Raw genomic sequence first — 115,343 nt, forward strand, 5'->3', positions numbered from 1 at the left:
GATGCAGTTACTCAGCTCGAATCTGAGTCTGTTGACGATTTGATTCTGGATCTGCGCTATAACGGTGGAGGTTATCTCAGTATCGCTGCGGAATTAGCCTATATGGTTGCCGGTGATATTACTGCGGGACAAGTATTTGAAATGTCCCAATTTAATGATCAACACCCGGAAACAAACCCTGTTACCGGGGCGCCGCTGGATGGGACTCCATTTTACTCGACTGGACTGGGTATTATTGATGAATCTTTATTCGGTAAAGAATTGCCGACTTTGAACTTATCGCGGCTGTTTGTCCTAACCAGTGAAAATACCTGCTCCGCCAGTGAGGCCATTATCAATGGTTTGCGCGGCATTGATATCGAGGTTATTCAGATTGGTGAGACCACCTGCGGCAAGCCCTATGGTTTTTATCCGCTGGATAACTGCGGCACCACCTATTTTACTATCCAATTCTCCGGTGCAAATGCAAAAGGCTTTGGTGATTACTCCGACGGCTTTGTGCCCAATGGTAATTACGGTACTGATGCTGATTTGCCTGGGTGTGTGATCGGTGACGACTTTGATAATTCCCTGGGCGATGTGAATGAGGCGCGCTTTGCCACTGCATTGAATTACATTGAGACTGGCGAATGTGGAGATATTGCCGTTAGCGCATTCTCCATTTCCGATGAAAGCGAGGGTGCCCCCGCTTTCAATGCACGAGTGACCAAGGAAGTCTCTCGCAGTAACCGCATAATGGTGAAATAAAATGAAAAAGGCAGCTTTGGCTAAACTCTGTGGTTTTGCATTAGTGTGTCTTGGCTGCTCCTCCCAGCAAAATATTGAAACTGCACAACCGGCACTGTTACAGGAAACGAGCCTGGAGATTCAGGGCAAGTTGCAGGTGGCAGTTTCGCAAGCGCTGGGCGGGGTTAATGTGACCCTGGGCCCGAGGGTGTTTGTGGACGATACTATTTTGGTGATTGAGAATGATCCCAAAAAGATGGCTCTGATTGGCCGGGATATGGGGCGGCCGATCAAGTTTCAATTAGTCGGCAATGGTGAGAAATGCTGGTTGAGGCGACTGTCCAATGGAGAATCCTGGGAGTTGCCTGTGATGTGTAAGCCAGTTTCCACTGGTTGAGAAAAGAAAGGGGAGCATTAGCTCCCCTTTTTGTTTAACGCAGCAGGTTGGACTTGCGAATATCCGGCTTCTGCGCTGCGCGGAAAATCAGGGCAATCTTGCCAATTTCCTGTACCAACTCGGATGAGGATTTTTCGCAAAGCTCACCAACGATTTGGTGGCGTACTTCCCGGTCGGCAATCATCAGTTTGACCTTGATCAGCTCGTGGTCTTCGAGTGCCCGGTTCAGTTCTTCCATCACCCCCTCGCTCAGCCCATTGCCGGCTACGGTCACGACAGGTTTCAGATTGTGACCCAGAGAGCGAAGAGCTTTTTTGCGGTCGGCGGTTAAAGGCATACAATACTCCATTACCACTTTGTGGAATTCGATGTGGGAGCGGCCACAGACCGCGATCGTCGCCAGCGTTTGTTCGGCGGACCCGATCGCGGCCAGTGGCCGCTCTTACAATTAAGCTGTAGTGATTGTAGGCATTGTACCCGATGGGCCGATCTAAGAGCAGCCACCGTTGGCTGCGTGAACATTTTAATGACCATTACGTCAAACAGTCCCAAAAAGAGGGCTACCGCTCCCGTGCCAGCTACAAGCTGCAGGAGCTGCAAAATAAGGACCGCTTATTCAAGCCGGGAATGACTGTTGTCGACCTGGGTGCGGCTCCAGGGGGCTGGTCCCAGGTGGCGATGGAGTTGGTAGGGCACAAAGGCAAGGTTTTGGCGTCAGATATATTGCCGATGGACCCGCTGGCCGGTGTGGACTTTGTCCAGGGGGACTTTACCGAGGAGTCGGTGCTCAGTGAACTGTTACAGCGCATGGACGATGAACTGGCAGACCTTGTGATTTCCGATATGGCCCCCAATATGAGTGGGATACGCGATGTTGATCAGCCCGCCTCCATGTATTTGGTGGAACTGGCGGTCGATATGGCCCGGCAGGTACTTAAGCCCGGTGGTGCATTTGTTGCAAAGGTATTCCAGGGAGAGGGTTTCGACGAGTTGATCCGCGACTTGCGTGGGAGCTACAACAGTGTCGTAACTCGCAAACCTGGTGCTTCCCGCCCCCGTTCACGTGAAGTATACGTGGTGGCGCGAGGATTTAAGGGCTGAGAGCGACTGAGAACATCGGCGTATTTCTAGTCTGACTCCCCATATGGTATAAGCGATACCTGTATCGGGGGCGAAGGCTGTTGACCCCCCGCACCTATACTGGTTTTATCCGGTATTGATGTGGCCGGCATTGCCGGAATGAACGGATTTTGATTGCGAAAGCGAGAGGGCTATCCCTTTGAATGATATGGCAAAGAACCTGGTACTGTGGTTGATCATCGCAGCGGTACTGCTGATGGTTTTTCAAAACTTTAAACCACAGTCACGGGATGAGGCTCTCAGTTACTCCGACTTTGTTCAGGATGTGCAGTCGGGCCAAGTTAAGAACGTGATCGTAGACGGTCTGGTGATTACCGGCGAAAAAGCCGATGGCAGCCGCTTCAAGACTATCCAGCCACAGATTATCGACGATGAACTCACCAATGAGCTGGTTCGCAGCAATGTGCAATTCGTTGGTCGCGAGCCTGAGTCACCGAGTATCTGGCAGCAGCTTCTGGTAGCCAGCTTCCCGATCCTGATTATTATCGCTGTGTTTATGTTCTTTATGCGCCAAATGCAGGGCGGAGCCGGCGGTCGCTCAGGCCCTATGGCGTTCGGTAAGAGCAAGGCGCGCCTGCTGGGCGAAGACCAGATCAAGACAACTTTTTCCGATGTTGCCGGTGTAGACGAAGCTAAGGAAGAGGTGCAGGAACTGGTTGAGTTCCTGCGCGATCCCACCAAGTTCCAGCGCCTGGGTGGCAATATCCCCCGTGGCGTATTGATGTGTGGCCCTCCCGGTACCGGTAAGACCCTGCTTGCCAAAGCAATTGCCGGCGAAGCAAAAGTACCTTTCTTCTCCATCTCCGGTTCTGACTTTGTTGAGATGTTTGTTGGTGTGGGTGCTTCCCGGGTGCGGGATATGTTTGAGCAAGCCAAAAAGCAGGCTCCGTGCATCATCTTTATCGACGAGATCGACGCTGTTGGCCGTCACCGTGGAGCCGGTGTTGGCGGTGGTCACGATGAGCGCGAGCAGACCCTGAACCAGTTGCTGGTTGAGATGGATGGTTTCGAAGGTAATGAGGGTGTGATCGTTATTGCAGCGACCAACCGCCCAGATGTACTGGACCATGCCCTGCTGCGCCCGGGTCGCTTTGACCGCCAGGTATTTGTTGGTCTGCCGGATATTCGCGGCCGCGAACAAATCCTCAAGGTTCATATGCGCAAAGTGCCTATGGACGACAAGGTGAATCCGCAGACGATTGCCCGTGGAACCCCTGGTTTCTCCGGTGCCGATCTGGCCAATCTGGTCAACGAAGCTGCCCTGTTTGCTGCGCGGGCCAATAGACGCACCGTGACCATGGAAGAGTTTGAGCGCGCCCGTGACAAGATCATGATGGGTGCCGAGCGCAAGTCCATGGTGATGAATGAAAAGGAAAAGGTGAATACCGCCTACCACGAGGCCGGTCACGCCATTATTGGTCGACTGGTACCCGAGCATGATCCGGTACACAAAGTAACTATTATTCCCCGTGGCCGCGCCCTGGGTGTCACCCAGTTCCTGCCTGAGGAAGACAAGTACAGCCTTTCCAAGCGCGCGATTGAATCGCAATTGTGCTCCCTGTTTGGCGGCCGTATTGCTGAAGAAATGACCCTGGGTATCGACGGTGTTACGACTGGCGCTTCCAATGACATCGAGCGGGCCACTGACTTGGCTCGCAGCATGGTGACCAAGTGGGGCTTGTCCGAAAAGCTTGGCCCATTGCATTACGGCGAAGATGAAAGTGGCCAGCCCGGCCAGGGCAACCCGGTTTCCGGCAAGACTTCCAATGAAATTGATGTGGAAGTGCGGCGTATTATCGATATCTGCTATGAGCGCGCGCAGAAACTGCTGGAAGATAACCGCGATATTCTTGAAGCGATGAAAGATGCGCTGATGGAATACGAAACCCTGGATGCGGAGCAGGTGGACGACCTGATGGCTCGTCGCAAAGTACGCGCACCAAGGGACTGGGAAGACAATAACTTCGGCTCTGGTGGAAACAGCCCGACCCAGGATACTGAAACCACAGAGGCCTCAACTGAGGCGGATAAGAGTAATACCGTCGGCGGCCCATTAAACGGCCACTGATTCTCCGAAGCGACTAACTGGACAAAACCAAATGCCGGGTTGGGGATAGGGCGATAGCCTGTTCCGATCCGGCATTTTTTATTTCAGCCAATGAAAATTATTTGTGGTAACCACACCCTAGACCTCTCCCAACCGGTGGTTATGGGGGTTCTGAATACAACGCCGGACTCCTTTTCCGACGGTGGCAATTACTATGCCTCCGGCAGCCTGGACTTGACCCTGGCTCTGCAGAGAGCAGAACAGATGCTCTCTGAGGGAGCGAAAATCCTGGATATTGGCGGAGAATCGACACGCCCTGGCGCATCGCCGGTCACCGAGCAGCAGGAGCTGGATCGGGTAGTGCCGGTGGTGGAGGCAATCAAAGCGAACTTTGACGCGATTATCTCTGTCGATACCAGTACTCCGGCAGTGATGCGTGAGTCAGCTGCGGTAGGGGCGGGACTGATCAATGATGTTCGTGCCCTGGAGCGCCCGGGTGCACTGGAAGCAGCCGTCGAGAGTGGCTTGGCGATCTGTCTGATGCATATGCAGGGTCAGCCCGGCACTATGCAGGATGATCCGTCTTACACTGATGTTGTAGAGGATGTCGCCAGGTATTTGCAGAAACGGGTCGATCTCTGTATCGATCTGGGGGTGACACGGGACCGGCTTATTCTCGACCCGGGTTTTGGCTTTGGCAAAACCGATGAGCACAATTTGGCGTTGTTGCGTAATTTGTCGCAGCTGGCGCCAGCGGATATGCCCATACTGGCGGGCTTGTCGCGGAAATCGATGATTGGTCGCTTACTCGATCGAGATGTAGATGGCCGCCTCCCCGGTAGCCTGGCCCTGGCCATGTTAGCTGCGCAAAAGGGTGCAAGAATTTTACGTGTCCACGATGTTGCGGAAACCGTGGATGTGTTGCGCATGCAGCAATTGGTTTGCAGCGAAGTTTGATGAGTGATGTCTTACAGAGACCTTAAGCCGCAGGGTCCTGTTGTGGTTTTCCGACAGAACAGAAAAGCGGCGAAGTACACAATTGAGAAGCGTTATGGAAAGAAAGTATTTTGGCACTGATGGTATTCGTGGTCGCGTTGGCGAGGGAGCAATTACTCCCGATTTTATGCTGCGCCTGGGATATGCAGCGGGCAAGGTACTGGGAAGAATTTCCAAAGCTAAACACCACCGGCGCCCCCGTATCCTTATCGGTAAGGACACTCGGGTCTCCGGCTACATGTTTGAGGCAGCGCTGCAGGCGGGCCTGATTAATGCTGGCGTGGATGTCGCCCTGTTGGGGCCAATGCCGACTCCGGCGATCGCCTACCTGACCCGGACTTTCCATGCCGGTGCAGGCATTGTTATCAGCGCCTCCCATAATCCTTACCACGACAATGGCATTAAGTTTTTCAGCGCTGAAGGCTCCAAGTTACCGGATGAGGTTGAATTGGAGATTGAAGCCGCTCTCGAGCTGCCGATGGAAACTTCCGATGATCTCGGTCGCGCCTATCGAGTTGATGATGCAGCCGCGCGTTACATTGAGTTTTGCAAGGCTTCTACGCCCTGGGGTTTCTCCCTTGAGGGTTTGAAAATTGTTCTCGACTGCGCCAATGGTGCCACTTATCACGTAGCGCCAATGGTGTTTCGTGAGCAGGGAGCAGAAGTCAGCGTAATTGGAGCAGGCCCTGATGGACTCAATATCAATCTAGATTGCGGCTCCACTAAACCACAGCAGTTGCAACGGGCCGTGGTTAAGCGCGGTGCGGACCTGGGCATAGCCTTTGATGGTGACGGGGACAGGGTGTTGTTCGTCGATGCCAATGGGGAATTGGTCGATGGCGATCAGCTGTTGTATATCATTGCCATGCACCAGCATAAATTCCTGGGCGGTTGCAGTGGTGTTGTCGGCACCTTGATGAGCAATTACGGTTTTGAGCTTGCATTGCGCGAAAACAAAATCCCGTTTGAGAGAGCCAAAGTGGGCGACCGCCATGTGCTTGAGAAAATGTCAGCTAATCAGTGGAAACTGGGAGGCGAGTCATCAGGCCACATTATCTGTGCCGATGCTTCTACCACCGGCGACGGTATCATTGCCGCACTGCAGGTACTGCGTGGCCTGTGTGAATTTGATGAGCCCTTGCATCAGCTTAAATCCCGTATGACAATGTTCCCCCAGCACATGATTAATGTGCAACTGGCTCATCGCGATGGTGTTCTCGATCACACAGACGTTAAGGCCATTGTTGTCGATGCAGAACGTCAGCTCGCAGACAGCGGACGTGTGCTGCTGCGGCCATCGGGCACAGAGCCTCTGATTCGGGTAATGGTTGAAGGTCGCGACAGCGCCCTGGTGGAACAGCTGGCCAAAGATATTTCCTCCGTGGTGGAGCGAATTGGAAATAACTGATCTGCTGCGATTTAACCCGTAGTAAATCGGTCCTCTTGGGGCGTAGAAGAAACTCGTATAATTTTGGTTGTATGTTGGCGTCAATGTCGCTAAGATTTGCGCCCCTTGAAGGAGCACACATGCGAACACCGCTAGTAGCAGCAAACTGGAAAATGAACGGCAGCCGCGAGTTTGCCGAACGTTTTTTCACCGAACTCAACCTCGAAGGTGTGAAGTCCGGTGTTGTTGTTTGCCCATCTTTTCCATATCTCGGCCTGGTGGCTGATGCGGCGGAAAAGAGCGGAGGTTTTAGTCTGGGTGCTCAGGACCTTAGCCAGGAGCCCAAAGGGGCGTTTACTGGTGAGGTTTCCGCTAGCATGTTACTGGATTGGAATACCCGTTACGTTATTGTCGGGCATTCTGAGCGCCGTAGTCTCTACGGAGAAACCAGTGAGTTAGTGGCGAAAAAATTTGTTGCGGCCCAAGAGGCGGGATTGACTCCAATACTTTGCGTCGGGGAAACCCTTGAAGAACGCGAGCAGGAGCGCACTCTCGAAGTGGTTGCAAAACAACTTCAAGCGGTTGCCGATATCATTGATTCGGCTGGCTGGAAGCAGTCCGTGATTGCCTATGAGCCGGTATGGGCCATTGGCACCGGAAAAACTGCTACTCCTGATGAAGCCCAAGCTGTACATGCATTTATTCGCTCGCAGTTGGGAGATTTGGGCGCTGAAGTACAGATTTTATATGGCGGTAGTGTAAAATCCGCAAATGCCAGGGAGCTTTTTGCCCAGGCAGATATTGATGGTGCCCTGGTGGGTGGAGCCTCGCTGGATACCGGCGAGTTTGCTGAGATTTGTCGCGCTGCTGTCTGAATTGACAGCACGCGGGTTGGCGAATACTGAATAACGGGTTGTTTAGACCCCGGTAGAGAGTTTCCAGAAAATGGAAAAATTGGTATTAGTTGTACACGTTTTGACCGCATTGGGCATTATTGGCCTGATTTTGTTGCAGCAAGGTAAAGGTGCCGAAGCCGGTGCATCCTTTGGTGCGGGCGCGTCCCAGACAGTTTTTGGCAGTCAAGGTAGCGGAAATTTCTTTTCCCGCTTGACAGCAATTTTTGCGACGGTATTCTTCGTCACCAGTTTCGGCCTGGCCATCCTGGCTAAGCAAGGTGCAGGCACCAACGTTGATGCGGACCTTCCGCAAATTCCAGCAGCGGTGCAGCAAATTGGCCCAGCCGAAGAACTGCCGGCTATCGATAGCGATATCCCGCAGCTCGAAACAGATTTGGAAACTGGCGATATCCCGCAGATTCCTGCAGACAGCACCGGTTCAGAAGAGCCAGCTGCTAACCAGGAAAGTGAGGAACAGCAGTAAAAGATTTTTGCCCAGGTGGTGGAATTGGTAGACACGCTATCTTGAGGGGGTAGTGAGCTATGCTCGTGCGGGTTCAAGTCCCGCCCTGGGCACCACATCAAGATCCGAAGAAGTTCGGAATCATCCAAAAAGCCCGGTAAGTCCGGGCTTTTTACTATCTGGAAGATACGTAGTCTTCCACTCTCGTTTGTCATCCGGTGCTATCTGGTTCAATTTAGATACAGGTAGCGCTACCAATGGCCCTTACAAATACAAAAATCAAACTAAGTAACAAGGATCAGTGACTTACGGATGGACAGGGTTGTGTCAATTGATCAAGCTTGCTGGCTCCAAGTACTAACGGCTTAAATATCGATTCCAGGGAAAGCAAAAGACTCTGGTCTTGGGCGTTTACCCCTCTGTGAGTCTCAAACAGACGAGGCAAAAAGTGGCTGAAGAAAAACAGCTGCTAGCAGAGGACCGTGACCTTTCTGCACAGAAGCGAGTTGAGAGCCAACAAGCTAGAGTCAGTATTGACCGGGGTTTTACTGCTGTTGTTGAAGAGTGGTGGAGTCACCAGAAAGGAACCTGGACAAAAGCTCATGCCAACGGTGTATGGACTAGGTTGCGATATAATACTTCCCCTCGAATGAATTAAGGCCCATTTCCGATCTTCATCTCCAAGATTTAATAGCCATTGTCCGCGATCTTGAGGAGCTGGATGCTATGGATGTTACATAACGGGTTTTGCAAGATATTTGCGACTCTGCGGTTCAGGTTGGCAAGCTTACGCATTGAGTTAACGGGCATTTTACATGGGCGAAAAAGTAGCCATCGGGCTTCCCTTTTGTAAGAAGAGTTGCCCTGCTTCCTGAAAGGGTTAGATTTTTATCAATAGCGACGGCAGATATTAACCAAGCTCGCTCACCAGTTATTGATACTCACCTTTGGTCGGTCTGGCGAATTGCGAAGAGCACGGATAACACTGTGTCGCTGTCTTCACAAGCTCTTACTGTACTTGAAGAGTTGAAGCCTTTAATTGGGCCAGCATTCTCTGCTTTTCCCTACTGAGCTGGAAAGGCACGGCCCATGTCCGATAACTCTGTGTGTAGGGTAGCTTTTAAAATAGCTGGGATGGCCCCAAAGGGGTAAAGCAAACTCTCATGGTTTCCGTCTTGCAGCTTCCTGAGCCTTGACTGAGGTTGATATCATTGAAAGGCAGGCGAAAGAAATTAGTAGCGAATACCCACCCTAATCGTTCTATAGATCAGAGAAAAGAGATAACGCTGTGAAGGGAAATTTTACTTTGTTGAGATGTGGGATCCGATAATTGTAATACTAAAGTAAATGAGCTCCCAAAAACTATAGCTTGCTTTTTTATTTTCTTATGATTTAAGCGGGGCTAGATCCCGTGGTTTCACTCAATGACTGCATGCTTTAAAAGTGTGTTTTCTATATTGAAGTTTTATGTCGAAAATCCGAGTTTTTATTTTGCCATAAGAGTACTTAAGGTGCCGACTTTGCATGCATTGACGGACTTAAAGTGTACCTTCAAAATGTATTTCATAGATTGGACATAATATTGAGAATTTAAGTTGCCAAAAATAAAGAGGCGCTACTTTATAAGTAGTGCCTCTTGCTAATTAAGGCTTAAAATACAACCGAAATAGGTTGTATTTATTGTGCCTCATGCATTGTTTCAGTGACTTCGACTCGACTTTCAATTGTTAAGCCTGATTGTTTCATGGCATTGAAAGCTTCCAGCAAATCGTTGCCATCTTTAACTTTTAAAATGGCGATGTCAGTGCCTGGGAATACTGACACTACTTCCATTCCTGTGGCTTCCGCTACTCTAGATGCAGTAACATTTTTACTCAATAAGATAGTTACATTGCCGGTTAGCGTTGTTAGTTTATTGGTTATTATGTTTCGTACTACTGTACCTTTTCCGGTAACGTCTGTTGCGGAATTGGTGTCAATATCTACGATGGCGCTTTCACCCTTGGTTGCAATGATTTGTTCTGGTGCAGCAAGAGATAAAGGGACCTTTGTTAGTGAGCGCTCAATCTTAAAGATACCAAATTCAGCATTCTCCTCTGCTTGTGCCGCTTTAATCTGTTCACTCTCAGCGATAATTCCTTGCTTAATATCACTTGCCTGTGCCATAACTGATATACACACTGCAGTAGTCAAGACAGTTAATTTATTAATCTTCATAATATTATCCCTCTTATTGGGTGGCTTGAGCAGCACGGCCGAATGTTCTCAATGAAACTCCCTCGAGAACGCTTTCTACAGGGTTATTTATCAGCCCCGTCGGTAGCTCCTCAGTCTCCTCATTAATAACAATTGTAGAGAGGTTCTCCGTGTCTATGAACTCTAAATTAGTCACACCAGTGTCTAGTGCTTTAAAAGTCCAGGTTCCTTTAGCATTTTCACCATAAAAAGCATTAGAGAGGAGTACAGCACCATTTAAGATGTAGCCCATGCTAAAACCATCTGCAGAACTCCAGGATGGATTCAATAATGCCTGCTTGGAAGACAATAAGACACTTCTGGTGCCCGAGGGGGAGATTACTTCAAGTGCTAAGTCATTCCCTGCGGAGCTTAATGAGGTTTCATTTAAGAGATAGCCCATATCATCATTACGGATATCGAATTCAAACTGCATAGCTTCAATGATTATATCTTCAGCTACTTCAATTTGTAGACTGACACCATTTGCGCTGTTATCCGGGATTGTCTTTTCTAGCGCAGCTTCACCAGCTGTCGACCCCAGACCTTGCCACTCAGTGATCACTTGCTCTCCGAGATCCTCTGAGTAATTTAGGGCCATGTTTACTGCAGCACCGGCATCTACCCGACCAAATCCATATAAGTTATTAAATTGATAGCCAGCCGCATTTTCAACCCAGCCGTCATGAGCAATAAAGGAGTCTTCACCAATTGTTATCTTAACCGCTTCATTATCAGCATCAATTAAAGTGCTTGTTGAAGCCAAAATATGCCGAACATCACGCCAAGTTAACTCGGGGTTTGCAGATAAGATGAGAGAGACAACACCTGATGTATTAGGTGCTGCAGAAGATGTTCCATTAAAGGTTGAGGTATAGTTACAGCTAGTGTTCTCCGGGTGGCCCGGATAGTTGAATGGGAATTGGCTAGTTACAAAGTCTAAGCCATACACCTCTCCCCAAACGCTTATTGTTCCACCATTAAAGCCAGAGTATCCATTAATGCAGGTCATTTGGTCCGTAGTGACCATGGCAGGAGCCCATCGCCCATACTCCCCCGCTGGGGCTGAGACCATAGTGCTTGCCCCGGCTGTTGAGTAGCTGGTATGTTTACCATTAGCATTTACTGCCGCAATACCCAGGTAATATGGATGTGCCTGACTGGATTCAAACGCTGCGTTATGACAAGTTAAGCCTAATGCAACAGCACCATTAACTTCACATAAGTAACCATCACGGCTACCGCCCTCAAAACCATTACCGTTAGATTTTATATTTAAGGCGCCTTTACCATTTCGAAGTACAAGGTTAGGATAAGATTCAATAGCTTCATCCAAGTATGAGTAACCTATAGAGCCGGGCCATGTAATGCCGTAACTGCGGTTGAATGCTGAAATTTCTTCATCAGTAGAAATACCACTACCAGGAAAGCCATGAATTAATAGCTCTGTTTGTTCTATTGTTTCACCACCTAAATAATTCATACCGATGAGCCCTGTATCTGGGGCTACGCCACGGCTACCAATATTGTTCCAGCCTTTAGCTGCAATTAACCCTGCGACACTTGTTCCATGGTCGCCACTGTTAGAAAGGCTTGTTGGGTCTGTTCTATCAGTTGCCAATTCGGATAAATTGAGGGAGCGATTTACTAGTACATTGTCTATTAAGTCTTCATGGCGAATTTCTAGGCCTGAATCTACAACAACTGCCGTAACACCCGTACCAGTTATGCCTTGAGCATAAGCAGCGGCAACATTCATATCTTCGCCAGCAACAAGCTCTTCTGCTAAATGAGTTTCATATTTTTCGCTGGCATACTCGGATGTATAGAAACCTATATCCACCATCCCCTGTGGCACCGTATCACTCAGTGCGAAAGCTCTTTGGCCAGTATTGCGCAAGTGCCATTGCTGATAGGCTAAAGGATCATTTGCAACATTGGTAATTTCGATGACTGCGGATGCAGACGAACCATTCGCTGTTACTGTATAAGATATGGAAGCGTTTTCCCCTGAGAATGAGGTGTACTCGAACTGATTTTCATTTAAGGTTAGTTCACCGTGACTAAATGTATATATATCATCTACCGGATTTACAGCCACATCATTTTCAAAAAAACTAAACGATAAAGCATCACCATCTTGGTCGCTTCCCAGTAGCTCACCAGATATTGGAACCCATTGTTTGGCTCCATCTATAGTTACATCGCTAGCGGTTGGAGGGATATCGGCTGGCTCAAGATTGGGTCTAGCCACGGAAGAACCACTATCGCTATCGCTACCGCAACCTGACAGCGTGAATAACATGGCCGCATAAATAGCAGAAAACTGAAATATTTTTATATTCATTTAAATCCCTAATATTTTAATACTTATTCAGCAGGGGGATTATATGTCAGCACGATGAGATCTGGCCAAATAAATTTGTTTACTTAATTTTGCTCTCAGAATTATGGCTTGATGCGACAATCAATGTGAGTTGAATTAAAGCCATTATTATGGCTTACAGTCGATTCTATACTGCATTGAAATGCAGATTTGTAATGTTAAGAATGCTATCTGGTTAATACAGGTGTGCAATCATAGCAATAAAAGTCATGAAGGGGAGGTTGCGTGTTTTGGTAAATGAATAGAAATGTCAGGTTATCTCACTTTCTTGATGATCGGATATGTTTTACGTAACTTTACTTTCTGAGGTGCGCATGATTGGCAATTATTTTTTCTGTGTTAATAGAGTTTGGTTGTCAATGTAGACGACACTTATTTGTACGCTAAAAATTATTTCGAATTTCGATAATTTTATTTTTCTAGTGGGGGCTCAGAATCATTTGCTAGTTTTGAGTAATTGCTATTCTTATGAGAGGTGCGGTCTGGCTATTTTAAAGGCAATTTATTGGTTAAATTTCCAGTGGTTTTATTGAGTAGCCTGTAAGCCAGTTAACTCAAAGGCAGCCTGCTGTGATTTTCGTTGCCAAGTGTGTTGATTATTGTAATTGTCCAGGGTGCTAAATATTCCGTGGGCACGGTGGCTTTGTAGTATCTGCACCCTGCTTGAAAAGATATATTTTCTTAAAGTTAACGCTATATTTATTTTGTTAGGCTGAGCTTGATTGTTGTTATGCTCGAGGGTACACAGATTCCTGATTTCCCGTATTATTTAGGTAGGTAAGATGGACTCTCTGAATATCGCAGTCCATCTATGTGAGGATGTCATTAATATATCCGTTCATACTTCGATTGATAATAAAAATAATGAGTGTGTCCAAGAATTCTATTGTTATCCTTTGGAGGAATTTTAATTGTTTCAATATTTTCACGGTTTGAGAAGTGTTGAACATTTGTTTTCTGTGGGATTTATTGCTTGAAATGTAGTAGAGATCTTTCCTTGAACATTGATTTTTATCTTGGGGTGTTTTGCTTGAATGCAACTCTAAAGCTTATCGGTTGATTATTTTAAAAGTGGTGGGTAGTTAGAGTTAATATCTGCCGCGAAAGAAAATTTTCTGCGGAGAATAAAGTTGAGGTTAGCCAGCCTGCAGTAGGCGGGGGCAGCTAGCAATAGAGGTAATAGCGATCGCTATAATAAGAAGGCTGAAAGTGTTTCTGAGGTTGCCATGATAGTCCAGAGCAAGTTTTAGGTTGGTTAAAAAACATCTTTCTATTATTTGGGTGAGGTATTGTGTTTTACAAGTCTGTGGTAAGGATAGAAAGATTGGATGTTTAAACGAGTGGTTTATCTAAATTTGGGGGTGCATTTCAGGTGGGGTAATTGCCGGGCATATTGGATATGAATACAACCTGAATATGTTGTTTTTTTCGAAAAAATTTTCTGATAATTTTCTGGTTTTGTGGCTCATTTTTTGGTGAGTGAAATTTATGTTGATAATTTAAATTGTGAGGGTGAATTTTCTTGCCACTTAATAATTGGGTATTTATACTGCCTGCGTGATTATTTTTTTAAGGATGAAAAATGAAGTTTTTGAAGTCTATGTTGCCGGTGTTTGCCTTGTTGTTAGCGAGTCAGTCTTTTGCAGAAATGACTTTTATTAGCGGCGTTAAGCACAATGTTACTGAGTACTCTTATACTTCGGATACTCGGCGAATTGCTGAGATTGATGTCTTGGGTGATGGTGCGCAAGAAATCAGTTTCGATATTGCTGCGATTGTATCTGGTTTGGGACGGTTGAGACCAGATGTCGTTTGTCGTTATTCCCATAGGGGAGAGCGTTGCTACACTAGAAATCATCCTAGAATTTTTGACTATGTGTATGACGTTTCGATCACGGCAAGTTGTGTTGCCAAAGATGGTACTCAAACTGCAATAGGGGTTGATAGGGACGATAAAAATATTTATACGAATGTGCCCATTTCAGATTTTCGCAATGAAGTAGTCTTAACGATAGATAATGGTTCAATTGCCGCGGATATGTGCGATACCTTGACAGTTGATATTCAGGGTGATTTAGAGGCTATTGAAGATGTAAATTTAAAAGTTTTCACCTACGAAATTTTCTAGTTCATAGTATGAAAGTGTCGGTAATAATTGCCGGCACTTTCACAGTCGAACTCCAATCTAGTATATCCATACAATCAAAAGTAGTGGATCACCGCACATCTAATAGAAATGATGTCAGCTCTGTAGCAGAGTCAGAAGCAGTTAATAAAGTCTTTTCTTTTATCTTAGGTCGGTAAGGGTTGAACGAATTAGTAGTGGCGATTCAGTGCTGATGGCTACCGACCGGTTAAAAGTGATGAGCTTAGTATTGAGCTGGATACCGATTCGTTAAACTTCCTTCACAATAGAATCTGTCGCTAGTTTTGAGCCCCATCAAGGGGCTTTTTTGTATCTGTTGATCAACAATCGAGGTCAATAGCTGATGCAGGTTAAAGAGTGCGAGAATTGTCTGTACAGGAATACTCTCATATAGAGAGGCGAATGGGATTAATACCCTTATGTTGTGTGTGGTCTATGGGATAACTGAGCGCTTTGTTTTGTATCAGGTAGAGGGCGCTACCCTGATTTCCGGTGTGGAAAGCGAGAAAGATGCCCAGACTTGAGCCAGATCATTTTTCTCTAGTCAGAGTGGCATAAGGTAATGGAATTAGTGTCCCGGCAGTGACGCTGAGAGATTGAGCACTCAAAAAATGAGGCAGAGGCGCTCGCACTGCTCTGAGCGTAACTGTTCCCTCTAGCTCTTGAAAAAAGCATGGCTATAGCAGAGTAAGAGGGCGGAGACTGGATCAGGGAGGATCGTGGTGAATTTGGTTGAAGATTCCTGGCTGCCAATTATCCGGCGATGCGGCATGCAGGAAAGAATTGCTCCTTGGCAAATTGTCGAGGTGGATAATCCTGTCGTAGATATCTGTACGGTACGACCGGATTTTCGCGGGGCGCTGTTCCAGTTTTTAATTGGCCTGTTGCAAACAGCTTTTGCACCTGAAAGTGTCGATGATTGGGGGGGCTACTGGAAAAAGGCACCTACTGAGGAAACACTGAAATCACGGCTGCAAAGCTACGCTCCCAATTTTGAATTGTTTCAAGAGTCCGGGCCTGCATTTATGCAGGACTTGGAATTGAATGTGGGGGAATCAAAGTCGATTGCCGCCCTACTGATTGAGGCGCCGGGCAGTAAAACCTGTAGAGATAATCAGGACCTATTTATTAAGGGCGGTAGAGTGCAGGGTGTATGTCTCAGCTGTGCCGCTAGTGCCTTGTTTACCTTGCAAATTAACGCCCCCTCTGGAGGCGTGGGGCATAGAACCAGTTTGCGTGGTGGTGGTCCTTTGACCACATTGATAATTCCAGAGGCAGAAGATGCCAACCTTTGGCAGAAATTGTGGCTCAATATCTTGCCACAAAAGGAGTTTGGGGCTAGGTCTGAAAGCTCTGATAGCTGTATCTTCCCCTGGCTCGCTCCCTCCCGCCTCTCTGACAAACAAGGTTCCTCTACGTCTCCCAATGATACCCATCCTCTGCAAATGTACTGGGGTATGCCGCGCAGGATACGTTTCCAAATCCCGAGAGAAGGCAAGGATTACTGCGACCTTTGTGGAGATCAGACGAATCAATTAATCCGGGAATATACCACTAAGAATTATGGCATTAATTACGAGGGTCCCTGGATTCATCCCCTGACGCCCTATCGACGTGATCCCAAGAAAAAAGCCCCACCCTTGAGTTTGAAAGGTCAACAGAGTGGCCTCGGTTATCGGCATTGGTTGGGGCTTATGTGGAATGACCATTCAAATGGCGATGAAGCGAGCCGGGCGGTGCGCTTGTTCCATGAGGAATATGCGGAAATTCTCGAAGAACTGGATTCGAATGTCGATGTGCGTCTGTGGGGATTTGGCTATGACATGGACAATATGAAAGCGCGTTGCTGGTATGAACAGGAAATGCCAGTACTGCCTATTTCCCCCGAGTACCGGTCGCTATTTATTCAGCTGGCAGGGCAGCTTTTAACGGCTGCAAAAGGTACTTTGAAAGAGCTGCGCTTTAGGATCAAGGCTGCATGGTTTAATAACCCTAATGAGGCTAAAGGGGATTTTTCATTTGTCGATCAGGCGTTTTGGCAGGCGACGGAAAGCCAGTTTTATCACTCGCTCAAGCAATTATCCCTCGAATCCAAGAAATCCCAATTTACACCTGCACCAGTGGCTATTGCCTGGGCACACACATTGAAAAAAACGGCCTTTGCGCAGTTTGACCGTTGGTCAATGGAGGGCTCGGCGGAAGACTTGAAATTGCAGCGAGTGACTCGGGCGCGACGTTTTTTAAGGAATAAGCTCGCCAGCTTGGCAAGTTTAAAGACTCTGGATAATACAGCCAAAGTTGAGCAACAACAGGAGGAATTGTGATGGCCGGATATCAATATCTTAGCGATACAGATGTGAGCCGACTGCGCGAATGGCACCGCTGGCTCAATGACAAAGCTGGCCGAGCCGACCGAGCGCGTTTGCGCCGTGCGGTAGAGCCCATGGATGTAATGCCTACTCCCGCCTTTATCCGTTTTTTAAAGGATATGCCCGAGCGCTGGCAGAAAGATGAGCAAATTCGTATCGAAGATGCGGCTCTGGTAGCCACCGTAATTGCACACGTAAAAAATGATAACACCAGCAAAACAATTGATGTTGACAGCAGCGAGGCTATGGATATCAGTTTTGCCCGGTCCCTGGCTATGCCCCGGGAGAGAGGTGGGCGCCCCCCTTTAAGTGAGCTGCGTTTTTTTCAGTTACAAAAAAGTCGTGATACGGCTGAGTTTTATCGCCGCATAGTACGGGCCCTGGCCCTGCTGGATGGCAGAGCCAATATAGCTTCTCTTGCTAATGATTTGCTGCACTGGCAAAGAGAGATGCGCACGATTCCAGCACGGCATCCACAGGAACGCCTGGCTGTGCGTTGGGCAACTGATTACTACGCCGTATTACCAGATTGAGAAAAATTCAAAAGTTTCCAAATTAAAGGGGTCTTAGGGGCCTAAAGAATTTTTAAATGCTATTCCCATAACAACACTAAGCACAGAGCAAAGCCAGACCGATTGACAGTGACTGTTGATCAGATACCTGAGAAATGAATCGAAGTAATGTGATGGCCTGACGGTCGCAACAAGGAGAGATTTATGAGCCGCTTTATTCAATTGCATGTATTGACCGCCTATCCCCCTGCGAACCTGAACCGGGATGACTTGGGGCGGCCAAAAACAGCGAAGATGGGAGGTTGTGATCGCCTGCGAATCTCTTCCCAGAGCCTTAAGCGTCACTGGCGAACGTCGGAGTTGTTCCAACAGGTATTGGCAACGGAGCAGGGGGATAGCCTCATTGGCACCAGAACCAAGCGTCAGGGGGTACTGGCCTATGAGACTTTATTGGAACTGGGCGTCTCTGAGAAAAAGGCCAAATTGTGGGCGCAGAAAATTGCCGAGCAATTCGGTAAGTTAAAAAAGCCGGAAAAAGATAATCCTCTGGCCGATTTGGAAATCGAGCAGTTAGTTCACCTCAGTAGTGCTGAGCAAAACGGGATCAATGCACTACTGAAAACCTTGGCAGAAGAGGGGCGGGAGCCGGAGAAGACAGAGTTGGATTTATTGCGCAAGGAAAACATGGCGGTGGATATCGCCTTGTTTGGCCGTATGCTCGCTTCCAAGCCCACCTATAACGTTGAAGCGGCGTGCCAGGTGGCCCATGCACTCTCGGCTCACTCTGTAGTGATTGAAGATGATTATTTTACTGCGGTAGACGATTTGAATGATCGCAGCGAGGATGCCGGTGCTGCTCACTTGGGGGAGGCGGGTTTTGCTGCGGGATTATTTTATTCTTATATCTGCATTAACAAAGAGCTGCTCATTGAAAACCTGGGCGGGGATAAACCCCTGGCCGATCGAGCCGTAGCTGCGCTGACTGAGACAATCCTTAAAGTTTCTCCCAGCGGTAAACAAAACAGCTATGCCAGCCGTGCCTATGCCTCTTATGTCGTGGCTGAAGCCGGTGACCAGCAACCGCGTTCTCTCTCTGCGGCCTACCTGAAGCCGGTTGATCGCTATAGCGAGGATTACGCCCATGACGCTATTGATGCACTTCAAAAGCAATTGCAGAGTTTCGATAAGGTGTACGGGGATTGTGCCGATAGCCGCTATGTTCTCAATGCCGTAACTGGCGAAGGTAATATCGAGGAACTTTTGGCCTTTGTCAGCGAATAGGTGGCGCTATGGAATACCTAGTATTTCGTCTTTACGGTGCCATGGCTTCCTGGGGGGAAGTGGCTGTGGGGGAATCCCGCCACAGCGCACACTACCCGAGTAAATCCGCTATCGCGGGACTATTTGGTGCGGCACTGGGGATACCTCGGGAGCGAGAGGACTTACACCAGAGCCTGGCCCGGCAATATCGCCAGGCGGTAAAGGTGCTGAATGTCGGTACTTTGCTAAAGGATTTCCACACGGTGCAGGTCCCAGATTCCACTGGCAAGCGCCGCTACCATACGCGCCGGGATGAGCTGGTTGTAGGGAAAGCGCGTCTGGGAACCCTGTTATCCCGCAGGGAGTATCTGGTGGATGCGCAGGCGATAGTGGCCCTGAGATCCTGTGAAGAGGCTAACTGGTCTCTGGCGGAGCTGTGTGAAGCCCTGGCCCGGCCAAAATATCACCTCTATCTGGGGCGAAAAGCATTTCCCCTTTCAGCCCCCACTGCCGCACGGGTGATCGGTGCGGACAATTTCCGCAGTGCCCTGGATCATTATGAATCCCCGGAGTTGCTGGATTACCAACCGGAATGGGCCCGGCAGGAGCGCTGGTTGCCTACAGAAGAGAGTTGTCGTTACTACTGGGAGGGTAGCTTGGATGATTTCTCTGCGGAAGATGGAGTGTTTTCAGCAGGATCTGTACAGCGGCTTAGCCGTCTCGATCAGCCCCTATCTCGCAAGCGCTGGCAGTTCCAGCCGCGTATTGAAAATCTCTGGCAGTCATAAGGGAGCGGCTATGTATCTATCCAGAGTTCAACTATCTCCCTCGCTGGCGGTGCAGAAGCAGCTGGCACGGTTGCTCAGCGAAAACAGCTATGGTATTCATCAAATCTTGTGGGATCTTTTTGATGGTGATGAGCGTTTTTTATTTCGTGAGGAATCTTCGCGGGAACAGCTGCTTAGCAAACGCAATCTACCTGTGTATTACCTGCTGTCTAAAGTCCGGCCTGCGCAGGACAATCCGATATTTTTGGTAGAGACTAAAATCTTCGAGCCCCGCTTAAACCCCGGCGATCGGCTGGCCTTCCGCCTGCGGGCGAACCCTACAGTTGCTCGTAAAACTGAAGGGCAAAAGCGCGGCAAGCGGCACGATGTGCTGATGGATGCCCAATACCATTGGTTGAGGGAGCAGTGCGAATTGCATGGTTTACCTGTTGAAGGTGGCAAAGGGCAGCTGAAGCAGAGCTTGGTGCAGGAAAAGCCGGAGCAGTTTGACCAGGGGCAGATTGAAACCCGGTTACAGGATGTCAGCCAAACTGCCGCCCGCAGCTGGTTAATTCACCGGGGGACGCGCCTCGGATTTGATATTTACCCACCAAAGCTTCACTGCAATGGGTATCGTTGGAATTTGTTACATAAAAAGCAGCGCGGTGCTGGATTCAGTTCTGTGGATTACCGGGGAGAGCTTTTGGTTACTGAACCCGAATTATTTATAAAAAATATTTTTGCGGGTATGGGGCCGGCCAAAGCATTTGGCTGTGGATTGATGTTAATCCGCCGAATCTGATTGGGATAAATAGAGTTGTTATACAACTGGAAGTGTTTGAGAGCGAGGGCTGGGATTCAAAAGTATCGGCAACGATACTGAGACTTTAGAGGATAGCAAATAGGCAGATTTAGAGAGTTCCCCGCATCAGCGGAGATAAATCGACCGGTGAGATGATGGTCAAACCAGCTTCATACTGTTCCCCGTATATACGGGGCTAAACCGGAGGGTATCCTGTTATACACTCCTTTCCGAATAGGTTCTCCGCATAAGCGGAGTTGCACCGGTAATTGCGCAATAAGGCGATCTTAACTGAGGCTGTTCCCCGCCCAGGCGGGGTTAAACCGTGGAAAATCGTCAAAGCTGCACGGTAATTATTCGGGCTATTCCCCGCAGCTGCGGGGGTAAACCGAGTGTGGGGTTGGGTTGTGCCGACACCTAAGTTTGTTCCCCCGCTGGGCGGGGCTGGACCGTAGCCGATAGCGCACGGACATTAGTTCTGAAAATGTTTCCCCGAAGGCTCGGGGATGTAATGAGGGTGTGCTATGATCGCGCTCCTTTTGCGCGACTGTTCCCTGTTTGTACAGGGGTAAACCGGATAAGGCATAGCCTTTGTGCTCTGCGCAAGGTGTTCCCTGAATACTCGGGGATAAACCGACGATGGAGAAGTTGTCGGAGTGCATCCTAGTTGTTCCCCGCTCTCGCGGGGCTGCACAACGACTTTACCCTTCTTCTTTTTCCTGTAGCGATCGCATTCGAAAGCCCCGCAGTGTGGGGGCTTCTGAATTTTGGCTGGAATTATTGGAAGATTACGCCAGTATTACTCTCGCCGCCGATCTGGAAGTTAAAAGCGCGGCCATTAGAACCTGTCTGAGTAATTTCCTTGGTGTGATTGTTACCAATTTGCAGGCTAAAGGCTGAGTTGGAGTCACCGCTCTGGGTGATGGTGATGTTATTACTATCGCCAAACTGGCGGGAGCTTATTGAAAGAGACTCACCAGCCTGTTCAAACGTTGCCCGGTTATCAAAACCCAATTGACGGGTGAATATATCTACTTCTGTTCCAGCCTGCTCGATATTGGCAACATTCTGCAACCCGGTTTGTTCATTGGTCGCGCTGATCAGTAAGCCGCCTTGATTAATAACAACCACATTATCAATCAGGAACTGTTCGCTGTTCATGGAGTTGAATTCGGCACCCAGCTGGGAACCCGTAATCTGGTTGGTGGTACCGGTCTGGCGTATATCGATACTGCTACTCAGTGCGGATTGTTCTAAAGCCGCGTTGTTGCCCCCACCATTTTGGCGCAACTCAAGGGTATTAAAGGCACCGGTTTGGGTAATCGAGGTGATATTGGCATCGCCGAGCCTTTGGATAATCAGAAGGTCATTGGACAGACTGTCTACTTGGGTTGCAAAGGCGAAGTGGCGATTGTTTGTTTGCCGTAAGGTCATACTGCTGCTGACACTGGCAAATTGTGCGAGCCCGCCATAGATATCGCTGCCATCCTGCAGTATGTCCAAGGTGCCATCGATTGTGGCAACCAGGCTGGCGGTGGCGAAGTTGTCCCGATCAAACTGAAAGATTAAAACGGAACTGCCTATATTGCCTGCGGTTTCCTCTACCACAGCACTTTGCCTTTCGCCGTCCTGGAATACAAAAATGCTGCCGTTAGCACTGGCTTCCTGGCGACCAATAAAAAAGTGACTGTCTCCATCCTGGATATTGGTAATGGTGTTACCACTGCCAAAGCGCTGTTCGATAGTGGAAGCGTTGGAGGTACCGAGTTGCAGAATAGATACCTGGCTGTCGAGAGAGAGTTCTTGGGTGATCTCGGAAGTATTTTGCGATCCGATTTGTGTATTGGTTGCGCTTAGAGAAGCACCACCGGATTGAGATATCGTGGTCTCGTTTTGGCTACCGATCTGGGAACTCTGAATACTACTGTTAATAACACCGCCACTTTGAGTGGCGGTGACGGTATTAGTGTCACCTATTTGGCGTTTGATAATAGTATTGCCGAAACCCGCTTCAGTTTGATCGGAATTTGCTGAGTTACCTGAGCCGATTTGTTCCAAGTCAGTAGAGTTGGTGCCCAGCGCATTGCCGCTAAAGGCAACCAGTGCGAGTGTCGCAATACTGGCGCATAACTTCATGAGTAACTCCTTTACTACAAAACTTCCAAGGAGCCCATTCGGGGCTGCTAATGAATATCGTCCACTCGCACTTCACAAGTGGATATCAAAAACTACGAGCCGAATACATCAGTATGGGATCTTAGCTATTTCTAGCCGTCTATCTAAGCGCCAAACTATCCCTATGGGATAAACGGATGCCAGGTAGCTCTTACTTTCAGTAGCTATTTCCCGCCGAATAGAAAAATTATTGCTGGCATCGAAGGGGTAGGATATGAGAAATAAGTATTGAAAATGTAGGAAGAAAGTCCCAGGGATGTGACTGGGAAATGGCGGCGATAACTGCCTTTCATTCTCTCGGGAATTATCGTGGGGACTTTCGACACTCGCGGTCCACGCGTTTCAATAAAGTGGGGATACGGTGGTCCCCATGCATCTTTTTCACCAAGTTTTTGGCTTCTGGCAAAGGGAGACCGAGGCTGCTGATATACAGCGGTTTTACACTTTTTCCCCGCAGCAGCTCCGCCTCAACAGGGGTGTCCTTAAACGGTTTCTTGGCGACACCGATGATGGGAACTTCCTGCTGGAGAGCAGAGTAGAGGTGGGCACCCAGACCCGGTTTTTGTTCCCCTCCGAGAAATACATAACCATCGATAACAATCAGTTCCGCCTCTATCCCGTGCTCTTCGATTAGGGTGAGGATACAGGGGAGTTCTCGCTTGTAGAAAGCACCGGGCTCATAGGCCAAGGTACTCTCTATTTTACTGAGATAGAGTTGCTCGGGCTCAGGAGCTGACCAATTCTCAAAGCCGACCCCGGCTACCATTGCTGCGGGGTCCCGGTAATCTACATCAACCGCCAAAATCATATTGGGAGCCTTTTACCATTGAGCCGAATGTTGTGATTGGTTCAGGATACTTCCAGTTTTGCCTGCTTTAACAGCTGTTTATGAGTCGCTTTGTAGTGCTTGCCCAGTGTTTTGGATTTATCAAGGATTTCATTGAACAAGACATTGGCCTTTTCCACCTGGGATTGATCTTTCAAGAATAAGGCAAAGTAAAAAGTCGCTTCTGGTCCGCTGTAGTATTGGTACAGCGTTTCATACTCGTGGTAAGCCTCTGTTACTTGTTTCAATGCCGCTAGTGTACGAGCGTAAAGTAAGTGGGCATCCTGATTTTTATAATCGGGGTTCTTTTCGATTAATTGATCCAGTGTCTCTTTGGTCGGTTCAAATAGATTGAGAGCAAACTGGCAGCGTGCCAACCCAAACATCAGCTCGGGATCATCCTGATGAACTCCCTGGAGGCACTTTTCATAGAGAGTTTTTGCCTCGTGATAAAGGCCGCGCTTCACGCATTCATCAGCCATGCGCGTAGAGTTTTCCACATTATTGGAACGGGACAACTCTTGTGCAGCCTGATGGATATCCCGGTTGGGATTTAGTGTTTCCCGCACCGTCCTGCGCGCATTTTTAGCACTACGTGACTGGTTTAATTCCGGCAGGATTTCCAGGACCAGGTAAGCAATAACTCCGGCCATGGGCAGCATCACCAGAACCCAAATCCAAGTGGTGTTGCGCCCGGTTTTGAGCACGTGAATTACAAAAGCTGCCTGAATAAGGATGGATAGAATAAGAAACGGCATAGGGATTACTCTTCTTATTTTCGCTACTAACTTTTCGTGGGCAAGGTTAACCGAGTCCGCTTAGAACACAAGAGCTGTGGATCACGGAGTTGTGCACCGGGGTACCACTCTGTATTGAGTGCACAGTTGTCGCAATATACTACTGGGCCATTGGAATAAGCCGTCTAAGATTTCTGGGGATAAAAATGACCAGTGCCTTAGACACTTGGAGCTATGGCGCATAGGGAGGTGAGCCAATGGCTCAATTGTCGCGACGGGAATTTTGTTTTACCACTGGCGCATTGGGGGCGGCCTTGCTAACAGGGGTGTCGACTTCCAAAGCTGCCCAGGCACAGAAGGGTCGCCGTCAGGCTCTACCAATTCCCCCGGAGTTGCGTGCAGATGGGCAAGGCCGGATTAAATTGGCAGCGCGCCCGGGCAAGCAGTCTTTCCTACCAGGGGTGACTACACGTACTTATGGGTTCAATGGTCCGTTTTTAGGTCCGGCGATACGGGTGCGCAAGGGCGAGAAAGTAACCGTCAGCGTGGTCAATCATCTGCCGCAAAATGTAACTGCGCATTGGCATGGACTAATCGTACCCGGCAATGCCGATGGTGGCCCCTATATGCCATTGAAACCTGGAGAAACCTGGACCGTAGATTGGAACATAATCCAGCCCGCCGCCTCCCTGTGGTTTCATCCCCACCTCTACCCGACAACCGCCGAGTTGGTACTCAAAGGCTTGGCGGGATTGATTATTATCGACGATGAAGAAGGCGATGCACTGCCGATACCTTCGCGGTGGGGTGTGGATGACATTCCGTTAGTGATTCAGGATCGCCGCTTCACCGATAATGGTCAGTTCTTCCATCGCTTTAACGAAGTGACGGTTGCGGCGGGCTATTGTGGGGATCGACTTCTGGTTAATGGCGTTATTAATCCGGTGGTCAGGCCACCTAAAGGCTGGGTGCGCTTTCGTATTTTGGATGGCTCCAACGGACGCAACTATCGGCTTGCCACCAGTGACAAGCGACCACTCTACGTGATCGCCAGCGATGGCGGTTTTCTCTCGGAACCAGTGAAAGTGGATGTACTACCTATTGCTGCGGGAGAGCGCTACGAAGTAATGATCGATACCCGCGATGGCAAGCCTTTCGACTTCCAAACACTGCCAGTGCCCCAGCCAATAATGCGCCTGCCGCCATTTGATCAGGCCCACAGTTTTCTCAGTGTGGTGCCTGGAACATCCGAGGGGAAAGGAAAATTGCCGGAGCGCCTGGTATCCCTGCCGCAGATCCCCCAAAACCTGCCACCAATCAGTCAGAAGTTGGTGATGCAAATGAACCGACAGAAACAGGCGCAAGCAGTGATTGGTGCAACGGGGCTACCGCAGATGGTTGCCGCCGGTACGACCAACCCCGATGTGGTGGCCAAGGTATTGAAGCTAATTACTGAGGGGCCGGCATTGCCGTTAAAAGAGCAGCTAACTGCGAATGCGATTAATGGGGTTTCCTTTGCATTTACCGAGCCCGGGTTTAAGGTCGCGATGAATAAGGACTTGCGCTGGGAGATCTCTGAAGGACAGGACCGAATGCTACACCCGGTACATATCCATGGCTGCCAGTTTCGAGTCACGAAATACAATAATGCAGAACCGCCACTCTATATGCGTGGCTGGAAAGATACGATGCCCATATCCGATGGCGGCAAAGCGGAAATATTTGTTCGTTTCCCACTGCCGGCGATGCCGGATATGCCCTACATGGCGCACTGCCATGTTTTGGAACACGAGGACTCGGGAATGATGACAGAGTTTAGTGTCTCCTGACTTTATTCGCTGCTATTCTGTCAGCGTCGCTTCTGTTTCCTGTCTTCCTTATGCTGTAACTTGGTAGCTTTCCTGATCAGGTTTTGGAAGTTGGGGCACTCCAGCTGATTGACTTCGGGACAGTTGGCCACATGGCGTAGCCCATCGCGCATAGCTTCGAGTCGGCGGATATTCTTTTCCAGATCGTCGGCCCTGGCGAGGAGCTGCTCCCTGTCGATAGCGGGGTTGCCATTAGAGGAAAACATCTCGCCAATTTCATCCAGGGAAAAACCGGCGTAGCGGCCAAGGGAGATAAGGGACAACTGTTCTATCACTGTGGCTTTAAAAATCCGGGTAATCCCCCGACGACCACATGACTTTATCAGGCCTTTTTCCTCATAATACCGAAGTGTGGAAGAGGGGAGTCCCGACAGTTTGGAGACTTCGCGTATATCCAGTTCTTCCCTGTTATTCATCGCTTATTGACCTCAAGCTCACTTGAAGTTGTATGCTAGTTTCACGCGTCATTACTGGCAAGTCAAAGTTCAGCTTATGCACACCGCGAAAAGTTATTCCGAAGACCCAATTTCCCAAGAGGCTGCTCAGGTTTCCAAAAGAGGAGTCCTGGTCACCTTGTGTTTGGCGACCTTGCTCGCAGCCTTGGGAGTCAGTGCAATTAATATGGCGCTGCCCGTATTAATCGAAAGCTTGGGGGCTTCCTTCAGTAATACTCAGTGGATTACCGTGGCCTACATGATGTGTATGACTGCGACCCTGCCTATTGCCGGAAGCCTCAGTGACAAGCTGGGTCGCAGGAAATTGTTTCTAAGTGGCGGATTGATATTCACCTTATCGACATTACTTTGTGCACTGTCTTTTAATGTTTGGACTCTGGTTTTTTTCCGCGCAATACAAGGGGTCGGTGCGGCGATGTTCGTGGCTGTGTCTATGGCTATTGCCAGCGACGTTTTCGATAAAAGTGAAACGGGAAAGATAATTGGATTACTGGGCAGCCTGTCTGCGGTTGGGACTGGCATGGGCCCTATTGTGGGCGGCTTGATTGTCGAAAACCTGAATTGGCAGGCCATCTTTTGGTTGGTAGTGCCGGTGGGATTGGGGGTGTTCTTTCTCGCATATCGAACTCTGCCGGAAAACATAGTCAGCGAAGTTGTTGATGGCAGAAGTCGACTCAAACGCTACCTGGCCGCAGCATTCCTGTTCTTTAACATTGTTTTTTATACCCTGGCGATTAAGCCATTGGGAGAGGGATATTCCGCAGTTAATGGAATTGCTATCGCTCTATCGGTGATATTTGGTGTGGGGTTGTTTTACGTTAGGCAGAAAGTACAACCCTTGCGTGAAGGATTTACGGAATCTTCTGGAAAGCAGACATTCTTGGCGAATGTGGCCGGAAACTTTTTGGTGGCTTCATCGGTAATGAGTAGCCTGATTGTAGGGCCTTTTTATTTGACCCTGGCACTGGATCTGGACCTTTTTATCGCAGGGCTGGTGATGACAACCGGATCATTTATGGTGGCTGCTTGTTCAAATCTTGCCGGTCGAGCCGTGGATCGATTCAATAGTCGAGGTATCGTATTACTGGGTCTGTTAATTTTGCTTTGTGGAGCCATGGGAATGGGGCTGCTCAGGGTGGAGCAGGGCTTGGTAGGCTATCTGATTTTTTCCGTCACTATGGCAATGGGTTACGGAACCTACCTGTCGACAGTTAATACCATGACCATGAATAGCGCCCGGGCCGAAGTTCGTGGGCGTATTTCCGGGTTTCTCAGCCTTTCACGAGGATTGGGTTTATTGACCGGAGCTTCAGTGATGAGTGTGATTTTTGTAGGGCTTGTACCCAGCCAGCCCCTGCAAGACATGACCCCTTCGCAGATAGCGGATGGTCTCAATGCCGTTTATCGCCTGGCATCAGTGTTCTTGTTAACCGCATTAACAATACAGGTGGTGTCTATTCTTGCCAGCAAGCTTGCTTCCAAAGCGCAAAAATAAAGATTACCTCCAGAGCTATAAAGTAAACCCATTAGCGAGTGCTTCGTTTTAGTGAGCACTCGCGGGTATTAATAGCTGCTGGAGCTATTAATACCCATCTCTACTCCCTGATTTATTCCTATTTTCCAGTCCAGCGCTTTTACACTTCACCCACTACCTCAATAGCTAAAAATTCAGGCACAGATCTGGTTGACTTAAAGCTGGCTTCAAGTTGTATCTTGAGTTTGTGGATTCGCAGTAATTTTCAACAAGATATCGAGAGAGCTTTAGGAGGACCAATCAGTGACGGATTCTTTGAGACAGTGTGTTGAAGCACTTAAAGCGAATTGGCAGGGACTTGATACTTCATCGATTGTGAGATGTCGAGAGGCCCTGGGAAAATTGGCGTCATCAAATTCTGATGAAGCATGGTTGGCTGATCTACACAGTCGCCAAGAACCCAGTGTAGAGTTATACCGTGACGAAGATAAGGGTTTTATCTTACTGGCTCATGTGGAGCCTCGTGGGCTCTATCGTCCACCACATAATCATGGCAATGGCTGGGTATTTTACGCGGTGCAACATGGTGAAGTGGAGATGTCTACCTATGGTTTGCTCAATCAAGACGATGGTGAACAACTGGTGAGCCGGGGCTGTTATCAAATGAAGCCCGGTGACTGTAGTGCGTTCTTACCAGGGGATATTCACGATACTCGTTGCCTTTCCGACTATGTGTTGATGTTTAGATTGACCAGCTGTGACTTTAGCGAGGAGAAGCGCCAGGGACGTCTTAGGGTGTTTGCATCTTAAGCAAGAGTTTAACAATTGCCCGCTGGCGAGTTGCTAACGGGCAATTATCGATTGGACGGTTCCTAAGCCCAGTACAATCAAAACTCTCGATTAAAAATCGTAATCTCTATTATTGGGATATCATCCCGATATTGCCATTGCCCACTTGACTGGCTGATATATTTCCATTGACTTCACTCTGTGAAATATCAATAAAATTATCCAGCCCATTTTGTTGAGATAAGGCGAAACTCGAAGTGCCCTCCTGAAATGCAAAAGCCTCATTAAACATACCTTCCTGTGTGGTGGTGATGCTCATGAGTTCACCTTCTTGTCGAGAGGAAGAGATATTGTCTGACCCGATCTGACTTGTTTGGGCGTAGCTGTTTTCATTGAATATTTGCCAGAGAGTGGCATTGTTGCCATCACCTAATTGGGTGACTTCACTAGTAAGGGACTCGCCAAAGTTCTGCAAGCTGGTCGCCTCATTTCCTGTTCCGTTTTGTGTCACGGTAGAGGTATAGAAGGTACCGCGTAATTGAATTAGGACACCATCATTCAGCGTTCCTGTTTGGAGAAGTGAGCCTGAGTGGAAATCACCACTCGTGGCGCGGACAAACCCCATATTACTTTGTCCAGATTGGAACAAGTAGCCTGTATTGCCAGTGGAGTCACTTTGGAAGAGTTCACCGTCATTCAATAGCCCCTCCTGATAGATTTCCCCATTAGTCGTAGTGGTAAGTATCTGGGTACTGAGTGCGGTCTGATTATCACCCAACTGCGCAATTTGCACCGTAGTTGAAGTGCTTTCTTCTTGACTGGCGATGGCGCTGTTACTGTCTCCAGTTTGCATTTGAAGTATGTAGCCCAAGGATGAATTCACAGATTGCATCGCTTCGGCAGAATTGAAACTACCCGCTTGCCTTTGTTCTATTAAGTTATTTTCAATGGTTGGGTCAGCTTGATCGGCTGTTGCCAGATTGCCATCGCCGTATTGCTCTACAGTGGTAATACTTGTGTCCGCGTGGCTAATAGTACCTAACAACAGAATTGTGGATAAAAAAAGGATAGGGTAAGGCTTCACAAAGATCTCCCTTTGTTGAACTAATCTGAGCTCTTTCCTGTTTGGGGCACGGGGTGCTAGCCAAAGGATAAATGACTGTCATTTGCGGCTTATTACTGCTGATATTGCCGATCTAAAGTGTCGCCATGGAGTAAGGGAAATACTATGGGCCAGAAGTACTTTTATTTTGAGAGAAAAGTCACTGACGAAAGAGACATGAATTGTGAAAAACTGCATTTATCAGTGGTGGTTCCTGGTTAGACTGGGAACTTTTTCTCACTTAGACGATGTAAAGCGCCATGAGCTTTTCTATCGGTGTCTGTTGGCTAGGTAATTATCCCTATATTTTGACCCTGTATTGTTATTGGTAAAGTTTTTCTCTTTTATGGTTTTATGTAGATTTAAAAACCTACAATTACCGCTTTTTGTGTACCTTTGATCTTGAATTTAGACATTTGTTCACTGGCGCACGCGACCTGTGTCGATATGGTCACGAAATATTCTGTTTAAATCTGGAACCATTCCGTTTGCTATTTATCGAAACTGCTGAGTACGTATGGGGCTATTTGAACAGCGTACAGAAATAAAGTAAGTGTTTGTGATAATTATTAAAGGTGCAGGGGCAGTTGCACCCAGTTGAGTAAATAAAAACGGGGAAGGGAAGTGGGTTCCTTTCAATTTAGAGCATCCTGGCAGTGTAAAAATATTTATGCCAAGAATGTCTGCTCTATTTATTAATGCCTTCCGTTATACGTTATTCACACAAGCTCTTGATCTCTATTTTTGCAAATAATACCTGGCAGTTTGGTATTTGCCTCATCGCGTAAAACTTTAAATAGAACCCTAAAAACGACAATTGGAGATTCTATGAGCCATATTTTTATTCGCACAGCCATAGCATCGGCGCTGATGCTGGGCGCTCAAGGTTTGAGTGCGGCACAACCCGCCGACGACTACGTTGCGGGGCAGAGTTATTCCGGTGGCAGCCAGGTTTGCTACGGGGGAAACCTGTATAAAGCTCAATGGTGGGCAACAGCTTCTCAAATTCCCTCGGATGCCCTGACAGCAGAAAACCGCTGGGACTCCCCCTGGATCTTGGAAGAGTCAGGTGCATGCGATACCGATGGTGGCGATGACTCCAATTCCGGTGATGGTGATAACACCGATTCTGATGATGATACTGATACCGGTACCGGAAATAACGGAGATACGGATTCTGGTAACAATGATGATACAGGTTCCGGCAGTGGTGGTGGCACTGGTGGCTCCGATGACTCCGATACTTATATTTCCGGTCAAAACTATCGCAAAGGCGAAGAAGTTTGTTACGACGGCGACCTATTTGTTGCCCAGTGGTGGGCTAATGGTGACGACCACCCCACCGATGCATTAACGGCTGAAAATACCTGGGGTTCCCCTTGGCTTCTTAAGGAAGCGGATGGTTGCTCCAGTGATGGCGGCTCCGATGACGACACCGGCACCGGTGGCGATGATAGCGGCAGTGGCAACGATGATAACGACAACAGCGGCGATGGCAACGATAATTCTGACAGCACTCCCATTACGATCAGTGCTTCAGTGTCGCAGTCACAAATTACCGGTGGTGGTACTGTAACACTTGATGCCAGTGCCTCCGGTGGCGACGGCAACTTGTCTTACAGCTGGGCTCAATTATCCCCGGCCTCTCCTGAAGCAGATATTGCCTCTGCGACCAGCGCATCCACCACTGTTACCCTACCTTCAAGCACCTTTGATGTGAGCTATGTCTTTAGCCTGATCGTCAGTGATGGTGACACTACTGAAGAAGCACAGGTAACCGTGCAAAACCTCGCTGTGGACGATACCGATGAAGACGATGATGATAATACCGATGGTTCTGAAAGCTCAGTAACCGCAAATATCTCGGCCTCAAGTATCAATGTAGGCTGTAGTGGAACGGTTAATCTGGATGGCTCAGGTAGTACCGGTGGCAGCGATATCTCTTACATCTGGAGCCAAACCAGTGGCCCGGTTGTAAAGATGACCAACTATACCGGCAGCGCTACCTCAGTGACCCTGTCTGAGGTATACAGCGATGTAACCTACACCTTCCAGCTGACGGCTTCTGACTCCACTCAAGCCAGTGATGTGGACGAGGTCTCCATTAGCCAGGATGGCTGTGCCGCAGCTGATGGCTATGTGATGGGCATCAGCGAACTGGAAGCTGCGGAAGAGTCGATTACCAGCAGTGATTCCCTGCTTCAGGAAGTAAAGAATACCGTCGAAACCCGGGACAATGCCGTGGTTGAGGCGGTGCAACCTGGCCGCAGTGCAAACCCTGAAAACGTCCTCCGCGTTGAAAGCATCCTGTCTGAAGAAGATTGGGATTACCTTTTCGCCCTCAGAGCGGAAGAGTACACCTACACCAATTTCCTCCGAGCCGTAGCCAAGTTCCCAGCTTTCTGTGGTGACTATACCGATGGTCGCGATGCCGAAGCGATCTGTCGCAAGTCGATGGCCGTAATGTTTGCACACTACGCCCAGGAAACCGGTGCCCACGCGACAGGTTGGGAAGTGCCGGAATGGCGCCAAGGCCTGTACTGGTTGCGGGAAATTGGCTGGACTGAAGATACTTCCGGCGGCTACGGCGCCTGTGATGCCAGCAGCAGCTGGGCAGCAGAAGCATGGCCCTGTGCGATCAATAGTGATGGTGGCTACAAGAGTTACTTCGGCCGCGGCGCTAAGCAGTTGAGCTGGAACTATAACTACGGTCCCTTCTCCCAGGCGATGTACGGTGATATTTACACCCTGCTGGAAGCACCGGAATTGGTAGCGGATACCTGGTTGAACCTGGCGAGCTCCATCTTCTTCTTCGTCTACCCACAGCCACCCAAGCCAAGCATATTGCATGTAATTGATGGCACCTGGGAACCGAACAGTGTGGATCTGGCCAATAACCTGACTTCTGGATTCGGTGTTACCACCAATATTATTAATGGGGCGATCGAATGTAGTTCTGGTACTGAAGACTACCGCTCACAGTATCGGATCGAGTACTACCAGAGCACAGCGGAATACTTCGGTGTAGAAATTCCGGCAGATGAAGAGCTCGGTTGTGCCAATATGGGGCAGTTCCAGACTGGTGGTGCAGCCTCCCTGGATATTTACTGGGATAAAGATTGGGGATGGTCTGCGGATACCCCAAATAATGAGAGCTACGCATGTCAGTTGGTGAATTACCAGACTGCCTACTCAGCACTGAATGAGGGCGACTATGCCAAGTGTGTTGAAGGCAACTTTGACATGACCATCGATTACCAAGACTAAAAACCAGGGGGCTGAATAGCCCCCACCCAAACTTTTTCAGTGACTTGGTTCTCCCCCGCAGCCAGGTCACTTTTTTATTGCCTTTCCTTCGGTGTTATCTTTCTCTAAACCTATCTACAGGCATATACATTCCTGTTAGACAAAAATTTAATCCAGGCAGCTGGGGTTAGCAGTTGTAAAAGTGTTAGAGATCCATGTATTGGAAGACGTACAGGCATCGGCATTGGCGTCATTAAGGTCGAAGCCAACGCCGAAGCCGCCCGCATCAACTCTGTTGCCAGTGATAAGGTAATTGGTTTGCGCAAACTCCTGCATCAATATGCCGCTAAACATAATATTTAAAACGGTATTTTGCGTAATAATACCCCCGGACGAGCTTCCGATAACGATACCATTCTCTCCTGTTACGAAACTTCCAGTTACTGGCTCTATGGTGTTTTGCGAAACGAGTGCATAGTCCCCTTGGATAACAATAGAGTCCCTCTCGTTATTTACAATTTCATTTGAAAGTATGCTGTTAAAATCCCCATCGGAAGAGATACCCATTTCGGTATTTAAAGAAATTGTCGAACTGCTAACAAAGTTGTTATTGCTGGTTAGGGAAATACCTATTTCGTTAGTTTGCACTAGGATATTGTAAATTCCATGAAATCCCGAGTCCTCTGCGCTGACGCCGGTATAACAATTTTCAATAGTCCCGTTTGAGAGAAAAGCCCCCTGACCAGATAAAATAATGCCAGTATTTAGCACGGGAAGTTCGGCACAGTGCACGGTAAACCCGTTCATATCCAGATTGCCGCTAGGACCGGATATGGTGATTGGCGGCATAGCAGTGCAGAATAATATGTCTTCAGTCATTATTTCAGCGGTGGTAATGGTATCGCCGCACTGAACGTCAGCAAAAGATAGGGCTGGTAAAAGCACGGATGCAAAAATTAACGGGAAATATTTTCCTGCCTGCATGGGGTTTTTCTCTGTCAGTTGCTTTAAGGTGGCACTTAAAAGAGATCCTTTGAGCGGATCTTCTGAGAAAAATATAGATATGATTGATTGGGGGGTGAGGTAATAGGTGACGGAGATCAGGCGTGGGAAATGGGTGCATGTTATTGATGTTTGCATAGATTCCAGCCAAACAGGGAGGAATAATTAGTGGCTCAGAACTTCCTGGATCGGCTGTTTTTATACGTGCAGATTACTCTTTTTACTCTGTGGTATCGTGACTGCGCCTTGCGTATAAGGTGGAAATATGCAACAGGACTAATAAACTACAATGCCGCCGAATATCGCAAAGGATATTGGCGGCATGGTATTGCAAAATATTCAAGGGCTGATTAAAAATAGGGGTGCCGGTTTATTCCTACTGTGTGACCTGGGCAAAGTTGGCGCTGCCGATTTGGATCGTGAAAGAGGAATGACCTTCACCAGATTGTGATATCTCCTTGTAATGCCCTTCGCCAATTTGTAGGAGTGTGAGGGAGTTATTCAGGCCACTTTGTGAGATCACTGCTTCATTGGAATTGCCAATTTGGGCAACATCTGCACTGAGAATAGTGCCATCCTGCTGTAGGCTGACGGTATTAGCTGTTCCGATCTGTGCAACCAGCAAGTGTACATCAAGCCCTAACTGATCAGTATCCACTGCATTTTGGCTTCCGAGCTGAGCAAAATCACCACTACTAATCAGTGTATTTTGGTCGGCCTCAACACTATTTCCTGAACCGCCTTGGGTAATGATTAGGGAGCCATCTTCAGATAGATTTTGGTTAGTAGTCGCTGTATTTAAGGTTCCTAGCTGGGCAATAAATACACTATTAGAGTTACTAATAGTCTGGGTAGTTTCAGCGGAGTTCTGAGTGCCAGTTTGTAATACTTCTGCACTATCAGAATTGGCATCCAGCTGAGAGATCTTTGCGTAGTTATTACCTCCAATTTGTGTGATAGATCCTTGAGCGGAGTCGCTGTCAATTTGGTCAATGCGGCCTGTATTTAATGAACCGACCTGAAGTAGGGTTCCAGTGCTACCTGACCCTAAGAGTTGCAGAATATTCCCCGTATTTGACACTCCAAATTGTTGGAGTGTGCCACTAGCAGAGCTTATATTCTCCTGGTAAATTTCCGCAGAGTTTTGTTCTCCCACTTGAGTGGTGAGTGATGAGATTGAAGAGGTCACAACCTGTTGAGAGGTAGCGGTATTCGATGCGCCGATTTGATTGACCGAGATTACTGCATCCGTAGAACTACCTTGCCCGGCAATGACAGTATTACTGTCCCCGGTTTGAGAGGTGCTTAGTTGTCCGTTTTCTACAAGCTCCTGAGAAGTTTCGCTATCATTAGCGACGCCTAGTTGGGATTGCGTAATGACACTATTAGTTGTGCCATCAATTTGCAAGGCATCCACACTATTGTTCACACCAATTTGGGTCTGCACTATCAGACTGTTGTTGACATCTGAATCTGCATTGTTGGCGGTGGCTGTATTGTTGGTGCCGATTTGATTTTGAATTACAAAATTGTTTTCGGCAAAAGCCAGATTACTAATTGCCAGTGCTAGTGAGCTAAAAATGAGCGGTGAGATTTTCATAAGTTACTCCTTTAAACTAAAAATCCCTAAATCATCGTCCGTTCAGTTACTGCTTCCTCCCTGTAAATATAATTATCTATTGACATCTACTTGAGGCTCTGCTGACGAACGATACTGCCAGCTGAACCTAATCCTATGAGTTTTGAATATAACTATTGCTGTACACTGGCAAAGTTGGCATTACCAATTTGCAGTGTAAATGAGGTTTGGTTTGCGCCGCTTTGTGAAACCTCCTTAGAATGACCATCCCCAATCTGGATTAATGTCAGGGAATTACCCAAACCTGTTTGGGTAATATCCGCCTCATTGGTACTGCCAATTTGTGTTACAGCTGTGCTCAGTAAGACCCCGTCCTGTTGTGATGTAACGTAATTATTTGCACCGATCTGTGTAGAAGAAAAATCAATATTTATTCCAGACTGGACCGTCTCCGATGCATTTTCGCTGTCCAGTTGGACAATTAAGATATTGCCACCCAAGGTGGTTTGATTGGCAGTATCAACACTATTGCCGAAACCAGTTTGTATCACCGTCATTGAGCTATCTTCAGAGAAATTCTGCACGGGAAAAGCGGTATTCTGAGTGCCCACCTGAGAGAAGAAGGCGTTGTTGGATCGTGTGACGAGCTGGAGCAGTTGCACAGAGTTTTGGGTGCCGTCCTGAAAAATTCGCGCGGTATCTGAATCGGCATCTCCCTGAATAATATTTGCAAAGTTAAGACTTCCTGTCTGCGCCGCTGATGCCACTACGGAAATACTGTCTACCTGGCCCAGTTGGCTGTTATTGCTGGTGCCGTTTTGCAGTAGATTACTGCTACTATCTGTACTATCAAACTGCCTAATCTGGCCGCCGTTCGAAGTTCCAAACTGAATAATGGAACTTCTCGAACCAGTGGTATTTCTTTGAAAGTTAACGGTGAAATTCTGGTTGCCATCTTGAAAATTCAGTTGTGTTGTTGAGTCGGTATTTACTTGTTGTGAAGTAGCCGAATTGGATTGTCCAAATTGGTAAATTTCCACCAAACTACTGGCGACAACTTCCTGCTCTGTTTCAATATCATGGCTATCTCCCACTTGAAAAGTCACTTGGCTACTGGCTGAGCTATTGGACTGGGATACCAAACTGTTGTTATTCTGCCCAAGTTGAGTTTGACTGATTGTTGACTCATCGGTACTGTTCTCTTGAATTGCCTCTACTGAATTGCTTGATCCCACTTGTATTTGAATAATAGTGCTGTTGGAAACAATATCGCCCTGTTCAGCATCTGCATTATTATCGAAACCAATTTGGGTCTGACTAATCAGGCTATTGCTGACTTCGCTGTCTGAGTTATCTGCATTGGCTGTATTGCCAATACCTATCTGTCGTTGAATAACAGAGTTGTCATCAGCCGCAGCAAAGCTGCTTAACGTCAGTGTCAGCGAAGAGGCAAGAAAAGAAGAGATTTTCATGAATTACTCCTTGACTGCAAAATCTCAATGATTGACCACTATCTTAAGTGATCTGGATAGAATGGAAATTGACCTATAGCGGATAACTCCTTTACTGATTTGAGCTGCCAGTAATTGGTGGTGCCAGGTGCCTTTAATACTATTTTTGCTGATAAAGTGATAGGCAACTATAGGAATTAAGTTTGGCAAAGATAAGAATAAAGTGGTGATTTTCCTTGTTTGTCAGCAATTTAATCTATCTATATGGAAATATTACTGACGAGAAATGAGATGAATGTCTGAAAATCGATTTTTTATAGTAATGGTTATATATGCCGTCAGGTATCTGAAGTGAACTACTATCGTAGAAACCAATTAATAACAAAGAAACGAATTATTATTCTAGGTTGCTAGGCAAGGGTTGTAAGTAAAATATTTGGATATAGTCATTATTATGATTATTACATGTAAGATAATTCCTTTGGAGTCGCAAGTTAAGGGATGCACCGAATATAGCGGTAGGGCTAAAATTTGAAATATTCAAAGCCTGCTAATTTATCAGTGCATCTCAAGTTATACGTGACAGGTTTTGTACCAGATATTACGTCTGTGGTAATACAGGCGTAAGCTATTGTATTATGTTCCCACTATTGTTATCACCAAACTGCGTCACAGTAGCTGAGGCTGAAGGGTTTGCCTGCATAGCTTGTAGGAAATTATTATTGCCATTTTGTGAAAGTGTGGCCACACTACTCATTTCATTTTGTTCAAGGTCAATTTCATTGAGTGTGCCACTCTGATTGGTATCGGCAGAAATTGAGTCGCCATTCTGAATGATGGAAAGTGTATTTTGTGTTCCTGTTTGAGCACCAAGAAGGACGTTAGATACACCAGTTTGCCCTGCCAGGGCCATATTTTGTTCACCATTTTGAGAAAGAGTTAATACTCCCAAGTCGCTCATAATTTGGAAGGCAATTGCTTCATTCGCGGTACCTATTTGAGCGACCTCTACAGTACCATTGCTACTGGAGGAGTGGCCTGAGCCACTAACTATGTTTTGGTCGCCTATTTGTATGATGGAAGCGCTAACATTGTTGCTAGATCCTATCGATATACTACCTAAGTTATCAGTACCTGTTTGCTGGATAAATGTATGGCTCTGTGTGCTATCAATTTGGCTTGAACTTCCTAAATTTAAACTTCCCACTTGATTAGAAAAGGTACTGCCGAAGCTACTATTTAAATTACTGGCTCCCCCTAGATTATCATCGCCACTTTGAATGACCGTACTCGTCATAAATTGAGAGCCACTAACTTGCCCAACTCCCCCATTGTTCAGCGATCCATCCTGTAAGATGACAATACTGTTGTTCTCCGCATCGAAACTTGCGCCTGGAGAACTCGTATTTTGAGATCCGCTTTGGTTTACAAATATTGAATTGTTACTTGAATTGAAGGCATGAGCAGTAAAAGTTTCATTGTCTGTTCCTATCTGTATAACATTGGTAATATTAGACATGGAATTAAAATTATTGGTAGAGGTGAAATTCAATTCACCACTTTGAAAAATGAAATTGGTGCTCGCGGTATCATTTTGCATAAAGGAATCAACTTCGTTATTGTTACCTATCTGTATGACTGAGTAGATTGTATTGGTGCTATTTTCCTGGCTTGCTGTGGCTAAGTTTCCATCTCCAATTTGAGTCTGACTGATCACTGCATTATTGCTATTTATGATTTGTTCTGCCTCAGCTGTATTATTATCACCATTTTGGGTTTGCACAATTAGGTTGTTGGCAACGGTGGGATCACTTTGATCCCCCATGGCAGTGTTATTGTTACCATTTTGATTGACTATGTAGGTGTTGCTCGCTTGTGCTAGCTGTATCACAGCAAGGGTGGATAATCCGGCAATTGTGGCTTTGAATTTCATTGTTGAGTTCCTTTCAAACTACGTTGTGACTGAGGTTTGGTTTAGTGGGTGACTTGGATTTATAGCTCATTGTTAAAGCTAAACTTAAAATCATCGTTGGTGCTGCCTTTTTGTATTGGCTTTAAACCATATTTTTGGCATTAAAACTTGACTATGCCAGGGGGACTCTTCGTTTATTTGGGATAAAGCTTAGAATCTCCAAACGTACACTGTACTGCTTTGTACTAAATTAAAGCCAATGATGTACTGCACTCATAAAGCAATAGCGACAATTGAAATGTTTGTTGCTGATATCTACCTTTAAATTGTCCCAAAAAATTATTGTCAATGAGCGGTGAGATGTATATAGGATAAAAGCACTGAGAAAGTAGTAAGAAAAACTTAAGCCGCTAATTTCAAAACTGTCTTGTCAGTATTTGAAAGTCTAATAAGGTCTGATAGGGCCTGCAAAGAGGTTTGCAAGGCCCTTGGCTTTTTTACTGCATATAAGTAGCGCTGTTGTTGTCACCTAATTGGGTGACACTGATCGTGTCGCTAAAGCCGGTCTGTGTTACCATTAGGAAATTGCTATTGCCATCCTGAGACAATGTAGCAATATCTGAAGTTCCACTCTGAGTCAGGTCTATTTCGTTGAGATTGCCGCTCTGGTTAAGAGTGGCTGAAATACTGTCTCCGTCTTGGAGGGAATTAATCAAGTTGTCCTCGCCATCTTGTGAGGCGTAAAGGTCGGCATTGAAGTTGGTTTGCTCCGCATTTATTGTGTTTAATTCACTCATTTGAATTATCTCAGCCGAGTGGTTGGAGCCAGTCTGTGTCAATTCCACATCATTGCCATTACCAATTTGGCTGATGGAGTAGTTATTATCAGATACCGATTGCAGGCTAACAAAAATGTCATTGCTATCACCTTGTTGTAGGTTGGAGCCGACACTGTTATTAGCATTGTCATCTGAGGAGCTAAAGGAATTGTCATTTCCATATTGCTCAACTGTGGTAAATTGATCAGAACTTTGTCCTCGTACGGTAAACCCTGAATTGAAATTGCCGATCTGTGTTAATTGGACAGAAGTGTTTGAGCTGCCATCATTATCTACCCCTCCGCCGGTATTATCGTCACCCATTTGAAAAACACTGATACTGCTATTGAAGCTATCCGTTTGACCCGATGTGCCGACGTTTCTGTCGCCAATAGAAACTACGTTCAGAAATGCTTCATCCATATTGGTCTGTCCCGATGAACCAATATTATCGGTGCCAATCATGGTAAATTGCATCGAGCTATTGGTAGAGTCTCTTTGCAGTGAACTGCCAACACTACTTGTACCGCTAATAGTGTAAATCATTGAAGTATTGGAAGTATTTTCCTGTAAGGAACTACCTATATTGTCAGTTCCCATAATGGTAAAACTCATTAAGGTACTCGTTGTATTTTCCTGAATAGAGCCACTACCATTATTTGTACCCATAAGGGTATTTATCATAGTTGTACTAGTAGTGCCTTCCTGCCTTGAGCCGCCAAAATTATCGGTACCGATAAATGTCTCTTGCATTACACTATTGCTGGTTGATATTTGGTCCGTTCCCGTTCCGTTATTGTCTCCTATTAAAGTAATTACTGCTGAAGAATTACTGCTTCCGTCTTGTTCACTATTCGCAAAATTGTTGTTTCCCTGTTGTATTTGAATAATAGTTCCATTGCTGTTGGCATTGAATTGTGTTGCTTCAGCATCGTTATTGTCGCCAATCTGAGTCTGCGTGATTAAACTATCAGTGGCACCAGTTTGGTCTCCCATGGCCATATTTCCGGTTCCCTCTTGATTGACAATATAAGTATTGTCACCGTATGCAATACCGGAAATGGCTAACGCTAAGGCAGTGATTGCAAAGACTGATGTTTTCATAAATGATTCCTTTCATTTAATGATTTATGGATGGTGTTAAGATCGATAGATCTCTTGCTTCTATAAAGGTAATTAACGAATGAAACTTCTGTAGCTCAGTTAATTTTTAATGAGCGCTAGGTAAGAAGCTTAAGGGCCCTAAATGATGAGAGAAGTAGTGATAATGCTTGCTTGTACTGATCCCAAGCCATTTTTTGGCATTAATGCTTGGAGATGCCGAGGCTATATTCATTTTTGCTTCGATTGATGTGAAATATTTATTCCAAATTTTTCACCTGTATTGGTTGATTTTACTATTCATTTAATTTGCTCCTATTTGGTTTGTTGGTCGGTCAATCTGTAGTGAAGTGATAAATGACCCCCTACTTACGGTATCGCTTTTAGTATTATTAATAAATAAGGTAATTGGTATGAGATAAAAGCACTGAGATGCTAGTAAAAAAGTCTGATTTAATCAGTATTTTCATTGCAGAGTTATATTGATATTTGATATTTGATATTTGATATTTGATATTTGATATTTGATAGTGGATAGAAGATGTATGGTTAGGAGGAGTCCATATATGGGTATACGGACTCCTATCAACTATTTACTGTGTAAAAGTGGCGCTATTATTGTCACCCAGCTGGGTAACATTGATGCTATCGCTAAATCCTGTTTGAGTGACACTCAGGAAGTTGTTGTTACCATCCTGAGATAGGGTGGCAATATCCTGCTGTCCGCTTTGGATAAGGTCTATTTCATTCAGGGTGCCTGCTTGGCTTAGTGTTGCCATTTCACTATCCCCATCCTGCAGTGAATTGATCAGGTTGTCCTCACCGTTTTGCAGGGAGTAAAGGTCGTTATCAAAGCTTTGTTGATCTGCATTTATCTCATTTAAATCACTCATCTGAATGATCTCAGCAGTGTGACTTGATCCAGACTGGGTAAGAAATGCGAAGTTTCCATCACCGATTTGGGAGACGTTATAACTGTTATCAGAAACTGTTTGTAATAGGGTGGCGCTAATATTTCCATCTCCCTGTTGTAGCACAATTCCTGTGCTATTGCTTGAGTCTGTGGCAGAAGTATCAGTAAGGTTACTGTCTCCAAACTGATCGATTGTGGTGCTTTGACTAAAGCTTGTGAAACGAGCAAATACACCGGTATTAGAATTTCCTACTTGTGTAATTGTACCTGTATTGTTGGCGCTGCCATCCTGATCCCCTGTGGCGCCTAAGTTGCTATTTCCGGTTTGGAAAATCAGTACAGTAGTGCTTGAACTATCGGCTTGGGTAGTAGTAACAACGTTATCGTCACCATAAGTTTCCGAAATCAGTGTTGCAGAATCGGAGTTCTCCTGGAGTGAACTGCCGATATTACCATCGCCGACAAAAGTAAAATTCATTAAACTGTTGGATACATTTTCCTGAAGTGGACTAACAATATTATTATCCCCTTCTATAGTAATAATCAGGGATGTGTCAGAAGTTATATCTTGAGTGCCTCCCGCATTATTACTATTTCCCGTTACAAAGACGCTTATAGTGCTATTACTGGTAGATGTCTGACTGGTATCTGAATTGTTGTCGTCACCAGTGAGGTATGCTTCTGATGTTGAATCGGTAGTAGCATCTTGATCGGCAAGTGAAGTATTATTATTTCCCTCTTGGTACTGGATAATCACTCCATTGGTATTACCGTTTGTTTGCGCTGCATCAGCATCATTATTATCACCAATTTGGGTTTGATCGATCAGGTTGTTAAATATGGTGGGATCGCTTTGATCCCCGCTGGCGGTATTGCCAGTACCTTCCTGATAGAGGATATATTCATTGTCGTCTGCATGAACCAGACCACTGATGGCAAGGGATAGAGCGGTAACGGCTATAGGTAAGATCTTCACAAGTAACTCCTTTACTTCAATTCGCTATGGCGCTTTGATGGCGTCCACAGTACTTCCTGTACAACACAGGTGAAATCCATATCCAATCCCGGTGTAGACGAACGGAGACTACATTCCGCCTCTACCGTCCGCTGGGCATTGGGGGGTGATTTGATCGGCCCTAAATGGTGAGTGAAGTAGTGAGACTGCTTACTTGCACTGGCTCCAAGCCATTGTCATTGGCATTAGTACTTGGATATGCCGGGGCTTTGATCATTGGCGGCTTTCTCTAAAAGGACTCAATGATTCTCTAGCTGCTTATTTATTTACCTAATAGGTGAGAATTTACCTCCTTCGTAAGGTGATTTGTAAAAACATCAGCAAACACTCATTTCTCAATGATCGTGTTTGTTAATGTCCTTACTTAGTATTGGCAGTATTCATCATTGTGTGTATAGGACAAAAGCACTGACATACTAGTAATAAAGGCTGAAGGATAAGTTGCTCCAAGAAGAAATATATATCTGTTATGACTTAGATTACCGTTAATAATTGGGCAGTCTTACAAGGGTCTACATAATTTATGTAGACCCTCTAATTTACCTTACTGCATATAAGTTGCGCTGTTATTGTCACCAAGCTGTGTAACATTAATGCTGTCGTTGAAGCCTGTTTGCGTGACCATCAAGAAATTATTATTGCCATCCTGAGATAAAATAGCGGTATCCTGCTGTCCACTCTGAGTTAAATCTATTTCATTTAAACTTCCTGTTTGGTTCAGAGTAGCTGACTCTGAGTCTCCATCTTGCAAGGAGCTAATTAAGTTGTCTTCACCACTTTGCACCGCGTATAGATATGCATCAAAACTGCTTTGTTCAGCGTCTATAGTATTCAAATCATCGATTTGTATGATTTCTGCATAGTGAGAAGACCCACTTTGAGCAAGTAACGAGTCGTTGCTATCTCCTGTTTGGGTCACTGAGGAATTACTATCAAAGGCTTGACTTAATAATGTATCAGCATTATTACTTGAGCCCTCTTGAATGATTGAGGCAGTGATATTTGCCGAGTCATTATATAGGATAAAGGAGTTATTTTGATCGCCTACCTGTAACAAATAACTTGTACTACCACTGGTGTTATTTGAAGATGACCCAGAAAAGTTGTCGTCTCCATATTGTTCAATTGTATCATTTTGGTTAAAGCTTACATCGTGAACAAAATTGATAGTATTTGAGTTTCCTTGCTGGATATTCACAACGCTATTATCAGCACTGCCATCATCATCAAAACCACTAACAATATTCGAGTCACCAGTTTGTTGTATTACAATACTGGTATTGGAACTATCTTCCTGAAAAGTTGATGCAATATTATCGTTACCATTGATATCAACTACCAAAGATACAGAGTCAGAGTTTTGTTGAAAGGAGCTACCAATATTGTTATCTCCTGTTATCGTGAATTCCATTATGCTGTTTGAAGTTAAAGTTTGAAATGATCCGCCGGTATTATTGGAGCCAGTGATGGTATACTCCATCGTGGTATTACTAGTAGAGGTTTGCTGGGTTGCTCCCTGATTGTTATCCCCAACAATGGTCATGATTCCGCTGGAGTCAGTTGTTCCATCCTGAAAGGCAAAAACATCATTGGTATCGCCCTCTTGATACTGAATGATCACTCCATTAGTATTGCCATTAGATTGTGACGCTTCAGCAATATTATTATCGCCGATCTGGGTTTGCTCAATCAGGTTATTGCTAATAGTGGGATCACTTTGATCCCCCATTGCGGTATTTCCCGTACCCTCTTGATAAAGGATATATTCATTGTCATCTGCATGAATCAGACCACTGATGGCAAGGGATAGGGTGGTAACGGCTATAGGTAAGATCTTCACAAGTAACTCCTTTACTTCAATTCGTTGTGGCGTTTTGATGACGTCCACAGTACTTCCTGTACAACACAGGTGAAATCCATATCCAATCTCGGTGTAAACGAACGGAGACTACATTCCGCCTCTACCGTCCGCTGGGCATTGGGGGGTGATTTGATCGGCCCTAAATGGTGAGTGAAGTAGTGAGACTGCTTACTTGCACTGGCTCCAAGCCATTGTCATTGGCATTAGTACTTGGATATGCCGGGGCTAAGATCATTGGCGGCTTTCTAAAAAAGACTCAATGATTCCAAATTCTGGTGGGCATAAGTGCTCACCGTTTGTCATAGATATTTCTCCTCTGTAATCCGTTTGATTGGGCTCTCCAAAAGTCGAAATCCAGCTCGTTTCAGATATTGGAGCCTTGGAAAAAGTATTGACAATGAGACTCCTTAGGGGAATGAGATAAAAGCACTGAGATACTGGGACTAAAGTCGGAAAATATCTGATATTTTCAGTGTGTTAGGATGTGGCTGCTGGGAGGAGAGTTGGATGATAGATTCTGGGAGATAGCTGTCTGAACATACAAGTTCCTAGAGATTGGCACATGGCTTTACTGCAGAGATATCGCGGTATTATTACCAAATTAAGTAGTGGTGATGCTATCGTTAATTCCTGCCTGCGTGGGCATTATTTAATTGTTGTTGCCGTTAAATTGTGTTGCTTCAACGTTATTATTGTCACCAACCTGAGCTTGATTTATTAAGTTGTTAGTGGTTGTTTTTTCAATTTGATCTTCAGTAGCAGTGTTGCCAGTTCTTACTTGGTTGATGAGTAAGTACTGTTCGCCTGGGCCCGATGGCCATGATTGATCGAGAGAATGGTAATGGCTAAAGATAGCACCTTGATGGGAAAATCCTGTCAGTCTTTGATTTTTGATTTATAAGAATTGGAGAAGGGGCCCCGCTCAAGCCTGTCGATCAATCCTGATTGATCATCGGCTGATAGCTTTAAATACTTCTGCTACCGGATACTGCTTTTTGGGTTGATCGATCTGCTTAACATGGAATGAGGATTAGTGAGACTGCGGACTTACACTGACATCAAGCCATTGTTGTTGGCATTAATGCTTGTCTATGCCTGAGCTGGGACCTAATCAGAGTATTGCGGAAGAAAGTAATTCTGGATATAGGAGAAAAGCACCGAGATTCTAGTAATAAAGTTTATGAGAACCCCATTGGTTCTAGGCTGTTACTTGGTGTTGCCTGATAATTTGCGCTGCAGTTGGTCCTTCATTGGTCCAAGCTTATATATCCATTGCATAACTTACAAAGTGTGAAGTTTGGCATTTATGGCAGCCTCAAAGACCCCGCTATCGCGATCACAGATTATTGGCTTAACAGCATTGTCGTTGGCAGTCTTTTTGGTGGCCAATGATTTTACGGCCTTCTCCGTCGCTATCCCTGCAATGGAAAAACACTTTAACGCAGATATCTCGACTCTTCAGTGGGTGATTAACGGTTATGCATTGGTGTTCGGGATTTTTATAGTTACTGGCGGGCGCTTGGCGGATATGTTTGGTCGGCGCCGGCTATTTTTTGTTGGAACCTCAATCTTCGTCTTTTTCTCAGTTTTGGGTGGTCTGGCCGTCAACGAATGGATGCTGCTGGGAAGCCGGGCATTAATGGGTGTTGGTGGTGCTCTAATGTGGCCCGCTGTGCTCGGTATGACCTATCAGATTATGCCTGATGACCGAGCCGGTCAGGCAGGCGGTTTGATAATGACGGTGTGTGGCTTTGCGAACTCTGTAGGGCCACTGTTGGGTGGTTTCTTTACAGATTTTCTTAGCTGGCGCTGGATTTTTTTTATTAACTTGCCCATCGCTTTGGCGGCAATGTTGGTGGGTTGGAAAGTAATTGAAGATGATAAGCCCGATGAGAGTAATGAAAAGGTTGACTATTGGGGGATGGCCTCATTATCAATTAGCCTTTTGGCTTTAATGTTATCTCTGGATTTTGTTATCGATGTAGGATTTAGAAGTCCTTTAGTGATTGGACTTTCAGTAACATCGATGATTTTCTTTTTGGTATTTGCCTGGGTTGAGCCTCATACTCGCTCTGACCCACTTATTCCCCCGGATGTAGCTACTAATTGGCGCTTTTTTTCTATCTGTGTGGTGACTTTGCTTCTATCGGTCACTTTTGTATCTATGTTGCTTTATATTCCTCAATTTTTAATTAAGGAGTTGAGCTATTCTGCAGTTTGGTCTGGTGCGGGTTTATTGCCGGTGATGATTACCTATGCGGTAGTCTCATATATAGCGGGATGGTTGTATGAATTTTTGGGGGCTCGCCTAATTTTAGCGGGAGCGGCACTCTTTTTAGGTTTGGGTATGTTTTTACTTTCTGGTCTAGTAGTTCACGATCACTATCTGCACCTGGTACCAGGAATGCTCACTCTCGGTATAGGATTAGGCTTATATTTTCCTACGATAACAACTACTGCGGTTACGGTATTGGGGCCTGCCAGGGCAAGCTTGGCGGCGGCCTTAATTTATATGTTCCAAATTATCGGCGGTGCTATTGGTCTGGCGATGAATACAACGGTTGTTGCGATGGCTCCGGAATTATCTGAAGGTATTGATCGGGCATTTACTGTTAATGCGTGTTTGGCTGCTGCAGCACTGATTGTAAGTTTGCTGTTTGTGAAAGGGGATGTTTCCCAGAAAGAAAAAATCTGAGCAATAAATAATATGGTTTTTCTTAGCCTCTTTCTCTACTGTATGTATATCGCAGAATTGTTACTGCCAATCTGTGAAATGGAGATAGTAGTACCAAAACTCAATTGAATTACCTGGAGAAAGTTGTCTGTACCTAGTTGTAGTAGCTCTGCACTATTAAAGCTGCCGGTTTGAGTGAGATTGATAGTGTTTAGCTCACCCAGTTGAATGATGTCCGCATCATCAATATAACCAGACTGCGTTGAACTTACTTGATTCTGTTGGCCTTGTTGCAGCAACTGTAGTCTTGCACTAAAGCCATCTTGAATGGCTATTAATGTGTTTTGATCAAATTCCTGGTCTATAGCTGCCTCAGAGACTGATCCACTTTGACTAATATCAGCACTATTATCCGATCCACTTTGTGTGACAACACTACTGGCCCCTTCAATAGCGAGTTGTATTGACGTGGCGCTATTACTTGTTCCTGTTTGTGTTATCTCGGAAAAATTATTGATGTTTATCTGGTTGATTGTGGACCCGTTGTTTGTTCCACTTTGAGATGTAAAGGCCTGGTTGTTTTGAGCAAGATTAACAATTATAGAAGCGCGATTACTCTGTCCTTGCTGGATGGAACTGTTAAATCCCTGAATAGAGTTGCTTGTTTGGATGTTAGTAGCACTGGAATCTGTAAGTTGTACTATTGAGTTGGTATTAAAGGCGCCGTTAGTATTTGTTATCCGGGCAGTGTTGTTATTGCCAAATTGTTGAATTTGATTATTGGTTCCCAGAGACTGTATCAGGATAATTCTAGTATCAATATTCTGGCTTCCACTTTGGATAATACTGGCAGAGTTTGCTATGCCACTTTCTTTATCGATAATCTCAGCTCTATTAAAATTACCTAACTGGCTAATAGAGACATCACTAAGAGCAACATCATCTTGGATAGATTCCGAAAAATTTAGGGTTCCTATCTGCGAGATGTTAGCAGTTGTACCAGTGGAAAGGTTTTGTATGCTCGTAATATGATTTAAGGATTGTTCCTGACTGATGCTTATAGTGCTAAACAGTGTACTTGTCTGTGAGGTTTCGGCCTTGTTGAGAACATTAAGCTGGGAGACTGATGTCGTGCTACCCAGGCTGCTGGATTGGACTGACATTAGCTCGTTTGATACGCCTCTCTGCAACTGGATAATAGATCCTTCAGTATTGCCGTTGGATTGCTGAGCCACCACATTATTAAATTCACCATCTTGTGTTTGCATGATGAGATTGTTAATGATGGTTGGGTCGCTTTGGTCCCCTATAGCCCGATTGCCAATACCCTGTTGTGACAGGATATAAGTGTTGGTTGCGAGGGCCTGGCAGCAGAATAGTAAGGTTGATGCCGCGATAAGATAGCCTGGTATGAGCATAATTCCTCCACTGCACAGGCTGGCGTAAATCTTTAACTTAGGCTGTATCTTGCCGGCACTGGGCACCGTGTAATGATTGCCATATAAAATTATGGTGAAAATATAATGGTTTGTATATGAGAGATAAGTACTGAATTACTAGGGAAATAGGTTCAAGCTTTATTCCTGGTTGAGTGTTTGTTTATTGGTGGCTCCGTGTATGTTTCTGTAAATGGAAGTGCTTCCCAATTTGAGTAAACTTGTGAGATACTTCAAGTCCACTTCACCTTTGCCCAGTTTTTCCTGAAAATAGAAATAACCCTATAAAACGTGTGGTTTTTTTTCAGGTTATCTACACAGAAAAAGATTCTTCACCCTAGTTAGAATAATTCACAGACTACTCATTTTTTTGTTAACTATTTTTGTTAATTGAGTGAGAATAGGGCTCTTTCCCAATCCCTGGAAATGGAATCTCGGGCGATATCCCGCACTGATGCGGATGACTGAAAAGTCGGCGCTTTTGCCTAGGTTGCGGCGCCGCCGGACAGATAAACCCCTGTGTCCTGCTTTTTTTAGGACGCCTTTGATTCTCCAAGCAAAGCAGGCCTGTCGGGGTGGTCTTGTACTGCGAATTATTTGTGTAGGGAGCCTGGTGTTCCCGTAGTTGGTAAGGAGAATGGATTTTGATACCTATCGTTGACCGCGCGCGCGCGGAGTCTATTGCACCTATTTGGCGTATGCCGTTTCGCCCTTTTTTCTGGGGAGCTGCTCTGTGGAGTATGGTTGCCCTGGTTATCTGGCAGGGGCAGTTATTCGGTTGGCAGATGCCGGCTTTTCGAATGGGGGTAGTCTGGCACTCCCATGAGATGCTGTTTGGGTTCGCGGCTACCGTTGTTGTGGGTTTTCTCGGCACGGCCATGCAAACCTGGACTGGTATCCCCTCGCCAAAGGGAACCCAACTTATTGCTTTGGTCGGCCTGTGGCTCTTGGCCCGTTTGGGTTACCTGTTGGCGGCGGTCCCTATTTGGATGCCGGTGATTGCTGAAGTCTCCTTTTTCCTGTTCTCAGCGTTTTTGCTCGGAGCCAGGGTGTTGCGAACCAAGCAGTGGCGAAATATGTTTGTATTGCCTGCGATGCTGATGTTTGCTGCATTGTCCGCTAGCCACTGGTTGCTGCCAGGGGCACAGAGCCGAATCGCCTTGCTGGCTTTGCTGTTGGTGACGGCGATTATTCTGATAATCGGCGGGCGGGTTATACCCTTCTTTACGGCGCGCCGCTTTCACTTGAGCCCAAGAGATAAGATACCGGCTGTAGAGTGGGGTACCCATATTGCTGCGGTGGGCTTGTTGCTATCGGTGGCTGTTGGTTTGCCGCAAATGGTTTGGGCCTTTTTTGCGGTCTCTCTGGGTATTTTCCAGGTGATCCGGGTAGTTCGCTGGCACCCGACAAAAATATGGGCAGAACCGATGGTTTGGTCTCTGCATGTGAGCTACTGGTTAGTTATTTTGGGGTGTTTTCTCGCGGCTCTGGCCTGGAGCCAAATTGCCCCTTCCTGGCAGAGTCCCGCTTTACACGCATTTGCCGTTGGCGGTATTGGCGGATTGATCTTGTCTATGACCAGCCGCGTCAGTCTCGGCCACACAGGTCGGATATTGAAGGCGCCGCGCTTGATGCCCCTGGCTTTTATGGCTCTAGCGTTGTCTGCTCTCGCACGTGTTTTTTGGGCACCCGCCCCGAGTGGTTTGCTCGCAGCAATTATTGCCTGGGTAGTCGGTTACACGCTTTTCCTGCTGTATTACACCCCGGTGCTTTTCCAGCCGCGCGTTGACGGTCATCCCGGCTAATGCTCTCTATGTGATCTTCAGTTGCTGCGAGAAACCTTATCATCGCAGCAACTGTGGTCTAGTAAAGCGATCATTAACAGGTCTATTCAGAGTCCGCACTAGCTACCTTGGGTAGTTTGTCTACTTTAGGTACTGTTTCCAGTTCCCGGTCCCACTCGGCTTTACTGGCCATAAAGATATGGGCATTAGGCCTTACATCTATTGGGCGATCCAGGCTGCCAGCGGGAACCGCTAAGAGGCCAATTTCAGGATCTTCTCGTGGCACTGCGGAACCGCATTGATTGCAAAAGCTTTTGCTGTGCCTCGTCCCTGCTAACTTAAAGGTTTTGACCTGTTCTGCACCGGATAGCCATTCAAGTTTCGCTGATGCGAAGAATAGGTTTGCTGCATGAGCTGAACCGGTATCTTTGCGGCAGTAACTACAGTGGCAGAGAAAGAAGCCCCCAAAGTCACCTTCAATTTCGAAGTTAATAGTGCCGCATAGGCACGATCCTTTTTGTTCCATTGCTCAGTGCTCCTCTATTTAGTTGTACTTATCGTAATTGGGGGAAATTGTGATTTATTTTGGATGTCTCGGTGGGTTTTTGGGGTATCAAACCCGTATGGTCCCGCTCAAATAGGGTACTGCTTTGCCTGAGATAATGACCCTGTCCCCGGCGATGGTGCAATTCAGCAGGCCGCCGCGCTTGGAGGCTTGATAGGCGATCAGCTCTTTCTTATCCAGAATTTGTGACCAGTAAGGGGCGAGCCCTGTGTGAATAGAACCGGTCACCGGATCTTCGGCACCACCATTGGATGGCCAGAAGTATCGGGAGATAAAATCGTACCTATCGGATTTTGCCGTAACGACCACATCGTAGGGGGCGAGCTTTCGCAGGCTGCTCGCATCCTGCTGCACATCCAAAACGTCTCGCTCACTATCGTAGATGGCAAAGTAAGCTTGGTTGTTAAGTAACACCTGGCTTGGTGTTATTGAAAGCCCCTTCAGTAATTCCGGCGGTATGCGATCTATGGGTTGTGGCTCCCTTCGTGGGAAGTCCATGGAAATAATTCCATTTTCCCCTCGGCTTATTGTCATTTTGCCCACAGGGGCAGCATGGAGCTGGAGTTGCTCGCATTGAGGGTCTTGAGAAAAAAGAACATGGGCTGACGCCAGGGTGGCATGACCACAAAAATCAATTTCCGTTAACGGTGAAAACCAGCGAATTCCATAACTGGTATCCGGGCGTTTTACCAGAAACGCGGTTTCGGAAAGATTATTTTCTGCAGCGATGGACTGCATTAAATTTTCATCCAGCCAATCCTCAGTAACAACAACTCCGGCTGAATTTCCGTGAAAGACTTTGTCGGTAAAGGCGTTAATGAAATGAATTTCAAGTTCCATATTTGAACTCCATGGTGCTCCAGTTTTTCAGAAGCGCTGGTGGCGGGCGTGATATTTTATACCCCTAAAGTTCACCAATTTATACCTCTGTAGAGCGGCTTGGGATTGGCTTTAACCTGATCTGGATCAGTTTATCCCGGATGTGAGTCACTAGAGTGACTTGTATTTGTTGCGTGCAAATCAGGGGTGTGAAAATGACGGAGTCCGATGTAGCTATCGTAGGTGCTGGACCGGCGGGACTTTCCTTGGCGGTGATGCTCGCCCGCAAAGGGTGTCAGGTGGCAATTATTGAGCGCCAGGATAAGTCGGCGCTGTCCGCTCCCGTTGACGATGGCCGCGAGATTGCTCTGACACATAAATCCTACAAGCTGCTGCAAGAACTGGGGGCTTGGCAGAGATTATCCCCGGAAGAGATTAGCCCGCTAAATGCTGCCGAAGTAGTCGACGGCAATTCCCCTTCGACACTCCACTTTAGCCCGGGAGAGAGGGGGCCTCTGGGTTTTATTGTCTCCAACTCTGCAATCCGGCGAATCCTATATGAGACAGTTTTGGAGACTGAGAATATAACGCTGCTCGATAACTCGACCGTTACCGGGATGACATTGAGTGGCGCCATGCGTCATCTTGAACTGGCAGAGGGGGAGGGCGTGCGCGCTTCCCTGGTGGTTGCAGCCGACAGCCGTTTTTCTGAAGTGCGACGCATGGCGGGAATTGGCGCCGATATGCGCGACTTTGGCCGAGTGGCGATTGTCGGCCCTGTACGCACCGAATTACCCCACGATGGTATTGCCCGGGAGTGTTTCCGCTACGGCTCGACACTGGCGCTGTTACCTTTGCCCAAGGCAAATATTTCATCGGCCGTGGTTACTGTTCCCGCCAGTCTCTCTGCCCAGATTATGGCGATGGGTAATGAAGAGTTTGCCGGGCACGTATCCCGCGAAAGCGCGTCCCAGCTCGGCGGTGTCGAAGCTTTTGGTGAGCGCCACTGTTATCCATTGGTTGCGGTATACGCACATCACTTTTTCGCTGAGCGCTTTGCCTTGGTGGGAGATGCCGCTGTGGGAATGCATCCAGTGACCGCACATGGATTTAATTTGGGCTTGGCCGGTGCGGATACTTTGGCCCGTCAACTGGATAGTGTTAGCCGTCTATATAACCCGGCCAAGCTGACTCGGGCCCTGGCCCGTTACCAGATGCTGCACCGGGTTGAATCCAAGCCGATTTACTCTGGAACTAATAGGGTGGTGGATTTGTTTACCGACGATCGCCTGCCGGCCAAGTTGCTGCGCAAAATGGTGTTGCGGGTCAGTGATCGCTTTCCCCCAATTCGAAAAGCAATAGTGCACCAGTTAACTCGCTAGCTTATTCAGAGGCTTGTTAAGAGAGTTTTACTCTTCGTTCTTTTTATAAAAAGTACATGTGCAAGAAAGAAGACGGTATATGGAAGTGGCCTGCTTGCGGGATTTTCTTCCTTTTCTATACTGATTTGCGAGATGGTAGAGACGGCTTTAACCCCCCGGTGAAAACAAATGCCAATTACGGCTTGACTCACCGGGTCAGCACCAATAGAATGCGCAGCCTCTTGAGTGGTTGGGCTGGTCCCGCCGCAGGGAAACAAAGATCAACCAGGCTTTGTTTCTTGGAGTTGTTGCGGGGTGGAGCAGCCTGGTAGCTCGTCGGGCTCATAACCCGAAGGTCGTAGGTTCAAATCCTGCCCCCGCTACCAATTTTACCTTCGGGTAAAATATTTGATTGCGCATTTGTTGTTGCGGGGTGGAGCAGCCTGGTAGCTCGTCGGGCTCATAACCCGAAGGTCGTAGGTTCAAATCCTGCCCCCGCTACCAACTTCCCTTAGGGGAACTTTGATTGCGCTTTCGTTGTTGCGGGGTGGAGCAGCCTGGTAGCTCGTCGGGCTCATAACCCGAAGGTCGTAGGTTCAAATCCTGCCCCCGCTACCAAATTTTGCATTCGTGCACACTGACTGCACGAATGTGCGGTCAAAGCCCCGTCAGGGGCTTTTTCGTATCTGCAAGAAAAGTTGCAGATATTTTTCGAAGTGGGCCGTAGGCCCATTTTTTGTATGTGGTGACGAGAATGGCGAGCAAACGCGAATTGCTGGAAGAGCTTCTGGCGCCGGTGGTGGCATCGCTGGGGTGTGAGTTGTGGGGTATTGAGTACCAAACCCACGGTCGCAACGCGCTGCTGCGCATTTATATCGACTCCGAAAACGGTATTTCCGTTGAGGATTGCGAGAAAGTGAGCCGCCAATCCAGTGCTGTACTGGATGTGGAAGATCCCATCAGTAGTAAGTACACACTTGAAGTCTCTTCCCCAGGGCTCGACCGCCCTCTTTATAAGCTGGCCCAGTACGAGCGCTTTATCGGCGCCCAGATTGAAGTTCGCCTGCGTATGCCTCTGGATGGGCAGCGTAAGTGGCGCGGACTGCTGGCCGGTGTAGAGGGTGATGAAGTGGTTCTGCGTGTAGATAGTGAAAACGAATACCTTTTGCCGATCGACAGTATCGAAAAAGCAAATATCATTCCCCAATTTACCAAATAACCTGTAGGAGCCTGAGCTCAGGCGATTTTGAGGCACAGTTGCATGAACAAAGAGATCTTGCTGGTAGCCGAGGCGGTATCCAACGAGAAGGGCGTTGACCAGGAGATTATTTTCCAGGCCATCGAAGCGGCATTGGCAACGGCCACGAAGAAGCGCTACGACGAAGATTCAACCATTGAGGTTATCATTGATCGTCGTTCAGGCGATTACGAGACTTTCCGCAGCTGGGAAGTGGTCGGTGATGAAGTCTTGGCTGAGTTGGGTACCCAGTTCACCCTGGAAGAAGCTCACGAAAAAGATGCTGACCTGAAAGCAGGTGATGTTTTCCGCGAGCAGGTGGAAAATGTAGAATTTGGCCGCATCGCTGCACAGACTGCAAAGCAGGTCATCGTACAAAAGGTACGTGAAGCCGAGCGCGCCAAGGTTGTAGACGAGTACCGCGATCGCGTCGGTGAGATGGTTAGCGGCACTGTGAAGAAGGTGACCCGCGACTTTATCGCTGTAGACCTGGGTAATAACGCCGAAGCGCGCCTGCCCCGCGATCAGCTGGTTGGTCGCGAAATTTTCCGACTCGGTGATCGCGTGCGCGCAATCCTGTTGGAAATCCAACCGGAAGCCCGCGGCCCCCAGCTGATGCTGAGCCGCTCCTGCCCGGAAATGATTGTCGAATTGTTCCGCATTGAAGTGCCGGAAATTTCCGAGCAGGTAATCGAAATTAAAGGCGCGGCCCGCGATCCCGGTCTGCGTGCAAAAATCGCTGTAAATACCAACGACGGTCGCATCGACCCGGTGGGTGCTTGTGTGGGCATGCGCGGCGCGCGTGTTCAGGCGGTATCCAACGAGCTGTCTGGCGAGCGCGTAGATATCGTTCTATGGGACGAAAACCCCGCTCAGTTCGTTATCAATGCGATGGCGCCAGCAGAAATTGAATCCATCGTAGTCGACGAAGACACTGGTTCTATGGACGTAGCCGTGGCAGAGGAAAACCTCGCAATGGCTATCGGCCGCAGCGGCCAGAATGTGCGCTTGGCCTCCGAGCTGACCCAGTGGCAGATCAATGTCATGAGCAGTGACGAGTGGCAGAGCAAGCAGGAAGCCGAGTCCAGCTCCATCATGCAGGTGTTTATGGATCGCCTGGATATCGATGAAGACGTTGCTGGTGTACTGGTTGAAGAGGGCTTTGCCTCTCTGGAAGAAGTAGCTTATGTACCCATCGAAGAGATGCTCGCAATTGAGGGCTTCGATGAGGATATCGCTGAGGAGCTGCGCGCCCGCGCCAAGGACACCCTGTTGACCCAAGCGCTGGCATCCGAAGAGAAGCTGGATGCATCTGAGCCCCAGGAAGACCTTTTGAATATGGACGGTATGGAGCGCCAGCTGGCATTCCAGCTGGCCAGCCGTGGTATTTCCACGATGGAAGACCTGGCAGAGCAGGCTGTCGATGACCTGCTGGATATCGAAGGTCTCGACCAGGAGCGCGCTGCAGCGCTGATTATGAAGGCGCGTGAGCCCTGGTTTGCCGATGACAGCGGCGAAGAAGCTTAAGTGCAGCGAAAAATAACTTACGTATAAGTAACCCCCTCCGACCAAGTGACTTTTAGGAGAGAGAATGGCCGAAGTAACAGTTAGTGAACTCGCCAAATCGGTTGGTGCCACCGAAGACCGTCTGCTCAAGCAGATGAAAGAAGCGGGTTTGCCTCACACCTCTGTGGATGCAGTGGTGTCAGACGAGGAAAAGCAGGTCTTGCTCAGTTTCCTGAAAAGCAGTCACGGGGAGCAGGGCGCCGCGCCGCGCAAGATCACCTTGAAGCGCAAAACCACAAGCACGCTGAAGACTGGCTCTGGCACCGGCCGCAAGACTGTGAATGTGGAAGTGCGCAAGAAGCGCACCTATGTGAAGCGCCCTCAAGCTGAGCTTGAAACCGTAGCGGCAGGCGAAGAATCGAGCAGCCCCGAGCAGGAAGCGGCAGTCGATGCCCTGCAAAATGAGCAGGAAAGACTGGAGGCCGAAGCCGAACGCGCTCGCGTAGAAGCCGAGGCAGAAGCTGCACGCCTAGCGGCGGAAGAAGAGGCGCTAGCCAAAGCCGAAGCCGAGGCGAAAGCCAAGGCTGAAGCCGAAGCGAAAGCCAAGGCCGAAGCAGAAGCAAAAGCCAAGGCTGAAGCCGAAGCGAAAGCAAGCAATGAAGTAAAAGCCGATCAAGATGCGGCTAAATCAGAGGATAAGACCGCGGAAAACGTAGTGAAAAAGGCAGAGCCCGCCGCACCAATCCGCTCAAGCTACTCAGACGATATCGAGGCAATGCGAATTGCCGCGATGGAGCGTCGCAAGCAGCAGGCTGAGCAGGAAAAGCGTGAACTTGAAGAGAAGAAAGCTAAAGTAGAAGCTGACCGACGCGCAGCCCAGGAAAAGAAAGAGAAAGCTGCACAAGCTGCACAGACAGCCAAGGCTAAGCCAGCACCGGCAAAAAGTGCTGAGAAGACCTCTGAGGTCAAGCCAGCTCTGCGTCGCAAGCTGGAGGCAGCATCCACTGCTCCCGCTGAAGCTGATCGCTCTGAGGACGAGCCGCGTAAGCGTCGCGGTCGCCGCTCCAAGTCCGGCCCGAAAAAATCCAGCAAAACCGCTCTGTACGAACAGGCGCTGGAAGTATTTGAGGAAGACGAAGCATCCAAGCGCAGCACGCGCTCCCTGTCTCGTCCGACCTTGAAGGTTAAACCTACGCACGGCTTTAAAAGGCCCACGGAGAAACAGGTGTACGAAGTACAGTTGGGCGAAACCATCACTGTTGGCGAGCTGGCCAAACAGATGAATGTGAAAGCCGGTGACCTGATCAAGCGCCTGATGAAAATGGGCGAGATGGTTACTATCAACCAGAGCCTGGACCGTGAAACTGCACAGCTGATCATCGAAGAGATGGGCCACAAGGTGGTATTCCGCTCTGAGAGCGAGCTGGAGGAAGCGCTGGTTGCCGAGACCCAGGCCAGTGAAGGCACTGAGGTGTCCCGCGCACCAGTAGTTACCGTTATGGGTCACGTTGACCACGGTAAAACCTCCCTGCTGGACTACATCCGTAAGACCAAGGTGGCTTCCGGTGAGGCCGGTGGTATTACCCAGCACATCGGTGCTTACCGTGTGAAAACCAGCCAGGGCGAGATCGCTTTCCTGGATACCCCCGGACACGCCGCCTTTACTGCGATGCGCGCCCGTGGCGCCCAGGCGACTGACGTGGTTATCCTGGTGGTGGCTGCTGACGACGGTGTGATGCCGCAGACTGAAGAAGCTGTGAACCACGCCCGCGCTGCCGGTGTACCGCTGGTTGTTGCAATCAACAAGTGCGACAAAGAAGCTGCCGATCCCGATCGTGTTAAAAACGAGCTGGCTGCGAAAGATGTAATTCCTGAAGACTGGGGCGGTGATACCCAGTTTATCAATGTGTCTGCACACACTGGTGAAGGCATCGACGACCTGCTGGAAGCGATTTCCCTGCAAGCAGAGATGCTGGAGCTGAAGGCCAAGGTCAAGGTACCGGCAACAGGTGTTGTGATCGAATCCCGCCTGGAAAAAGGTCGCGGTGTTGTGGCCACCCTGCTGGTACAGAACGGCGAGCTGAAGCGCGGCGATATCGTACTGGCAGGCCAGAGCTACGGCCGTGTTCGCGCCATGACCAACGAGCTGGGCAAGCAGGTTAAAGAAGCTGGCCCTTCAACTCCGGTTGAGCTGCTGGGTCTGGACACCACACCCAACGCCGGTGACGAGTTCATGGTGGTTGCGGATGAGCGCAGAGCTCGTGAAGTAGCTGAACAGCGCGGTGATAAAGAGCGTCGTGAGCGCATGCAGCGCCAGCAGGCGGCCAAGCTGGAAAACATGTTTGCGAACATGGAAGCCGGCGAGCGCAAAGTACTGCCGGTTGTTATCAAAGCGGACGTTCGCGGCTCCCTGGAAGCTATCCTGGGCGCACTGGCGGATATCGGCAACGAAGAAGTTTCTGTCAACGTCGTGTCCAGCGGTGTAGGTGGTATCGCCGAGAACGATATCAACCTGGCCCTGACCTCCGGCGCTATCGTACTGGGCTTCAACACCCGTGCTGATGTGGCTGCCCGAAAGGTTGCTGAGACAGAAGGCGTAGAGATTCGTTACTACAGCGTGATCTACAACCTGCTCGACGAAGTGAAGCAGGCGCTGTCCGGTATGCTTGATCCGGAAATACGCGAAGAGATCGTGGGTATTGCCCAGGTTCGCGATGTGTTCCGCTCACCGAAGTTTGGCGCCATTGCCGGTTGTATGGTTACTGAAGGTACCGTCTACCGCAACAAGCCGATCCGCGTACTGCGCGACAACGTTGTGATCTACCAGGGCGAACTGGAATCCCTGCGTCGCTTCAAAGACGATGTGCAAGATGTGCGCAACGGCATGGAGTGTGGTATCGGGGTTAAGGACTACAACGACGTTAAGTCCGGTGACCAGATCGAAGTTTACGATATCGTTAAGGTTGCTCGCGAACTCTAAGGAGTTCCGCAGCGGATCGAGGATAAACCCGCGCGGCTTAGCCGTGCGGGTTTTCCTGTCTTTAAACCGCCATTCTCAATAGGTAAACAATGGCAAGAGAATTTCATCGCGCAGACCGCGTCGCCGACGCCATGCGCCGCGAGCTGGCCCAGCTGATCCAACACGAGATTCGCGATCCTCGCCTGGGTATGATCAACGTCAATGATGTTGAAGTCAGCCGCGACTTAACCGTTGCTAAAGTTTTTGTCACCCTGGTGGGTGAGGATGATCGCAGCAAAATTAATACCTCTATCGAAGTGCTGAACAAAGCCGCCGGCTTTTTGCGCACGCAGCTCGCGCGTGCAATCCAGATTCGCACTATTCCCCGTTTGCACTTCCGCTACGACGAGACCTCGGTGCGCGGCCAGGCGCTGTCTGCCCTGATCGACAAGGCGGTTAAAGAAGATCGCAAACACCAAGATGACGATAGCGACTCCAACGAAGATTAATCCATGGGCCGCAGACCAAAATGGGGCCGGCCGGTTCACGGCGTGCTGTTATTGAACAAGCCCGCCGGAATTACCGCCAACGACGCCCTGCAAAAAGCCAAACGACTCTTTTTCGCCAATCGCGCCGGTCACACCGGAGCGCTGGACCCCCTGGCAACCGGCGTGTTGCCGATCTGTTTCGGCGAAGCAACCAAGTTTTCCCAGTACCTGCTCGATGCGGACAAGCGCTATCGCAGTACTTTTGTTTTCGGCATGACTACAGCCAGTGGCGATGCCGATGGCGATGTACTGGAAGCCAAAGATGCTTCCGGTTTGACCGAAGAAGCCGTGCTGAAAGCGATGGAAGCCTTTCGCGGTCCTATCAAACAAGTGCCGTCCATGTACTCGGCCCTCAAGCATAAGGGGCAGCCGCTGTATAAGTTGGCGCGCCAGGGCTTGGAAGTTGAACGCGAGGCGCGGCAAGTAGAGGTTTTTGAATTTGAGCTGCTGAGCTTTACACCGGGCGCCCAGCCCCGTGCGGAAGTTGAGGTTCACTGCTCCAAGGGCACTTATATTCGCAGTATTGCCGAAGACCTGGGCCAGGCCCTGGGTGTCGGTGCCTATGTGGAAGAGTTACACCGCAGCGCAGCCGGTCCCTACGTCGAGGCCGATTCAGTGACCCTGGATGAACTCACCGCAGAGCGCGGTGAGGGAATGGCGGAGGAGTTGGATCACCACCTGTTATCGGTGGATTCTCCCGCCTCTTCGCTGCCCAAACTCACCCTTCCGGACGAGTCTGGTTACTATGTGCGTCAGGGGCAGCCGGTAATGGATTTGCAGGTCTACCGTATCGGTGAAGAAGGTGATATGGTGCGCCTCTTCCTGGAAAATGGCGATTTTCTGGGCGTAGGAGAAATTACTGACGACGGGTGCGTAGCGCCTCGGCGTCTGGTAAGCAGTACTTAAGCAGAAAACGCTATATTGGTGAGAGCCGATAGCGGTTGATGTGAGAGTACTGCAGTGGACTAAGTCCACAACAGTGAGTAGCTGGTCTGTAAATATGCACGGGCCAGCCGAATCTTTTAAAGCATATTACGACGAGGTTAATCGTTATGGCACTGTCTGCAGTAGAAAAAGCAGCAATCCTGAAAGAGCACGGCCAATCTGAAGGCGACACCGGTTCTCCGGAAGTCCAGGTAGCCCTGCTGACTGCCAACATCAACAAACTGCAGGGTCACTTCTCTGCGCACAAGCAGGATCACCACTCTCGCCGTGGTCTGATCCGCATGGTAAACCAGCGTCGCAAGCTGCTGGACTACCTGAAGCGCAAGGATCTGAACCGTTACGCACAGCTGATCGCTAAGCTCGGCCTGCGTCGCTAAGACCCTGGAATGCCCGCCTCTGGCGGGCTTTCTTCTTTAATGCTTGCTGAAAAGTGGCGCTGTTGTCACTTTTCGGCAGTTTCGCAACACAACCCCAGGGGCAAATATCCCGGCGGATGTGCTGCGTTTGCACCGGCCACCCGGGTCGGTAGCGGTACATCCCCGTATCGCTCTGGATTGAAGGTTTGGAACTTCTATCCAGGCAACCACTGTAGGGGTTACTGGAATGGGCCAGTAACCGTAAGGAAATAGGAAAAAAACTAGTGAATCCAGTAAGCAAAACTTTCCAATACGGACAACACCAAGTCACCATCGAGACCGGCCGTATCGCGCGCCAGGCTACCGGTGCTGCCCTGGTTAGCATGGGAGAGACTGTTGTCCTGTGTACTGTTGTCGGCGCTAAAGAAGCCAAGCCAGATCAGGGCTTCTTCCCGTTGTCCGTGCACTATCAAGAAAAAGCCTACGCGGCTGGCAAAATTCCCGGTGGTTTCTTCAAGCGTGAAGGCCGCCCGTCTGAAAAAGAAACCCTGACTTCCCGTCTTATCGATCGCCCGATCCGCCCGCTGTTCCCGAACGGCTTTATGAACGAAGTTCAGGTGATGTGTACTGTTCTCTCCGCTGAGAAGGACATGGACCCGGATATCGCTGCCATGATCGGCACTTCCGCAGCGCTGTCTGTTTCCGGTATTCCTTTCGCTGGCCCAATCGGTGCTGCACGTGTGGGTTACACCCAGCAAGACGGCTACCTGCTGAACCCGGGCTACGAAGCTCTGAAGACCTCCGAGCTGGACATGGTCGTTGCCGGTACCAAAGACGCCGTACTGATGGTGGAGTCCGAAGCCCAGGAGCTGCCGGAAGACATCATGCTGGGTGCCGTACTCTACGCACACCAGGAAATGCAGGCCATTATCAAGGTTTGTGAAGAGCTGAAAGCGGAAGCGGGCAAGCCCCAGTGGGACTGGCAGGCTCCGGCGGAAAACACCGAGCTGAAAGCTGCCCTGGACGCTCAGTTTGGCGAGAAGGTTGCCGAAGCCTACCGCATCACCAACAAGCAAGAGCGCAGCACCCGCCTGGCGGAACTGCGCAGCGAAGCCGCTGAAGCCCTGGCTACTGAAGAAATTAGCGCTGATCTGGTAAAAAGCTACTTCGGCAAGCTGGAGAAGAAGCTGGTGCGTGGCGCTGTAGTGCGTGGCGAGCCCCGTATCGACGGTCGCGACAGCAAAACTGTACGTTCGATCGCTGTGGAAGTTGGCGCTCTGCCCAAATCCCACGGCTCTGCGCTGTTCACCCGTGGTGAGACCCAGGCTCTGGTAGTGGCTACCCTCGGTTCCACTGGCGATGCACAGATCATCGACGCCCTGGAAGGTGAGCGCAAAGACTACTTTATGCTGCACTACAACTTCCCTCCCTACTCTGTAGGTGAAGCGGGTCGTGTAGGTGCTACCGGTCGTCGCGAAATCGGTCACGGCCGTCTCGCTCGCCGCGGTATCGCTGCAGTTCTGCCGAGCCCGGACAGCTTCCCCTACACCGTGCGTGTAGTTTCCGAGATCACTGAATCCAACGGTTCCAGCTCCATGGCTTCCGTATGTGGTTCCAGCCTGGCGCTGATGGATGCGGGTGTTCCGCTGAAGGCACCGGTAGCCGGTATCGCTATGGGTCTGGTGAAGGAAGAAGAAGGCTACGCGGTTCTGACCGATATCCTCGGTGACGAGGACCACCTCGGCGATATGGACTTCAAAGTAGCGGGTACCGCCTCTGGTGTGACCGCGTTGCAGATGGACATCAAGATCGAAGGTATTACCGAAGAGATCATGGAAACCGCTCTGGAGCAGGCTCTGCACGCGCGTCTGCACATCCTCGCGGAAATGAACAAGGTGATCGACTCTTCCCGTACCACCGTGAATGAGAACGCACCGCGCTACGCGACCCTGAAGATCCATCCGGATAAGATCCGCGACGTGATCGGTAAGGGCGGTGCGACTATCCGCTCCATCACTGAAGAGACCGGCGCCTCCATCGATATCGAAGATGACGGCACTATCAAAGTCTTCGGTGAAGACGGTGAGAGCCTGGAAGCGGCGGTAACCCGCATCGAGGAGATCACTGCGGAAGCTGAGATTGGCGCTATCTACGAAGGTACCGTAGTACGTATCGTAGACTTCGGTGCGTTCGTTAACTTCCTGCCGGGCAAAGACGGTCTGGTGCATATCTCCCAGATCGCTGAAGAGCGCGTAAATGCCGTAACTGATTACCTGAGTGAAGGTGAGAAGATTAAGGTTAAAGTACTCGACGTTGACCAGCGTGGACGTATCAAGCTTTCTATCAAGGAAGCCAAGGCCGACGCAGCTGCCGCTGAAGAAGCCAAGCAAGCTTCCGACGAAGCTTAAGTCTACGGACTGAAAAAACCCGGCTTTTAAGCCGGGTTTTTTTGTATCTGCCGAAGCAGAATTGTCGCTTATTACCGGTTTTCTATTAGAATTCTGGAAAAAAAGGGCAAAACATTGGACAACTTCTGGCTGATCGACATTCTCCTCACCCTCGCCGCACTGCTGATTGCCAATCAGTACTGGCGTCTTACCAATGCTCGCTTCCAATCAGCTGCACTCTTGGTGATGGCGGGTCTTCTATTTATCGCTGTCTCCGCGATTGTCGGTGCCTATCGCTACGGTATTGATCCCGGGGCAACCCAATTACACCGGGCTTTACTGCAACTATCCGGGTTTAGTTCGCTGTTGCTAATTGGAATAGGGTTGGTTTGGGCACGTTTCGAGATAGGTATTGGACAGAGTACCCGGGGACCCGCTTATGTAGTGCTGGTGCTGGTATTGGCCTCGTCTATTGGCGTCTCGGAAAGTGGCAGGTTATCGCCGCAGGAAGTGACAGAGGTATTTTCCGCCCTGGGGCTTTTGTTGTGGTTGTGGGTTGCAATGATGGAATTGATGTCACCGCGACGACTATCGCCACCGGGTCCTTTGTTACTGGGGGCAGGGGCAGTAGTCATTGCAATGGATGGATTGTTTGTGGGTACCGGCGCTCCGCGAGTGCTGGGCTTGGCGCGTACAAACTGGTTCCACCTGCTGCTGGGCCTTTCGCTGTTTTCACTGTTGGCTGCCCGCCCGTTATTTGAAAAGGACAATAATTCAAATGAGTAAAGTTACTACTGAACTTCGCGGAGGTTGCCACTGTGGCGCTATTCGCTATCGGGCGCGGCACGAGCGCGACTCAGAGGAGAAACTGGTAGCCCATGCGTGCAATTGCTCGATGTGTGAGAAAGTGGGTTTTCTGCACGTCATTATTCCCGCTGAAAACTTTAAGCTGGAGTCTGGGGAAAAAGACCTGGATTGTTATACGTTTAATACGGGGGTGGCCAAGCACCTGTTTTGTCGCCATTGCGGCGTTAAGTCTTTTTATGTGCCGCGCTCCAACCCGGATGGCTATAGTCTTAATGCGCGCTGTTTTGATGAGAGACCCGGAGACTTGGAGGTCGAACCTTTCGATGGTCAAAACTGGGAGCAGAACGCCGCAGAGCTGGCCCATCTCAGTAAATAAGTCGCGTAAAGAAAGTGATGCTCCAATCAATATCAGGTGATATGAGAGCCTATGGAAACTGGTCTGGTCTACGCTGTCTTACTCGATCGCAAAGGCTCGGGCCGAGAGCTTTCCTGGGCAGAGGTGAAATCCTGGCAACCTGATCAGGGAATTCTCTGGCTGCATTTTGACTACGACAGCACCAACACCGTCGAGTGGCTGCAACAGGATAGTGGACTCACAGCTACGGCGATAGAGACCCTGTCTGCGAAGACAACGCGCCCCTGTGTAATGACTGTGGATCAGGGGCTGATGTTGGCTATGTACGGCATTGAGCGAAAATCCAAGCCGCGCGCAAAGGATATGATCGCCATTCGCATTTGGGCCGAGGAAAACCGTATTATCAGTACCGGCCGACGGAAGTTGCTGTCAGAGGATGACTTGCTTTCTCGCTTGCGCAGTGGCTTTGGTCCCCGTGGAACTGCGGCTCTTTTGATGTCCCTGGCAGATCTGTTGGTCTTGCGTATGTGTGATCGGGCCGAAGACTTCGAAGAAAAAATCGATGACCTGGAAAACCTGTTATTAGATAAGGGAGGTTCGGAGCTCTCTTCCCTACTGGTTCGGCTACGCAAGAGAACTATCGTATTGCGACGCTACTTATGCCTGCAGCGGGAGGTGCTCGGGCGTTTGCAGCAGGAATCCCTATCCTGGTTTGATGAGCACAGCCACGCCCTCTTGGGAGAGGTAAATGATCGGTTACAGCGCCATGTCGACGATATCGATGCGGTAAGGGAGCGCGCGGCAATCGCTCAGGAGGAATTGTTGAGTCGCACTTCGGATCAGTTGAATAGTCGTATGTATGTACTATCAGTGGTGGCGGCAGTTTTCCTGCCGCTGAGCTTTCTCACTGGATTGTTTGGGATTAATGTCGGCGGTATTCCCTGGGGACAGTCGTCCTTGGGCTTTATTGCTTTTTGCATCTTGCTGGTGGTGGCATTGGCCGGACAAGTCGCTTTATTCTATTGGAAAAAGTGGCTGTAGCGCTCTTTCGCTGTTTTTGAATTCAATAGTCGCTCAGGGATACTTGTAATTTTGGCGATATAGCAGTTAATTACGAAAATTTTATAGATCTTACAATTCGATCTGCATTTGCCATTATTGTATAAGCAATGGTTGAACCTGCAATATTGGGGAAGTTAGCGGAATCCACAATATGGACGTTCTTGAAGTTTGCAGGCCGTCCTAACAGGTCAGAGGAAAAGGTTTCGTGCTCCCCCTTCATTGGGAAGCTTCCACCGCTATGGTAACTTTTCCCCGGAGGAAGTACTTTCAAGTAAAAGGGAGGTACTAACCCCAACTTAATTAAGCTGCGCCTTATCAATGATTGAGTTCTTGCTATAACCCGGCGGGCCCTGGGGTTTTCAATCCCTTTTATTTCTACTGTAGAGCTATCTGGATGTTTATTAGTTAAAGTCAATTCCAGAGTGTCTGAATCTTCTGAAGATAAGAAACCCTGAATGATATATAAACGGTCCAAGGCAAGATCTTTTGAGATAAATGATGGCAATAAAGCCGCAACCTGGTCTTCAATGATTTGACTGCGGCCATATAGTTGAAGGTGAATCTGTTCTGGGCTTATGTTTGCGTTTTCTATTTCCAGGAAAATTTCTGCTAACGTGAACTCAATTTCATAGTGGTGTCTTTTATAGGTTAGAAAAGGAAAAAAGAAATATTGACTGCTTTGAATCTCGATAGGTGTATTTAGCAGGTTAAGGGATCTTGCTACGATAGTGGTTGTGGCGAAGTGCCCCGCAGCCAAGAAGACTTTTTCTGCAAAAAAACTGTATACCTTTCCATCGTTTATACTAACTGCAATAACTTCGACTCCCTCTTTGTTCTCTTTTAGCTCCAATACAACAAATCCCTGGTGTATGGTCAAACCATCCTTTTGCAAATCTTCAAATAATGTTTTGGGGTTGAAGATGGATTGATATGCACAGCCGTAAAGGCAGTGTCCGCAATATCGACATCCACGTTTGCCAGAACTTGCATCCACGGCTAAACGAGCCCGACCAAACTCAATGCCATTGCCCCGGAGGTTGTCTTCGACATTGGTGAGTTTTTGCAATATAAAATCTGTTGCTGGGTTTCTTTTCAGGGTTTCATAATTTTCCGAAAACAGTGGGAATTTTGTCTGGAGGTTGTCTGGCTCCGCACTTATTGGCATAAATCGGAGAACATTTTTATAAGATGGGGCCAGTTCACTTAGGGAGAGTGGCCAGTTTCTTAATTGGCGCTCGCTGTAGGGAAGGATGGCTGCACCCCACACGTTTCCAAGGCCACCAAAGCCATGGGAAAACTCTGTGTTGCAGTTGGTTGTGTTGACTTGAAAATGTTCTGGGGTTCTGTAAGGAAAGTCAGACCCAAAGATATACCTTCTTTCGACGCCGCTGCTGGAGACTTTGGGGGGAGGGAAAATCCGTTTTTTTTCTTCATCTTTCCAGCTGTCCACATGTTTTTGCGATAAGGAGTGAACCTGGTGCTTAATGTGATGTTCAAGATCATATGAGACGTCAATGACTTCGACTTCTTGCCCAATATCTTGCAATGCCTTGACTGTAGCGATACTCGCAGGACCACTCCCGACAACTAGGTTCTTAATCCTGTCCACTGAAAGCCCTTACCGCCAAGCATGCGGTTTGTGCGTGGGTTAAAGTTCTCCTCAATAAGCGAAATTGTAGCTGGATTGTGTTTTCAGTCCGGTGTCGTTCACTTTGTCGGTAAATTGGTTAAGCCCCTACCGATCCCCTGCGGAAGAGGCTGTGTGCCGCTCGTTTAGTGTTTAACCCATGAGAAGTCTACAAATACTGGGTCGTGGTCGCTCAGCCCGGTGTACTCCGCGGAGCCAATGTAGTAATTGGTTACGTCCAGCGTGTAATTGGGGTTGTTATTAATAACGACGACATGATCGGTATCGTCCTGAAGTTCATCAGCACAGGCTTCCAAGCTGGTGTCGCTGCCAGATAGCATATATTGGCAGGCATGCTTGCCGCCGGTTTTGGCAAAAAATGCTTTCCAGGTTTGGTAGTTTGTACCGCGCCAGCCGTCGTCATTTTCATCAAACGCCATATTGAAGTCACCGGCTAATATGACTGTGGCATTACTAGAATGGGCGACGATCATATCGGCAATCTGGTCGAGTTGCTTGGCTTTGGCATTTAGGTCATCGTCTTGGTGTCCTGCATCCATATGGGTGTTGTACACATGGACATGGAAGTTTTTGGTCACTTCAACTTTTGCTACGGTAAAGCCTTTTTCGGTATCACAGTCATTACCTGCGCACTTATCAAAAGTTTCCTCCTCATAAGTGGCGAAGGTGTAGTCGTCGTCATCGCGATTATCTCGGTCAAACGGAAACTTGGAAAAGGTCAGCAGGCCATTGCCAAAGCTGGTACCAGTGCCTTTCCAGTGTTTGGAGCGATAGGGGACTGTATCGTTATCGAGCTTGTCGTCGTCGTCCAGATAATTGGCCTTGGTTTTGCTCCAAGCCTCCTGCATCAACCAGAGGTCTTTGGGGTTATTATCAAAAGTGTTAATAATTTGTTTGAAGTCAGACTTGCTGTTGCCGCCTATACACTCCAAAAATCCATCCATGTTGTAGACGATCATGTCAAAGCTGCCTGAATTGGCATCGGCAAATTCAGTGTCACCGTATTCATAGCCGTCCAGGTCTTTTGAGCCGGTATCGTCGACATCATCAATAAATTCAAACCAGTTACAAGAAGTAATTGCATCCCAAACGTCTTCAAAATCTACTGCTGCGGCGGAATGGCTGAATAGAAGTGTGAGTGAAAAAAGTATTCTTTTTATCATTATTGCTCTCCAACTTTGTTGTTACCGACGGTTTTGTAGTGGGGTCGAAAATTGGGGCGTTTCTCTGGCGGCCCCTTTGTTTTCGATGGAGGGGATGATGGATAGCGTAGATTACAAATTGGAGTAAAGGAGGTTTTTTTTATTTTATTTTTCTGTAAGGGCGGCGCGAATTATTTTTTTCATAAAAAAATAATAAAAATCACCAAAGTTGTATATTTTTATGCAGGTAATAATTGATTCGTTAGGCGGGTTAAGCAGGATCGGGAAGTATTATTTAGAGTGATCTGAAGGCTGCAGAAAAATTACAAAATTCTTTAGGACCGTTTAAATGGTTCCATCCGTGGAGCCAAGGCACTCAATGAGTGGCGGTAAAGGGATAGTTGATCGACGAGTGCTGGTTAACCAAAGATAGTGACCATTTGGCGGGAGAGGGCGGTTAAACGTCCATCGGCATCCCACAAGCGGGCCTGTATTACTGCGTAGCCATCCTCGGCCTGTTCCACTTCGGCCTCGTATTGCCACCAGTCAGAAGCGGTGCGCTCTGGGAGTGGCTCCATAAACTCCACTGTCCATGTTAATGAGCTGGCGGGAGCCGGCTCTTTCATCATCGGGAGTGTCGCCGGTGGCCAGGCATCGATCAGTGCGAGTAAGTGGCTGATACCAGTATGGCTCTCACTGCCATCCTTAAATCGTACCCAGCCACCTAAAACTCTCTCTTTCGCGCCGCTGAAAGGCAGGCCCCCACATGCGATACGGTAATCGAACTTCTGTGTAAATTCCGGCACTACACCTTCAATATAGGGCAGGGGCAGGCATTTATCCGGGGTGGGGTACTCCGGTGCTAAGGGACCTTTGGCGAGAACGGATGACTCCCTGCCGCGACCAAAACTGGCGAGGCCCGCCAGCATAACGGCACCATTCTGATCGAGGTGCCCCTGTACCTGAGTGACAGAGCGGCCTGCGCGAAGGACATCCGCACGGGTGTTAATCTCCCCCGGGGCAACCGGGCCTACGAATGAGGTGGTAAAAGAGCGCAAGCTGCTGTCAGAAGGCAGCTCTGAAGCCATCTGCTCATACAGCATTGCGGCTACAAGGCCGCCAAATGTAGCTCGCCCCTGGGTCCAGCCTTCGGGCACAGAAGTGGCGCCATTGGTCGAGAGCCAATCCTGGATTAGTTGGTCGAAAGTCATAGTGTTACCGCTTGAGAGCGGCAGGTGGGACCTGCCGCAGAAAAATACCGGGTGAGAAGCACCCGGATGAGGGGAGTATTATTTAAATATGTGTTCCTCGCCGGGGAAAACGCCTTGTTTGACGTCCTCGGCGTATTTGCGCAGGGCCCCGGGAATATCCTCGGCCTCTACCAGGAAGTTTTTGGAAAACTTGGGGGGCTGTTGGGTGAGGCCCAGGATGTCATTGATTACCAGTACCTGGGCATCGCAGTCGCGGCCCGCGCCTATGCCGATGGTGGGCATGGATACGGCTTCGGTAATACGCTTTGCCAGGTCGGCGGGAACACATTCCAGCACCAACAGATCAGCTCCGGCTTCGTCGAGTTGCAAGGCGTCTTCGAGAATTTGCTTGGCGTGTTCTTCGTCGCGCCCCTGAACGCGATAGCCTCCCAGTTTGTGTACTGATTGAGGAGTGAGGCCCAGGTGGGCGCAAACGGGAATACCGCGATCAGTAAGGATCTTCACGGTGTCGGCGAGCCAGGCGCCTCCCTCAATCTTCACCATATGTGCACCGGCCTGCATGATCCGGGTTGCATTCTGGAGTGCCTGCTCTGGGGTGGCGTAGGTCATAAACGGCATATCCCCCATAATCAGGGACTTCTTATTGCCGCGCGCGACCGCCTCGACGTGGTAAATCATTTGCTCCATCGTCACTGGCACGGTGCTGTCGTAACCCAGCACGGTCATGCCCAGGGAATCTCCGACGAGCAGTGTCTCAACCCCGGACTTTTGTGCCATCGCAGCCATAGGGGCATCGTAGAGAGCAACGGTAATAAACTTCTCACCATTCGCTTTCATTTTTCGCAGGGTTTGAACGGTTACGAGCTTTTCTAATTCAGAGGGTGCATACATAACGATTAACTTCCTGGGTTGTAATAGTGCCGGCCACTGGTGATCGTGAACAGATATTCGACCAGCTGTTGGTAGTCCTCTGGGCTATCGACAATGTCGATCTCCTCGGTATTGACGATGAGTAGAGGCGCCTCATCGTAAAAATGGAAAAAGCGGGTGTAGGCGTTGTTGAGGGTGGCGAGGTACTCATTGCTTATCGCCTGCTCAGCCGGGATTCCCCGATTGCGGATTCGGGCTTGCAGCACATCGAGGGGGGCTTGCAAATAGATCACCAGGTCCGGCTTGGGTGCTTCCAGGGTGAGATGTTTGTACACCTGTTGGTACAGGTGCAGCTCATCCTTATCCAGGGTGACTTCAGCAAACAGCTGGTCCTTTTCGATCAAAAAGTCCGACACCCGCACCGGCTCAAAGATATCGTCCTGCCGCAGTGCCTGGATTTGCTGTGATCGCTGGAGGAGAAAGTGCAGCTGGGTGGGCAGTGCGGCATTTTGGGGGTCCCGGTAGAAACGCTCCAAAAAGGGGTTCTCCTCGGGTAATTCCAACAGCGTGTCGTAATTGAATGTGGAGGCCAGCTTCTTTGCCAGTGTGGTTTTTCCCACACCAATATTGCCTTCCACCGCGATAAACTTAGGCGGTGTTTTATTAGACCGGTTGAGTTCAGCTGTGCTGGTCTCGGGTTTTTCGATAACCACTTGAGCGACTCCTCTTTGTCTGGGGTCTTCCCTGATGAGTTGCAAACGCAAAAGTACTATTGAGAGGGCCGCCCGTCGAGTAGTTGGGGAGCCTCAGTCGATCAAACCTTTTCCAGGCGGTTTTCCGGGCAGCCCTGTAAGAGTGCTGGCAGGGCTCCCAATCCGGGCAGTTCCATCGCGGGAGCCAGTTCAGAAAGGGGTAGCAGTACGAAGTTGCGCTCGGCCATGCGCGGGTGTGGGACCTGTAGGCGGGGCTCATCGATTTGAGATTCCCCAAACAGCAGGATATCCAGGTCCAGGGTGCGGGCGCCCCAGCGGATGGAGCGCTCGCGCCCGTGGGACAGCTCGATAGATTGGAGCTGGTCCAGTAGTGCTAGCGGGGACAGTGCTGTTTTCAATGCTGCGACGGCATTGATGTAATCGGGTTGATCGCCGGGGCCGACTGGGGCGCTTCGGTAAAAGCTCGAACACCCCAATAATTCTGTACTGGGGATTCGTTCCATGGCCGATAGGGCGCTGCGCAGTTGTTTGCCGGGCTCTGCCAGGTTACTGCCCAGGCCGATGTATACCGTTTCCATTACTGTTCTGCTCTCGGCTTGCGACGGCGGCCGCGAGAGTTACGGTTGCGGCGCCCACCGCTGCCTGTGCGCTGTAGCTTGCGCACCATTTGCTGGCGCTGCTCATCGTCGGCCTGTTGGAAGTCGGTCCACCATTTGCCCAGGCCCGCTTCAATCTCGCCACTTTCTTCCCGCAGCAACAGGAAGTCGTAGGCGGCGCGGAAACGGGGGTGCTCCTGTAAGCGCTGGGCCCGGCTGCCACCGCGCTGGGGCAGGCGCTGTTGCAGGTCCCAGATTTCCCGCATGGGGATTGAGAAGCGCTTGGGAATAGCGGTGTGGGCCAGCTGTGAACTGGTAACTTTTTGTGCCGCTTGGGCCAGCGCTGGCGCTGGTGGGGTGCCCTTGGCAATCAGCTTTTGTTGCTCGGTGCTCACCGCAGGCCAGAGTAGGGCGGCGTAGAGGAACGCTGGGGTAACACGCATATCGGCGCGGATACGTTGGTCCGTGTTCCGCAGGGCTTGTTGGGATAGTTTCAGGGCCGCGTTGTTGGCCTCAATTTGTGCGGCGTTATCCGGGAACAGGTGTTGCCAGAGCTGGTACTGGCGCAGCAGCTCAAAGGTGCGCTCTCCGTGGCCACTCATCAGCAGCTTGAGAATCTCATCGAACAGACGAGCCGGGGCAATATTGCGTAACAGTGGCGCCAGCTCGTGCAGGGGAGCTTCCGTCGTGCCTTCAATAGTGAAATCCAACTTGGCGGCGAAGCGCACTGCGCGCAGCATGCGCACCGGGTCTTCCTTGTAGCGGACCTCTGGGGAGCCGATCATTCGAATCAGGCGCTTTTCAATATCCTCGACACCGCCGGTGTAGTCGTGGATTTCAAACCCTTTGGTGGTGTAGTAGAGCGCGTTGACTGTGAAATCTCGACGCATGGCATCACTTTCCAGGTCGCCATAGACATTGTCACGCAGCAGCATACCGTGTTCGGACTGCTTGGCCTCGTGGGTCTCGCCATCGCTGTGGTGACCGCGGAAGGTGGTCACTTCGATAACTTCACGGCCTATACGGGCGTGCAGGATGCGAAAGCGGCGACCGACAATGCGGGCTCCGCGAAAAAGCACCTTGGCCTGCTCTGGAGTGGCGTCGGTGGCCACATCGAAATCCTTGGGGTGACCGCCGAGCATCAGGTCGCGTACACCTCCACCTACGATATACGCCTGGTATCCGGCATCCTGAAGGCGCTTCATAACTGTTAAGGCCGCGCGGCTGATTTCTCGGCGCGAGATGCTGTGGTCGTTGCGGGCGATAACCCTGGGGCCTTTACTGGCCGGCTTGCGCCAGCGTTTGATACTACTAATCAGGTTGTTGAGCATACGGCTGTCTATGTTGACTGCTGCCATTTAGGGATGGCCGGGAAAGCCCCGCTGTGCTTGGCCACGCATTGGTTGGCGGCCTGTATAAGTGGTGGTCCCTCTGGGGAGATTCACGATGGCACTGCTGGAGCCTCTATACCTGGGCTACCCCAGGAGCGAGTCCGGAAAGGAGCCTCAGTGGCTGTTTATCCTCAGAGATCGGGACTCGCGGGCGCGATTCTAACACACGCAAAGGAATGCGCCCGCAATATGCGGGTGCCTGTAAGTTCGGGGGAAAAGAAATATGGGAATTATTATTACCAGTATGAAGGCAGCGGCTTCCTTGCGCTCTCAATTTGCTTTCAAGCAAACACCCTCTCCCAGGTACAGTTCAGTCAGTTTGCAACGCGCTTGTTGTTATTCTTATTCTTCTTGAGTTTTATTGTTATTGTTTATTGTTGTTCTTGCGGTTTTGGCCACTCATTGCTTTTATTGTCGGCCGCCCCATTATTTTTATTATGTTTCGCCCCACTTATTGTTAGTTGTTATAGGGCTTTTAACAGTCATTTATTTTTATTGTTGGCTGTTTTCAATTTTTGTACTAAGAGTAAAGCACTTAGTATGCCAACTTTTAAAAATCCTTATAAATCAATAAGTTACGATCTTTACGAAATTTGACGGAACTTTTCTGAGAGCCATTGCGTTACGGAAGGTGCGAGAGTTGTTACTTCTGGGTGGGTGTGGGTAACACTCTGGTTGGTAACCCCTGTGGGGGTGGGGTAACAAAGTGATCGAAGGAGTTTGACAGGTGAGGGCGGATTGGGAGCAGGGGGCGAAGCCCCCTGAGGATAGCGTTAATTTTAAGCTTCTGCGGCGGCGCTGCGGCGGCTCTTCTTGCGGGGAATGCCCAGCTTTTGGCGTCGTTCCCACAGGCATTTGCGGCTGACGCCGAGCTTCTTGGCCAGGTCTGTCTCACTCATTGTGTCCTGGTGCTCAATAACGAAGCGGGCGAAGTAGTCTTCCAGGGACAGGTCCTCACGGGGGTCGGTGTGCAGACTGCGGGGGCGCGGGATGCCATCGGCCTCTTCGATCGGCACCAGGTCCAGATCGATATCCAGGGTTTTGTGGTCGATCTCGCGGCTGTTCTTATCCGTCAGGATCACAGCGCGCTGGATGGCGTTCTCCAGTTCGCGCACGTTACCGGGCCAGGTGTAGGTGGTAACAGCCTGGATGGCTTCCGGTGACAAGCGCAATAAAGGGCGCTCGATCTTGGTGCAGAACTTTTCCAGCAGGTGCTCTGCCAGTGCTAGGACGTCTCTGCCTCGCTCGCGCAAGGGGGCAAGCGTCATTTGCACCACATTGATGCGGTAATAGAGGTCTTCCCGGAATTTACGCTCCGCTGACAGCTGGCGCAGGTTGCGGTGGGTGGCTGTTACCAGGCGCACATCCACTTTGCGGGATTCGATCGAGCCAATTGGCCGCACTTCGCCTTCTTGCAATACACGCAGCAGGCGGGCCTGAGCCTCCAGGGGCAGCTCACCGATTTCGTCGAGGAACAGGGTTCCTCCATCGGCTGCCGCTACCAGTCCCTCGCGGGAACTCTGGGCACCGGTAAATGCACCTTTCTCGTAGCCGAACAGCTCAGATTCAATCAGTGTGTCGGGAATCGCGGCACAGTTGACGGAGATCAGCGGTTTGTTGGCCCGGCGGCTCTCCTCGTGAATAGCCCGGGCGACCAGTTCCTTACCGGTGCCGGTTTCACCATGCACCAGGACGGTGGCGTCTGTGGGGGCAACTTTATGGATGCGACCATAGAGCTCCCTCATTACTGGGCTGCTGCCAATCATGCCGGCGATAGTGCCGGTATTCTCTTTCTCGTTGATGGGCTGGGCGCGATTCTGCTCCGCTTTGCCTATGACCCGGCGGACGGTTGCGAGCATTTCGTCGTGATCAAAGGGCTTGGCGATATAGTCGGCGGCCCCCATACGCATGGAGTCCACCGCAGAGCGGAGGCTGGCGTAACTGGTCATAATCAGTACCGGAATATCACCGGCGTGCTTGAGCAGGTCGGTGCCCGGTGCGCCGGGCAGGCGCAAATCGGAAATAACCAGGTCAACTTCATTGAGGCGGTACTTGGTGAGCGCCTCCTTTACCGAACCCGCTTCACTGATTTTGTAGCGGTGCCGCTCTAAAAGCTTGCGCAGCGCCGTTCGGATAATGGCTTCATCTTCGACGATGAGGATGTGGCTCATATGTTACGCCTGGTTACAAAATGCTCAGTAAGCGCCTAGTTTTACCCGGGCGCCGTTTCGATGCAACTCAAAAACGGTTAATCGGGTTATTTTTGCACAAATAATGATCGATATGGGTGTCCAGCCATCTCAGTCGCCCAGGGGGAGTTGCACAATAAAGCGGGCGCCAGTCCCGGTTTCCGGGTTGGCGGGACTGACCAATTCCAGCTGGCCGCCGTGCTCCTCGACAATGCTGTAAACCATTGCCAGGCCCAGTCCTGTACCCTCGCCGGGCTCTTTCGTTGTGAAGAAGGGCTCCAGAATCCGTTCACGATGCTGAGCTGAAATTCCCGGTCCGCTGTCGGTGACAGAGACACAGGCGCTGCCGCTCTTGCGATAGCCCTCAATTAGAATCTGGCCGCCATCGGGGCTGGCATCGCGGGCATTGCTGAGCAGGTTGATAAACACCTGGATCAGGCGCTGGTTGTCTCCCGGGGCGATCAGGTCTTCGGGTACCCGATTCTCAAACTGGACCTCGGTCTTATCCCGTTGCAGGGACAGCAGATTGACCGCCTCCTGTACACAGGCATAGAGGTCCACTGGGGCCCGCTCACTGTCTTCCTGGCTGCCACTGTGAGAGAAGTTGACCAGGGAGTGGACGATACGACTAATGCGTTGGGTCTGGCTCAAGATCTGGTCGGCAGTATCCAGGACCTCTGGGTTGTCACAGTCGTACTGGAGGTTTTGTGCCAGGCAGGCGATTCCCGTTACCGGGTTACCCACTTCATGGGCTACGCCGGCGGCCAGGCGACCTACAGAGGCCAGGCGCTCGCTGTGGATAAGTTCCTGTTCCAAGACCTGTGTTTCGGTAATGTCCTCCAGCAACAACATTTGTGCATCGCCGCGCTCGTCGCGGGAGCGGTCGCTGCGGCTGCGTTTTTGCCGTGCCTTGTGCAGGTTGAGCCAGTGGCTATTGCCGTCGAGGCTCACCTGTTGCTTAAAGCGGCTGGCATCGGTGGATAGGGCGAACTCCCCCAGCAGGCTGCGCCAGGGTTCTGCCAAGTATTCCAGTTTCGAGCCGATTACCTCGCTGGCACTGATACCGGTGAGGTCCTGCATGGCGTAGTTCCACAGCAGGACTTCTCCGTCGCGCCCCAGGGAGCAAGCGGCCATCGGCAGCTCTTCCAGCATTTGGCGGTGATACAGGCGCAGGTTATTGAGTTCTGCGGCCAAGCCGGTGAGCTGGTGCTTATAACGGCCCAATCGGGTCTCGATCAGGTGAATGTCTTTGTTTGCCGGCTGATCGCTGTTCTGGAACGGGAAGTGTCGATCAATAATTTGCACCGCCAGAACACGCCCCAGCAGGCCGGAGAGATTGGACTCCAGCTTGTTGCGCAGTTGACGCAGGGCGTAGGGGCGGCGCTCGTTGTCCGGCAGATTGAGGGCGGCGAGAGCGCGTTTAACTTCTTTATTCGCAGTAGCGGCTCCGAGGCTTTCAGCCAAGCGCAGGCGAAAATCTGCGGCGGATTCCACATCCAGTCCCAGGCGCAGAGCCTGGGCGATGGTGTCGTCGCTACACAGGTCAGCGGCGTACTGCTCCAGGCTGCTGGTGCGGGTGAACAGAGATAGGCCGACAAATAACAGGACATTGACCCCCAGTGACAGGGTGGTGATCTGTGTCCAGATAGACATCCCCAGGGGGATTTGGAGGGAGGTGCCGGGCAGGGTGATGCCGGTAATCCCAAAAATTGACGGAATTAACAGGCCGCCCCCCCAAAGCAACATGCCCGCCAGCAGACCACCGACAAATCCGCGTCGATTACCTTGCGGCCAGTGGATTACAGCAAAAATCCCAGGCAGAAATTGGAGTGATCCGATAAATGCCAGCAGGGCCAGATCCGACAGGGAGAGTCGGTTGTTGAGTAACAGGTAAAAGGCAAAGCCGGCAATAAATAGAGCGGCGATCAGCGCGCGGCGCAGCCACACCAGCTGCCGGTACATATTGTCCTCAGAATGCCAGCGGGTGCCGGGCAGCAGCCAGTGGTTCATCACCATGGTGGCGAGGGCCAGGGTGATCATAATTAATGCGCCAGTGGCTGCTGACAGGCCGCCGATAAAGGCCAGGGTGGTGAGCAGGGCTGAGCCACTGGCGCGGGGAACCGCCAGGGAGAAGTACTGCACCGGGCCGGCCACATCCAGGGCAAAGCCTGCCCACATGATGGGGAAGATGGGCAGGGCCATCAGCAGCAGGAACAGGGGGAAGCCCCAGCTGGCGGTGCGCATTGCCTGTCCGGTGGGGCGCTCGGCAATACTCAGGTAAAAAATATGTGGCATAGCCACGGCAGTGGCGATAAACACCAGCAGCAGGGTGTGGGATGAGCCCTGCTTGATGGGGGTGTAGAGCAGCTGGTGCATATCGGGGTTCTCCAGCAGCCACTCATCCAGGCCGGAAAATCCACCGAAGACGCCGTAAATGGCATAGCCACCCACCGCGGTGAGTGCCACCAGTTTTACCAGGGACTCCAGCGCCATGGCGCTGGCCAGGCCCTCGCCACGCTCGCGGGTGGCGCCGTACATACTGGTGAATACCGCCAGCAGCACGCAGTAGAAAAATGCGATTAGGTTTTTGCTTGATACACCGCTGTCTGGCAGTGCCAGGGCTGCCACACTATCCCGCGACAGCAGCGCCAGGGTCTCGGATACCGCCTGTATTTGCAGGGCGATCAGGGGGAGCAGCGCCAACAGCATAAACAGGGTGGCGAGAGTCCCCGCCTGGCGGCTGTGATAGCGGAACACCAGAAGATCTGCCGGGGAGTACAGCTGGTAGCGCTGTGCCAGGCGCGCCAGTGGTTCCAGGGCTACTGGCGCAAACAGGAACATGGCGCCGGTGCCCAGATAGTAGGCGAGTACCCCGTAACCATATTGCCAGGCCAGGTCGACGATACCGTAGAAGGTCCAGGCCGATAACGATACGCCCAGGGAGAGCACATAAACCAGTGGATGCCGCACCCAGCGGGAAGGCAGCCAGCCCTTGGAGGTGGCGAAGGCAACAAAAAACAGGGTGGCGATATAAGCCACTCCCACCAGGGCAATGTGGGCAATATCAAAGCTCATTTGATTTGCGCCTCCACTGGATAAAAATCGCCAGTAGGATCAGCACGAACCAGAGGATAAACGGCCGGTACCAGGCGCCGACGGGATTGATCATCCAGGTAAAGATGGTGGGGGAGAATACATAACCCACCAGCACCAGCAGAATTAATAGTGTGCGGTTACTCATAGATCGCCTTGAAAACCCGCTAGAGAAATTTGTTGCCCGCGCACTGTACCGGTGAGAAGTCATCCCTGTGTAATCGTCAACGCGGGTTATCAGCCGGACCCCTAAGGGCGGCTGGCGCGGAAATGGTAAGTGCAGCTTGGAATCAGTGCAATTGGCGGTTGCGCATATCTATCTGGTGGCGGCGCCAGCGTGCGGTAGCCCACTTGAGAATATGCTCGGGGGATTCTGTTAGGGCAGTGTTTGGCAGTTTGAAGCCGAGGAACTGTAAAGCCTTACACAGGTTACCGGAAGCCATGTTGTCGTCGATAGCCGGCGCGTGATTTTGTTTGCTGAGTTTTTGCCTGTCGTCAGGGCCCATCACCAGCGGCAGATGGCCGAACTGGGGGGGAGTAGCGCCGAGGATTTTAAACAGGCGCTGTTGTGCACCGGTGGTATCCAATAGATCTGAGCCGCGCACCACCTGGTTGATTTGTTGGTCGATATCGTCGACAACGACTGCCAGTTGGTAGGCATAGAGGCCGTCGCGGCGCTTGAGAATGGTGTCTTCGCGGATGAGCTGCCGTTGCTCTCCGTGCCAAATATCCACAAAGCCTTCCTCGCCGCCCGCGCATTGCAATCGCAGCGCTGAGGGTTCGCTCACATCGTATTTAAGGCGACAGAAGTCGTTCGCATGTCCACCATTTTTCTTAATCTGGCTGCGTGAGCAGTCGCAGGGGTAAATCAGTTGCCGTTGGCGCAGTGTGGACAGGGTTTCCTCGTAGAGTGCGTAGCGCTTGCTCTGCCATTCGACGGGGCCGTGCCAGTGCAGTCCGTGGGCTTCAAGGGATTTCAGAATACGGGTTGCCGCGCCGGGCTCTTCCCGGGGAGGGTCGAGGTCTTCCATGCGCAGGAGCCAGTGTCCGCCATGGGCGAGAGCGTCGAGGTAGCTGCCGACGGCGCACACCAGTGAGCCGAAGTGGAGCGGTCCACTCGGGGAGGGTGCGAAGCGACCAATATAGGGAGTTGTGCTGTTCAAAATGAATAGGGGCGATACATTGATCGCCCCCTCCGAGCAGGGCGATCGCAAGCGAACGCCGTGTCGCTATCGGTTGTGGATCAGCCGGAGATCTGCCGTTCCTTGATTTCCGCGAGGGTTTTGCAGTCCACGCACAGAGTTGCGGTTGGACGGGCTTCCAGGCGGCGAATGCCGATATCAACACCACAGGCTTCGCAGAAACCGTAGTCATCCTGGTCGATAAGCTCCAGGGTGGCATCGATCTTCTTGATCAGCTTGCGCTCGCGATCGCGGGTGCGCAATTCCAGGCTAAATTCTTCTTCCTGGCTGGCGCGGTCTGCGGGATCGGGGAAGTTTGCGGCCTCGTCTTTCATGTGGGAAACGGTGCGGTCCACTTCCGCCATCAGCTCGGCCTTCCAGGCCAACAGCAAGTTGCGGAAATGCTCCTGCTGCTTCTCATTCATGTACTCTTCGCCCTGCGTCTCCTTGTAGGGCTCAAAGCCGTGCAGAGATTCGGTGCTCGCAGCAGTTTTGGGCATAGTCGTTGCCTCTCTTTCTATACGGGCCCCCCTTTATGGGGGCGATACCACCAAATTCAATCTAGCCTAGACCGGAATCTTTCTAAGTGATGCTTTTTTCACCTATCAAATTCACTGCGGTGTCAGGCTAATCCTGTTCTCGGTACCGATACCCCTGGCGACCGAGAGCGAGGAAGCTATCAAATCTGCGCGATTCGCGCCACAAATAGTTGTCTGCTATTTTGTGGCGCCTGAAATTACAGCCAAGTGGTCCAGCCCGTGAAATTTACCCCTCCGTTGCAAAAGGCAACACTTTTGCGCCGATACAAGCGCTTTCTCGCCGATGTGGAATCTGCCAGTGGCGAAGTGTTTACCATCCACTGCCCAAATACGGGGTCTATGAAGAATTGTTGGGTGGAGGGGGGAGACTGCTGGTACTCCGATTCTGGCAACCCCAAGCGCAAGTATCGCCACACTCTGGAAATCTGTACGACCCCGGATGGAGCCCTGGCGGGGGTGAACACAGGCCGCGCCAATGCTCTGGTTGAAGAGGCCATTCTGTCTGGCGTAGTCAGCGAGTTACAGGGCTATGAATCCCTGCGCAGGGAAGTGCGCTACGGCGAGGAAAACAGCCGTATCGATCTGTTGTTGTCCGGCGCCGATGGGGACTGCTACGTGGAAGTGAAAAATGTGACCCTGGCAGATGGGGCACAGGGTTACTTCCCTGATGCGGTAAGTGCCCGGGGCGCCAAGCACCTGCGCGAGCTGCAAAAGCTGGCTGAGAGCGGTGTGCGGGCGGTACTTTTTTACTGCGTTCAACACAGCGGTATCGAGACGGTGCAGGCGGCGCGGGAAATTGATCCCGCTTATGCTGAGGCCCTGGATTCCGCTGTCGATGCTGGTGTGCAAGTGCTCGCATACCGCGCGAAGCTCGATGCTGAAGGTGTCGAGCTGGTGGAGGCCCTGCCTTTTCTCCCGTGACGTGAAGGCAGGGGGCTGTCAGTCGGCCAGTAATGCGTAGAGACCGTCCTGTGCATATTCCACCGGTACTGGGGTCAGGGCATCACCAGTACAGGGCCCGGCGATACACTCCCCAGATTCAATCAGGAATAGCGCGCCGTGGGAGGCGCACTGAATAAGTGCGCCATCGGGATCGAGGAACTGGTCTTCCTGCCAGTCCAGGTTGATGCCCCGGTGAGGGCAGGTGTTTTTGTAGGCGTAGACCTCGCCATCTTTCATCACAGCAAACACATTGTCAGTGCCGGCGGCAGTGTCTCCGAGGGAGAACCCTTTGGATTGACCTTCGCTTATTTCGTCATAGCGACACAGGAAGTACTTCTGCATAGATTATCGGCTCCCGGCCTAATTCTTGTTCAGGGCGCAAGCGCCTGCTTATTCGGGTGCCGCGAGTCTAATGGACGTATAGCGAATTGTCCCGTCACGCAATATGCCGATAGTGATTTCGTCACCGACACTGTGCTTTTCCAGGGCATTGAGCAGATCGTCGTAGCTGCGAATCGGCTGCTGTTCTATTTCTACAATCACATCGCCTAATTCCCAGCCTCCACCCCGGGTGCGGTGGATACCGCGCAAGCCGGCTTTCTCTGCGGGAAGCCCGGGAGCGGTACGCAAAACGGCGACTCCTTCAAAGCCGTAGCGGCTACTCCACTGGTCCGGGGCGGATTCGATACCAATAATCGGGCGCACCAGGCGGCCGTGATTGATCAGTTCCGGCACAATTTTTTTGACCGTATCCACTGGAATCGCAAAGCCAATACCGACACTGGTGCCACTGGGGCTGTAAATTGCGGTGTTGACCCCGATTAAACGCGCTTGGGAATCCAGCAACGGGCCGCCGGAGTTACCTGGATTAATAGCCGCATCTGTTTGGATAACATTGCGAATGGTGCGGTTGTTGGCGGCTTCAATTTCCCGCCCCAGGGCGCTGACCACACCGGTGGTGAGAGTGGTATCCAGGCCGAACGGGTTGCCGATAGCCAGTACTTTGCGGCCTACCGCGAGATTGCTGGAGGTGCCCACAACCAGCGGTTTTAGCAACTCCCTGGGAGCGTTAATTTTCAGAACTGCCAGATCTTTTTCTGGCGCAGACCCCACCAGCTCGGCCGGCCACTCACTGCGATCCTGCAAAGTAATAGTGATTTGCCGCGCACCCTCAATGACGTGAAAATTGGTGACAATATGGCCCTGAGTGTCCCAGATAAATCCGCTGCCGGCGCCTTTGGGCACTGAGTGGAGGCGCAGGGTCCTGCGATCCCGCACCAGGGTTTCATTGGTGACATAGACCACCGACGGACTGGCAAAATTGAACACCTGCATGGTGTTGCGTTCGTCGTCGGTGGCAAAGGTTTCCGCCTGTGCAGATATTGCCGGTGTAAGCAGTAAAAAGACTGAGATTAAGCTGGCGCGTAGAGTTTTAAGTAGAGTCATTAATACAATCCTCCCTTTGAACTACCGGATTGGAAAAGCAGTGGATACTGTTGCCTTCCGCTTTTTGTCACTGTTTTAAAAAGTGTATCTTGTTCGAAATATCCGAGCGTTATTTGCTGTTTATGGGGGAGCGGAGGTGAGATTTAAAGTTGGAGCTGTTGTTGCTGCGTGATCAATGTACTTACTAGAACAAGTTATGCCCTTCGGCGCGATCTCAACCTGGCATTTTTAGCATGCTTTACCATGTCATCTGCTTGAACCTGTTCTACATCTCCTGGATTTCAAATTTTGCAGCGTCGGGCCCATCTTCCCGAAAGGTTATGATAAACCGCTTAGCAGAATCTCCAGGATTAGCGATCCACATTTCTCGCCAAGCTCTTGAGTCAGCCCTACCAACAGGTTGTTGAATTACAAATTTAAGGATTTTTGCATTAGAGCTAATTCCGGCAACTCTACTTAATTCAGCGACTGTGTCATCAATAAGCTTTTCGTTTGCTAGAGATCCTTCTTCGGCAACTGACGGCTTAATTTGTGAAATTGGCGGTAATTCATCAGAGGATGCGTAGCTTGAAATGATCAGCCATGAGAAAATTAATATGGTCAAAACTTTCATCTTTTTTCCTTAGGTAAGGATCGCCATGATTGATGGCGGCGGTGCGAAAAATATCTAATTACGAAAATTTTGCAGGGCGAGAATACGATCATCCAGTGGTGGGTGCGTGGCCATAAGTGCTCCCATGCTACCGAATATACCGAAGGCTTTCATATTGCCGGGTAGGGGTTCCTCGTGACCGCGATCGGACTCCACCTTGAGTCGTTGCAGTGCGGCAATCATGGATTGGGGGCTGGCCAGTGTGGCGCCGGCATGGTCGGCCCGATATTCACGGCGGCGACTGAACCAGGCGACAATCATCATGGCGAAGAAGCCGAATATGATGTCCATAACAATGGATGTGACAAAATAGCCGATGCCCAATCCCTCTTCGTTGCGCAAGATAACCCGGTCTACGAAGAATCCAACCAAGCGGGCAAGGAACATCACAAAGGTATTTACCACGCCCTGGATCAGTGCCAGCGTCACCATATCGCCATTGGCCACGTGACCAATTTCATGGCCAATTACAGCGCGGGCTTCCTCTCGGCTAAAGCGCTGCAACAGACCGGCACTGACAGAGACCAGGGCGCTGTTGCGATTCCAGCCGGTGGCGAAGGCATTCGCCTGGGGCATTGGAAATATCCCCACATCTGGCATACCGATGCCCGCCTTGCGGGAGAGTTCCCGTACGGTTTCAACCAGCCACTGTTCATCAGCACTGCGGGGTTGCTCGATAATTTGTGTGCGGGTACTGACCCGTGCGATGGTTTTCGATAAGAGCAGGGAAATAAAAGATCCGCCAAAACCAAAAATCGCGCACATCAGCAACAAGGCGCCGAGGTTGAGATCGACACCGTTTGCCTGAAGAATTCCCCCAATTCCAAAAATATTGAAAATAATGCCAACCAATACAAGGACAGCAAGGTTGGTCAGCAGGAATAGCCCAATGCGCAACATCGGATCTCTCCTTTGAGTGAGTGTCTTTACGGAATTATTCCGCGGCTCCACCGGTAAGTTTAGATAGGGTTGGCGCAACTTGCCTTACTGTAGATCGGCACAGCTTGGTCTGCTGTGCCGAGTCCATAGAGTGCGCATGTCTGCGACTCTTTCCGTGGTGTTTGAGGGGAATTACTAGTCAGAGTTTTGGGTGGCAAGGAGGCGGTCGACCTCGCTGGTAAGGTGTTGTTTCAGCTCCGGCTCCAGGTCGTTCCAGTGCACATCCATCAGCGCGCCCTGAAGAGCGTAGAGCATTACTTTGGAGGCGTTAATCCCCCGATTGCGAATGCTGATAAAGGCCTCGACAGGCCCAACCCTGCGCAGATCATCGTGGGAGCGAATGCCAATAGAGTGGAGAATATTGACCGAGGCCAGGCCCAGGTTTTTTAGTTTTAATAGTTCTGATTGACTCGGGTGCATTCGGTTTTCCCTACCAGTTTGAGCGTCCGTTGTCGCAGCCAACCCCTCGACTGCGGCTTTGAACTTAACATAAATTAACAGGTGGCTAACAAACATTACCGCCAGATTATTGTGCGGCGCGCCTGCTTTTGGTGCCCCTGCTTTGGTGCCATAGTTAAGGGCGACTGTCTGCGCTCTGTTAAAGTAGGCATAGCCTGTTGAATAATTTAGCCTGCCCTTTGGAGTTCGCCTAATAATGAGATGCAAATGTTATCGACACCGCTGAAGCGTATGTTATTTGGACTCGGCGATGAGCATGTCATTGTCGACCCAGCTTCTAACCAGCTTTTACATCCCGAAGCACTGATCGCCTTCCAGCGCTTGAGCCGGAATGCCCGTGAAGAGGGGTTTGCCCCTAAAATCGTTTCCGGTTTTCGTGCCTTTGATCGACAACTGTTGATTTGGAATGCCAAAGCACAAGGTCACCGCCCGGTTCTCGATAGTCACGGTACTCCCCTGGATATTGAACAGTTAAGCGAGCGGGAGCTGATCTTCGCCATTCTGCGCTGGTCCGCATTGCCGGGAGCATCCCGTCACCACTGGGGCACTGATTTCGATATTATCGATGCGGCGGCGGTCCCCGCTGACTATGCAGTCCAGCTCACCCCCCAAGAGGTGGTGGACGACGGAGTTTTTGGCGCCTTCCATCGCTGGCTGGATAACCAAATCAGCACGGGTAATAGTTATGGGCTGTTCCGACCCTATGGAGAGGATCGCGGCGGAGTCGCACCGGAACGCTGGCACCTGAGCTATGCCCCCAGGGCCCGAGAGCTTCAGGAACTTCTCAGCGTGGAACGCCTGTCCGAGTTGCTGCAAGAGTCAGAACTATCCCTGGGCACTGCGGTTTGCGAGCACCTTCAGGACATCTATACGCGCTATATCTGGGTTCCGGATCACTGCTACCCCCCATTTAATGGGCAACTATAGCGGCCTGTTGAGATAGGTTGGTTACAGTTCATTACCACCTCATTGGGGGTGGCAAGAAAGCTACTTTGCGATGGAGGCTTCCTCTTGAAAGGGGCTAGTGATCCTGCCAAGCTGCGCCGCAGTGAGTGCCCTGGGGAATATAAGGGAGATGAATTATGGGTGAGGAAGCGGCCGTTCAAGGCCAGCGGGATATCTGGCAGGCGATGCGGGCTGAAGCCTCAGAGGCAGCCGCCGGTGAGCCTATCCTGGCAAGTTATTTCCACAATACCATTTTGCGCCACAAGTCCTTGGATGATGCTATAGCTGATCACCTGGCTTCGGTGCTTGAGCACAATGCCCTCACGGCAACCGCGCTTCAGGAAGTGATTGCCCTGGCTCTGGCCAATGATCCGAGTATTTCCCGCTGTATGGGCGAGGATATTTGCGCTTGGTATGACCGTGACCCGGCATGTGACCAGTACCTGACGCCTTTCCTGTACTTTAAGGGTTTTCACGCCCTGCAATCCCACCGGATAGCGCACTGGTTGTGGAATCAAGGCCGCCATACCTTGGCGCTCTATTTCCAGAGCCAGGTATCGGAGCAGTTTTCGGTGGATATCCACCCGGCAGCGCGATTTGGCTGCGGGATTATGATCGATCACGCCACTGGATTAGTAGTGGGGGAGACCTGTGTGGTTGAGGACAATGTCTCGATTCTCCACTCGGTGACATTGGGTGGCAGTGGCTGCGGCAGTGGCGATCGCCATCCGAAAATTGGCCCCGGAGTGATGATTGGCGCCGGGGCCAAAGTACTGGGTCCGGTTAAGGTGGGAGAGGACGTCAAAATTGCCGCCGGTAGCTTGGTCTTGCACGATGTGCCCGCTCATACAACCGTCGCCGGTGTTCCCGCCCGCCAGGTAGGAGGGCGTGTTGAAGGGGCTCCGGCTTATACCATGGACCAGACTCTGGATTCGGAAGAGTAACTCAGGGAAATATTATTGATGTCGCAATCTACCTACAGTTTGGTTTTTCGCGGTGATTTGGTGGCGGGTTTTACCGCTGGTGATGTAAAAGCCAGTATGGTGCGCCTGTTTAAAAGCAATCCCCAGGCGATAGAGAAACTGTTCAGTGGGCGCCCGCTGGTACTGAAGAAAGGGTTATCTCTGCCCCAGGCACAGCAGTTTCGTGCAAACCTGGCCAAAATAGGCGCACAGGTCAGTATTAAGGATGAGAGCAGCGGAGCAGCTGTTGCCGAGCAAACCAAGCCGAAGGCGGAAACTGCGGCTAGCCCGCAATGGACCTTGGCACCCATGGAGGGAAACCTCGTAAAGGAGCACGAACGCAAGTCGGTGGAACCGGTCAGCGTTGAGGTAGAGCACCTCAGTTTGCGTGCAGCGGAAGGCCAGCTTCTGGATGAGAGTGAGCGCAAGGGGGAGGAGCTATCTCCTGTCCTTGTTCCCAATTGGGAAGTTAACTGACAGGGTCTCTCCTAACAGGCAATAAAAAACCGGCACTAGGCCGGTTTTTTATTGCTCGGAGTCTGCTGAAAGAAGAGGGGATTAGCCTTCTTCTTTCAGGTAGCGCTCGCGGGAAGCCATAACTTCTTTGCGTGCAGCTTCGGCGTCAGCCCAGCCTTCTACTTTAACCCACTTGCCCGCTTCCAGGGCTTTGTAGTTTTCGAAGTAGTGCTCGATCTGCTTGATCAGCAGCTCGGGCAGGTCGCTGATTTCTTCAACGTGATCGTACAACTTGGTCAGCTTGGTGTGCGGTACGGCCAGCAGTTTGGCATCAACACCGGATTCGTCGGTCATGTTCAGAACGCCAACAACACGAGAGCGGATTACAGAACCAACCATTACCGGGTAAGGCGCGACAACCAGCACGTCCAGGGGGTCACCGTCTTCAGACAGAGTCTGGGGCACGTAGCCGTAGTTTGCTGGGTAGAACATCGGAGTGGCAACGAAGCGATCCACAAATACTGCGTCAGAGTCCTTGTCCACTTCGTATTTGATCGGGTCGTGGTTGGCAGGGATCTCGATGATTACGTTGATATCGTTGGGCAGTTCTTTACCTGCCGGGATCTTTTCGAAGCTCATTGCTGGTCCTGAATGAATAGATAACTGAAAATCTGGAGCGCGGATTATATATGCTGAGGGGCTCGGCTGAAAGTCACGCCTGCGCCGGGTTTATGGCGTCGAAGCTCGTCTGGCGGGTCTATCCTGTAACTCGGAGATAACAACAACGGGGCAGGACCAGTCATGGTAAAGGCACGGGAGGTAAAAACCGCTCAGGAGGCCCGCGCAATTGTCGAAGAACGAGGCCTCAGTCATGTCAAAGTGGGCTTATTCGATACCGATGGTGTAATGCGTGGCAAATATATGAGCCGCGCCAAGTTCCTCTCATCCCTGGAAAAGGGCTTCTCGTTTTGCGATGTGGTCCTGGGCTGGGATGTTAAGGATCAGCTCTACGACAACACTCGTTATACCGGTTGGCATACCGGATATCCAGACGCCCCGGTACGTATACTCCCCGATAGCTGCCGTGATGTGCCTTTTGAAGGCGATATGTTGTTGTTTCTCGCGGAGTTTGATGGTCGAGCCCAGGCGCTGTGCCCCCGCGCAGTTCTGCGCAGGGTGATTGAACGCTGTCGCGCATTGGGATTTGATCCCTGTGCCGCCCTGGAGTACGAATTTTTCCTGTTTGACGAAACGCCCGATTCAGTGCGGAACAAGGGTTTCCGCAATTTAAAGCCTTTTACCCCCGATGTGTTTGGCTATTCCATACTGCGAAATTCCGTACACGGAGAGCTGTATCGGGAAATCCTGGAGCTGAGCGAGCGCATGGATTTCCCCTTGGAGGGCTTACACACGGAAACAGGCCCGGGAGTTTTAGAGGCGGCTATTGCAGTGGATGGTGCTGAGGCCGCTGGAGACAAAGCTGCCCTGTTTAAAACCTTTATAAAAGTGCTGGCACAGCGGATGGGTTTGATGGCTACTTTTATGTCCCGCTGGTCCAGTGAGTACCCGGGGCAAAGCGGGCATATTCATTTGTCACTGCGCAATAGTGGCAGCGGTGATTCCGCCTTTCTCGATTCGAGCCAGCCAGATGGTATCAGCCAGATAATGCGTCAGTTCATAGCTGGGCAGCAAAGGCTGATGCCGCAATTCCTTGCCCTGATGGCACCGACCGTTAACAGTTATCGCCGCCTGGTACCCGGTTTTTGGGCGCCGACGGGAGCCAATTGGGGGGTGGAAAACCGCACAACGGCACTGCGTGCTATCCCCGGCGGCGACACTTCCCAGCGCGTCGAGTACCGCTTGGGGGCCGCCGATGCCAACCCCTATTTAGCACTGGCAGCAGCTTTGGGCTCGGGTCTTTACGGTGTTATGCAGCAGTGGCAGCCCAGTGAGCCTGTCGCCGGTAATGCTTACTCGCTGGAGTTGGAAAACGAACAAGTGCTGCCGGGCACACTGTGGGAATCCACGCAGCAATTTAAGGCGTCAGAAGCGGCACAGGAATTATTTGGCAGCGACTTTGTTGAACACTTTTCTGCCAGTCGCGAGTGGGAGGAGCGGGAATATCGCCGCCATGTGAGTGACTGGGAGTTGGAGCGGTACTTCGAAATTATTTAATTGGGAGTATCGACGCCGATGAAGACTACAAAAATCATGCACCATCTTCAGTGTATTTCCCCTATTGATAACAGTGTTTATGTAGAGCGCGCTCTGGCGGGAGAGGTGGAAATCCGTGTAGTGCTGGATCGGGCCAGTAAAGCACAAAAAGCATGGAGGATAACTCCCCTCAATGAGCGCATCGCTATTATCGAGCGGGCTGTGGAAATATTTGCCGTTAAGAAAGAGCGTTTGGGGCGGGAGCTGTGTTGGATGATGGGGCGTCCAATCCGTTATGCAGGAGGAGAAATTAACGGGTTTATGGATCGTGCGCAGACCATGGCACAGCTTGCTACTGAAGCCCTCGCTGACATTCAGTTACCTGAGAAGCCGGGTTTTACCCGGTTTATCCGCCGCGAGCCCTTAGGGGTCTCCCTGGTAATTGCCCCGTGGAATTACCCTTACCTAACGGCGGTTAATGCAGTGGTACCGGCACTGCTATCGGGCAATGCAGTGATTTTAAAACACTCGGCGCAGACGCCGCTGTGTGCTGAGCGAATGGTGGAGATTTTTCGCGAGGCGGGACTGCCCTACGGTGTTTTTCAGTTTCTTCATTTAAATCATGCTTATACCCAGCGATTAGCTTGTGCGGGGGAAATCCAGCATGTTGCCTTCACCGGCTCGGTTGGCGCTGGAGCGAACCTAGAACGCACAGTTGCCGGTCGATTTATTCAAGTGGGACTTGAACTGGGGGGAAAAGATCCAGCTTATGTCCGTGCCGATGCCGATATTAACCAGGCTGTGGCTGCGGTAGTCGACGGCGCCTATTTTAATTCCGGGCAGTCCTGTTGCGGTATTGAGCGGGCCTATGTGCATGAAGATATTTTTTCTGAGTTTATTTCCCAAGCGGTCGACTTACTGCGTGACTATCGACTGGGGCGCCCGGATCAAGTGGAAACCACTTTGGGGCCTTTGGTGCGTGCGGAAGCTGCAGACCGGGCTCGCGCACAGGTGGATGAAGCGATAGCGGAGGGCGCGAAGGTCCACTTGGATGTGAATGAATTCCCAATGGACAAGCGGGGTACCCAATATATGGCACCGCAACTGTTAACCCGGGTGCGACACCACATGCGAGTGATGCGCGAGGAGACTTTTGGGCCGGTGCTGGGGGTGCAGAAAGTGCACGATGATGGCGAAGCTCTAGAATTTATGAATAACAGCCCATTTGGTCTCACTGCGGCTATTTTTACCCGCGATGAAGATGTTGCAATGGAGATGGGAGGGTATTTAGAGGCCGGCACTGTTTTTTTAAATCGTTGTGATTACCTGGATCCGGAATTGGCCTGGACGGGTGTTAAGCAATCTGGTCGTGGATGTACGCTTTCTAAAATTGGATTTGAGAATTTAACCCGCCCCAAGTCATTTCATTTTAAATATGATGGTTAGCGGGAACGATTGCCGGATGCAGAAAGTGAAATTGTCTGCCTGTTTTCCGAAAGGTCACAGCCTATTTTGAATATGCAAAAGTGACAGAGCGTCAGAGAGGAAATTGTGGATAAATACCATGTCAACTGGAATTATCCCACGACCGTTTGGGTTGGCCCCGGTCGCATTACTGAATTGGCTGAAGCTTGCCTGGAGCTGAATATTCACAAGCCTCTGTTAGTTACTGATCCTACAGTCGCCGCATTGCCACTGGTCGATAGTGCGATTAACCCATGCCAACAGGTGGGTCTGGAAGTTAGCGTTTTTTCCAAAATCAAAGGTAATCCCAATGAGATAAATATCGCCGATGGGGTGGCCAAGCTACGTGAGCAGAAGTGCGATGGGGTTATTGCCTTGGGCGGGGGCTCGGCCCTGGATGCGGGCAAAGCCATTGCCCTTATGGCGGGACAGCAGCACAGTATTTGGGATTTTGAGGATATTGGCGACAACTACAGGCGTGTGGACCCAGAGGGTATTTTACCGTTGATTGCCATTCCCACGACGGCTGGCACAGGTTCTGAAGTTGGTCGGGTTGCGGTAATTACCGATGAGAAAGCACAGGTTAAGAGGCTGATTTTCCATCCGCGCATGATGCCGGATATCGTTATTCTCGATGCTCAATTGACTATGGGGTTGCCCCCAGACCTCACCGCAGCGACGGGAATGGATGCGCTGTCACACAATCTGGAGTCTTTTTACTCCCCTCAATACCATCCTATGGCCGAGGGAATTGCCCTAGAGGGGATGCGCCTGATCAAGGAGTATTTGCCTCGAGCTTATGCTATAGGCGCAGAACTCGAGGCGCGCCAGCAAATGTTGGTAGCTTCCTGTATGGGGGCTACAGCTTTCCAGCGGGGCTTGGGCGCTATCCACGCCCTGGCACATCCATTGGGGGCCCTGTATGACAAGCACCACGGTTTGTTAAATGCGATATTGATGCCCTACGTTCTGATCGCCAACCGTCCAGCCATCCAGGTGCCTATGGGGCATCTGGCACTTTATCTACAACTGGCCGGTAATGAGATGTTTGATAGCGGATTTGATGCGGTACTCAACTGGTTGCTCGGATTGCGCAAACAGCTGGGGATTCCCCACAGCCTGTCGGAGATTGGAATTGATGACACTGATGCCGACAGAGTTGGGAAAATGGCATCGGTGGAGCCTTCCGCTAGTACTAACCCGATGCGTTTTAATGGGATAGAGTATCGGGATATTTTCTTGCGCGCCTGTGAAGGTACCGTCACCCTGTAATAAATTCCTGCGAATAGACGACAGAAGAGAATGTGTTCCATCGACAATCGGTAAAGGACTGAATGATGCGCAGTATTATTGCTCTCTTGTTCCTCTCATTGGCCAGTATTTCCCTGGCTCAGGATTCATCGAATATTCGCACGGCTATTTTTGCAGGAGGGTGTTTCTGGTGCATGGAGCCGCCATTTGACAAGGTCGATGGCGTCCTGGAAACCACCTCAGGATACAGCGGTGGCCATGTCAAAAACCCGACCTATGAACAGGTATCTTCCGGTGGTACGGGGCATGCGGAAGTTGTTCAGGTAAAGTACGATGCGAATAAAGTCAGCTATTCCGACTTACTGAATATTTTTTGGCACAACGTTGACCCTTTTGATTCCGGTGGTCAATTTTGCGATCGCGGTGATCAGTACCGAGCCGAGATTTTTTACGGCAGTCAAGAAGAAAAGGTGTTAGCAGAGGAGAGCAAGAAAAAGGTAGAAGCGGAGTTGGGTAAAAAGGTGGTGACACAAATAAAACCCGCTGCAACCTTTTATCCCGCAGAGGCCTACCATCAGGACTATTACCAACGTAATCCTCTGCGTTACAAGTATTATCGCTACCGCTGTGGGCGTGATAAGCGCTTAGAGGAGGTCTGGGGGAAAGCGCCAAGTTAACGGATTGCCTCTCCGCAGGGTGAATATGGCACCGAGTCCCACTTTGTTTGACGGGGAAGTCCTGGAAACAATCAATGATTTTCCAGTGCTTTACCGTTATATACCGGCGGTTAGTACCAGTCCGCTAATGGTATTTATTCCAGGCACAGCACATCTAGCGCGTATTTTCTACGGCTATCCCGGTGGCCGCTCAGATGATTTTATAAGTCACTGGGTCAATCTAGCGGGTTTTCCCTTCCTTGCTATTTCTTACCCTATGGAAAATGCGGTTTTTTGCAGTACTCACCCGGAGTTTACAATTCAAGATTGGGGAGATCAGGCTGCAGAAATTATTGCCAAGATTTTGTCTGAATATAACCTTCCAAATTCGGTAGTGGTGTGCGGCTGGAGTATGGGAGGGAAAATCGCTGGGGCTCTAGGGAGGGCGGCGAAAGCCTTGAATTTTTCGATTGAATGCTTTGTGGCTATGGCCGCAGAACCCGCGTTGCCGGGCTTTCTTCCCGAAGCTAATGCCAAGGCCATCGAAATGACAGTTGATGGGATGGCCAGTCGAAAGGGCATATATCCTGCCTTTTTGGCCGCGCTTGATGAGCAGAACACCTTGAACCAACACACAATTATCCCCAAAGATATCTATCGGGAGGCGTTCCTTGGAGCAATTCCCATCGCGCTTATTGGCACTGGATTAATGTATGATGGGCAAGGGTTTAAGGAAGATCTTTCCAGGGCATTGAAAACGGCAAACACCTTTGACTTCTTGGACTATCCAATTCCCGTTGTTATTCAGAGTGATTCAATGGGGGATTTGGAAAACGTGCTGTGCAATATTGATGATTGGGCATTTATTCGCAATCGAGTTCTTGCCAGTAAACTTTTAGGAGGTGCATCTCCAGAGCAGATTCCAAGGGAAAGATGGGAGCTAGTACAGCTTATTATCCGCTCGTCTTCCGCTTATTTTTCACAGACCGTTACAGGTAACCATTTCTTCTTTGTTGGCGCTATTGGGGCGCGCACTACTGTTGAAAGTATCGAAAAGCTTTTGGTCAGGGTGAGAAGTATCCAGTCCTAATAAAGCACTTCTTAATAGCCTCATGGTGCTCTGGTTAAGCTGTCAGAGATTTTTAAATTAACATTTTGGTTATTTTACGATCTGCTCTACTTGTTTAAGGCTTACTACTGGGGTGGAAGAAAAGAATCACCATAGGGTCCAAGCGCGGTGTATTCTTCCCTTCTCCCTTTTTAGTAGGCTATGCGGGTTGTAAGGCTTTTTCATGCTGATATTGGGTGAAATAGAGTTTCTCAGAAAGCTCGGTAATGAAATCGATGTTTTCGACCTTGTCGGCCATGCTTTCCATTCGGTCTTCTCCATTTAATGCCCCCCAGATGCTAGCAGCCATGGCACCCAAGGTATCTGTGTCACCACCTAGAGAAAAAATATTAGCTAATACAGACGTTAAAGGAGAGTTTCGATACTTAAGTCCAAAGTAAATGGCGGTGATACAGGACTCTGGCGCGGTAATGCCATTACCTAGCCATTGCTTGATTTGCTGCGGATGTGGGATTTTCTGATTAAACAGTAGAGTCGCACACTTTTCCAGTTTGTAGCGATATAATTCGGACTTACAACTTACTTCCAGTTTGTTCAATATCTCTCTGTTTGAACGGTCTTGCAGGGATTCACAGATGGCGATAGCGATCAAGTATGCTCCCTCGACAGCAACTGGATGGGCGTGGGTAATTTCAGACACCGATTGTACATATTGCTTGAGGCGATAGTCATTTTGGGGATGGCAGAGGGCAATAATAGGTGCTCTCATGGCGGCCCCATTGCCGATAGAACCATGCTTAAATTTTTTTCGGTTTAAATCTTGCCAGCGTTTACCATCCCTGACGCCTTTGAGTAGTTTCGCTGCACTGGGACCATACCCTCTGCTCCAGCGATAACTTTGGGCAAACTTTTTGGCTATATGGTCCTGGTCAAGGTAATTATGCTCAAGAAAGGAGGTCGCAATATCAATAGACATCTGCGTGTCATCGGTGTAACGCTTTTTACCCTGTTCGGTTTTCCCGATAATTTTCCAGAGTTGTCTTTCTAGAACGCCACCCTCGTACGGGGCGCCAAATGAATCGCCGATGGCTATTCCTTTAAAGCAACCTCTATATTTACTCAGCTTTATCATTTTTTGATTTCTATACCTTATTCTCAGGGGAAGTCGCTACTAGCTATAAGGACCACTATTAATTGCTGTTATAAGTAACAGTTTTATTCTAGAAAACATATATTGGCAGTTGATGGCCATCGAGGGAAAGGGTTTTATTTTAGGTGAGAGCGAGCCGATATTTAAAACTAATCGGCTCGCCACTAAAGTCGCTATATCATTTAATTAATACAGGCATCGTTAGCACTTCCAAAAGTATTTCTAATCCATACATTGCCAGTGCAAGCAGGGTGATTGTGGTCAGCAAGATCTGCGCCGGCATTATTTTCCGCGGTATTGCCAATGATCAAGTATCCGACTTGACCCAATCCCAACATCATAATGCCGTTAACGCCGTTATTATCTGATAGATTGTTGGCAACAATGCCGCCATCCCCACTATCAATTACAATCCCACTCGACGTATTGAGATTCGTCTCATTGAATCTGATGAGAGTATTGTCACCAACAATCTTTATTCCTTGGAGACCGTTACTTGATGCATAAGAGTATCTCACACGATTACCGTCACCCATAACGCGTATACCCATACCCCCATTGCCGCTAGCATCGGAGGCTTCAACAGTATTACCTGAACTCCAAAGGGCGATTCCTGCAATAGAGTTTGACGAAGCAGTGATATCAAAGATTTGATGGCTGCCATCACCTTCGGCAGATACGCCATTGTTACAGTTTGTGATAGTGCTTCCACCAACAGTATCCTCAAGGATTCTATCGCTGTCTTTCAATTGAATGCCAATTCCACTGCCATCGCAGCTGAGGTGGTAACCCGCCATATCGAGTGATCCGCCAGCATCTATCACGAGTGCAGGATGGCTTGCGCAGCCAAGAATATCGCTGGTAAGTGATTCTGCGGTTGTAATGGTATCTCCACAGCTGACAGCTGAAGCGACGGCGGAGAGTGATAGTGCGGCAATACCGGAAACAGCGAGCAATGATGCTTTTATAGAATTCATATTTCTATTTTTCATATCAAATTTCCCTAATTATCTGAGTAATTAAAAAAGAGAGTGAACACCCAAAGCCATGGAGATTGTGACCTAGGTTTGGGAAAGAGCCATAGGAAATTTTTCCTAATTTATTGGGTTTTATTTGATATTTTGGTGATAATAGATTGTTTTTATTCTATTAAAATATTTACTTTTTTATTTTAGGTGGGGGTGCTTAATACTGGTGCGAAAAATGAAGAAACCTGCATTATAAAAATAAGTTTTGTTTAGGTGTGTTATGGCTACTTTTTCAGGGTTTTTGCGAGAATCTTTGCGCAATCTGCCCTCTGTTCGAAAGTTGTGTTGGCAAATCCGAGCACCAATCCTGGATCCTCAGTTTTATTGGAATAGAAGAGCGATAGTGGTGTGCTGCCAAATCCGTATTCGCGTAGTTTTTTTGAAAGGGTGATGTCGTCGTGTCCCGGCGTAGATATTACCAAGTGCATACCGGCGCTACTGGCAATTAGTCCGGCTGGAGGTGGTATTTCTTCTCTAATAAGCTGACAGAAATGTTCCCATTTCTTCATATAGTTAGCACGCATTTTGCGAAGATGTCGCACAAAATGCCCCTCATCGAGAAAGTCTGCCACGACAGCTTGTGTGACTAAGGGGGAGTGGCCAGATAACATTTCTTTGGCTTGGGTAAATGCCTCTACGGTGGAACTAGGCACCACTAAATAGCCTAATCGTAGGCTGGGTAGTAAGGTCTTACTAAAGCTCCCCATGTAGAGCACAGGTGTATTTTCACCCATGCCCTGAAGTGCTGCGATGGGTTTGTGTTGGAATGAAAATTCACTGTCGTAATCATCTTCAATAATCCAGCAGCTTGCCTCTGTCGCCCAATCCAATAATTTGATTCGTTCACCAGCAGGCATAACACCACCCATTGGGTACTGATGTGTTGGTGTGGTAAAAAGTAACTTGGCTTGGGTTGCACTATTGACCAGCTTATCAACATCCAAGTGCTTATCTTTCAGGTTCGCTGGTACGAGCTTTGCTCCAACAGATTGGAAAGCTGTTCGAGCACGGCGATATCCCGGATTTTCTATATAAACCTTGTCTCCCTGGTTAATCGCGACTATTGCACATAAATTCAGGGCCTCCTGAGCTCCATTGGTAATAATAATTTGTTCAGCGTTACAGCAAACTCCCCGGGAGTTGCGCAAGTATTCAGTAAGTGCCATACGCAAAGGTAAATAACCTTGGCTTTGCCCGTAACCTGTGAGAGCTAACCTGGATTGGTGGCGGCGGTATAATTTGTTCCAAATAGTGAATGGAAATGCGCTTAGATCCGGTAGGCCGGGGGTGAAGGGAAGAGATTGATCTTCACTTTTCTTACCCCAAGATAAAGTCTGTGCAAAATCACCATAGTGAGAAAGTGATGGTAAGTACCTATTCCTCTGTGCTTGCCAACCTTGCCTGTGTGTTTTCTTTGTGTAGGCCGGCAATTCGGGAGATACAAATACGCCTTTCCCTGGATGGCTGGTAAGGAAGCCCTTCGCTTTGAGCTGGTCCAGAACTAATGTCACTGTATTGCGGCTGATAGAGAGGGATTCTGCCAACCGGCGCGAGGAGGGGAGCTTGGTACCAGCAGCCAGCCGGCCGTTGCAGATCCAATCTACCAATTGCCGATACAACTGTTCCTGTAGCGGCTGGCCTGATTCGAGAGTTAGGTCTGTAAGCTCGGCGGCACTCAAAACTGGCACCATAAAATAGTTAAAACTGGCGCTTATCAGCGTACCAGCAAGATCCTACATTGGCGATATCTATTTCATACCAGAGTGAATTAAAGGAGGTTTTATGAATTTACATTCGCCAATCTCTGATGAATTGCCAACCTCAGCGAAGAGTCGTGTACGTCGTGCTCCCAAGCGTGCCAGTTATCGGCGAGAGGATATTTATAAGCTTGTCGACGAGCTAAAACTGGGCCATGTCGGTTTTTTTGAAGACGGTGAAGTCATCATTATTCCCTTAACCATTTGGCGCCTGGGGGAGTTTTTGTATTTTCACCTGGCTAACAAGAGCCGGCTACAAAAACTATTGGAGGCAGGGGAACAGGTCTGTATTTCATTTGCCCGCTGCGATGAGTGGGTACTGGCCAAGTCAGCTTATCATCACAGTGCTAATTATCGCTCCGCGGTATTGTTTTGCCGAGGTGAGAGGGTCAAAGAGCAGCGGGAATTTGATGCGGTTTTTAAAGCGATTATTGACGATATAGAGCCGGGGCGCTGGGATCAGGTGCGCCTCCCCAGCCTACAGGAGCGCAAGGGAACAGCTTTGATGCGCCTGACCATAGTGGAGGGGGCTTTCAAAAGCCGAACTGGCGCACCATCAGATAATAAAGAGGACTTGGCTCTGCCTGTATGGAGTGGGGTCAAGCCTGTGTGCCCGTTTCGCTAGTGTTCAATTTAGCAAAGTAAAGGGAGCCTTATAGGGCCTCTGCCACTACTTTTAATGCGATTTGAATGATCTCCTGTTGGCCGGCTTCAATATCGGGGATCACACCCTGTCCTTCCCAGTTGGGGCGGCTGCCGGCAATCGTAGAAACCGGGCGTTTATCTGGGATACCGATTTTAAAGCCATAGGGGAGGGATTGGGGAGACTCCATCATATGTGCCCCACCGGCGCTGGCATTACCGATAATCGTGGCTCGGCCCAGCTGTTGTAGTGCGAAGGCGGTACTCTCAGATGCAGAGAAGGATCTCCCATCAATCAGAATGACCATTGGTCTGTCACTCCCATAGCTGGGCCAGGGTTGAGGTGAAATACGTTTCGGTATTTCTCTCCCCTTGCGGCTTTCAATAACAAAGGGAAAGGGAGAATGGGGGTCAATAAATGACTGCAGAACAGCATTGGCGGTTTCTTCGTCTCCGCCGCCATTACTGCGTAAATCGAGTATTAGGCCCTCGCTGTGGCGAAGCAGGGTGAAAGCCGCAGCGAGGGTTTGGTGGGCATTTTTATAGGTGTGGAAAGAAGAGAGGGAAAGGTAGCCAATGTTACCGGGAAGAATCTCAATTTTCTTAACGCCGTAGTTATTGCTGGGCGCTTCAGCCTGCCACTGTTCAATCCAATTGTGGGCTTCTTTTTGGTTATCTATATGCTCTATATAGAAATGCTTATCACCGGAAAGGGTGCGAATTTCTTTGGTAAGTGCGCTGGCTAATTGTTGGTAGTCACTACAAAGATGATTAAAGTGTTTGGATTCTGCCAAGCTATTGAGTTGAGCAGATAGCGCCTGTCCTTTTTCCTCCAATATATAGTGCTTCTGAATAGCTACTGCAGCAGCTTTAATAACCGGGCCTGTCTCAAACTGGCAGGAACTCATTGCGCCGGAACTTGCCGCGAGAGACATGGAAAAAAAACTGATTAATACCGCTAAACTCATCTTGAGTTGGCGTTTCATATTTATGTAGCCTCTATTGATAGATTTTCTTGTATCCGCTCTAAATAAGGACGTTTCTCTAAAGCTTGAATTGTTTGATTGAGCAGCTCTGATAGTTCTGTCGGTAATTCGCTATTGAGGGACTGCTCAGCTTCCAGAGTTGCTATCCACTGCTGTTTTAACTTGGGTATCAACGCACTGCCTTTGCGGGTCAAGCGTATTTTGCGCTGGCGAGCATCTTCTCCAGAAGAGGTCTGTACCAGCCCTTGTTTAATCATGTCTTTTACAGTTTGACTCACTGCGGGCTGGGAAATGTGGGTGCTCGCTACCACCTCACTAATGGTGATATCTCTCTTGTGGATAAGTGCACGCATTATCGGGGTGTAGCGGGGTTTGTAATTCTCCAGGCCACAGGCCCTATAGCTCTCTGCTACATCGCCATCCAGTAATTCCAGAATGTGACGAAGCTGAGTCCCCAGTTGGCTGTATTTCATAAAAGCTGTTCCATAAGCACTTATATAAGTGACTATATAATTTTTAGCGAACTTTTCAAGCTTCTTTGCCGCTATTCATCACCCCGCACAAATTCTTTGGCGCTTTTTTTGCATTGTGTGGCGAGTTTGGCGGGTTTTGTGTGAAATGGATTTTTGAACAAAGAGCTGAAATTTAAATTTCATATTTCATTCATCGAACTTTAGGAATTAACCGCCAATCTTTGCGCCGCGTGATCTGTGTCAGGTACGAGTGAAGAGAACATTATGAAAGAGATTGGCTTGGCTGCCCTTGCAGCCCTGGGGTTACCATTTTTGGCTGAAGAGGTCCAAGCCAGCGACCTCATTATTTCTGAATATATCGAGGGCAGTAGCAATAATAAGGCCCTTGAAATTTACAATGGCACGGGTGCAGCGGTTGACCTCAGTAGCTACAGCATTGAACTTTACTTCAATGGCTCCTCTGCGGCGGCTTCAACCATCGCCCTAAGTGGCAGCTTGGCAGACGGCGATGTTTACGTATTCGCCCACGCTAGTGCTGATTCCTCAATCCTGTCAGTAGCCGATCAGATTTATACCAGCGGCCTGTTTAACGGGGATGATGCGGTTGCCCTGAGTGGCCCCAATGGATATGTGGATGTTATCGGCCAGATCGGTGTTGATCCCGGTAGCCAATGGGGCGATAGCGGCCTGGGCACCCAAAATCAAACCTTAATCCGCGACTGGGGTGTGAGCGAAGGCCGTGTTGATGGCAGCACGGATTTTGACCCAGGCTCAGAGTGGTCTAGCTTGGGGCAGGATGACTTTTCCAACCTCGGCTGGCACAGCGAAGACGGCACTGGTGGTGGAGATGACGGCGGTGATGACGATGTTGTTCTCGGCGATTGTGGAGATGTTTCTACATTAATCAGCCAGATTCAGGGTGATGAGTTTGAAAGCGCTCTGGAAGATGAGCGCCACGTAATTGAAGCGGTTGTTGTTGGTGATTTCCAAGATACCAGCACCGGCCTTTCCGGCTTCTTCCTGCAAGAGGAAGACAGTGACCAGGATGGCCAGATCAATACCTCTGAGGGGCTGTTTGTACACGACAAAGGCTTCGGTGTAGATGTGCAAGTCGGAGACTTGGTTCGCGTCGGTGGTGTGGTTACTGAATACTATGACTTTACCGAATTAGATGAGGTTGATGGCGTTACGGTTTGCGGTAGCGGCTACAGTGTCACTGCCGAGGAAGTCTCCCTGCCGTTTAGTTCTGCTGAAGAGCAGGAGCAATACGAGGGGATGTTGGTTGAGTTCCCGCAAGCCCTGATGGTGAATGACCACTATAACCTGGGGCGCTATGGTGAAGTCACCCTGGCCAATGGCCGTCTCTATATTCCCACCCACAACAATGAGCCTGGGGTTGCAGCCGTAGCACAGGAAAGTGCTAACGATCTGAACAGGATTGTGCTGGACGATGGTTCCAGCGTGCAGAACCCGGAAGCGGTGCCGTACCCGGTCTCCGGTCTCAGTGCCAGTAATACCTTACGCAATGGCGATACGGTAGAGGGGTTGCGCGGAGTAATGGGGTATAGCTACAGCGCCTACCGAGTACATCCCGTGGAGGCGCCAGAATTTGTTGCTGCCAACCTGCGTGAAAGCGCTCCACAATTACCGGGTAAGGGCAGTTTAAAGATCGCCAGCTTTAATGTTCTGAATTATTTTAATGGCGATGGTTATGGCGGCGGTTTCCCTACCTCCCGTGGGGCTGATACTGAAGAAGAATTCCTGCGCCAGAGAAATAAAATTATCTCCGCTATTTTAGGCCTGGATGCCGATGTAGTTGGCTTAATGGAAATTGAGAACGATGGCTACGGTTCGGAAAGTGCTATTCAGGATTTAATTAATGGTCTTAACGCGGCTACTGGCAGTGAAAACTATCAATTTATTAATCCAGACCTGGCTCAACTGGGCACCGATGAAATTACTGTGGGGCTGATTTATCGCAGCGATCGGGTAATGCCTATAGGCGCTGCTGCGACAACTGATAGCTATCCCTTTGATGACGGTAACCGCCAACCACTGCTGCAGGCTTTTGCCGAACTATCAAGTGGTGAAGAGCTGGCCGTGGTGGTCAATCACTTTAAATCAAAGGGAAGTTGTCCTGACGATGGCAGTTTGAACGATGATCTGGGTGATGGACAGGGCTGCTGGAACTCGCTGCGCACCGAAGCCGCAGATGCCCTGGTTTCATGGATTGATTCTGACCCGACAGGTAGCGGCACCGATCGTGTTCTGGTGCTCGGTGACCTCAATAGCTACGCCCGTGAAAACCCAATTAGCACTCTAAAGGACGCTGGTTACGCTGATTTGTTGGAGGTTTTCGGTGAAGGAGAAGCTTACTCCTATGTCTACAGCGGTGAGTCCGGCTACTTGGATCACGCCCTCGCCAGTGAATCACTGGCTCCTTTGGTAACAGGTGCGGCCGATTGGCATATCAATGCCGACGAGCCTCGGGTGCTGGATTACAACATCGAGAATAAAACCGATGAGCAGGTGGAGAGTTTCTACTCGACTGATGCATTCCGCGCTTCAGATCACGATCCGCTTGTGGTTGAACTGGATCTGGGGGCAGATAACCAGGAGCCGGTTGCTGGGTTTGAGTGGGGTGTTGAAGGCTTCGAAGTGAACTACTTCGACAGCAGCATCGATACCGATGGCACTATCGTTAGCTGGGCCTGGGATTTTGGTGATGGCACTACCAGTACTGAGCAAAACCCCAGTCATAGCTACGATGCAGCAGGCACTTATTCAGTAATCCTCCAGGTTGAGGACGATAGGGGAGCGATCTCCACTGTTGAGCAGCTTGTACCAGTTGAGGAGGTTGTTGATCTTCGGGCTGATTTTAAAGTCCACACATTCCTGCGCTGGGTGTGGGTCGAAGAGCGCAGTAGTTACGATGGCGACGGTAACCTGAGCTATGAGTGGGACTTTGGAGATGGCACCAGCCGCACTGGTCCCATGGCACTGCATCGCTATGCCACCGGTGGTAGTTATGAAATTACCCTGACTGTGAAAGACGATTTCGGTAATGAAGATAAAGCCTACCGTGAAATTGAGATTCGCAAGCCGTTTTGGCACTGAGATGGATATCAACAACAATAAATAATTAACTCCACATATTGAACGGTCGGATATTAAGGCAAGAGATATTCGGCCGTTTTCTTTCCTCCCTGCGTTAATTGCGTATTTTTCTTCTTTACCTTCGTGGGTATATGCCCGAGTGTTTCACTTCCTCGTTTTCATATTGGTAGCCCGGCAAGGCTCCATTGCGAGTCATTAAAATCTTTCTTATATGGACCATTGGAGGGGAAAGTGTTTGTGCGTGCCCGATCCCTGAATTGGAAAAAGACTTGAGTAAAGTGCCTAAGATGTCTTTCTGGAGTATTGAGGCATCATTGGGGCCTATCGGAGGCGTATCAAAATAGATAAATATTTAATGCAAGGAGTGTCGTTTTCAGTCAGCGTGTGTTTTATTGCTTCAGGTAAATCAGTTACTAGTGATCGGCGAAGCTATTAAACCACTGGGGGAGGCATAGTTTGCAGGCATTTAAGACATTGGAAGGTTTAAGCCTGGAATGGACCGGCACACACTATTCAAAACAAGGTGATTTCCCCGACCTTTCTACCCACACGGTAACCTATGAAACCGCGACACATTGTTATGTTACGGCGTCGGGAGAGTTAGTTGGGGAAGCTTCATATACCTATGAAGCCATGGACGATAGGATGGCGGCGTTGATTTATCGGCCTGATATATATCAGGGGCGAAAAGGTGTGATCCTTTATGCGGTGCTCGATTTTGTACAGATGATGGATCGCGCCATTATTCTCTATCAGGATCTGCCACTAGCGCTGGCAAATGGCAGTTTTCGGGTGGTGAATACCCCTGTGCGACCTACAGCCTGAAAATTGAAAAATAAGGAAAATGGTGAGCTTATGAGAGAGTGCGAGAAAATTAATTATATTGAGTTGCCCTCCAGGGATTTGGGTAAGACAAAAGCATTCTTTACCGAGGCTTTTAATTGGACTTTTACCGATTACGGTCCGGAGTACACTGCTTTTTCAAATGCGGGATTGGACGGTGGTTTTTTCAAGGCAGAGTTGCAAAGCACTACCGAAAATGGATCTGCATTAGTGGTGTTATACAGCCGCGACCTGGAGGGTACCCTGGAAAAGGTGACGCGATGCGGAGCCGAAATAGCCAAGCCAATTTTCCCGTTTCCCGGTGGCAGGCGCTTCCATTTTAGGGAACCTTGCGGCAATGAATTTGCGGTTTGGTCTGATGTGGAGTCTGCGTAGAGGCGTTTACAGAAAAAAGCCCCCGATTTTACTCGGAGGCTTTTGGGAGACTGGCAACCGTTTCTATTAAGCTTCGAAATCGGTACCCAGCTTCTTTTCCACCAGCTGCTTTTTCAGGGTGGCGTACTGGGGAATGCCCTTTTTGTAGGGAGGGTAGTCCTCGCCTTGAATTAATGGCAGCAGGTACTTGCGTCCCTCTTCAGTAATTCCAAAGCCGTCTTCGCTGATATATTCGCGCGGCATAAATTTTTCTACGTTGGCGACTTCAGACAGTGGTGCCTCTGCGATGGACCAGCTGTACTCTTCACCTTCTGCGCGAATAATGGCTGGCATAATGGCATTTTTGCCTGCTACAGCCATTTCCACTGCGGCGCGACCTACGGCGTAGGCTTGCTCAACGTCGGTAGCAGAAGCGATATGGCGGGCGGCGCGCTGGAGGTAATCTGCCAGGGCCCAGTGGTACTTCAGGCCGAGTTCGCTTTTGACCATGTTGGCCAGGGTCGGTGCAACACCGCCCAACTGCTTGTGACCAAAGGCGTCGGTGGTGCCGGCATCGGCAAGGAAGGTGCCGTCGCCGTACTGGGCGCCTTCGGAGGCGACGATAACGCAGTAGCCTTTCTCGTCTACGGTCTTTTGTACCTTGGCGAGAAACTTCTCTTTATCGAAAGCGATTTCCGGGAACAGGATAATATGGGGTGCATCGCCTTCCTGTTCTTGGGCCAGAGCGCCGGCAGCGGCAATCCAGCCCGCGTGACGGCCCATCACCTCGAGAATAAATACCTTGGTGGAAGTAGCGCACATGGAGGCCACGTCCATGGCCGCTTCCTTGGTGGAAACGGCAACATATTTGGCAACGGAGCCAAAGCCCGGGCAGTTATCGGTCAGGGGCAGGTCGTTATCCACAGTTTTGGGAATATGGATGGCCTGGATTGGATAACCCATGGTCTCGGACAGTTGGGATACTTTCAGGCAGGTGTCTGCGGAGTCTCCACCACCGTTGTAAAAGAAGTAGCCAATATTGTGCGCTTTGAAGACTTCGATCAGGCGCTCGTATTCTGCGCGGTTCTCTTCCAGGCTCTTCAGTTTATAGCGGCAGGAACCAAAGGCACCGGAAGGGGTGTGGCGCAGTGCAGCAATATCCTCTGCGCTCTCTTGGCTCACGTCGATCAGCTCCTCTCGCAGCGCGCCGAGAATACCGTTTAGCCCTGCGTAGACATTGCCAATCTGGTCCGGGTTTTCACGCGCAGCTTCAATTACGCCGCAGGCGGATGCGTTGATCACGGCGGTAACGCCACCGGACTGCGCATAAAAGGCGTTCTTTTTCGACATGGTTATCCTGTGCTTATAGAGATATAGAGAAGTATCCCGATCCGGTAGTCCGCCTCGCATCTAGTTTTAAACATTTGTGCCAGTGGGGATAACCGGGAGCTCGTATCGGGTGTCGACCCTTTCGGGAAAATTCCTACCACCGTACCGGGGATGAGGCCGACCAATGCGGGGGCGGAGTCTAATGGAATAGCGAGTAAATTGCATGGTAACTGGGGTATTTGGCAATTACTGGCCCGAATTGCCGTGTTAAGCTTGCGCCGCAACCCGTAGGAGTACATTTTTCCGCTATGCATATTCATATTCTAGGTATTTGCGGCACATTTATGGGCAGTTTGGCCCAACTGGCGGTGGCGGAAGGGCACCGCGTAACCGGCAGTGACGCCAATGTTTATCCACCTATGAGCACCCAGTTGCAACAGGCGGGTATCCAAATTACCGAGGGCTATGATCCCGCACAGCTGGAGCCCGCCCCGGACCTGGTGATTATTGGCAATGCCATGTCCCGGGGAAATCCGGCAGTAGAGGCGGTGCTGGAAAAAGGGTTGGCTTACACCTCTGGCGCCCAGTGGTTGTGCGATCACTTCCTGGGTGGCCGCTGGGTATTGGCGGTTTCCGGAACCCACGGTAAAACCACCACCGCCAGTATGCTGGCCTGGATTTTGGAAGCGGCAGATATGCAGCCCGGCTTCCTGATTGGTGGAGTTCCGGCTAATTTTGGTGTCTCTGCTCGTTTGGGAGAGTCTCCCTTCTTTATTGTTGAGGCGGATGAGTATGACACTGCCTTTTTCGACAAGCGTTCCAAGTTTGTGCACTACCGCCCGCGCACGGTGATTATCAACAATCTCGAATTTGACCACGCAGATATCTTTGAGGACCTGGCGGCAATCCAAAAACAATTCCATCACCTGGTACGAACTGTGCCTGCTAGCGGCTTGATAGTGGCCTCTGCCGAAGAGAATGTAGAGCAGGTGCTTGATAAAGGCTGCTGGAGTGAAGTACAGCGGGTTGGCAGCGAGTCTGCCGATGGTGTGCGAGTGGGTGATTGGTGCGCAGTGGATATTGCCGCTGATGGCAGCAGCTTTACGGTTCAGTTTAAAGGCGAAGCTGTGGCGCGGGTCGAGTGGGACCTGACCGGGCAGCACAATGTGCAAAATGGCCTCGCGGCTATGGCTGCGGCGCGGCATGTGGGTGTCACCCCAGATTTGAGTGCGGCAGCTCTGGCACGCTTCCAGGGGGTTAAACGCCGTATGGAGTGCCTGGGAGAAGTGGCCGGCATCCGTGTTTACGATGATTTTGCCCATCACCCCACCGCGATTGAATCCACCCTAAATGGCCTGCGGGCGAAGGTTGGGGAGGATAAAATCATTGCCCTGATTGAACCGCGTTCCAACACCATGCGTATGGGAGTGCACCAGGGCAAGCTGGCCGACTCCTGCTCCGGGGCCGATATGGTGCTCTGGTATCAGCCTGAGGGAGTTAACTGGTCCCTGGAAGACGTCGCCCACCACTCATCGGTGCCGGCCAAAACTTTTGATTCGATTGAAGATGGTGTGGAATCTGTTTTGCAGCTAGCCGATTCCGGTAGCCATATCGTAGTGATGAGCAACGGCGGCTTTGGCGGTATCCACCAGCGCCTTATCGGTGCCCTGGAACAGAAATACGATCTCTAAGTCAGAAGACTAATGTCTCCTGCGCAGCCCTATGCTCGCAGGGCTTAATAAGGTATCGACTTTGCATCAATCTCATTTCGAGAAGACCGTGACCCTGGCTATGACCGGGGCTTCCGGTGCCCAGTATGGTTTGCGCCTACTTCAGTGCCTGCTGGCTTCGAATGTGCGCGTATGGCTGCTGCTGTCCGAGGCGGCTCAGGTGGTCATCAACACCGAAACTGATATGCAGTTGCCGGAGGGGGATGAGCGCGAGTTGCAGAATTTCCTCGCCGATCGTTTTGCCGCGCAGGAAGGCCAGCTAGCTCTTTTCAGCAAGCGCGATTGGTTTTCCCCGGTAGCTTCTGGAACCGGGGCGCCGGCGAGTATGGTGATCTGCCCGGCAAGTGGTGGCACCTTGTCTGCGGTGGCCTGCGGAGCATCGAACAACCTGATTGAGCGGGCTGCGGATGTAGCCCTGAAAGAGCGCCGCCAGCTCATTCTGGTTCCCCGCGAGGCGCCTTACTCCGAGATTCACCTGGAAAATATGCTGAAACTCACCCGCATGGGGGCCATGATCCTGCCGGCCAGCCCTGGCTTTTACCAGAGGCCCAGTTCGGTGGAAGATATTGTGGACTTCGTGGTGGCTCGACTGCTCGACCAACTGGGCATTGAGCAGAAGCTGTTGCCCAGCTGGGGAGAGCAGGATGGGCAATGAGATAAAACCGAGTATTACGATTCACTACTGTGTGCAGTGCAACTGGATGTTGCGAGCCACCTGGATGGCCCAGGAATTGCTGCACACTTTCGCCGATGACCTCAATCAGGTTGCATTGCAACCGGGTACTGGGGGAGTATTCGAGATTCGGATTGGCGAAATTTTGATCTGGGAGCGCAAGCGTGACGGCGGCTTTCCCGATGCCAAGGAGCTCAAACGTCGCGTCAGGGACACCCTGTTTCCCGAACGCGACCTGGGGCATATCGACAATCCCTGAAAAAAGTTCCAATAAAACGGTGCGGTGGCAAATTTTAGGTTTGCTAATTCATCGCATAGGCGAACAATATGCGCGCCGCAATGCGGCCAGTTTTTAGTTTGGAAAGAAGCGGAAATTTATGCTGTCAGCTTTACAGAAGTCTTATGAATACTTGGTGACCAAACGGCCCGCTGCGGTGTTGGTGGTTATCGGCCTGTTAACCCTGCTGGCAGCCCTCGGATTGTCCCGCCTGAAGATCGATGCCTCTGCCGATTCCCTCACTCTGGAAGCTGATAAATCCCTGGATTATTTCCGCGAGATTTCCGAGCGCTATGCCAGTGGCGACTTCCTGGTCGTTACTTACCGCTCCAAGACTGGGGACCTGTTCAGTGATGAGTCCCTGGAAACCCTGGGCAAGTTGCGGGATGAATTGGCCAAGGTAGATGGTGTGTCCAGTGTGCAGAGCATTCTCGATGTCCCACTGCTGTACAGCCCCAAGCTGGTTCTCACCGATATCAGCGATGAGGTGCGCACGCTCTCCAGGCCCGATGTCGACAGGGATATGGCCCGGCAAGAGTTCCTCTCAAGCCCGATTTATCGGGAGTTGATCCTGAGCCCGGACGGGCAGACGACGGCCATACTGGCGAACCTGAAACTGGATAGCCGCGGCATCGAGATGGTGCGCGAGCGGGATGCTTTGCGCAGCAAGCGCAATACAGAGGGACTGACTCCGGAAGAGGCCGTTCGCCTGGAGGAGATCAGCGCGGTCTATCTGACCCACCGTACTGAGCAAGAGAAAGTTGCCCACCAGCGAGTCGATACCGTGCGCGCAATTCTGGCTGGCTACAACGGCGAAGCGGAGCTGTTCCTCGGTGGTGTCACCATGATTACCGCCGATATGATTTCGTTTATTAAGAGCGACCTGCTGGTATTTGGTGTGGGGATTCTCGCTTTTATTGTGATTACCCTGTTGCTGATTTTCCGCCAGCCGCGCTGGGTGCTGTTGCCGCTGATGACTTGTGTTACCACTGCGGTGGTGATGCTGGGGCTACTCGGCTGGCTGGACTGGCGACTGACAGTGATCTCGGCCAACTTTGTCGCACTGCTGTTAATTATTACTTTGGCAATTACCATCCACCTGGCGGTACGCTACCGGGAATATATTGCCCAGAACCCGGATTGGAATCTTGAAAAGCTGGTATTGCAGACAGTGCGCTTTATGGCCAAGCCCTGCCTGTATACCGCACTGACCACCATCGTGGCTTTTGTGTCCCTGGTGGTGAGCGGCATTCGCCCGGTTATCGATTTTGGCTGGATGATGACGATGGGTGTGACTGTGGCTCTGCTGCTGTCGTTCCTGATTATTCCCAGTTTCCTGATGGTGCTGCCGAAGCGTGTGGGCAGTGTGAGTGCAGATAACTCCCACGCATTTACCCTGCAGTTTTCCCGCTTTGCTGAGCGCCACAAGTTTGTGGTGCTAGGTATTTCACTGCTGGCAGCCGTCGTGAGTGTGGTGGGTATATCCCAGCTGAAAGTGGAAAACCGCTTTATCGATTACTTCGATGATTCCACGGAAATTTATCAGGGCATGCTGGTGATTGACCGCCGCTTGGGTGGCACTGTGACCTTGGATATTATTCTGGATCAGCCCGAGGAGCAGGAGGCAGCTTTCGAGGGAGAAGAAGATCCCTTTGCGATGGAAGCAGAGGAAGATCCCTTCGCTGTAGAAGAGGACCCCTTTGCCTCCGATGATCCATTTGGCGGTGAAGAGGAGTCAGTGGAGCAGAGCTACTGGTTTACGGTTGCCGGTTTGGCAAAGCTGGAGCAGCTGCATGATTACCTGGAGGAGCAGCCGGAGATAGGCAAGGTTCAATCTCTGGCGACCCTGTATAAAGTTGCCGTGGATCTGAATGGCGGCCCCCTCAATGACTTTGAGCTGGCGGTGGCCAATACCAGCCTGCCGGCCGAAATTCGCTCCGTTCTGGTAGACCCCTATTTATCCGTGGAGAACAACCAGGCTCGTATCACCCTGCGAGTGATGGAGACAGACCCCACCCTACGTCGCGATGAGCTGATCCAGCGCATCTACAACTACGCTCATAATGAGATGGGTATTGCTCCAGAGAATGTCCATCAGACTGGCCTGTTGGTGCTGTACAACAATATGTTACAGAGCCTGTTTAAGTCCCAGATCCTGACCCTGGGTGCCGTTTTTGTCGGAATCCTGCTGATGTTCCTGGTGCTATTCCGCTCTCTGTGGATTGCTCTGATTGCACTGGTGCCAAATATGCTGGCGGCCTGTGTGGTACTTGGTGGTATGGGGCTCGCGGGTATCCCGCTGGATATGATGACCATCACTATCGCCGCGATTACCGTGGGTATCGGGGTGGACCACGCGATTCACTACCTGTATCGCTTCCGCGCTGAGTTTGCCAAAGATGGCAATTACCTGGCGACCATGCATCGCAGCCATGCGACGATTGGTCGTGCCATGTTCTACACTGCGATCACGATTATTGTCGGTTTCTCAATTTTGGCGCTGTCGAAGTTTGTTCCGTCGATCTATTTCGGTCTCCTCACCGCGCTGGCGATGTCCGCCGCACTGTTGGGTTCCCTGACACTGCTGCCCCTGTTGCTGGTGATGTTCAAGCCCCTCGGTCGTCAGAGGCAAGCTGATAAAGTTGAGCCCGAGGCACCGATGCAGGAGGCGCCCAGCGCCTGAAGCGAAGGAATTTGAAGAATAAAAAAAGCCGGGATAACCCCGGCTTTTTTTATGTCTGCTCAACAGTCGGGACTCAGTCCTGGCGGCTGGTAATTTCCAGCAAGTGGTAGCCAAACTGGGTTTTGACTGGGCCATGTACCTTGTGCAGCTCTTCGGAAAATACGACCTTGTCAAATTCGGGAACCATCATTCCCTTGCTGAAAGAGCCCAGGTCACCGCCGGAACGGCTAGAGGGGCACTGGGAGTACTGCTCGGCAATTTTACCGAAGTCAGCGCCGTTCTCGATTTGCTGTTTCAGGTCCTGGCACTGCTGTTCATTTTCAACCAGGATATGGCGAGCGGTTGCTGTAGGCATGAAAAATCTCCGTTTGGTCAATTTACCGCAGCAGCTTAAAGGCTGGGTGTTGGGCTTGCCAGCGACAATTACCGCAAAGTGGAAAAACTTGCTCCCAATCCAACCGGTTGGCGGTAAAAAGTCTCTTAACCTGCCGCAGAGTTCCCTAGGGCGATGTTATCTTTAGGGTACACAAAAAATAATGAGTGATGACTTTGCAACAGATACCCCTTTTTCCCCTGAGTGTCCCTCTATACCCCGGCGTGACTTTGCCCCTGCGGATTTTTGAGCAGCGCTATATTCACCTTGTCAGTGAGTCCATGAAAACCAATAGCGGCTTCGGCATTGTTTTGATTCGCTCCGGGGGCGAAGTGGGGCGCGCTTCAGTATGGCCTCTCGGTGTTTATGTCGACATCGTGGATTGGGGGCAGGGTGAGGGAGGGCTGCTAAATGTGGAGGTTAAAGGTCGGCGTCGCTTTCGCATTGTCCACACCCGTCGCGCAGAAGATGACCTGCTTCTGGGGGACGTGGAATGGATACCAGATGAAGATGAAAAGCCGATTCCGGCGGATTGCGATGGTCTTCTGTCGGTATTGGAGGAGTTGAAGGAGCGGGCACAGACGCTATCACTTAAATTTGAGCCGGTGGAGTCTGCGGACTCACTTTCCTGGCAATTGGCTCAGCTTCTGCCATTGGAGGATAAGGTTCGCACCGATCTGCTGGCGGTAGAAGATCCTCTTATGCGACTTGCTACTATCGCCGAGAACCTGGACCGTTGGACGCGGGAATAGCTAGATACATAGCTGTGCGGCCCGGTAATCGGCACTTTAAACCGGGTCTCGCTGGGTTATACTGCGCGGCCGACCGGATTTTGCACGGAGAGCCAAGTGACCGCCACAGACACCGCTGATCAGCAATCCACTCGCGCCAAGCTCGAACAGATGGGGCGCGCTGCCCGTACCGCCGCCAAACAGATAGCTGCCGCGGATACCTCCACCAAGAATAATGCTCTCAAAGCCATCGCTGCCCAACTGGAGACACAGCGGGTGTCTCTACTGAAGGCTAATGCATTGGATATGCAGGCGGGTCGCGAGCGCGGCCTGGATGCGGCTCTTCTGGATCGCCTGGAGCTTAATGATGCCCGCATCGATGGCATGATCGAGGGCCTGGTACAGGTGGCAGAGCTGCCCGACCCGGTGGGAGAAGTTGAAGATTTACGCTACCGCCCCAGCGGCATTCAAGTGGGCAAAATGCGTGTGCCCCTAGGGGTGGTGGGCATTATTTATGAGTCCAGGCCCAATGTGACCATTGATGCAGCAAGCCTGTGTTTGAAATCCGGCAATGCCACAATTTTGCGTGGAGGCAGTGAAGCGCTGCACTCGAACAAGGCAATTGCCTCCTGCATTATCGCCGGCTTGCGAGAAGTGGGTTTGCCGGAAACGGCGGTGCAGGTTGTCGATACCACCGATCGAGCGGCGGTGGGTGCCCTGATCACCATGCCGGAGTATGTGGATGTAATTGTACCCAGGGGCGGAACCGGCCTGATTGAAAGGGTCAGTCGCGAAGCCCGAGTGCCGGTGATCAAACACCTACACGGTGTTTGTCATGTGTATATCGATGATCGGGCTGACCTGGACAAAGCTTTCGATATCGCCCTCAATGCCAAGACTCATCGCTATGGTGTTTGTAATGCCATGGAGACACTTTTAGTTGCCGAGATGGTTGCGGCGGATATACTGCCGCGCTTGGCTGGTGCCTACGAAGAAAAAGGGGTTGAATTGCGCGGTTGTGCCCGGACCCGTGAAATCATTCCTCACTGTGTAGCGGCGACAGAAGATGACTGGAGTGAGGAATACCTTGCCCCGGTTCTCGCTGTGCGTGTTGTTGCGGATATGGAAGCGGCTATGGACCATATTGCCTGTTACGGATCCGGCCACACCGAGGCAATTGTCACCCAGGATTACAGTCGCAGCCGCCGCTTTATGAGTGCTGTGGATGCCAGCTCAGTGATGATTAATGCCTCAACCCGCTTTGCTGACGGTTTCGAGTACGGCTTGGGGGCGGAAATTGGTATCAGTACTGATAAAATCCACGCCCGCGGCCCGGTTGGCCTGGAAGGGCTCACTTCGCAAAAATGGATTGTGTTCGGAGATGGTCATATCCGGCAATAAGCACTTTTCCCTTTGGGGTAGCGAGTGCGAGGGGTACGAGAAATAATTGTGGCGAGCAAAAGGCATACGTTGGCCCTGTTTGGCGGAACCTTTGATCCGATTCATCTCGGTCATTTGCGCATGGCGCTGGAGCTGCGCCAGGTGCTCGAATTTGATGAAATGCGCCTGCTACCCAGCCACCAGCCTGCCCACCGGCAGACGCCAGGTGTATCGTCCCGCCAGCGTAGCGAAATGCTGGCTCTGGCGCTGGAGGGGTGTGATGAGCTCACCCTGGATGAGCGAGAACTCCATCGTGGCGGAGCTACTTATACGGTAGATACCCTGGAGGAGCTGCGCAGTGAGCTGGGAGGTGAAACCTCCGTCAGTTTCTGCATGGGATTGGACTCCCTATTGAGTCTGCACCGTTGGCACCGCTGGGAGCGCCTCTTGGAGCTGGCACATCTGGTGGTGGTAACACGGCCGGGCTGGCACCTGCCAGATCGCGATAGCGAAGAGCATGGCCCTCTGGCAGAACTGCTGGAGAATCATCGGGGCACGGTTGCAGACTTGCATACACGAGCATGTGGTTGCCTGCTGTTGCGGGAGCAGACCATGTTGCCGATTTCCGCGACGCAAATTCGCGAATTAATTAAAAGTGGCCAGTCGCCACGCTATTTGCTGCCCGCAACTGTGTTGCAGTACATAGAAGATCATCGACTTTATACAGAGGTTGCTTCAGGCGACCCGCAATGAATCAAGGTGTTATGACAAATATTAAAGATATCGCTCTCAATGCGCTGGAAGATTTGAAAGGTAAGGATATTGTTTCCCTGGATGTTTCCGGGCTTTCAGATGTAATGGACAATCTGCTGATCTGTACTGGTACTTCCAGCCGCCAGGTTAAGTCCCTGGCAGAGAACGTTGTAGACGAGCTGAAAAAAGAAGGTATTCGTCCCATTGGTGTTGAAGGTGTCGACCAGGGCGAGTGGGTATTAGTCGACTACGGTGACTTGGTTGTTCACGTGATGCTCGCAGATGTTCGCGGTTTCTACGACCTGGAGAAACTCTGGTCTATGACTCCGAATACCCGTGACGATGCCGATGGCAGTGATCCGCACCAGGGTTAATTGCTGTGAAAATCCGCATTCTTGCCGCCGGTGGAAAAATGCCGGCTTGGGTGCAGGAGGGCTACGCCGAGTACGCTAAGCGCCTGCCCCGGGAAATTGCTCTGGAAATGGTGGAAATTCCACTCGGCCAACGAGGCCAAAAGAGCTCTGCAGCCCTGATTGAAAAAGCGCGAAAAAAAGAGGGCGAGGCGATGCTCGCCGCTTTGGGACCGCGGGACCACGTGGTAGCGCTCGATGTGAAAGGCAAGCCCTGGAGTACCGAGCAGTTGTCGGCGCAATTAAGTGATTGGCAAATGCTCGGGGAAAATATCAGCCTGTTAATTGGCGGGCCCGACGGTTTATCCGAAGATTGCCTCGCCCGTGCACGCCAGCGCTGGTCTCTGTCCCCACTGACCTTGCCGCACCCGCTGGTGAGGGTGATTTTGGCTGAACAAATTTATCGCACCTGGACATTATTGGCCGGCCATCCCTACCACAAATAAAATATTTGCGATAAGTCGCGGAGAGATTTGCCGACTCGGTTCTCTCTCCTGACTCGCCCTGTGTTAATGTAGGGAATTAGATTTTTTGCACGCCAGTCAAAAACCATCGAATAAATTCTGATGCCGCACGATTACCATCTCAAGGACCCCCATACCGAGCAGCGATTGTTTCGCAATCGTATGTTGGTGGCGCTTGTGGGGGTTATCTTTTTACTGGGTGTTCTCGTAGCGCGTTTCTACAACCTCCAGGTGGTTAATTACGAAGACTACCGCACTCAATCTGATGAGAACCGTATCCAGGTGCGCCCGGTCGCGCCAACCCGTGGATTGATCTATGACCGCAATGGCATTTTGCTAGCCGATAACCGCGCCAGTTATAACTTGTCGATTGTTCGCGAGCGCGTGCGCGATATGGATGCCACTTTAGAGCTGATCGGTAACCTGGTGCGACTCGATGAAAATGATGTCACCAAGTTCCAAAAACGCCTCAAGCGCCGGCGCCCCTATGAGCCAGTGCCTCTCCGGTTTCGATTGAACGAAGATGAAATCGCACGGATCAGTGTTAATCAATTCCGTATGCCAGGGG

The 115,343-nt window shown here is 50.1% G+C and carries 99 protein-coding genes, 4 tRNA genes and 1 pseudogene (2 of these 104 running past the window's edge); 61 read left to right on the plus strand and 43 right to left on the minus strand.

All coding sequences use genetic code 11. The annotated features are described in order from the left end of the window. A protein-coding gene (locus tag ACJJI6_RS20725; protein WP_475711939.1) for a S41 family peptidase crosses the window boundary here: on the plus strand, positions 1 to 747 show its 3' end. Its footprint begins 861 nt before the window's first position; the window shows 747 of its 1,608 coding nt (coding positions 862-1,608); the start codon falls outside the window, past its left edge; the stop codon is at positions 745 to 747. A 1-nt stretch (position 748) separates the two neighbouring features. Then, on the plus strand, positions 749 to 1,123 hold the full coding sequence (locus tag ACJJI6_RS20730) for a hypothetical protein (RefSeq protein WP_475711940.1): 375 nt from the start codon (positions 749 to 751) through the stop codon (positions 1,121 to 1,123). Positions 1,124 to 1,157: 34 nt separating this feature from the next. Here ACJJI6_RS20730 and yhbY read toward each other — a convergent pair whose 3' ends face one another. Beyond that, on the minus strand, positions 1,158 to 1,460 hold the full coding sequence (gene yhbY, locus ACJJI6_RS20735) for a ribosome assembly RNA-binding protein YhbY (protein ID WP_108734403.1): 303 nt from the start codon (positions 1,458 to 1,460) through the stop codon (positions 1,158 to 1,160). Positions 1,461 to 1,603: 143 nt separating this feature from the next. On the opposite strand from yhbY, the gene rlmE reads away from it, so the two are divergent. From rlmE to ACJJI6_RS20775, 8 genes and pseudogenes are all read left to right on the plus strand, one after another. After that, complete coding sequence (gene rlmE / locus ACJJI6_RS20740; RefSeq protein WP_475711941.1) at positions 1,604 to 2,224, plus strand: 23S rRNA (uridine(2552)-2'-O)-methyltransferase RlmE; 621 nt, start codon at positions 1,604 to 1,606, stop codon at positions 2,222 to 2,224. Between the two features lie 187 nt (positions 2,225 to 2,411). After that, complete coding sequence (gene ftsH / locus ACJJI6_RS20745) at positions 2,412 to 4,331, plus strand: ATP-dependent zinc metalloprotease FtsH (RefSeq protein WP_282934642.1); 1,920 nt, start codon at positions 2,412 to 2,414, stop codon at positions 4,329 to 4,331. A 90-nt stretch (positions 4,332 to 4,421) separates the two neighbouring features. Then, the gene (gene folP, locus ACJJI6_RS20750; RefSeq protein WP_475711942.1) at positions 4,422 to 5,267 is read left to right on the plus strand and encodes a dihydropteroate synthase; all 846 of its coding nucleotides are present in this window, start codon (positions 4,422 to 4,424) and stop codon (positions 5,265 to 5,267) included. 94 nt (positions 5,268 to 5,361) lie between these two features. Further along, entirely contained in the window at positions 5,362 to 6,714 is a 1,353-nt protein-coding gene (glmM, locus tag ACJJI6_RS20755; protein ID WP_282931361.1) for a phosphoglucosamine mutase, read from the plus strand. A 119-nt stretch (positions 6,715 to 6,833) separates the two neighbouring features. After that, positions 6,834 to 7,568 (plus strand): triose-phosphate isomerase, encoded by a 735-nt coding sequence (gene tpiA / locus ACJJI6_RS20760; RefSeq protein ID WP_475711943.1) that lies wholly within the window; start codon positions 6,834 to 6,836, stop codon positions 7,566 to 7,568. Positions 7,569 to 7,638: 70 nt separating this feature from the next. Next, a complete protein-coding gene (gene secG, locus ACJJI6_RS20765) occupies positions 7,639 to 8,073 on the plus strand; it encodes a preprotein translocase subunit SecG (RefSeq protein ID WP_413663227.1) in 435 nt (144 codons plus the stop codon). Between the two features lie 9 nt (positions 8,074 to 8,082). Then, positions 8,083 to 8,168: transfer RNA gene (locus ACJJI6_RS20770), tRNA-Leu, on the plus strand. A gap of 257 nt (positions 8,169 to 8,425) precedes the next feature. Then, positions 8,426 to 8,710: pseudogene (locus ACJJI6_RS20775) on the plus strand (integrase arm-type DNA-binding domain-containing protein); the annotation flags it as partial. Positions 8,711 to 9,729: 1,019 nt separating this feature from the next. Here the strand turns inward: ACJJI6_RS20775 and ACJJI6_RS20780 are convergent. Together ACJJI6_RS20780 and ACJJI6_RS20785 are read right to left on the minus strand one after the other, a co-directional pair. Continuing rightward, positions 9,730 to 10,269 (minus strand): serine protease external chaperone, encoded by a 540-nt coding sequence (locus ACJJI6_RS20780; RefSeq protein WP_475711944.1) that lies wholly within the window; start codon positions 10,267 to 10,269, stop codon positions 9,730 to 9,732. Between the two features lie 13 nt (positions 10,270 to 10,282). Next, positions 10,283 to 12,634, minus strand: coding sequence for a S8 family serine peptidase (locus tag ACJJI6_RS20785; RefSeq protein WP_475711945.1), 2,352 nt, complete (start codon positions 12,632 to 12,634; stop codon positions 10,283 to 10,285). Positions 12,635 to 14,255: 1,621 nt separating this feature from the next. Here ACJJI6_RS20785 and ACJJI6_RS20790 point away from each other — a divergent pair. From ACJJI6_RS20790 to cas6e, 6 genes are all read left to right on the plus strand, one after another. Continuing rightward, positions 14,256 to 14,801: a hypothetical protein gene (locus ACJJI6_RS20790; protein WP_475711946.1), complete on the plus strand. Its 546-nt coding sequence runs from the start codon at positions 14,256 to 14,258 to the stop codon at positions 14,799 to 14,801. A gap of 740 nt (positions 14,802 to 15,541) precedes the next feature. Next, positions 15,542 to 17,143: a type I-E CRISPR-associated protein Cse1/CasA gene (gene casA / locus ACJJI6_RS20795; protein ID WP_475711947.1), complete on the plus strand. Its 1,602-nt coding sequence runs from the start codon at positions 15,542 to 15,544 to the stop codon at positions 17,141 to 17,143. Next, positions 17,143 to 17,721, plus strand: a complete 579-nt coding sequence (gene casB, locus ACJJI6_RS20800) for a type I-E CRISPR-associated protein Cse2/CasB (RefSeq protein WP_444934097.1) — start codon at positions 17,143 to 17,145, stop codon at positions 17,719 to 17,721. Before casA ends, casB begins: the two co-directional genes overlap by 1 nt. Positions 17,722 to 17,904: 183 nt before the next feature. After that, on the plus strand, positions 17,905 to 18,981 hold the full coding sequence (cas7e, locus tag ACJJI6_RS20805; protein WP_444958584.1) for a type I-E CRISPR-associated protein Cas7/Cse4/CasC: 1,077 nt from the start codon (positions 17,905 to 17,907) through the stop codon (positions 18,979 to 18,981). A gap of 8 nt (positions 18,982 to 18,989) precedes the next feature. Then, positions 18,990 to 19,748 carry a type I-E CRISPR-associated protein Cas5/CasD gene (gene cas5e, locus ACJJI6_RS20810; protein WP_444925826.1) on the plus strand — a complete coding sequence of 253 codons (759 nt, stop codon included), beginning with the start codon at positions 18,990 to 18,992 and terminating at the stop codon, positions 19,746 to 19,748. Between the two features lie 10 nt (positions 19,749 to 19,758). Continuing rightward, on the plus strand, positions 19,759 to 20,529 hold the full coding sequence (cas6e, locus tag ACJJI6_RS20815) for a type I-E CRISPR-associated protein Cas6/Cse3/CasE (RefSeq protein WP_413663212.1): 771 nt from the start codon (positions 19,759 to 19,761) through the stop codon (positions 20,527 to 20,529). 777 nt (positions 20,530 to 21,306) lie between these two features. On the opposite strand, the gene ACJJI6_RS20820 is transcribed toward cas6e, so the two are convergent. The 3 genes from ACJJI6_RS20820 to ACJJI6_RS20830 all read right to left on the minus strand — a co-directional run bounded on the left by ACJJI6_RS20820 (position 21,307) and on the right by ACJJI6_RS20830 (position 24,288). Then, entirely contained in the window at positions 21,307 to 22,665 is a 1,359-nt protein-coding gene (locus ACJJI6_RS20820) for a hypothetical protein (protein WP_475711948.1), read from the minus strand. Between the two features lie 343 nt (positions 22,666 to 23,008). Next, a complete protein-coding gene (locus ACJJI6_RS20825; RefSeq protein ID WP_475711949.1) occupies positions 23,009 to 23,512 on the minus strand; it encodes an endonuclease V in 504 nt (167 codons plus the stop codon). A gap of 41 nt (positions 23,513 to 23,553) precedes the next feature. Further along, positions 23,554 to 24,288, minus strand: a complete 735-nt coding sequence (locus tag ACJJI6_RS20830) for a tetratricopeptide repeat protein (protein WP_475711950.1) — start codon at positions 24,286 to 24,288, stop codon at positions 23,554 to 23,556. Positions 24,289 to 24,524: 236 nt separating this feature from the next. Between ACJJI6_RS20830 and cueO the strand changes: the two genes are divergently transcribed. Next, complete coding sequence (cueO, locus tag ACJJI6_RS20835) at positions 24,525 to 26,096, plus strand: multicopper oxidase CueO (RefSeq protein ID WP_475711951.1); 1,572 nt, start codon at positions 24,525 to 24,527, stop codon at positions 26,094 to 26,096. A gap of 20 nt (positions 26,097 to 26,116) precedes the next feature. Here the strand turns inward: cueO and ACJJI6_RS20840 are convergent, their stop codons facing one another. Next, positions 26,117 to 26,551: a helix-turn-helix domain-containing protein gene (locus ACJJI6_RS20840; RefSeq protein WP_282931385.1), complete on the minus strand. Its 435-nt coding sequence runs from the start codon at positions 26,549 to 26,551 to the stop codon at positions 26,117 to 26,119. 28 nt (positions 26,552 to 26,579) lie between these two features. Between ACJJI6_RS20840 and ACJJI6_RS20845 the strand changes: the two genes are divergently transcribed. Both ACJJI6_RS20845 and ACJJI6_RS20850 read left to right on the plus strand, forming a co-directional pair. Then, positions 26,580 to 28,085, plus strand: a complete 1,506-nt coding sequence (locus ACJJI6_RS20845; RefSeq protein WP_475713474.1) for an MFS transporter — start codon at positions 26,580 to 26,582, stop codon at positions 28,083 to 28,085. Positions 28,086 to 28,367: 282 nt separating this feature from the next. After that, positions 28,368 to 28,874, plus strand: coding sequence for a hypothetical protein (locus ACJJI6_RS20850; protein ID WP_475711952.1), 507 nt, complete (start codon positions 28,368 to 28,370; stop codon positions 28,872 to 28,874). Between the two features lie 109 nt (positions 28,875 to 28,983). On the opposite strand, the gene ACJJI6_RS20855 is transcribed toward ACJJI6_RS20850, so the two are convergent. Then, a complete protein-coding gene (locus tag ACJJI6_RS20855; protein ID WP_475711953.1) occupies positions 28,984 to 29,937 on the minus strand; it encodes a hypothetical protein in 954 nt (317 codons plus the stop codon). 846 nt (positions 29,938 to 30,783) lie between these two features. Here ACJJI6_RS20855 and ACJJI6_RS20860 point away from each other — a divergent pair. Next, positions 30,784 to 33,222 (plus strand): glycoside hydrolase family 19 protein, encoded by a 2,439-nt coding sequence (locus ACJJI6_RS20860; protein WP_475711954.1) that lies wholly within the window; start codon positions 30,784 to 30,786, stop codon positions 33,220 to 33,222. A 147-nt stretch (positions 33,223 to 33,369) separates the two neighbouring features. On the opposite strand, the gene ACJJI6_RS20865 is transcribed toward ACJJI6_RS20860, so the two are convergent. The 7 genes from ACJJI6_RS20865 to ACJJI6_RS20895 all read right to left on the minus strand — a co-directional run bounded on the left by ACJJI6_RS20865 (position 33,370) and on the right by ACJJI6_RS20895 (position 44,880). Then, entirely contained in the window at positions 33,370 to 34,341 is a 972-nt protein-coding gene (locus ACJJI6_RS20865) for a NosD domain-containing protein (protein WP_475711955.1), read from the minus strand. Between the two features lie 238 nt (positions 34,342 to 34,579). Then, positions 34,580 to 35,803, minus strand: a complete 1,224-nt coding sequence (locus tag ACJJI6_RS20870) for a hypothetical protein (protein WP_475711956.1) — start codon at positions 35,801 to 35,803, stop codon at positions 34,580 to 34,582. 152 nt (positions 35,804 to 35,955) lie between these two features. Continuing rightward, positions 35,956 to 37,254 (minus strand): hypothetical protein, encoded by a 1,299-nt coding sequence (locus ACJJI6_RS20875; RefSeq protein WP_475711957.1) that lies wholly within the window; start codon positions 37,252 to 37,254, stop codon positions 35,956 to 35,958. A gap of 607 nt (positions 37,255 to 37,861) precedes the next feature. Then, entirely contained in the window at positions 37,862 to 39,166 is a 1,305-nt protein-coding gene (locus tag ACJJI6_RS20880; protein ID WP_475711958.1) for an autotransporter outer membrane beta-barrel domain-containing protein, read from the minus strand. A gap of 476 nt (positions 39,167 to 39,642) precedes the next feature. Continuing rightward, positions 39,643 to 41,067: a hypothetical protein gene (locus tag ACJJI6_RS20885; protein WP_475711959.1), complete on the minus strand. Its 1,425-nt coding sequence runs from the start codon at positions 41,065 to 41,067 to the stop codon at positions 39,643 to 39,645. A gap of 590 nt (positions 41,068 to 41,657) precedes the next feature. Further along, positions 41,658 to 42,953, minus strand: a complete 1,296-nt coding sequence (locus ACJJI6_RS20890; RefSeq protein ID WP_475711960.1) for a hypothetical protein — start codon at positions 42,951 to 42,953, stop codon at positions 41,658 to 41,660. A 583-nt stretch (positions 42,954 to 43,536) separates the two neighbouring features. After that, complete coding sequence (locus tag ACJJI6_RS20895) at positions 43,537 to 44,880, minus strand: hypothetical protein (protein WP_475711961.1); 1,344 nt, start codon at positions 44,878 to 44,880, stop codon at positions 43,537 to 43,539. Between the two features lie 535 nt (positions 44,881 to 45,415). On the opposite strand from ACJJI6_RS20895, the gene ACJJI6_RS20900 reads away from it, so the two are divergent. Next, positions 45,416 to 45,574, plus strand: coding sequence for a hypothetical protein (locus ACJJI6_RS20900; RefSeq protein ID WP_475711962.1), 159 nt, complete (start codon positions 45,416 to 45,418; stop codon positions 45,572 to 45,574). Between the two features lie 585 nt (positions 45,575 to 46,159). After that, a complete protein-coding gene (locus ACJJI6_RS20905; protein WP_475711963.1) occupies positions 46,160 to 47,548 on the plus strand; it encodes an MFS transporter in 1,389 nt (462 codons plus the stop codon). 35 nt (positions 47,549 to 47,583) lie between these two features. Here ACJJI6_RS20905 and ACJJI6_RS20910 read toward each other — a convergent pair whose 3' ends face one another. Further along, on the minus strand, positions 47,584 to 48,795 hold the full coding sequence (locus ACJJI6_RS20910; protein WP_475711964.1) for a hypothetical protein: 1,212 nt from the start codon (positions 48,793 to 48,795) through the stop codon (positions 47,584 to 47,586). A gap of 812 nt (positions 48,796 to 49,607) precedes the next feature. On the opposite strand from ACJJI6_RS20910, the gene ACJJI6_RS20915 reads away from it, so the two are divergent. After that, a complete protein-coding gene (locus tag ACJJI6_RS20915) occupies positions 49,608 to 50,768 on the plus strand; it encodes an NnrS family protein (protein WP_445358918.1) in 1,161 nt (386 codons plus the stop codon). 82 nt (positions 50,769 to 50,850) lie between these two features. Here the strand turns inward: ACJJI6_RS20915 and ACJJI6_RS20920 are convergent, their stop codons facing one another. After that, positions 50,851 to 51,273 (minus strand): GFA family protein, encoded by a 423-nt coding sequence (locus ACJJI6_RS20920; protein ID WP_475711965.1) that lies wholly within the window; start codon positions 51,271 to 51,273, stop codon positions 50,851 to 50,853. Between the two features lie 87 nt (positions 51,274 to 51,360). After that, positions 51,361 to 52,152 carry a PhzF family protein gene (locus ACJJI6_RS20925; protein WP_444925810.1) on the minus strand — a complete coding sequence of 264 codons (792 nt, stop codon included), beginning with the start codon at positions 52,150 to 52,152 and terminating at the stop codon, positions 51,361 to 51,363. Between the two features lie 194 nt (positions 52,153 to 52,346). Here ACJJI6_RS20925 and ubiM point away from each other — a divergent pair, with 194 nt between their 5' ends. The 14 genes from ubiM to ACJJI6_RS20995 all read left to right on the plus strand — a co-directional run bounded on the left by ubiM (position 52,347) and on the right by ACJJI6_RS20995 (position 65,633). After that, on the plus strand, positions 52,347 to 53,513 hold the full coding sequence (gene ubiM / locus ACJJI6_RS20930) for a 5-demethoxyubiquinol-8 5-hydroxylase UbiM (protein ID WP_445355753.1): 1,167 nt from the start codon (positions 52,347 to 52,349) through the stop codon (positions 53,511 to 53,513). A gap of 288 nt (positions 53,514 to 53,801) precedes the next feature. Continuing rightward, positions 53,802 to 53,878, plus strand: a tRNA-Met gene (locus ACJJI6_RS20935). Positions 53,879 to 53,919: 41 nt separating this feature from the next. Next, positions 53,920 to 53,996 (plus strand) — tRNA-Met (locus ACJJI6_RS20940). Between the two features lie 37 nt (positions 53,997 to 54,033). Further along, a tRNA-Met gene (locus ACJJI6_RS20945) sits at positions 54,034 to 54,110 on the plus strand. Positions 54,111 to 54,246: 136 nt separating this feature from the next. Continuing rightward, positions 54,247 to 54,711: a ribosome maturation factor RimP gene (gene rimP, locus ACJJI6_RS20950; protein WP_108734364.1), complete on the plus strand. Its 465-nt coding sequence runs from the start codon at positions 54,247 to 54,249 to the stop codon at positions 54,709 to 54,711. A 42-nt stretch (positions 54,712 to 54,753) separates the two neighbouring features. Then, positions 54,754 to 56,256, plus strand: a complete 1,503-nt coding sequence (gene nusA / locus ACJJI6_RS20955; RefSeq protein ID WP_413663186.1) for a transcription termination factor NusA — start codon at positions 54,754 to 54,756, stop codon at positions 56,254 to 56,256. A 64-nt stretch (positions 56,257 to 56,320) separates the two neighbouring features. After that, positions 56,321 to 59,215, plus strand: coding sequence for a translation initiation factor IF-2 (infB, locus tag ACJJI6_RS20960; protein WP_413663185.1), 2,895 nt, complete (start codon positions 56,321 to 56,323; stop codon positions 59,213 to 59,215). Positions 59,216 to 59,304: 89 nt separating this feature from the next. After that, positions 59,305 to 59,703, plus strand: a complete 399-nt coding sequence (gene rbfA / locus ACJJI6_RS20965; RefSeq protein ID WP_108734361.1) for a 30S ribosome-binding factor RbfA — start codon at positions 59,305 to 59,307, stop codon at positions 59,701 to 59,703. Between the two features lie 3 nt (positions 59,704 to 59,706). Further along, positions 59,707 to 60,648, plus strand: a complete 942-nt coding sequence (gene truB, locus ACJJI6_RS20970; RefSeq protein ID WP_445358914.1) for a tRNA pseudouridine(55) synthase TruB — start codon at positions 59,707 to 59,709, stop codon at positions 60,646 to 60,648. Positions 60,649 to 60,794: 146 nt separating this feature from the next. Further along, positions 60,795 to 61,064: a 30S ribosomal protein S15 gene (rpsO, locus tag ACJJI6_RS20975; protein WP_252083174.1), complete on the plus strand. Its 270-nt coding sequence runs from the start codon at positions 60,795 to 60,797 to the stop codon at positions 61,062 to 61,064. A 263-nt stretch (positions 61,065 to 61,327) separates the two neighbouring features. After that, a complete protein-coding gene (gene pnp, locus ACJJI6_RS20980; RefSeq protein ID WP_444911446.1) occupies positions 61,328 to 63,451 on the plus strand; it encodes a polyribonucleotide nucleotidyltransferase in 2,124 nt (707 codons plus the stop codon). Between the two features lie 114 nt (positions 63,452 to 63,565). Then, positions 63,566 to 64,216: a hypothetical protein gene (locus ACJJI6_RS20985; RefSeq protein ID WP_413663183.1), complete on the plus strand. Its 651-nt coding sequence runs from the start codon at positions 63,566 to 63,568 to the stop codon at positions 64,214 to 64,216. Further along, positions 64,209 to 64,613 carry a GFA family protein gene (locus ACJJI6_RS20990; protein ID WP_413663182.1) on the plus strand — a complete coding sequence of 135 codons (405 nt, stop codon included), beginning with the start codon at positions 64,209 to 64,211 and terminating at the stop codon, positions 64,611 to 64,613. The genes ACJJI6_RS20985 and ACJJI6_RS20990 overlap by 8 nt, the downstream gene beginning before the upstream one ends. A 51-nt stretch (positions 64,614 to 64,664) precedes the next feature. Then, on the plus strand, positions 64,665 to 65,633 hold the full coding sequence (locus ACJJI6_RS20995) for a zinc transporter ZntB (RefSeq protein ID WP_475711966.1): 969 nt from the start codon (positions 64,665 to 64,667) through the stop codon (positions 65,631 to 65,633). A 70-nt stretch (positions 65,634 to 65,703) separates the two neighbouring features. Here ACJJI6_RS20995 and ACJJI6_RS21000 read toward each other — a convergent pair whose 3' ends face one another. From ACJJI6_RS21000 to pcnB, 7 genes are all read right to left on the minus strand, one after another. Beyond that, positions 65,704 to 67,263: a Rossmann-fold NAD(P)-binding domain-containing protein gene (locus tag ACJJI6_RS21000; RefSeq protein WP_475711967.1), complete on the minus strand. Its 1,560-nt coding sequence runs from the start codon at positions 67,261 to 67,263 to the stop codon at positions 65,704 to 65,706. Between the two features lie 164 nt (positions 67,264 to 67,427). Beyond that, positions 67,428 to 68,465: an endonuclease/exonuclease/phosphatase family protein gene (locus ACJJI6_RS21005; RefSeq protein ID WP_445362411.1), complete on the minus strand. Its 1,038-nt coding sequence runs from the start codon at positions 68,463 to 68,465 to the stop codon at positions 67,428 to 67,430. Between the two features lie 398 nt (positions 68,466 to 68,863). Continuing rightward, positions 68,864 to 69,655: an acyl-CoA thioesterase gene (locus ACJJI6_RS21010; RefSeq protein WP_475711968.1), complete on the minus strand. Its 792-nt coding sequence runs from the start codon at positions 69,653 to 69,655 to the stop codon at positions 68,864 to 68,866. Between the two features lie 78 nt (positions 69,656 to 69,733). After that, positions 69,734 to 70,546 carry a 3-methyl-2-oxobutanoate hydroxymethyltransferase gene (panB, locus tag ACJJI6_RS21015; RefSeq protein WP_413663177.1) on the minus strand — a complete coding sequence of 271 codons (813 nt, stop codon included), beginning with the start codon at positions 70,544 to 70,546 and terminating at the stop codon, positions 69,734 to 69,736. 5 nt (positions 70,547 to 70,551) lie between these two features. Continuing rightward, positions 70,552 to 71,238 carry a deoxynucleoside kinase gene (locus tag ACJJI6_RS21020; protein WP_413663176.1) on the minus strand — a complete coding sequence of 229 codons (687 nt, stop codon included), beginning with the start codon at positions 71,236 to 71,238 and terminating at the stop codon, positions 70,552 to 70,554. Positions 71,239 to 71,339: 101 nt separating this feature from the next. After that, positions 71,340 to 71,816: a 2-amino-4-hydroxy-6-hydroxymethyldihydropteridine diphosphokinase gene (gene folK / locus ACJJI6_RS21025; protein ID WP_282931421.1), complete on the minus strand. Its 477-nt coding sequence runs from the start codon at positions 71,814 to 71,816 to the stop codon at positions 71,340 to 71,342. After that, positions 71,816 to 73,192 (minus strand): polynucleotide adenylyltransferase PcnB, encoded by a 1,377-nt coding sequence (pcnB, locus tag ACJJI6_RS21030; protein WP_413663175.1) that lies wholly within the window; start codon positions 73,190 to 73,192, stop codon positions 71,816 to 71,818. Before pcnB ends, folK begins: the two co-directional genes overlap by 1 nt. Positions 73,193 to 73,198: 6 nt before the next feature. On the opposite strand from pcnB, the gene ACJJI6_RS21035 reads away from it, so the two are divergent. Beyond that, positions 73,199 to 73,822 carry a hypothetical protein gene (locus ACJJI6_RS21035; RefSeq protein ID WP_475711969.1) on the plus strand — a complete coding sequence of 208 codons (624 nt, stop codon included), beginning with the start codon at positions 73,199 to 73,201 and terminating at the stop codon, positions 73,820 to 73,822. Positions 73,823 to 74,004: 182 nt separating this feature from the next. Here the strand turns inward: ACJJI6_RS21035 and ACJJI6_RS21040 are convergent, their stop codons facing one another. From ACJJI6_RS21040 to dksA, 5 genes are all read right to left on the minus strand, one after another. Then, positions 74,005 to 75,396 carry a sigma-54-dependent transcriptional regulator gene (locus tag ACJJI6_RS21040; RefSeq protein WP_475709483.1) on the minus strand — a complete coding sequence of 464 codons (1,392 nt, stop codon included), beginning with the start codon at positions 75,394 to 75,396 and terminating at the stop codon, positions 74,005 to 74,007. 129 nt (positions 75,397 to 75,525) lie between these two features. Beyond that, a complete protein-coding gene (locus ACJJI6_RS21045) occupies positions 75,526 to 78,489 on the minus strand; it encodes an ATP-binding protein (protein ID WP_475711970.1) in 2,964 nt (987 codons plus the stop codon). Beyond that, the gene (locus ACJJI6_RS21050; RefSeq protein ID WP_169337099.1) at positions 78,479 to 78,655 is read right to left on the minus strand and encodes a hypothetical protein; all 177 of its coding nucleotides are present in this window, start codon (positions 78,653 to 78,655) and stop codon (positions 78,479 to 78,481) included. Before ACJJI6_RS21050 ends, ACJJI6_RS21045 begins: the two co-directional genes overlap by 11 nt. Before the next feature lie 142 nt (positions 78,656 to 78,797). Next, positions 78,798 to 79,721 carry a tRNA glutamyl-Q(34) synthetase GluQRS gene (gluQRS, locus tag ACJJI6_RS21055; protein WP_413663172.1) on the minus strand — a complete coding sequence of 308 codons (924 nt, stop codon included), beginning with the start codon at positions 79,719 to 79,721 and terminating at the stop codon, positions 78,798 to 78,800. 29 nt (positions 79,722 to 79,750) lie between these two features. Beyond that, positions 79,751 to 80,188 (minus strand): RNA polymerase-binding protein DksA, encoded by a 438-nt coding sequence (dksA, locus tag ACJJI6_RS21060; protein WP_108734345.1) that lies wholly within the window; start codon positions 80,186 to 80,188, stop codon positions 79,751 to 79,753. A 258-nt stretch (positions 80,189 to 80,446) separates the two neighbouring features. Here dksA and sfsA point away from each other — a divergent pair, with 258 nt between their 5' ends. Beyond that, positions 80,447 to 81,148, plus strand: a complete 702-nt coding sequence (sfsA, locus tag ACJJI6_RS21065) for a DNA/RNA nuclease SfsA (protein ID WP_475711971.1) — start codon at positions 80,447 to 80,449, stop codon at positions 81,146 to 81,148. A gap of 18 nt (positions 81,149 to 81,166) precedes the next feature. Here sfsA and ACJJI6_RS21070 read toward each other — a convergent pair whose 3' ends face one another. The 5 genes from ACJJI6_RS21070 to ACJJI6_RS21090 all read right to left on the minus strand — a co-directional run bounded on the left by ACJJI6_RS21070 (position 81,167) and on the right by ACJJI6_RS21090 (position 84,626). Beyond that, positions 81,167 to 81,511 carry a Rieske (2Fe-2S) protein gene (locus ACJJI6_RS21070; protein ID WP_444915635.1) on the minus strand — a complete coding sequence of 115 codons (345 nt, stop codon included), beginning with the start codon at positions 81,509 to 81,511 and terminating at the stop codon, positions 81,167 to 81,169. A 48-nt stretch (positions 81,512 to 81,559) separates the two neighbouring features. Continuing rightward, positions 81,560 to 82,615 (minus strand): S1C family serine protease, encoded by a 1,056-nt coding sequence (locus ACJJI6_RS21075; RefSeq protein ID WP_475711972.1) that lies wholly within the window; start codon positions 82,613 to 82,615, stop codon positions 81,560 to 81,562. Between the two features lie 265 nt (positions 82,616 to 82,880). Continuing rightward, positions 82,881 to 83,228, minus strand: coding sequence for a hypothetical protein (locus ACJJI6_RS21080; protein WP_475711973.1), 348 nt, complete (start codon positions 83,226 to 83,228; stop codon positions 82,881 to 82,883). A 54-nt stretch (positions 83,229 to 83,282) separates the two neighbouring features. After that, positions 83,283 to 84,167, minus strand: coding sequence for a protease HtpX (htpX, locus tag ACJJI6_RS21085; protein WP_282931439.1), 885 nt, complete (start codon positions 84,165 to 84,167; stop codon positions 83,283 to 83,285). A gap of 174 nt (positions 84,168 to 84,341) precedes the next feature. Further along, positions 84,342 to 84,626: a TfoX/Sxy family protein gene (locus ACJJI6_RS21090; RefSeq protein ID WP_108735343.1), complete on the minus strand. Its 285-nt coding sequence runs from the start codon at positions 84,624 to 84,626 to the stop codon at positions 84,342 to 84,344. 246 nt (positions 84,627 to 84,872) lie between these two features. Between ACJJI6_RS21090 and ACJJI6_RS21095 the strand changes: the two genes are divergently transcribed. The 3 genes from ACJJI6_RS21095 to ACJJI6_RS21105 all read left to right on the plus strand — a co-directional run bounded on the left by ACJJI6_RS21095 (position 84,873) and on the right by ACJJI6_RS21105 (position 87,049). After that, positions 84,873 to 85,592 carry a M15 family metallopeptidase gene (locus ACJJI6_RS21095; protein ID WP_475711974.1) on the plus strand — a complete coding sequence of 240 codons (720 nt, stop codon included), beginning with the start codon at positions 84,873 to 84,875 and terminating at the stop codon, positions 85,590 to 85,592. Between the two features lie 155 nt (positions 85,593 to 85,747). Beyond that, a complete protein-coding gene (cysE, locus tag ACJJI6_RS21100) occupies positions 85,748 to 86,554 on the plus strand; it encodes a serine O-acetyltransferase (RefSeq protein WP_444934062.1) in 807 nt (268 codons plus the stop codon). Positions 86,555 to 86,572: 18 nt separating this feature from the next. Continuing rightward, entirely contained in the window at positions 86,573 to 87,049 is a 477-nt protein-coding gene (locus tag ACJJI6_RS21105; RefSeq protein WP_444918094.1) for a hypothetical protein, read from the plus strand. A gap of 81 nt (positions 87,050 to 87,130) precedes the next feature. On the opposite strand, the gene ppa is transcribed toward ACJJI6_RS21105, so the two are convergent. Beyond that, on the minus strand, positions 87,131 to 87,667 hold the full coding sequence (gene ppa / locus ACJJI6_RS21110) for an inorganic diphosphatase (protein WP_282931443.1): 537 nt from the start codon (positions 87,665 to 87,667) through the stop codon (positions 87,131 to 87,133). A 162-nt stretch (positions 87,668 to 87,829) separates the two neighbouring features. Between ppa and ACJJI6_RS21115 the strand changes: the two genes are divergently transcribed. The 5 genes from ACJJI6_RS21115 (at position 87,830) to ACJJI6_RS21135 (ending at position 93,643) form a co-directional block, all read left to right on the plus strand. Continuing rightward, complete coding sequence (locus ACJJI6_RS21115) at positions 87,830 to 89,203, plus strand: glutamine synthetase family protein (protein ID WP_444925790.1); 1,374 nt, start codon at positions 87,830 to 87,832, stop codon at positions 89,201 to 89,203. 18 nt (positions 89,204 to 89,221) lie between these two features. Beyond that, positions 89,222 to 90,628, plus strand: a complete 1,407-nt coding sequence (locus ACJJI6_RS21120) for an aldehyde dehydrogenase family protein (RefSeq protein WP_475711975.1) — start codon at positions 89,222 to 89,224, stop codon at positions 90,626 to 90,628. Between the two features lie 105 nt (positions 90,629 to 90,733). Next, positions 90,734 to 91,918 (plus strand): iron-containing alcohol dehydrogenase, encoded by a 1,185-nt coding sequence (locus ACJJI6_RS21125; protein ID WP_444915641.1) that lies wholly within the window; start codon positions 90,734 to 90,736, stop codon positions 91,916 to 91,918. A 65-nt stretch (positions 91,919 to 91,983) separates the two neighbouring features. Then, the gene (gene msrA / locus ACJJI6_RS21130; protein WP_444940863.1) at positions 91,984 to 92,574 is read left to right on the plus strand and encodes a peptide-methionine (S)-S-oxide reductase MsrA; all 591 of its coding nucleotides are present in this window, start codon (positions 91,984 to 91,986) and stop codon (positions 92,572 to 92,574) included. Positions 92,575 to 92,599: 25 nt separating this feature from the next. After that, the gene (locus tag ACJJI6_RS21135; protein ID WP_475711976.1) at positions 92,600 to 93,643 is read left to right on the plus strand and encodes an alpha/beta fold hydrolase; all 1,044 of its coding nucleotides are present in this window, start codon (positions 92,600 to 92,602) and stop codon (positions 93,641 to 93,643) included. Positions 93,644 to 93,821: 178 nt separating this feature from the next. Here the strand turns inward: ACJJI6_RS21135 and ACJJI6_RS21140 are convergent, their stop codons facing one another. The 3 genes from ACJJI6_RS21140 to pdxR form a co-directional block, all read right to left on the minus strand. Next, on the minus strand, positions 93,822 to 94,754 hold the full coding sequence (locus ACJJI6_RS21140; protein ID WP_475711977.1) for an ADP-ribosylglycohydrolase family protein: 933 nt from the start codon (positions 94,752 to 94,754) through the stop codon (positions 93,822 to 93,824). A gap of 200 nt (positions 94,755 to 94,954) precedes the next feature. Beyond that, positions 94,955 to 95,764 carry a right-handed parallel beta-helix repeat-containing protein gene (locus tag ACJJI6_RS21145; protein ID WP_475711978.1) on the minus strand — a complete coding sequence of 270 codons (810 nt, stop codon included), beginning with the start codon at positions 95,762 to 95,764 and terminating at the stop codon, positions 94,955 to 94,957. A 260-nt stretch (positions 95,765 to 96,024) separates the two neighbouring features. Beyond that, on the minus strand, positions 96,025 to 97,479 hold the full coding sequence (gene pdxR, locus ACJJI6_RS21150; RefSeq protein ID WP_475711979.1) for a MocR-like pyridoxine biosynthesis transcription factor PdxR: 1,455 nt from the start codon (positions 97,477 to 97,479) through the stop codon (positions 96,025 to 96,027). Between the two features lie 103 nt (positions 97,480 to 97,582). On the opposite strand from pdxR, the gene ACJJI6_RS21155 reads away from it, so the two are divergent. Then, on the plus strand, positions 97,583 to 98,182 hold the full coding sequence (locus tag ACJJI6_RS21155) for a pyridoxamine 5'-phosphate oxidase family protein (RefSeq protein ID WP_475711980.1): 600 nt from the start codon (positions 97,583 to 97,585) through the stop codon (positions 98,180 to 98,182). Between the two features lie 28 nt (positions 98,183 to 98,210). On the opposite strand, the gene ACJJI6_RS21160 is transcribed toward ACJJI6_RS21155, so the two are convergent. After that, positions 98,211 to 99,185, minus strand: coding sequence for a S41 family peptidase (locus ACJJI6_RS21160; RefSeq protein WP_475711981.1), 975 nt, complete (start codon positions 99,183 to 99,185; stop codon positions 98,211 to 98,213). A gap of 2 nt (positions 99,186 to 99,187) precedes the next feature. Next, positions 99,188 to 99,658 (minus strand): MarR family winged helix-turn-helix transcriptional regulator, encoded by a 471-nt coding sequence (locus tag ACJJI6_RS21165; RefSeq protein WP_444896232.1) that lies wholly within the window; start codon positions 99,656 to 99,658, stop codon positions 99,188 to 99,190. A 264-nt stretch (positions 99,659 to 99,922) separates the two neighbouring features. On the opposite strand from ACJJI6_RS21165, the gene ACJJI6_RS21170 reads away from it, so the two are divergent. From ACJJI6_RS21170 to ACJJI6_RS21180, 3 genes are all read left to right on the plus strand, one after another. Continuing rightward, positions 99,923 to 102,775, plus strand: a complete 2,853-nt coding sequence (locus tag ACJJI6_RS21170) for an ExeM/NucH family extracellular endonuclease (RefSeq protein WP_475711982.1) — start codon at positions 99,923 to 99,925, stop codon at positions 102,773 to 102,775. Between the two features lie 456 nt (positions 102,776 to 103,231). Then, complete coding sequence (locus ACJJI6_RS21175; protein WP_475711983.1) at positions 103,232 to 103,600, plus strand: hypothetical protein; 369 nt, start codon at positions 103,232 to 103,234, stop codon at positions 103,598 to 103,600. Between the two features lie 30 nt (positions 103,601 to 103,630). Continuing rightward, positions 103,631 to 103,993: a VOC family protein gene (locus tag ACJJI6_RS21180; protein ID WP_413663152.1), complete on the plus strand. Its 363-nt coding sequence runs from the start codon at positions 103,631 to 103,633 to the stop codon at positions 103,991 to 103,993. 66 nt (positions 103,994 to 104,059) lie between these two features. Here the strand turns inward: ACJJI6_RS21180 and ACJJI6_RS21185 are convergent, their stop codons facing one another. Next, entirely contained in the window at positions 104,060 to 105,322 is a 1,263-nt protein-coding gene (locus ACJJI6_RS21185) for a 6-phosphofructokinase (RefSeq protein WP_475711984.1), read from the minus strand. Positions 105,323 to 105,609: 287 nt separating this feature from the next. Here ACJJI6_RS21185 and mpl point away from each other — a divergent pair, with 287 nt between their 5' ends. From mpl to ACJJI6_RS21205, 4 genes are all read left to right on the plus strand, one after another. Next, positions 105,610 to 106,992, plus strand: coding sequence for a UDP-N-acetylmuramate:L-alanyl-gamma-D-glutamyl-meso-diaminopimelate ligase (mpl, locus tag ACJJI6_RS21190; protein ID WP_413663151.1), 1,383 nt, complete (start codon positions 105,610 to 105,612; stop codon positions 106,990 to 106,992). A 31-nt stretch (positions 106,993 to 107,023) separates the two neighbouring features. Then, positions 107,024 to 107,686: a flavin prenyltransferase UbiX gene (locus tag ACJJI6_RS21195; protein ID WP_475711985.1), complete on the plus strand. Its 663-nt coding sequence runs from the start codon at positions 107,024 to 107,026 to the stop codon at positions 107,684 to 107,686. After that, a complete protein-coding gene (locus ACJJI6_RS21200) occupies positions 107,676 to 107,963 on the plus strand; it encodes an Rdx family protein (RefSeq protein ID WP_445355778.1) in 288 nt (95 codons plus the stop codon). Before ACJJI6_RS21195 ends, ACJJI6_RS21200 begins: the two co-directional genes overlap by 11 nt. A gap of 118 nt (positions 107,964 to 108,081) precedes the next feature. After that, complete coding sequence (locus tag ACJJI6_RS21205) at positions 108,082 to 110,664, plus strand: efflux RND transporter permease subunit (protein WP_475711986.1); 2,583 nt, start codon at positions 108,082 to 108,084, stop codon at positions 110,662 to 110,664. A 73-nt stretch (positions 110,665 to 110,737) separates the two neighbouring features. On the opposite strand, the gene ACJJI6_RS21210 is transcribed toward ACJJI6_RS21205, so the two are convergent. Beyond that, positions 110,738 to 111,019, minus strand: a complete 282-nt coding sequence (locus ACJJI6_RS21210) for a peptidylprolyl isomerase (protein ID WP_282931463.1) — start codon at positions 111,017 to 111,019, stop codon at positions 110,738 to 110,740. A gap of 188 nt (positions 111,020 to 111,207) precedes the next feature. On the opposite strand from ACJJI6_RS21210, the gene ACJJI6_RS21215 reads away from it, so the two are divergent. From ACJJI6_RS21215 to mrdA, 6 genes are all read left to right on the plus strand, one after another. Continuing rightward, on the plus strand, positions 111,208 to 111,789 hold the full coding sequence (locus ACJJI6_RS21215) for an LON peptidase substrate-binding domain-containing protein (protein ID WP_282931464.1): 582 nt from the start codon (positions 111,208 to 111,210) through the stop codon (positions 111,787 to 111,789). Positions 111,790 to 111,885: 96 nt separating this feature from the next. Beyond that, the gene (locus tag ACJJI6_RS21220; RefSeq protein WP_475711987.1) at positions 111,886 to 113,169 is read left to right on the plus strand and encodes a glutamate-5-semialdehyde dehydrogenase; all 1,284 of its coding nucleotides are present in this window, start codon (positions 111,886 to 111,888) and stop codon (positions 113,167 to 113,169) included. Between the two features lie 48 nt (positions 113,170 to 113,217). Beyond that, positions 113,218 to 113,901 (plus strand): nicotinate-nucleotide adenylyltransferase, encoded by a 684-nt coding sequence (gene nadD / locus ACJJI6_RS21225; protein WP_475711988.1) that lies wholly within the window; start codon positions 113,218 to 113,220, stop codon positions 113,899 to 113,901. After that, a complete protein-coding gene (rsfS, locus tag ACJJI6_RS21230) occupies positions 113,898 to 114,275 on the plus strand; it encodes a ribosome silencing factor (protein WP_413663146.1) in 378 nt (125 codons plus the stop codon). The genes nadD and rsfS overlap by 4 nt, the downstream gene beginning before the upstream one ends. Positions 114,276 to 114,280: 5 nt before the next feature. Continuing rightward, positions 114,281 to 114,757 (plus strand): 23S rRNA (pseudouridine(1915)-N(3))-methyltransferase RlmH, encoded by a 477-nt coding sequence (gene rlmH / locus ACJJI6_RS21235; RefSeq protein ID WP_475711989.1) that lies wholly within the window; start codon positions 114,281 to 114,283, stop codon positions 114,755 to 114,757. Between the two features lie 120 nt (positions 114,758 to 114,877). Then, on the plus strand, positions 114,878 to 115,343 hold the 5' end (the start) of the coding sequence (gene mrdA, locus ACJJI6_RS21240; RefSeq protein WP_445361212.1) for a penicillin-binding protein 2. It continues 1,430 nt past the right edge of the window; only the first 466 of its 1,896 coding nucleotides appear in the window; it begins with the start codon at positions 114,878 to 114,880; its stop codon lies beyond the right edge, outside the window.

This window comes from Microbulbifer maximicatervae (SeqCode), from assembly GCF_056232625.1.

Bases quoted from the DNA above. Each gene is read 5' to 3' on its own strand.
- ACJJI6_RS20730 (WP_475711940.1), top strand. From the start codon at position 749: ATGAAAAAGGCAGCTTTGGCTAAACTCTGTGGTTTTGCATTAGTGTGT.
- yhbY (WP_108734403.1), bottom strand. From the start codon at position 1,460: ATGCCTTTAACCGCCGACCGCAAAAAAGCTCTTCGCTCTCTGGGTCAC.
- rlmE (WP_475711941.1), top strand. From the start codon at position 1,604: ATGGGCCGATCTAAGAGCAGCCACCGTTGGCTGCGTGAACATTTTAAT.
- ftsH (WP_282934642.1), top strand. From the start codon at position 2,412: ATGGCAAAGAACCTGGTACTGTGGTTGATCATCGCAGCGGTACTGCTG.
- folP (WP_475711942.1), top strand. From the start codon at position 4,422: ATGAAAATTATTTGTGGTAACCACACCCTAGACCTCTCCCAACCGGTG.
- glmM (WP_282931361.1), top strand. From the start codon at position 5,362: ATGGAAAGAAAGTATTTTGGCACTGATGGTATTCGTGGTCGCGTTGGC.
- tpiA (WP_475711943.1), top strand. From the start codon at position 6,834: ATGCGAACACCGCTAGTAGCAGCAAACTGGAAAATGAACGGCAGCCGC.
- secG (WP_413663227.1), top strand. From the start codon at position 7,639: ATGGAAAAATTGGTATTAGTTGTACACGTTTTGACCGCATTGGGCATT.
- ACJJI6_RS20780 (WP_475711944.1), bottom strand. From the start codon at position 10,269: ATGAAGATTAATAAATTAACTGTCTTGACTACTGCAGTGTGTATATCA.
- ACJJI6_RS20785 (WP_475711945.1), bottom strand. From the start codon at position 12,634: ATGAATATAAAAATATTTCAGTTTTCTGCTATTTATGCGGCCATGTTA.
- ACJJI6_RS20790 (WP_475711946.1), top strand. From the start codon at position 14,256: ATGAAGTTTTTGAAGTCTATGTTGCCGGTGTTTGCCTTGTTGTTAGCG.
- casB (WP_444934097.1), top strand. From the start codon at position 17,143: ATGGCCGGATATCAATATCTTAGCGATACAGATGTGAGCCGACTGCGC.
- cas7e (WP_444958584.1), top strand. From the start codon at position 17,905: ATGAGCCGCTTTATTCAATTGCATGTATTGACCGCCTATCCCCCTGCG.
- cas5e (WP_444925826.1), top strand. From the start codon at position 18,990: ATGGAATACCTAGTATTTCGTCTTTACGGTGCCATGGCTTCCTGGGGG.
- cas6e (WP_413663212.1), top strand. From the start codon at position 19,759: ATGTATCTATCCAGAGTTCAACTATCTCCCTCGCTGGCGGTGCAGAAG.
- ACJJI6_RS20820 (WP_475711948.1), bottom strand. From the start codon at position 22,665: ATGAAGTTATGCGCCAGTATTGCGACACTCGCACTGGTTGCCTTTAGC.
- ACJJI6_RS20825 (WP_475711949.1), bottom strand. From the start codon at position 23,512: ATGATTTTGGCGGTTGATGTAGATTACCGGGACCCCGCAGCAATGGTA.
- ACJJI6_RS20830 (WP_475711950.1), bottom strand. From the start codon at position 24,288: ATGCCGTTTCTTATTCTATCCATCCTTATTCAGGCAGCTTTTGTAATT.
- cueO (WP_475711951.1), top strand. From the start codon at position 24,525: ATGGCTCAATTGTCGCGACGGGAATTTTGTTTTACCACTGGCGCATTG.
- ACJJI6_RS20840 (WP_282931385.1), bottom strand. From the start codon at position 26,551: ATGAATAACAGGGAAGAACTGGATATACGCGAAGTCTCCAAACTGTCG.
- ACJJI6_RS20860 (WP_475711954.1), top strand. From the start codon at position 30,784: ATGAGCCATATTTTTATTCGCACAGCCATAGCATCGGCGCTGATGCTG.
- ACJJI6_RS20865 (WP_475711955.1), bottom strand. From the start codon at position 34,341: ATGCAAACATCAATAACATGCACCCATTTCCCACGCCTGATCTCCGTC.
- ACJJI6_RS20870 (WP_475711956.1), bottom strand. From the start codon at position 35,803: ATGAAAATCTCACCGCTCATTTTTAGCTCACTAGCACTGGCAATTAGT.
- ACJJI6_RS20875 (WP_475711957.1), bottom strand. From the start codon at position 37,254: ATGAAAATCTCTTCTTTTCTTGCCTCTTCGCTGACACTGACGTTAAGC.
- ACJJI6_RS20880 (WP_475711958.1), bottom strand. From the start codon at position 39,166: ATGAAATTCAAAGCCACAATTGCCGGATTATCCACCCTTGCTGTGATA.
- ACJJI6_RS20885 (WP_475711959.1), bottom strand. From the start codon at position 41,067: ATGAAAACATCAGTCTTTGCAATCACTGCCTTAGCGTTAGCCATTTCC.
- ACJJI6_RS20900 (WP_475711962.1), top strand. From the start codon at position 45,416: ATGGCTTTACTGCAGAGATATCGCGGTATTATTACCAAATTAAGTAGT.
- ACJJI6_RS20905 (WP_475711963.1), top strand. From the start codon at position 46,160: ATGGCAGCCTCAAAGACCCCGCTATCGCGATCACAGATTATTGGCTTA.
- ACJJI6_RS20910 (WP_475711964.1), bottom strand. From the start codon at position 48,795: ATGCAAACACAAGATGGTGAATTTAATAATGTGGTGGCTCAGCAATCC.
- ACJJI6_RS20920 (WP_475711965.1), bottom strand. From the start codon at position 51,273: ATGGAACAAAAAGGATCGTGCCTATGCGGCACTATTAACTTCGAAATT.
- ACJJI6_RS20925 (WP_444925810.1), bottom strand. From the start codon at position 52,152: ATGGAACTTGAAATTCATTTCATTAACGCCTTTACCGACAAAGTCTTT.
- ubiM (WP_445355753.1), top strand. From the start codon at position 52,347: ATGACGGAGTCCGATGTAGCTATCGTAGGTGCTGGACCGGCGGGACTT.
- rimP (WP_108734364.1), top strand. From the start codon at position 54,247: ATGGCGAGCAAACGCGAATTGCTGGAAGAGCTTCTGGCGCCGGTGGTG.
- nusA (WP_413663186.1), top strand. From the start codon at position 54,754: ATGAACAAAGAGATCTTGCTGGTAGCCGAGGCGGTATCCAACGAGAAG.
- infB (WP_413663185.1), top strand. From the start codon at position 56,321: ATGGCCGAAGTAACAGTTAGTGAACTCGCCAAATCGGTTGGTGCCACC.
- rbfA (WP_108734361.1), top strand. From the start codon at position 59,305: ATGGCAAGAGAATTTCATCGCGCAGACCGCGTCGCCGACGCCATGCGC.
- truB (WP_445358914.1), top strand. From the start codon at position 59,707: ATGGGCCGCAGACCAAAATGGGGCCGGCCGGTTCACGGCGTGCTGTTA.
- rpsO (WP_252083174.1), top strand. From the start codon at position 60,795: ATGGCACTGTCTGCAGTAGAAAAAGCAGCAATCCTGAAAGAGCACGGC.
- ACJJI6_RS20990 (WP_413663182.1), top strand. From the start codon at position 64,209: ATGAGTAAAGTTACTACTGAACTTCGCGGAGGTTGCCACTGTGGCGCT.
- ACJJI6_RS20995 (WP_475711966.1), top strand. From the start codon at position 64,665: ATGGAAACTGGTCTGGTCTACGCTGTCTTACTCGATCGCAAAGGCTCG.
- ACJJI6_RS21005 (WP_445362411.1), bottom strand. From the start codon at position 68,465: ATGATAAAAAGAATACTTTTTTCACTCACACTTCTATTCAGCCATTCC.
- ACJJI6_RS21010 (WP_475711968.1), bottom strand. From the start codon at position 69,655: ATGACTTTCGACCAACTAATCCAGGATTGGCTCTCGACCAATGGCGCC.
- panB (WP_413663177.1), bottom strand. From the start codon at position 70,546: ATGTATGCACCCTCTGAATTAGAAAAGCTCGTAACCGTTCAAACCCTG.
- folK (WP_282931421.1), bottom strand. From the start codon at position 71,816: ATGGAAACGGTATACATCGGCCTGGGCAGTAACCTGGCAGAGCCCGGC.
- pcnB (WP_413663175.1), bottom strand. From the start codon at position 73,192: ATGGCAGCAGTCAACATAGACAGCCGTATGCTCAACAACCTGATTAGT.
- ACJJI6_RS21035 (WP_475711969.1), top strand. From the start codon at position 73,199: ATGGCCGGGAAAGCCCCGCTGTGCTTGGCCACGCATTGGTTGGCGGCC.
- ACJJI6_RS21040 (WP_475709483.1), bottom strand. From the start codon at position 75,396: ATGAGCCACATCCTCATCGTCGAAGATGAAGCCATTATCCGAACGGCG.
- ACJJI6_RS21045 (WP_475711970.1), bottom strand. From the start codon at position 78,489: ATGAGCTTTGATATTGCCCACATTGCCCTGGTGGGAGTGGCTTATATC.
- ACJJI6_RS21050 (WP_169337099.1), bottom strand. From the start codon at position 78,655: ATGAGTAACCGCACACTATTAATTCTGCTGGTGCTGGTGGGTTATGTA.
- dksA (WP_108734345.1), bottom strand. From the start codon at position 80,188: ATGCCCAAAACTGCTGCGAGCACCGAATCTCTGCACGGCTTTGAGCCC.
- ACJJI6_RS21070 (WP_444915635.1), bottom strand. From the start codon at position 81,511: ATGCAGAAGTACTTCCTGTGTCGCTATGACGAAATAAGCGAAGGTCAA.
- ACJJI6_RS21075 (WP_475711972.1), bottom strand. From the start codon at position 82,615: ATGACTCTACTTAAAACTCTACGCGCCAGCTTAATCTCAGTCTTTTTA.
- ACJJI6_RS21080 (WP_475711973.1), bottom strand. From the start codon at position 83,228: ATGAAAGTTTTGACCATATTAATTTTCTCATGGCTGATCATTTCAAGC.
- htpX (WP_282931439.1), bottom strand. From the start codon at position 84,167: ATGTTGCGCATTGGGCTATTCCTGCTGACCAACCTTGCTGTCCTTGTA.
- ACJJI6_RS21090 (WP_108735343.1), bottom strand. From the start codon at position 84,626: ATGCACCCGAGTCAATCAGAACTATTAAAACTAAAAAACCTGGGCCTG.
- ACJJI6_RS21095 (WP_475711974.1), top strand. From the start codon at position 84,873: ATGTTATCGACACCGCTGAAGCGTATGTTATTTGGACTCGGCGATGAG.
- cysE (WP_444934062.1), top strand. From the start codon at position 85,748: ATGGGTGAGGAAGCGGCCGTTCAAGGCCAGCGGGATATCTGGCAGGCG.
- ACJJI6_RS21105 (WP_444918094.1), top strand. From the start codon at position 86,573: ATGTCGCAATCTACCTACAGTTTGGTTTTTCGCGGTGATTTGGTGGCG.
- ppa (WP_282931443.1), bottom strand. From the start codon at position 87,667: ATGAGCTTCGAAAAGATCCCGGCAGGTAAAGAACTGCCCAACGATATC.
- ACJJI6_RS21115 (WP_444925790.1), top strand. From the start codon at position 87,830: ATGGTAAAGGCACGGGAGGTAAAAACCGCTCAGGAGGCCCGCGCAATT.
- ACJJI6_RS21120 (WP_475711975.1), top strand. From the start codon at position 89,222: ATGAAGACTACAAAAATCATGCACCATCTTCAGTGTATTTCCCCTATT.
- msrA (WP_444940863.1), top strand. From the start codon at position 91,984: ATGCGCAGTATTATTGCTCTCTTGTTCCTCTCATTGGCCAGTATTTCC.
- ACJJI6_RS21135 (WP_475711976.1), top strand. From the start codon at position 92,600: ATGGCACCGAGTCCCACTTTGTTTGACGGGGAAGTCCTGGAAACAATC.
- ACJJI6_RS21140 (WP_475711977.1), bottom strand. From the start codon at position 94,754: ATGATAAAGCTGAGTAAATATAGAGGTTGCTTTAAAGGAATAGCCATC.
- ACJJI6_RS21145 (WP_475711978.1), bottom strand. From the start codon at position 95,764: ATGAAAAATAGAAATATGAATTCTATAAAAGCATCATTGCTCGCTGTT.
- ACJJI6_RS21155 (WP_475711980.1), top strand. From the start codon at position 97,583: ATGAATTTACATTCGCCAATCTCTGATGAATTGCCAACCTCAGCGAAG.
- ACJJI6_RS21160 (WP_475711981.1), bottom strand. From the start codon at position 99,185: ATGAAACGCCAACTCAAGATGAGTTTAGCGGTATTAATCAGTTTTTTT.
- ACJJI6_RS21165 (WP_444896232.1), bottom strand. From the start codon at position 99,658: ATGAAATACAGCCAACTGGGGACTCAGCTTCGTCACATTCTGGAATTA.
- ACJJI6_RS21170 (WP_475711982.1), top strand. From the start codon at position 99,923: ATGAAAGAGATTGGCTTGGCTGCCCTTGCAGCCCTGGGGTTACCATTT.
- ACJJI6_RS21180 (WP_413663152.1), top strand. From the start codon at position 103,631: ATGAGAGAGTGCGAGAAAATTAATTATATTGAGTTGCCCTCCAGGGAT.
- ACJJI6_RS21185 (WP_475711984.1), bottom strand. From the start codon at position 105,322: ATGTCGAAAAAGAACGCCTTTTATGCGCAGTCCGGTGGCGTTACCGCC.
- mpl (WP_413663151.1), top strand. From the start codon at position 105,610: ATGCATATTCATATTCTAGGTATTTGCGGCACATTTATGGGCAGTTTG.
- ACJJI6_RS21195 (WP_475711985.1), top strand. From the start codon at position 107,024: ATGCTCGCAGGGCTTAATAAGGTATCGACTTTGCATCAATCTCATTTC.
- ACJJI6_RS21200 (WP_445355778.1), top strand. From the start codon at position 107,676: ATGGGCAATGAGATAAAACCGAGTATTACGATTCACTACTGTGTGCAG.
- ACJJI6_RS21205 (WP_475711986.1), top strand. From the start codon at position 108,082: ATGCTGTCAGCTTTACAGAAGTCTTATGAATACTTGGTGACCAAACGG.
- ACJJI6_RS21210 (WP_282931463.1), bottom strand. From the start codon at position 111,019: ATGCCTACAGCAACCGCTCGCCATATCCTGGTTGAAAATGAACAGCAG.
- ACJJI6_RS21215 (WP_282931464.1), top strand. From the start codon at position 111,208: ATGACTTTGCAACAGATACCCCTTTTTCCCCTGAGTGTCCCTCTATAC.
- rsfS (WP_413663146.1), top strand. From the start codon at position 113,898: ATGAATCAAGGTGTTATGACAAATATTAAAGATATCGCTCTCAATGCG.